This window comes from Sphingobacterium sp. N143 (assembly GCF_030325625.1).
Classification (GTDB): domain Bacteria; phylum Bacteroidota; class Bacteroidia; order Sphingobacteriales; family Sphingobacteriaceae; genus Sphingobacterium.
The window spans coordinates 230,686-346,028 of the sequence record NZ_JACAIS010000004.1 but is presented as its reverse complement, the minus strand read 5'-3'; the positions used below and the strand labels follow the sequence as shown (position 1 = coordinate 346,028).

Genomic DNA, 115,343 nt, shown 5'->3' with positions numbered 1-115,343 from the left:
AAAGGTGATGCAGTCGTTTACGATCACATCAGGCTGCCATTGGCCAAGAAGACGTTCCAATCCCGGCATCATCATTTTCGTGATGGGAACATAGGTTTCTTCCAGTGCGAGTTTCATGACTTCAGGTCCTGAACAGGAAGGACCATCATCCTGCCGTTTTAATAGCTGTTGGAGTTCCTCCTGAAAAGGTACCAGATCCGCTTCAGGATAGATATAACTTCCACCTGCAGGGATATGATGATCAGCTAATGGCGTTATGCCAAACCACCGGACTTCATGCCCACGGGCAAGGAGGCTTGCACCTACACTTAAGGTTGGGCTGATATGTCCAAAAAATGGTGGAACAACAAAGAGGAACTTCGCCGGTACATCCGCTCTTGAAGCGATAGGAGCGGCAGTTTGTTCTAAGAGGTCTGCAGCGGTTTTCGTGCCACCCGCATCGACAAAAGATTGACGTAAGGTATGTGCAGCTTCACGATAGGCTGGATTATTCAAGATGGTATGGACACTATCTTTTAAATGATGTGCTTTAAAGCGATTGAAATTCAGTCGTTCACCGGCACCGGTACGCACTACGCGACCCGCGACATGTGACTGATCGTAAGCGATCGGGATGACCACAAGTGGCAGACCCTGTGAAAGAGTTTCGGAAACGGTATTGTGGCCACCATGACATACAACAGCATCTAGATATGGTAACAGGTCCAATTGTGGAATTTGTGGATAAACCATGAAATTTTCAGGCCAGGCATCAAATAGCTGCGGATCTGAAACGACGACGACAGTGAGCTCCGCTCCAGCAAAAGCATCGATAACCTTTTGGAAAAATGCTTTCTTATGCTCATGGTCAAAGGTAGTACCAATACTGACCAGGATTTTTTTTCGATTGCTAGCATGCAATTTATCCCAGTCAAATACAGCCGATCCCCGACGTTCGGCCAGGACAGGTCCTGTGAACTGATAGTTTGAGCTGAGATCCATTTCGCCAAAAAAATAACGGGAGGTTAAGACTAGCGTAAGTAGATCTGAGCAGTCCAACGGCTTATCACCCACAACCCCAAGTTCCTGCTGTAAAGCAACGATCTGTTTTTCTTCCCACTCGTGTACTTTCGGAAGCTCGCTAACAATTTTGATCGCGGCAGGGGCTGTGACAGTGGTTGCATAGCGGAGCCCCAGTTTCTTTGCCGCAATCGCAGCAGCAAATAATTGATGGTCACCGATGACCAGGTCTGGTGTAAATGCCTCCAATAAGGGAAGGATACCTTTATAACAATGTCTATTTAAAGGGATAAGGACATCTTCATAAAGAAATTTGATGCTATCAATACCATAAACGATCTTTTTGGAGATAATATCGAGGTATTGTTCGCTTTCTTTTTTTTCTTCATCCGTCTGGTCATATTGAATGAGCAATAGTTTTCCGCCAGCCGGAAGTTTATCGGTTAAGTTTTTGTCCAGACTGATCCAGGCCACCTCATGTCCTCTTTCCAATAGTTCAGCACCAATGCTCAACGTCGGATTGACATGACCTGTCAGTGGCGGGACAACAAACACAAATTTAGCCATGGTTTTGTAATAAAGGGTTAGATAAAAAATCAACGATAGTTTCAGCTATCTGTGTAGGTTCTTGTATGGGGATATTGTGATCTCCCGGGATGAGTTCAAGTTGAGCGCCAGATATTTTTGTTTGCAGCCATTCCCCCGTTGGTTTACAGTTTGATGTATCTCCATACAACAGTAAGGTGGATAGCGGTAATGTTGCAGTATCCATTTCATGGAGGAAATATTTTTCCTTGATCATATCAGCTTTGATGCTCGTCTGGTTGAATAAAAACTTGTAAAGGCGATGATTTTTTTCAAATTGTCGCTTACCCATTTTCATCTTTGTGGTATCGGTAAAATTGGCGATATAATGCTCCAGAAATTCCTTACTATACTCATCGATGATGTTGCGTGCTTTCTCATCCTGTGGATCCGGAGCCTCCATAACGACAAGTCGTTCCACACGGGTTGGGATCTGCAATGCGGTTTTCAACGCGATTAGTCCGCCAAAACTGTATCCCAACAGATGAACCTTTTGAAGCTGTAGGTGATCCATTAAGGCAATCAGATCGGATGACATATTTTCAAGATCATAACCTTCCAATGTGCGCTCACTCATGCCATGACTTTTGAGATCATACATAACGACGTGGAAATGCTGAGCCAGAATAGGTGCAATATTAAAATAGTAAATAGAGAGATTGCTGAACATACCATGGATCAGTACCACGGTTTGTTCAGCACCTTTGTTCAGTTCCTGTATATGAACTTTCCTATTGTTGACCGTAATTATTGGCATTCGTGAATATAATTGATGATCATGCGGAGGTCAAGATTAATCAACTGGTCCAGGTCCATCGAAGATAACCAGCCGGTGAAATCAATCTGCTCACCAAAATGCGCTTTGATTTTCTCTGAAAAAGAAACAATTTCAATGCTGTCCATTTCAAGGTCCTTTGTGAAGGAGCTTTCTGGCCTGATATCCATCTCTTCTACAAATTCTTCGCCGATAACTTCCGTGATAAAGCCTTTTAATAAAGCGAATAATTCCTCATGATTTAATTTTAATGTGGTGTTTATAGTGTCCATCCGATAATATAATTTTGGTGTTTGATTGTTTTTATTTCTATTTGATTGATCCAAAGATGATCGCCTTGAATACGCTCCACTTCGTGTTTTTTAGGGTTGCCTTTTAAGCCTGTACCTAAAAATTTACCATAAGCTTCCTTCGCTACCCAAAAACGGGTTGTCCATTCCGCCTGTTCCCGGTCTTTGAGCAACTCCATTTCTGCATCGGTAAAAACCAGAGGGTAAAACCCAGAACTCCGTTCCGCAATGAGTTCGATATCAATGCCGACAGGCTTGTCCTGCCGGGCAATAGCCACGGCGTCCTTACCTTTATGGGCCAGTGAAACATGGATATCTTTTGTGATATCACCCAAAAGATATGGTTTGCCGACTTCATCGGAGCGGATCTCAAAGGTAATGGGATAAGCTGGATGGTTTTTCTCGCGGCTTAGTAACTGTCGTACAGCATCTTTTACGGCGACACGGCTTACCATCCAACTTTTTCGTCGGTTGGGCAGCAACTGTTGGTAGTGCTGTTTTTCCGTTTGGTTGAAATAGCGTTTCAGAATAAAGTCCCAAGAAGCAACCCGGGCGTAGGCTTGGTGAAAGAAGAAAACATCCGGTGCGATTTCCGTTGACATACGGTTGTGCAGTGGCGACATGGACACATTCCAAAGTGCTTCATCGATTTCCAGTCGTCTGTTTTGCCAGCCGCGGATCGCACACCATACTTTTCCATTTCGTTCGAGCATGATGTCGGCGATGGCGAACTCATCGTTGAGCTCAGTCAACATGCAAGTGCACTCAAACAAACCATCTTGATCATGCATGTTATCGAAAAACTCAATTTCTTTGATTTTAACCGGAAATGCAATGCGATCTTTGGTCAGCGTAAGTTGCAGCCATAAACCGAACAACTGTCCGGCATTATCCAATAACGAACCTTTACCACCATTACCCTTGATCTTGCCTGTGATCCCTTTTTTACCTACAGCCGTCACCGCCACAATACCCTGATAGGCTGTTCCATGGAACATATGCTTATCATAGATTTCTTCGGAAGTTCGAGTGATAGGTAGCCTCTCACCAATGGAAAGGTCAACTTGTGGGGGCGCAGGGTGTGCTGCAGACAGCACTACCTCTGCATTTGCAAAATTTTCGATATCCAGATAGGCCAGCTGTGGGCCACGCCATTCGCCCTTAACCATTTTTTCAAATGGTTTGGCCACGTTCATCCATTGAAATACACTTACGTGCATAATCTTATGGATCTTGGTTACGGGTTGTTCTGCCAGGGCGATTTCTGCGAGCAACTCAAAGATCATAGTCATCGGAATCACCGGTTCCATGTCTGCGACTTCGGACCATCCCTTTGGCTGTCGCAGCAGGCTATGGTCAATCAGGTAGGGATGACTGTCCAAATTGACCTGTAGCCTTTTTGTGAAATGTCTTTCTACCGGTTTTTCTAGAATAGGTGGGTCGGCAACAGCAACAGCTGCTGTAATACCAGCGGCAGTTCGGTTTTGAAAGAGTGTCAATACTTCTTCCTGCATCCGGATCATATCGGCGATATTCTCCTGAAATGCCTGTACCAATGGATGATTGCCCCTTACAGCTGTTCCGGCGGTCAGTTGTGGTTGAACGGTACCAAAAGACTTTGCTAAGCTCTTGACTGCATCAAAATTACGGACGATAGGCGAACCGAGCTGTAGCTTCATGCCTCTGCTTGTCGTCTTTTTTATATGGTTATGTACCGCCAGAAAATCCAGCGCTACCTTTTTTCCTTCCACAAACAGTGCTGCAACAACACGTTGTAACTGCGCAAGTGCTGAGCGAGTCGCTACACTGGAAGCCAGGGTGCTAAATTCTTTCCCTTTTAAGGTATCATCGATAAAGCCTATCAATCCTCCGGTGCCAACCTGGATAAAGAATCGGACCCCCTCTTCGTATAACTTTTCTGTCAGCTCACGAAAACGGACCGGTTCAACAAGGTGTTCGGCACTCAATTGACGGATGGCCTGTTGATCCGAAGGGTAGGGCTTTAATGTTGTTGCCGACCACAAAGGAATCTTGGTTGCCTGAAATTGTACTTTTTCCATGCCCGCCAAAATCAGGTCGAGTTTGTCGGCCACAAAAGGTGAGTGAAAACCTGACTGGAATGGCAGGATCTGATGGAAGATCTGTTTCGCTTTCAACTGAGGTACAAGTTCTTCTAAAGCGGTATTGCTGCCGCATAGAATGACCTGATGCGGACAGTTGTCGTTGGAAACATAAATATTGGGGATGTCGGTAATTAAAGGTGTAATTTCCTGAAGCCCTGATCCAATGGCAATAAATTTGGAATCCTTGAGTTCAAAAGTCTGCGGGTGAAGTACATCAATCAGATCCTTGACCGAACTTGCTTCCGCCAGTTCCGAAGAATAGCCCGCCAGCCATTCACCTAAGCTATGCCCGGCATTCATGTCCGGATATATCCCTAGTTTTTTTAGGGAATTGTCCAGAATGCTACAGGCATTGAAAATAGACAAGGCATCATTCAGCAGTCCTTCACCTTCGGTTTGTATAGGTGCTGATAATCCAAAATAGCGGCTGACCGAGTCAATCTCTCCCTTGGCTAAACCGTCTAAACCAGGGAAGACGAAAGCAACCTTGCCTCCCTCTTGTAATAATGGGACTGAGGTATACCAGATATCCTGCTTATTGCGCCAGGCTTTATCTTTCGAAACGATTTTGATAGCCTTTTCAATCCGTTCAGGGGTAGGGTCAAATAGGGCAAGACGATAATTGCCTTCACCCACCGTTGTATCGTTATTCTGCAAAGCAGAAAGCAAATCCGCATGTGTCGGTCGAGCAAGTAATAAGACTGGATCTTTTTTCGGCATATCATAGCCTGTCAAGACCACATGGGCGTTAATACCGCCAAAGCCAAAAGCATTTACTGCGGCCACCTTTGGGAGACCTGTCTTTGACCAGCTTTTTGCTTCCTGCACGGGAGCAAATCGCGTTGTCTGTATGTCGGCGGTCGGGTTTTCGCAATACAGCGTTGGTGGCAATGTATCATGGTATAGAGCCAGACAGGTTTTTATCAGCCCCGCGATTCCTGCCGCCGGCATGGCATGACCAATATTGGATTTGACCGAACCGATTCCAGCCACTGGAGTTGCCTCGTCTTTACCGAAAAATTGCGACAGCGTCTCCAGTTCAGTTTTATCTCCTAATGGTGTACCTGTACCGTGAGCTTCTAGGTAACCGATCTGTTTTTTATCCAGTTCAGCATTGATCCAGGCTTGTTGTAATGCTTTTAATTGTCCCTTCACCGATGGGCTCATCACACTTGTGCCATGGCCATCACTGCTCACCCCCACACCTTTGATGACCGCATAGATTTTATCCTGGTCACGCACAGCATCTTCGAGTCGCTTTAATACAATAAAACCACAGCCTTCACCAATGAGTAAGCCATCGGCATCCATGCTGAAAGGTTTGATTTGCTGTTTGCGCGACAGAGCTCCCAATTGCGCAAAAATGCTCCAAAAAGCAGCATTTTGTCCCGTATGCACTCCGCCTGCAATCATGATGTCACTACGGCCACGCTGCAATTCCTGTACGGCATGATCCACGGCGATCAGGGCGCTGGCACAAGCAGCATCTACAGTAAAGGCCACACCACCAAGATTGAAGCGGTTGGCCACAAGCGAAGCCACAAGATTAGGGATTAAGCCCATAGCCGTGTCAGCGGCAAAGCGCCCCTTTCGTTCCTGGAATGCTTGTTTTACCTTTTCAATATCAGCAGCTGGCACCTGCGGTAAAAGTTCCTGTAAAAGGGAGGAAATCTGTTCGCCAGTACGTACGATTTCTATGGCACGAGTAGCCCCCGGGCCAGTATAATTTCCTTTCCCGATCACAATTCCCGCTTTTTCCAGTGATACCTGTTTTTGAAATACGCCAGCATCTTCCAGTGCCTTCTGTACGAGATCAAGCGTTAACAGGTGATCGGGCTCGGTTCCCTCAACGGCGAGTGGTAAAATGCCAAATGCGGTTGGGTCAAACATATAGTCTTGGATAAACCCACCACGTTTGCAATAAAAGCGATCTACAGTCCCCGGACCATCACTAAAATGTACCGGGTCAATGCGTTCAGCCGGAGCGACCTCCGTCGAATCGACCTTATTGATGATATTTTGCCAGAACATATTGGCATCCTGTGCCCCCGGAAAGACACAAGATAAACCAACGATGGCAACATCTGTTTTCTTCATAATCAATGGATATGACGGTTTACCAATTGTTGCCTGACATAATTAACACTTGGCTTTCGGTACCATATCTGATCTCGTTAAGGAAAATTTCCTTCCCTTCGTCCAAAGGAATGAGTGAGATGCCCCGGCGTTCGTATTCTGTCTCCAGTGTCTGCGAAACCATCCCGGCACCTTTCCACGGCCCCCAGTTGATCGAAATAACCTTTCCTTTCAGTCGCTTATTCAATACTTTGGCATAATCATCCAATACGCTGTTTGCTGCCGCATAATCTGTCTGGCCCTTGTTGCCATAAACAGATGCTATACTGGAGAATAAAACGACGAATTGGCAATCCGAACGTAATTGTTCCGCCAATACACGTAAGGGTTTTACTTTGGTGTCAAAGACGCGTCCGAAAGAACTGGTTGTTTTCTGTTTGAATAGTTTATCTTCCAGCAGGCCGGCGCCATGGATTACACCATCGAGCTGTCCATATTGTTCATAAATCTGACGGAGCAGGGCCGTTAATGCAGCCTCATCACAGAGATCCAGAGATTCATAAACGACGGTGTTTCCTAAACGCTCCATATCACGGATAGTTCGTAGGATCTGATTGTTCTTATAGATACGGAGGGTCTCTTTCTCAATTTGTGCTGGTGCATGGAATAGTCCTGATTGAATAAGGTGCGCCCTGATCTGCTCTTTGGAGGTCATTGTTTCCAGTTCTTTTGGGATCGGGGTATCTTTCCTTGGATCTGCCGATCTGCCTACAAGGATGTAGGTACAAGGGTAGGAGGCTGACATATGTTTTACCAGCTCAGCGGTAATCCCCTGTCCGCCGCCAAATACAAGGACAACAGATTTTTCATCCAGTTGGATTTGCACTTCTTCGCTGCCTGTAGACAGTGGCGAAGGAATGATATCGACCGTATGCCGCTGATCATTTTTGTAGATAACCTCTACGGTTTTATCGGTTGTCAAGATCTCTTTTAGTGCAATTTCAGCAATTTGATCCGTTTCCTGGGGCGTGCTTAGGCTGATCAATCGACAGTTGGTCTGTTCAAACTCGCGGGCCAGACTTTTAAACAGGCCTGGGTAACCCTGATAGTGGCGCAAGGCATGTGTATCATTTGTTTTTTCCACATGTGCTGGGATATCCGAGATTAAATAAACCCATTTGGCCCGGTCCATATCCATCTTTTTGATCAGATCAACCTGGTCGATAATATTATGTTTGATCGTTGCTGAATAGCTATCTGTAATGATGAGCCCGTCGAAGACGGCAAGATCCTGTTCTGGATTGACCAATTCTGCGATGGCACCATGTTTTTCGAGCATGGTTTTGATGGCCAGTGTCTGTTGCCCATGATCTGGAGCAATGGCAAAACGTTTGCCTTGTAGAATTTCTGTATCTTGTGCTGAAGCTGCATCTGTTGGTGTCAGGTCAAAGCGCAGTCTGGACAAGAGGTTCTGTTCAGAAGCTGTATCGCTAACTTCACTGATCCAGGAAGCAAGACCATTCAGGGTTTTAATCGCGGCTAAGGTCTCCATCAGGTCATCCGCATGTTCAAGTTCCTCCCCAAAACCAATCTTGGTTTTTAATTCGGCAATGATTTCCATCCGTTTGATCGAGTCAATGCTCAAATCCGCTTCCAGATCTAAATCTAAGCCAAGCATCTCCTTTGGATAACCGGTTTTTTCACTGACGATATCCAGTATTGCCATCTGTAGTTCTGCAAGGGAGAGTGCAGACGGGTTTGCCGTTTCAGGGGACGATACCGATGTTTGATCATTTGTTGCCGACTCCGCTGTTGTTCCACTGAACTCGGTTAACCAGGAAACCAGCCCATTTAAGGTTTTTATGGCGGCCAATTGTTCCATGATCGTATCTTCATTGGTATGGTGGAATTTCAGTGTGCCAAGTTCCGTACGTAGGGTACCGATAATTTCGACCCGTTTGATTGAATCGATGCTGAGATCGGCCTCCAGATCCATTTCCATACCCAACATCTCATGTGGATAACCGGTCTTGTCGCTTACTACCTGTAACAATAGCGTTTTAATGTCTTTCGTTGGTGTTTGGACAGCTGTTGCGACAGTGGAATTTTCGCTGAGCGTGGGTTGAACGGTAATCGGGGTTGAACGATCTGCAGTCACATTTGGTGTAGGACTTGAATAGACTGACATAGGTGCTACTTGTGGGTTTTGCCCCAAAAAGGAAAGCATGACATCACGTTGCGCCTGGATCAGCATTTTCATGCTGTTTAAATATTCTTGCAGCATACGCTCAGCAGCAGGTTGTGCTTCCGTTGTTGCCGCTATAGGATTGTTAAGGTTACTCATTTTAATGGGGCTTATGATGGGCAATGCACCATTGACAGGTAGCGTTCCGGTCGTTGGATGTGCAGCCTGTCCGTTGACACGCCAGATCGTAGGGTTTTTCTTATATAAATTTGGTTGATCTAGCTGGATAGGTTGAGCCTGACGACCTTCAAAAAGTTTATCAATCGAGAAATTGCGGCCAGTTCCCAAATATTGTGCGAGCATACAGAGTAGGTGCGTCAATTTGTTGCGGTTGCTGTCTTCTACGTACAGGGTGATCTGATCCTGCTCCAGACAGGATTTGGTCAGGCCGGTCAGTACTTTGCCAGGACCTACTTCAATAAATATCCGTGCGCCATCCGCATACATGGCCTGAAGTTCTTCCACAAAGCGGACGGGTTGAATCAAATGATCCGTCAGTCTTGCTTTTATTTCGGAAGCTGAAGTAGGATATAAGCTTGTTGTGGTGTTTGACCAAACTGGTAGTCGCATTTCTTGGAATGGAACATCCTTTAACACATTTGCGTAAAGTTCCTTTGACTTAGCGACTAAAGGGCTATGGAAAGCACAGGCCACTTCCAGCTTTTTAGCGGAGACTCGTTCTTGTTTTAACAGTTCCATAAGTTTCCCGATAGCTGCTGTGCTGCCGGCGACAACACATTGTGTTGGTGCATTGTAGTTTACGGGATAAACGCCTTCCACACGGTCGAGGAGTGTCTTCAGCCGTTCGGTATCTGCATTAACAGCAATCATGGTACCCGGGTCGCCATTTTCTACCGCATCCAGGATGGATTCGGCACGTTTGATGCTCAGTTTGACCAATTGTTCTTCGTCAAATACACCAGCGAAACATAAAGCTGGTAGTTCACCATAGCTGTGCCCCGCCAGCATATCCGGAACGATACCGAGTGACTGGAGGAATTTGGCCAAGGCCAGATCAACGATACCCAAAAGCGGTTGTGCCAGACGCGTATCTTTAATGGTTTCTTTTTGTTGTTTTAAAGAGTCAGCATCAAACGTAGTTGAAGGAAAAAGCACTTTTTCCAATTCAGGATACTGTGAGATAAGCTTTCGCATTTCAGGGAATACCACAAAGAGGTCACGCGCCATATTGATGCGTTGACTACCCTGTCCCGGAAATAAAAACGCTGTTTTACCTTCACGTTTATTGACAATAAAAGTGTCTTTGCTTTCAATACCGGATAACACCAGTTCGATTTTCATCATCAGGTCTTCCGCTGTATCGGCAACGATGCTGAGCTGGATCATTTTTTCAGATGCAACAGCTAAGCTGTAGGCGATATCTTTTAGCGGGAGACTATCGTTGATATCTAAAAGTGCTTTTACCTGACCCAGTTGCCCTTTTGCTTCGTCATAGCTGTCGCCACGGAACACAAACAGTTCCGAAGGCCAGGCTTGCAAGGTGATAGCGTTATCTTCCTGCGGATGATTCGCAATAACAGCATGGAAATTTGTACCGCCAAAACCAAAGGCGCTGATGCCTGCATAACGTATTTTTTCGTCCCATAAACCAGTTTCAGCATGGAAAGCGAAAGGACTTGTTCGTGCATTATAATAGGCATTCGGATGTTGGAGGTGAAGTGTTGGTGGTTTTACACCATGAAATACTGCCAGGGAAGCTTTGATCAGACCTGCCAATCCTGCCGCACATTTGGTGTGGCCGATCTGGGTTTTGACCGAACCTAAATGCGTTTGTGCTGGTAAGGCACCTGAGCGGCTGAACAAATTGGTCAGCGCACTTAGCTCTGTTTTATCACCGACCACTGTTCCCGTGCCATGTGCTTCAACCAGTCCAACAGCTGCTGCACTGATGCCCGCTTGGTTATAGGCGCGTTCCAGTGCGCGTACCTGTCCGATTTTTCGGGGAGCAGTAAGGCCCAGTGCTTTACCATCACTGGAGCCACCCACCCCTTTGATGACGGAGTAGATGCGGTCGCCATCGCGTATAGCATCTTCATAGCGTTTGAGCACCAATATGGCGACCCCCTCGCCAAGAGCAATACCGTCAGCATCATTGTCAAATGTGGCACATCGCCCTTTCCGCGAGAGCGCATGTGTGCTGGAGAACATCAGATAATCGTTAATGCCATTATGCAGATCTGCTCCACCGGCAAGCACCATATCCGATTTACCCAAAATAAGTTCCTGGCAAGCAAGGTCAATCGCTGCGAGCGATGAGGCACAGGCAGCATCCACCGTGAAATTTCTGCCGCCAAGATCCAGTCTGTTTGTAATCCGACCAGCGATAACATTGGCCAAAATACCGGGGAAGGAATCTTCTGTGGTATGAGGCAATGCCTCTTTCACTTCCTCATGAAGTTCACCAAAGACCTGTTTATAGTACCCTCTAAAGCTATAGCTGTTGGCAAGATCATTGCCCCCTTCCGCACCGATGATCACGGAAATATTTTCGCGGTTGATTTGTTTTTCGCCATAACCGGCGTCTTCCATCGCACGCTTGGCGACCAGTAACGTCAGCAATTGTGTTGGTTCAATCGCTGCGAGTGACTGTGGTGGAATCCCGAAAGCCAAGGGATCGAAATCAATTTTCGGAATAAAGCCGCCCCATTTGGAATGGGAGACATCCGGACCATCCGCGTTGGGTTTGTAGTATAGTTCTTTATTCCAGCGTTCGTCCGGAACTTCCGTAACACTGTCTTTCCCAAGAATAATATTGCGCCAATATTCTTCCAGATTTTTGGCTCCTGGAAATATACAGTCCATCCCGACAATAGCAACATCCAAGGGCTTTTCGCTGGATATAGGCTCTTCAGGTAGTAGCGCCTTCTGAATATATAGCTGATTGTCGATGCCTACGTGTTGATGGAGAGAATCTAGGGAGATTACCTGATCATGCATGGTTGCGATCTGACCGATCATATACATACCCAGATCCAGTTGTTCACTTTTGGGAATATTGACTAATATATCGCCTTGGCGTTCTACGCCTTTGGCTGCGATACGCAAGCGACCGACATTTAATTTTTCCAGTTTTTCCCAGACTTCCTTCTTATCGATACCAGCAGCCAATAATTTGGATTTTTCCAGGTTGAAATGTTGTGCAAAGGCAGTATTTAAGCAACGGGTTTCATGTCCTGGTGCTGTCTCCAGCAGGATCGTATCTTTGGCCTGCATAGCCTGTCTTTGAAACTCTTCCTGAATTGCACCGGTGCTGACTGCTTCCTGTGTATAGAGATAGGCAGTTCCCATCAATACACCGACTTTTACGCCGCGGGCAGCTAAAGGAGCCACCATAATGGAAACAAACGCTGTTGAGAAAGCATTATGAATGCCACCGGCAAAGAAAACACTGATCTGTTCTGGGTGATCCTCTCTTAAGATGCGTTCGATCTGTTTTTCCCAGAGCACAGTGCTTGAAAGAGGACCTACGTGGCCACCACATTCGCGGCCTTCGAAAATGAAATTTTTTGCACCTTCCTTAAGAAACATATCCAGCAATGCTGGAGAAGGTACGTGTAGAAATGTCGTTATGCCTGCTTTTTCGAAGACCTTGGCCTGTGCAGGGCGGCCACCGGCAATCAGGACAACGGGCGGTTTAGCTTCCAGAATATACGATGTCTGTTTTTCGCGCAGTTCCTGTGGCGCAAAGCCCAGGATACCTACGCCCCAGGTTTTATCTCCGGCAAGCTGTTTGGTTTCCATAACCAGGGCTTTGGCCTGTTCACCTCGTAGGAGGGATAGCGCGACAAAAGGAAGCGCGCCGGCTTCCGCTACAGCATTGGCAAAGGCCGGAACATCGCTGACCCGGGTCATGGGGCCCTGCGCGATCGGATAACGTAGGCCCAATTGTTTTGCCAATTCGTTGTCACGGTCAATCGGCTGTAAGGCTTTTGCCTGTTTCAAATGCCCATACATAGCTTCCTTGAATCCGAAAACAAGTTTTTTTAGTGTCCTGAAATCTTCGTAGAGATCAATGGCCAAAGAGATATCTTGCCCCATCGGGATATAACTCATAGCAGGATTTAGGTCATTAAAATACGTTCGGAGTTCAGCTGTATCAACCTGATCCGATAAGGCTGGCGAGTTTGGACGAACCAGGACACGGTGGTTGGCGATGATTTTAGTCTCAGTTCCATTTAGTTTTCCACAGAGTGTTTTGAAGTCCTGGGGAACTGAGCTTTCCGGAAACAGCGCAAGTTGGCTGTCCAATACGATCCCTGTGGCACCAAGGGCTTTTGCAGCGGCAGCGGTATGCAGCCCTATACCACCCTGTACCCAAACGGGTATCGACTGGATTGCTTTAATAATCCGCTGGAAGAGCACAAATGTGGATTCGTATCCAACCTGTCCCCCGGCTTCATTCCCTTTTATGATAATTCCTGCTGCTCCTTGTTGCTCTGCCTGCAGGGCCTGTTCCAGGCTACAAACCTGATAAACAAGAGTCAAGTGCGGCGCTTCGGGGGTGGGGCTTCCAAAAGGAAGAATGACGACACTTACTTGTTTGGGCACTGGAACAGATAGTAGTTTCTCATTGGGAATATAGATGCCATAAGAAGGTATATTGATCTGATCAAATAGATGCTGTACTTCTTGGGGACCGCTTATATTGTACCCCAAACTTAATACGGGAAATGCCCCTGCCTGGTGAAGTTTAGGCATCAGGTTAATATCTGGCTTTTCAAAAGGCGTTAATCCAATAATGGTTAAATTTTTCATGCATTGATGATCTTGAAATAATAGCTGGAGATTCTACAATAAAAACCAAAACCTTAGTGGTATTGGAAGGATAATGTTATGCTGGAATAAAAGTAATTAATTTTTGTTATATTTTTAACAATTAAGGTAATTTGATAATAATTTTTTAACAAAAAAATCTTAAATAAGTCTGTATTATTAACCAGAAAGCTACAAATTTATTTCTTATTAAGATTTAATGACTTGATTGGAAGATTGTTGAATTATATGGCTTCTATTTATTTCTTTTTTAGTACTAAATGGATAAATTTATCTCAAAAAGCTGATTTAGTTGTGTATTATAGAAATGAAATACTTCAAGTGGCTATCCTATGAGCAAGAAGTAAGCGATTCTATGAGGTGATTTTTATCTTTTGGTTTGATGTTTGGTGAAAAGTTATTATATAACTGTATAATTATATAATTTAATCTGAAGTATTCGTAAGAATACCAATGGATTGTTTTTTTATTTTGCATTTGTGTTTGCAGGAGACAAAGAAGAAACGTATATTTGTGCCACAGAAAATAAAGGTGATACCTTTTCGGGGTGTAGCGTAGCCCGGTATCGCGCCACATTTGGGATGTGGAGGTCGTAGGTTCGAATCCTGCCACCCCGACTTGACGGGACAAAGTAGAAATATCTAACTTTGTCCCGTTTTTATTTTGCCTTAATCCTTTGTTAATCAAGTTGATACATTCTATAAATTCATTCCTTCTGGCGGTTCGAACTTTGTTTTCTTTAAATACCACTTTTTCTGGATAAATTGAACCAATATCCTCCCTTATTGAGTCGCAGACCCAAGTTAGATAATCGCAGAAACGGGGGTAGCATTAATTTCCATCTATGAAACCAAGTATGGAAGTGATAAACTCCTTGTTTTTTTCACAATATAGTATGTGCCCCCCGTTAATTTTCCTGACATTTCCGTTAGTAAAATGGAACAAGGAAAAGTGATTTTTACCTATGGAATGATCTTTCTCCCCAGCGATGATCAAAACAGGCAAACTGACCTCTTGGGTCATAGGCGTATAATCCCGCCAGTAATCATTTATTGTAAAGACATGTTTGGCAAAATCATAATCACTGGGATTCTGGGTGTCAATTTCCTCAACACGGTCAACATTGATTTTATTATCAGAAAGCATTTTATAGGCCAGTCCTTTCTGGGTCAGTGCTTTCTTGGCCTTCATAAATGTGGAGATCAAGGAAGCGGAAGTACTATCGGGCGCAGCATAATTCGTTTGCAAAAGATGGTTTATATAGTTGATCTGACCTTCGATGGAATAACGCATGCTGAGCGTTGAATTCACTAATATCAGCCCCTCTACCCGGTCAGGGTGACTTAATGCATAATTTAGAGCCAGAATGCCCCCAAAAGAATGTGCCATCAGATACACTTTTGTAGCACCATAGTGCTCGCGTATTAAATCGATATCTTTAACCATCCTTGTCAGGGAGTAGTCACCTTCTGCAGCTTTCTGTGAACGGCCGCATCCCCGCTGGTCATAGTACACCATCGAAAGATTCTTCTCCAGATTGTCGCCAACAAGTCCCTCAAAGGATTTACTCCAAGCTCCCGGCCCGCCGTGAATAAAAATACATATTGGTCCCGTACCGGATTTTTTAACAAATAACTTTGTGCCGTCATCAGTCGTTACATAGTCATGGTTCGTCGACTGACCATGAGCTGTTATACCCGTGCGGAAGAGCATTACTACAATTGAAAGCACTGCGATACCTGCACAGAAGAGCATTAATACAATTGAAAGTCTTGTTTTGTCCATAAAATGCTTCTTTACTTTTAATATTCGCCTTTTATTACGAAAAACGTACCCCGAATGGTGCCTGCCAATTTGGATTTTTGTCTGGCGAACTTAAACTTGGATAGTTCATTTGGAACTTCCATTCCTTCGGATAGCTTGAAACCAACAGCTCTTTTCTTGGGGTTATCGAGCGGATATAATACATTAATCCCAAGACCGCTTTCGTAAAACACAAACACCCATTTAATGTTTTCAACGTTCATGATTGCCGTCTCCAGTGGTTTAGCCTCAATCTCTATATTTCGTTCTTCTTTTAAAATCTTATGCACCCAGTCAATGGTATCTTGACTTTCAGAGGCGGGTTCAGTCATAAATTCAGCCTTGTACTTATTCATGAAATAACGCGCTTCATTTGCCCGCAAACCGGCGAGTGCTTCTGCCACGGGAGATGATTCTAACCCCAACACGGTGACATTCTTAAAATCTATTTTATGAGCCATGTTTTTATTTATTTTAATTGTTGTTGAAATTAATTTTTCTATCCGCTGGCCTGAAATACCAAGACAAAACAGTTACGGATAATAATATTAACGAAGGTAAGGCTTCCGTGAATGGCTGACCAACAGCTAAATGGGAAATGAAAGCACCGGACATGGCAAAGAAAAATCCTGCGTAAGCCCACTCTTTCAATAACAAAAATCTGGGGATAAGAATAGTTACCACTCCTAATAGTTTCCATACACCAAGAATACTTAAAACATACAATGGATAACCCAATGAACTTACAATTTCATTATATCCGCCAATTTGTAACATTTGCTGTACGCCACCTGCCGTCATTCCGATGGAGAGAAATACCGTTGTGATCCAATAAATGATTTTGTTTCGCTTTTCCATAAATTGCTATTTTAATTTGTTTATAATTTCCTGTAGCCTGTCATGTGCCATATTTAGCCCACTCGCAAAAGGTAGTTTGAGTTGTTCAGCTCGATGTCCCTCCGACTGATAAATGATTTGAATCTTCAATTTGCTGGTATCTTCATTAAGTTTTTCAAAGGTCAGAAATTCAAGCTGGACACCGATAGGCGCATTTTCCATTTCAAATGTCCGGATGATTTTCTGGTTGGGAACCACCGTGTGGATTGTTCCGTTGGCTTTAAAGGCTACCTTGCCCTGGTATGACGTTTCAAACTGATAGCTACCATGATTTTTACTTTCAAGTTTTATCACTTTTGTTCCCATCCATTGTTCAATAAGTTCGGCTTCTGAATAGGCCTTAAATAGCAACTCTACCGGCAAATCGAATGTTCTGGTTATTACTAATTCCTGTTTGCCAGCTTCGGCATTGATTTTTGTTTTCTGTTCCATCTAATTACTTCTTTTTATATTTTTTCATGACGGCCTCCAGTTTATTAAACTTAGCTTCCCACATTTGTCGGAAAGGTTCGATGAAGTCTGCTATTTCTTTCATTTTTTGTGGATTGAAGTGATAATAAATTTCTCTGCCTTGCTGTTCCTGTTTTAGAAGTTCGCATTCCGTCAGGATTTGTATGTGTTTTGAAACTGTAGGTCTTGCCGTATCAAAATTGGAAGCAATTGCCCCTGCCGTCAATGGCTGAGCTGCCAACAACAGGAGTATCCCTCTTCGCGTTGGGTCAGCAATAGCCTGAAATACATCTCGTCTTAATTTCATTGTGTCGTCATTTGACTTCAAATATAAGCGTAGTTATTTAACTACACAAATTTTTTCTCATTTTTTTTGCCAGGGTGGTGAAAGTTAGAAGATTGTCGGGTGTTCTAACGGGTATAGAATATAATTAATTTGAACTATTCCGATTGCACCAGATGCTGTAAGTTCGGGTCGTTTTTGATGCGCTCCATTTCATTCTCAATAATATGCAGGATGTCTGCTTTTATCTGACGGTAATTGCTTTCTATCTGCTGTTTCATCTGATCCTCGCCCTGCTCATCTTTAAAAGACAGGATTTGCGGTATCTTCTGATAGGCTTTGGTTTCAGCGGCAACCGAAGTGAGCTTCTATGGGCGGAATTGGAGATTGCTTCCTGATTACAGGTTAATAGATAAACAATTCGGGCAACCACTGACTACAAACTGGATAGTTCGCTTCACAATCCATGCAGTAAAACGATATATAATCTATAGACAGAAAAACGCAAGCAGTAACGGACGATTGTTGCCACTTATTTAGTCGACGTGTTTTCATAGCACTCAGTTTTAACAATACTCATTGTGCCAAAAAACGAAATGAAAAAAAATAATGAAAGTTCGAACCATTTATTTTTTTTCCTCTCCAGTTTTTAAGTGTTTATTACTTTTTCGCTATTAAATTGTTGATTTAAAAATACTTATATTTTATTTTCATTTAATAGCTTTTTTCAAATCTTCTAAAAAGTGATTTGAAAATTGTACTGGGAAGCCGACAAAAAAGCTCGACGACAGTCGGGCTTTTTTTGTTTCTAAACAGGATGAGTACCTACGACCTTTAAAGAAGTATTGGGGTCGACCCGAAGAGGGCTCAGGGGTGTGTTTGGGCATTGTGGGGCTGAGCCAATCCTGCCACCCAGACTTAATGAGAAAGCTGTTAACAGCTTTCTCATTTTTTTTATATCAATAAAAGTTTGTGAACCAGACTGTTAATATCCGGTCATTTATAGTTCGATTTTTGCACCCAAAATTTTTAGATTTTCGCGTTACGTTGTCTAAAAAACTGCCTCAGTTCTCGGTTTGGTTTATTTCTTCAGAAGTTCGAATTCCTCTTAAGGTTCCAGTATTTTCATCTTCTTTGATTTCCTTGTGATTCTTTGATATTAGATAAAGAAAGTCTAATATGATAGCTGCTTCCTCATCGTCCACATGGATACCTTGCTGTGTCAATGTCTCAATTGTTTGTTGGACGGAGACTTTTTTATCGATAAAGTTCATAATTTATTTGTTTAGTATTTGTGTTTTGTTGTCAAAATTTTTGATAATACGTTGTTTATTCCCAAAGTCATATCACCCGTTTGAAAATCAACTTTAAACGGTGGGATCAGATTGACAAGATGTCTTTTATGCGCAGTATTCAAGCCTGAAAATCCTTGAAAAATATCTATTTGTGATTTGTATTCCGTCTGACTTTGCCGGTCAATATTTCCTAGCTTTATATTAATATCCTGTAATTCCCTTTTCAAACATTTAGAATTAGCCTGATACTCTTTTTTAACTTACAATAATCATCAAGCTTCAGTACCCCCGATGACAAACAGCTTTCTGGCTTGGGAAAGAAGTGATTCTTGTTCTTTTAATTTTCTTATCACAAGATTTCGGTTACTTAGATAAACTGTTCTGTTGGTACTAGTATTCCAATCTTTTAAAATAAGATTAAAAAGATCTGCCACCTTATCCGAGAGTACCAATTGCTGGATTTCGCGTTGGTAACAATCATTGAGAAAAAGGGTATTGATTCTTGTTTTACATTTTCCTTGGCAATGGTAATATGGGTATTTCTTTCGTTTACAATAAGGACATTCCAATACTCCTCGAAGAAAGAACGTCGCTTTTAAAAGATCCTCTTTGATTTTGTCGCCAAATTTGTCCGCTTCGCCACTGATATTCACATGTGTGACGACCTGTTGCGAAATCTGTGTGTAATTTTGAAGTAGAAGGAAGCCGCTAAATAGTAAGATCAGAATAGATAATGAAAATAAGTATTTTATTTTTTTTTGACATAGCTGGAGAAAATTAAATTTGAACGGAACATTTGCTGGCTGTAGAAATAAAATAAGCGCCATTGATATTGCAAAAAAGAACGAAAAAATTCCATGCATAAGGATAATTAGTAAATGAAATAAAATCGCAAAAGGCAATAGATTCTTCCGATAGCGTATTGAGCCTGTAAGTGCCAAGAATACAACAATTTCAAATATTAATACACTGTATGTTAAAACGCTTACCACAAGCGGCATGGATAGTAATGAATTGATTGGTACGGAAAAAGCTAAGGGCATGCCAAACACTGTGTTATTCCACCAGTAATATATTGCCGTGCCATTTGTCCACTCGGGAACCGCATATTTTCCAACGGAAGCATGAAAATAAATAAGGGTTACTTGCAACCGGATTACAGTTATGGTAATTATAGGAATAATATTTCTAACCCCCGCGCTTGGCGCCTCGAATTCCCAGTGATTTTTACGCTTATCAAAAAGTAAAACTGGAATAAGCATTAAGGTTAAAATTGCAGCAATCTGATCTCCGCCATCTATGATAGATGAAAAGTAATACGGCGGTAACGAGAAAAGAAACAGCCTTTAAGTATTTTCTAAATAATTTCATAAAATATAGTTTAATAAATGACCGCTAGCTTAATATAATAAGATAAATTATAAAAAGCAACCTTTTGAAAATATTATTGTCTCACCAAAATAACGCTAATAACGCCATGATAAAGCCAGAATTAAGCCCCTCGCTCATTTACGGCCTGCGAAACGCCTCCGCACTAGGCCAAAGCTGTTCTCGCTCTTGGCTGTTTACGGTATTGATTTATCGAGAAAATCCTATGTTAAATTACCAATGATTATGAAGTTTAAATGAAATGAAAAACCTACAACTCTACCACAACGATCTCTGGGAAAGTTTTTCCTTCATATTCAAAAACATGAAAAGGATGGTTTACAATTCTGATGTCTGTTATCGAATTGTAATACGGAGAAGAGCACGGGTCATCGGTTTTGTTTTCTTTTTTGACTCAGGTATATGCTATTACAGCAGACCCAACATCACCTATTTGTATTTTGTACGAATGCTCACGCTCTGTGTCGGGAATCCCAACAAGTTTTACGATGCCATTATAAGAGGGGTGATTGGATGCTCAGAATTATAGATAAGCCCCCACTTTTGTAGATTTCTCCCACCACGGTATTAGTTATCTTAATGTCAGACCCATCTAAATCGTGAATTTTAAATAGACTTTCCCCGTTTCCTTATCGATGAATATTACGTTAATTTGTTTTAGCATTCCCTCACTATTTGTTTTAGCATTTCCTCACTCAGTATCTTTATACCAATCACCGAGCAAACTATATGTGAGCAAAAAGGTGATCGGCTCTTCAAAAGTATTTTCAACCAATTGATTTATAGATTCGATGAGGTGGGATGGTAGCTCCTATTTGAGTTTGGTATAATACTTGCGAATGCACTCCAAAAAACAAATTATGAGTATATTTAAAATGACTTTTAAGAACTGGATGTTCTTGCTAGTAGGAGTAATTACAATTGGTATAGTTTCATGTAGTAAGGAAACGATAGACAATGTTGGCCGGGATACGGCATTGAATGTGATTCGCACGGGGAATTGGGAACGATGGACAAAAACTGTTTCAGGAAATCCTGTTGGGGAGCTTAATGTGACACAGGAGATGATGGTACAAGGAGAAACACTAAATTTTGATAAAGACGGTGCTTGGCACAAGAAATTAGATAAATCTGCTGTAGCTTATGACTATAGCATGCCCGATTCAAAAACAATGATATTTGATGGCGTTGAATACCAAATTCAGGAAAACATTGTTTCCACTGTATCCAAACTGACATTGGTCAATCAAGAGGGAGCTGTTAAGACCACAATGGTGTTCAAAAGAAATTGGTAATCTGGACTCCGTATCCACTTATTGTTCCGTCAATTAAGTAACAACAATAATAAAAATTAGGGGATAATCTGGCTGACCGTGAATTCATGAGCGGTCAGCTTTTTTTAAGCTTACTTCTTTCTTATAAATTGGAGCCTCTTGTCAGGTTATTAATAGTTCTCGAAAGTAATTCCTCGAAAATAATTCTGATCTTTTATGGATTCTCCCTTGGTCAGTGGAAGCCATGGGTTCGACCGAGAGACACGCTTTTCTGTCTTTTTAAAAATTATTTATCAATCTATCAGTATATTAACTTTTTTGTTGGAAATAATTTTGAAAACAAAATATTTTTGCTGTACTTTTGTGCCACACAAAACAAAGGTGATACCTTTTCGGGGTGTAGCGTAGCCCGGTATCGCGCCACATTTGGGATGTGGAGGTCGTAGGTTCGAATCCTGCCACCCCGACAAAAGCCACTGATAATCAGTGGCTTTTTCTTTTTTCGGACACATTTCGGACAAATTATATCTGAATATTGATTATTCAATAACCTAAGCAAAGTTAAGTTAAGCTAGAAGAATAACCCTTCTTAAAGAATGATTGGAACATAATGCTTGTTTCTATAGAGCGTGAAAAGTTCATCTTATTCTTATAAAAAATCAAGAGGGCTAGGAGTCTTTTGCTTGTCTATGTCAGTGATATGAGTGTAGATCATAGTCGTTTTTATATTTTCATGACCCAATAACTCTTTTACAATTCGGATATCGATACCTGATTGGATTAAATGTGTGGCATAAGAATGTCGCAATGTATGTACAGAGCCTTCCGACTGAACATTTGCTTTGATCAATGCTTTTTTCAGAATCAACTGTACACTTCGTTCGCTATACTTGCCACCCCTCTCACCTTCGAAGAGGTACTCCTTTGGCTTGAATGCTTGATAATAATGTCTCAAAGTCGCCAGCAATTTGTCTGGTAATGATACAATCCGATCTTTATTACCTTTGCTTTGATGGATTCTGATAATTCCATCGGAAGATTTTATGTCTTTGATTTTGAGATTCAACAGTTCGCTAAGACGTAGTCCACAACTATAGATTGTCATCAGAATAGCCTTGTGTTTTAGATTTTGAGTGTTATCGAGAATATTTCTTACTTCTTCTTTTGAAAAGAATTTAGGTAATTTAGAAAATGATCGTTTCGGGTATAAGTAATCCAGTTGGATTTTTTTGTCCAATATCAGTTCGTACATCTTCTTGATTGCGCCCACTAATCCTTTTTGATAGGAAACACTAATTTTCCCATTTTGAACTTTTTCGTTTATAAACGCCTCAATATCTGACAGTGGAATTTCTTCAAGGGAGGGATATTTGCTAACATGTTTAAGAAATATACTAGCGTAATCCTTGTACGATCTAATGGTATTGCCAGCATATCTCTGCATCAGCAATCTCTTTTCGAAGGTTTCAAGTATGATTTCGCTATTCATATCAGGGAAATAGTATTTTATAATATTTTGTTTCGCTATTTGTGCGGTTTTATTTTTTAAATACAAATATATCAATATCTTATGTAGAAAGAAAAGTCAAATAACGAAACACGTATAGGGTTGGTTAAGCGAAATTTTCCGTATATTCGTTTCGTTAAAACAGATGTTGAGCGGAAATCCCTTCGGGCTTCCCGCTCAACGTAGCCGGCGCTTGACGGAGTCCAGCCCTACGGGACTGTCCTCTAACACGCGCTTGGCGCAATTGCGCCAGCACGTGCGCCAAGCGCCGGCTACGTTATGGGCCATTTTTGAATGACAATGCGAATAGATACAGACAAACAAATGAATTTACTTAGTGATAAGAACGTTGCAATAATTGGTGGTGGACCCGTTGGACTGACTATGGCAAAATTATTACAGCAAAACGGCATAGACGTTTCAGTTTACGAAAGAGACAACGACCGAGAGGCAAGAATTTTTGGTGGAACCCTTGACCTACACAAAGGTTCAGGTCAGGAAGCAATGAAAAAAGCGGGATTGTTACAAACTTATTATGACTTAGCCTTACCAATGGGTGTAAATATTGCTGATGAAAAAGGCAATATTTTATCCACAAAAAATGTAAAGCCCGAAAATCGATTTGACAATCCTGAAATAAACAGAAATGACTTAAGGGCTATCTTGTTGAATAGTTTAGAAAACGACACGGTTATTTGGGATAGAAAACTTGTTATGCTTGAACCTGGTAAGAAGAAGTGGACACTAACTTTTGAGAATAAACCGAGTGAAACAGCAGATTTGGTTATTCTTGCCAATGGCGGGATGTCCAAGGTAAGAAAATTTGTTACCGACACGGAAGTTGAAGAAACAGGTACTTTCAATATACAAGCCGATATTCATCAACCAGAGATAAACTGTCCTGGATTTTTTCAGCTATGCAATGGAAACCGGCTAATGGCATCTCACCAAGGTAATTTATTATTTGCTAACCCCAATAATAATGGTGCATTGCATTTTGGAATAAGTTTTAAAACACCTGATGAATGGAAAAACCAAACGCAGGTAGATTTTCAAAACAGAAATAGTGTCGTTGATTTTCTTCTGAAAGAATTTTCCGATTGGGACGAACGCTACAAAGAATTGATTCATACGACGTTGTCATTTGTAGGATTGGCTACACGGATATTTCCTTTAGAAAAGCCTTGGAAAAGCAAGCGCCCATTACCCATAACAATGATTGGGGATGCCGCACATTTGATGCCGCCTTTTGCAGGGCAGGGAGTAAATAGTGGGTTGGTGGATGCCTTGATATTGTCTGATAATCTAGCCGATGGAAAATTTAATAGCATTGAAGAGGCTGTTAAAAATTATGAACAGCAAATGTTTATCTATGGCAAAGAAGCACAAGAAGAATCAACTCAAAACGAAATTGAAATGTTTAAACCCGACTTTACGTTTCAGCAATTGTTAAATGTATAAAATGGAATAAAACGGCACATAACAAACAAATTGGCAATAGAGCCGGTGAAGTACTTCTATTGAACTTTTGTGCAATGTTGAAGATTAGTAATTCTATTCAACATTTGTGCTAAAAGTCGGCTCCATCGCCAATTTGCCAGCCGTTATGTGTAATTTTAGCCGCAAACGCAGTTAAAACAAAAAGGCTCCGAATTTCGGAACCTTCTTTTTATCATTTCATTTTTCTAAAAAACTTGTACAACAAATCGATTTTATTTGAACAAAGAATTGGCATTGCTTCAAAAAGGGTTTCTTCATCCCATTCCCACCATTTCATTTCCTGCAATTTTTGGATGTCATCATCACTAAATCTCTTTTTTATCAATTTGGCTGGATTTCCCCCTACAATTGAATAAGGTTCAACATCTTTTGTAACCAAAGCACGACTGCCAATAACAGCTCCATCTCCTATCTGAACTCCTGGCATTATCATAGCTTCACTACCAATCCAAACATCATTCCCAACAACTGTATCTCCTGCTTTTTGAAATCCATCTTGGCTTTTACTGAAAACATCAAATTCAGACATATAAAAAAATGGAAAACTGGAAATCCAATCATATTTATGACCTTGATTACCTGCCATTATGAAACTTGCACCGCTCCCTATTGAACAATAAGAACCGATAATTAGTTTATCGACATCATTCCTGTCCGGAAACAGATAACGAGCACAATCGTCAAATGAATGACCGTGATAATAACCAGAATAATAAGAATATTTACCCGAAATTATATTGGGATTAGTTATGTGGTCTTTGATTATTTTTCCTTTAAAAGGACTTTCGAAGTAATTTTTCATTATTTAACATATTTAATTTACAATAAGAGACAATAAGGAAACGAAGAATAATACTAAACTATTCTCTTCCTATACGTTGCGTAAAGTAAATTTGCTAATCTGATAATTTCATCTGACAAAGATACTAAAAAACTACACATAACATCGCATTGGCAAAATGGCGGGTTAAGTTCAAAATTCAACTTTTGTGCTTTTTATTCCGCCGAATGTGTCCCACATTCAGCTTTTTTTTAATAATTTAGCTTCTGTGGAAACACATCGGCTACGTCACTGCTAAATTGAACTTTCGGTTCAATTTATCCGCCACTTCGCCAATGCGTTTCCCGTTGAGCGGAAATCCCTTCGGGCTTCCCGCTCAACGTAGCCGGCGCTTGACGGAGTCCAGCCCTACGGGACTGTCCTCTAACACGCGCTTGGCGCAATTGCGCCAGCACGTGCGCCAAGCGCCGGCTACGTTGTACGACATAGTAAAACCGAACCAAACAAAATGAAAGTCAGAGAAGAAAAGTTAAGAACAATTATAGAATGGTCGGAGAAAAACGAAGATGTAAGAGTTCTTCTTCTGACAAGTTCACTTGTAAATCCTTTAGCACTTGTTGACGAATTTAGTGATTTAGACATTGAATTTGTTTTTGAGGATAATACAAATTACATTTCAGACAAAAGCTGGACGCTTAAATTCGGAAATCCAATTGCTATGATTGAAGAAGACGAAAGTTGTTTTAACCATAAACACGCAATGAAAATGCTACTTTATGAAGACGGTGTGAAAGTAGATTTTAAACTTTACAGCAAATCAAAATTTATAAAGGAAACGCAAGAGAAAGAATTACCAGAAGATTGGGATATTGGTTATAAAATTTTAATTGATAAAGATGGTATTACAAAGCAAATGCTGAAACCAACTTATCAAATTTCCATTATCAAAAAACCGTCTGAAAAAGAGTTTCAAAATCTAATAAACGATTTTTGGTGGGACACAACTTACGTGGCAAAGTGTCTTGTGAGAGATGAAATATTCTATGCGAAATTTATGTCGGAAACCGTTATTCGCACAGAATATTTAATTCCTTTAATTGAATGGCACATTGCAAGTGAACACAATTGGAACATAACGACCAATAAATATGGACGGCTTTTCAAAAAGTATCTTAACCAGGAAATGTGGGCTAAAACAGAACAAACATTTTCAGGGAGCGATATAAAGGAAAATTGGACTGCTCTATTTTCAATGACTGATTTAGTTTCAGAAATAGGAACTGAATTGTCAAAAAAATTAGAGTACAAATACCCGGATAAATTAGAAAATGACATACGAAAATATTTAGCTGGACTAAAACCCAAAACATAACTACGTTGTACAACATCGTATTGGCAATAGGCGGGCTGAACGGCTTCGTATCAACGGAAGTGCAAAATTCAACTTCTGTTCTTCGATTAAAGTTCAGTGCTAAAAATCCCGCCCATCGCCAATACGCGGCACGTTATTCAGGACTGTTTAAGTTTTTGATCTCCTGACGTTTTTGGTCTATACTGTTTAATAGTTTATTTTCTTCCTCTCTTTTAATCACCAAATTATGGAATTTCTTAGGGTTAAGAGAATGAGTAGAATCGATATGCGATGTTACATGCGGTAGCTCCAATTCTATCATTCGGTAACGCATTTCATACGATTTTCTATCGTCTAATTGTTTGTTCTTCTCGTATAGAACACCGAGACCTAGCGAAATAATGGTAGATAATGCTATCATAACAATGATCAGAGGTGTTGATTTGAGATCAATGCCGTAATGATGTTTTACAATGACCTGATCAGGAATTTCAGCTATCTTTGAAACAATGTCTTTTTCTTTGATTGTTAATACAGCTAATTCCTGTCTAGTTATTGTGGAGATTTCATTAGCTACATCCTGAAGTGTCCCATAATCGTTAATGATCTTAGATAGTACATCGTTTTCTCTTTTAATAAATTGCTTGATCTGTTGTAGTAGTTCCTGATCCTTTGCTCGCATTTCATGAAATTCCTGCATTTTCTTTTCATTTTCAGAAAGTAGGGAGACAATTGTAGGCATTATTCGTACAATATCCTGCGTGATCAAGTCTGTGTTTTCCTGCAATGCGCTTACCTGTTGCTGTATATTTTCTAATTCTGTGTTCATGGTATTAACGTTTTAGTCCGTAATTCTCTTTCTTTTTTCTTTTCTTGATCAACGGATCATCTTGCTCTGGTGTAATTTCGGGGTTCGAAAATAAAGCTGATGTTATGTGACCAAGTGTTTCTCCGATATTTCTGTCTATAGAATGATCCTTCGAAACATAGCTTCCAGTAATTTGATTTAGTTCAATAGAATTATCTATGCTATTTAAAGCCTTGTCGATCTGTCCGAAGCTCAATGAGCGGTCTATGGCAGAACCCCGAAATGTCTGTTCATCTTTGATGAACGAAATACCTTGAACCTCATCCGACCCCAATCTATATTTAAACTGCATTTCCACACCTCTGTAACGGATATAATTTTGTAGTTCCTTCCAGTTTTTACTGTGTCGTATGCCTGCCTTGACGGTGTCGTAAATTTGGTATTTCGTTAGATCATTACCTTTCAGTCTACCTCTGTTGACATTTCGTTTTCCTTCGGACTGCTTAAAGCCATATAATGCATTTAATTCTTTACAAGCTTTAAAGCTCTTATACCGCTGATTGCTATTGGAGATAGTTTTGCCATGATCGTTTACCCGATTAAAAATAATATGGATATGATCATGTTGGCGGTCGTGGTGGCGCACCATTAAGCATTGGGTATCCCTAATATCTAATTTTGATAAATAACGCTTAGCTGCGGATAGCATGATGTCATTATTCAGCTTGTTTTTATCTTCTGTATTCCACGAAAGAATAATGTGTCCGACTGCCTTGCCCAATCTTGGATTCAGCATCCGCTGAAAATTAAAGTCCTGTGTGATGGTCTTTGCCGAATCCGTCCGTAATCCATTTACATGGATAATCTCACTATCTTTTTTCAGGGCGTATCCAACGCATCCGCCGAAAGATCGGCCCTCAATTATCTTCGCTATCATGGTGCAGTAGTTTATTGATACAATGGTTAATGTGATGGATCGTATTTTTGCATTCCTGTGTCACCTCAATCAGTCCAGACTGGTGTGCTTTTTTAGTTAGCTGATTTAGATTGTTCGAAGCCCCAGTAATCGCCCTAAAAGCTTTCAATTGTTCTTCGGTAAACCTAGGTGTAATTTTTCGTAGGATCGCAGATTTGCGTACCCATTCCGATTTGCTCATACCTGCAATTTTTGCATTATGCAAAACTCTGTTATGTTCGCTTTCATCGAAACGGACATTGATCCTGAACTGTTTTTTATTTTCGAGTGCGGGTCTTCCGCCTTTTTTCTTGTTATTTTTCATCTTGTTTCTTTTTAGCTGTGACCATCGGGAGCCAATCGGTTTTGGGGTCACCAAAACACAACCTTGCTTCCTACCTATTCGATAGTTTTCTTCCCGATTGAATATTTTGGGTCTGTTCTTTGGATGATGTGAAAATCAGATAGTCATTGACATCCTTGATCCTGTTGTCTTGCCTCTGCAATTCTTCCATTCCATTTTTTACGGTGTGCGTTTTTTCAAAATGGCTTCGCAAACTGTTGTACGATTTTAAACCACTGCTATCTGTGTCCAGATAGCTTGTTATTCCGTTATGTCGCCCTAAGAATGGATATGCTTTTTGCAGATTGGCGGTCGTATTCAGGATACAGAAGTTCGTATTTAGATACGGCTTACCTGCATTCTTTTTTAACGTCATAAAGGATAGCAGATCCGTGAAGCCCTCAAACAAAACAACATCTTTGTTGCCGTTATCGATCGTGGTGATCCCCTTTGTCAATAGGGAGCGTTTATCATAGCTGTTGCGCAGTTCGTATCCACCTGCATCATTCTTAAAACTTGCGGCAAAGTACGTCTGTCCTTTTGCCGTCCGGTAATAGATTTCCTGACAGTATACTCTGGCAATTTCAATATCTATTTTGCGTACGTCGGTCAGATAGTCTGTCAGAGCTTTGTTTCCGAGAGGCTCAACGGAAAGGATGGTGTAAGCGCGTTCATTTTCTTGTTGCATGACCTGTACTTTATCCAATACGGTCTGCTGGTGAAAAGAAAAGATATTTTTTCTTTCATCAGCCCAATCTAAAACAGTTGATAGGTTTTCCGTATCCAAAAACTTCATCAGGAAGTCAATGTTATTTCCTCCGAATCCTTCCGAATGCGAGTACCAGATATTCCTATGGATATCCAACTTTGTCGAAGCCGTTCTTTCGTCTCCTCCATTGAATGGGTTTTTAAACCATGCTTCACGGCTGTTCATCCTTGCGCATGGTATCTGTAGATAATTTAATATGGATATGAGCGGTATGCGCTTTAATTCATCACATGTCATAATCTTAATTTTAAAGTAGGTTTAGTTTAGTCTATTACTATATAGGGGCGGACTAAACTAAACCTGTTTTTTAATAATAGAATTCAGGGTTGAACCGGTAGGTCTTATCGTTTTTGATGACCATCCGTTTGTTTTCCAGAAATGTCTTCAGCTGTTTGGCTTTATTGATGCCGAAATTGAAGCCCTTTGCCAGATACGCATTCCGTAATCTGCCAACATATTCATCATATGTGCAGGTTATTTCACTGCCGTTGAACATTTCCTGTAACACTTCCCGATGGTTCTCTTTGGAAAGCTCCTGATAGTCGAATCCCTTTCTCGATACTGTACCTGACAGGTCAAAGTTCTCATCCAGTACGGGCAAACCATCATCGATAAAAAAGGTAAATGGCTCAAACTCGATATCCCTGATGAACTTTGGCGCCACGGTGCTGTAGTTTGTATCCAGATCGCTTTTGGTGACCTGTAATATGGATTCAGCCTTATTGTTCAATTCTGTCCCCAAATGCCCTCTGGTGTTGTCATCACCCTTGTTTAGGTGCAGTACGGTATGGATGTGTATATTCAGCTCCTGTGACCATTTCATCAGCTTGCCGGTAATTTCGGTCGCTTCCGTAGCATTATTGATGTCGTAAACAAGATCCCTGATCCCGTCTATGATGACCAGACATATTTTGCCCGCATATTTGGACAGGGCATATTCGATGATACTTATGCGCTCTTTAGTGGGGTATTCCCTCAGGGATATAAATTTTAGGTTTTCATGGACTTCCGTTGTCGGGTAATTTATGAGTTTGTAAACCCTTGAAATCAACCTGTGGCAATGGAATCTGCTCTGCTCCGTATCGCAGTACAGTACCAATGGACGGTTTATGGGAACTTTGACCTTATACTGTAATATCTGTTTTCCGCTCAATGCAGCAGCGACCAATGAAATCACATTGAATGTTTTCCTACTCTTGGCCTTTCCGGTGGATGCGCTGAAATTTCCTAATGTACCGATAACGGAATCGGAATTGCTGATTGTTATCATGATCGGAGGTTCTAAAAATTTATCTGTTATTTTTACTATAGCCCTATCCAATGCAGTGGCTATGTCCTGGTTAAACGAGATCATTATTTACCTCCTTTGTTATGGTTGAAGTTCGTCATGGATGCCATAACATCTTCTTTGTTGAAGTAAATGCGCTTTCCCATACGTTTATAGGGAATACGCCCCTGTTTCATCCATTCGGTCAGGCTGACAAGGGAAATATCAAGCTCGTTTGCCATTTCCTTTTTGGTCATTAGTTTTGTCGGTTGCTTTTTTTGCGGAGGATCGTCCATATTACCAACCTTTGAAATAAAAACCTGTAGTTCTTCCCTAACTGCATCCTTGACACAATCTCTAAGGGCATTTCGATCCAGTGTAATCATACTTTGCTCATGTTTATCAATTTAAGAATGTCGAAGTCATGGCCACTTTCTTCGTTTAATTAACTTGACACAAAATTGGGCAAGCAAGACCACAAAAAATGCCGTTCAGAATTTTGAACGGCATCTCTGCAAGGGGGTGGTATGATTTATCTTCTGGCTATTCAATTGGAATAATTTTGAATTTGCGATCTGAATTGTCAATGTCGGTGGGTTTACCGTCACAAAAATAGTTCTCTACTGTTCCGAATGGAATTGGCTTATCATGTTCCAAAAAATGATTGGAAATGATTTTTGCCCATGTTATATGGGCGTTAGTCCCTAGGAATGTTTCTGCTTTTCCGTTGATTATTATCTTTGCTTTCATAAATTCATCAAACAACGCGATCAGATTAAGTTTGTCGCCGTTCAGTATATTGATTTTATGATGATCCAAGGAATTCAATCGGGATTTCTCTTTTTTGAGCTTTTTAACCTGTTCTTTAAATTCATCCAATTCTTTTAATGTCGTATTATACTGTGCTAGCAAACGATCGAGATTTTGTTTCTGGATGAATTGCTTTTTTAATTCTTCCTGTTCCTCTTTGTTCGAATCTAGATAGTTCTCCAGAATAGTTTTTATGGTATTTATATTGGATTCTGTACTTGCATTGGATGAATTGGCAAGTTTCGTAAATGCCGAATCGATCAATTCCTGTGTCCGCTGGAATTCTATTTGAGTTTTGCTCTTTACTTCTTGCAATAGTTGCTCGCTGACTATCTCATATTTTTTTGACAGACTTACCGTGAAATTCCATCGGTCATATTTGGGAAGGATATTCTCGATGAAATACTGGAATTTCTGTATTCTAAGGTCGTTTCTTCTTTTCTGTGTCGCCGACAGCTTTTCCTGTGATTTGCTTCTTTCCTTTTTTAGCTCGGAATTAACAGTCTGCCATAATTCTTTAAAAAACTCTCTGCCGTCAGTATCGTTGAATTCAGCTTTGTAATAGTTGAAGTGGCGCAAAAAGAGATCTTCAAGTTGACTCTCTGGAAGTCGCTGAACTTTTATAAGAAAGTGTACATCCGCATGCGTATCGTTCTTGGAAAAAGGGACGCCCACGTCCAATGGATGCGGATCAAAGTCAAACGGTTTTCTTCTTCTGAAATATTTACTGTTCATAATTTTAAAATTTGTTCAGTGCATCGATTAACGAATCCGTGTTTGCCGATTCGTATTTCATTAAAGTCCTTATGTCGGAATGTGCGGTCAGTTTCTGCACAAGTGTAATGGGTACGTTCCTGCTCAATAGGTTCGTTACCATTGATCTTCTGCCGACATGGCTCGATAGGAAGTCGTACTTCCTTTTTTCTATCACCAGCTTTTGCTTACCTGAATACCTTGTGATCTTTATGATTTCGTCCATTCCTGCCAGTTTGCCGACAGTTTTGATATATTCATTGAACTTCTGGTTGGATATCTTGGGCACGGAGTAACCGATACGCTCCAAGATATCCTTTGCTGGGGCAATATACCCCTCAAAAGGTACGATCACCCTTTTTTTGACTTTTACCGAAATGAAGTCCCAAGCATTGTTTTTTATGTCCTTTGGGTCAAAGTTGATCAGATCCTCAAATCTTTGCCCTGTGTAGCACAATAGACAGAACAGATCCCGTACCCTTTCCAGACTGGGTCTGTCCGAAAGATCATGGTTCATCAGTTTCTGTATTTCGGATTCTGACAGGGCAATGATCTCATTGTAGGCTTTCTTCTTAAAGTTTGTCTTCTGGGTCTTGAAGACATCGGGATGCACCAAATAATCATTGTCGTTGCACCACTTTAGGAATACCTTTAACGTGGAGATGTACTTGTGGATGGTGTCATTCAGCAAGCCCTCTTTATCTCCATCGTTCGTGTTCTTTTTCCTGCTTAGAAATACCTCAAACTGATCGAGAAATTTACCGTCCATTTCCCTAAGGATAAGTTTTGTTCCCTTATGCTTCTCAAAATCCTCCAATCCCTTAAAGACTGTCCGGTATTCTTTTAACGTACCCTCTTTGACAAAATTGGATTTGTAGGAAAGGAACTGGGTTTTCAGGTGGGAAATGGATATTTCACTATTGACGGCATTGTCCCTGTCAATACAGTCCTGTACAATCTGTTTATAATCCTCTTTGGAAAGAAACTGGTTTGTTTCTTTTTTTCGCATTGCTTCCCTTGTACAGCAGTTTGCAAGGTTGTTCAGTTCAACATTGAATTCCAACGCTCCGCTGGCACTTGGTTTAAGCCTTTCCTTTTCAAAATCCCAACTTTTGGGCAATATCTTATAGTTTGTCCTGTATTTTATCCTACAGGATTTATCCGGTGAAAAGAAGAGATACAGTGCAGTGGGCGATGGATTCCAGAACTTTTGTGCAAGGTTCTTCTTTTTCCCTCCAACCTTTGCCAATTCCTGTTTGACCTTTTCAGGCGAAATATCGGGATTATAGGGCTTATCTAAATAAAAATTCACTTTCATATTTCTCGGACATATTTCGGACAGAAATGCTTAATATTACCATATTTTACCTTTGTAAGGTTAGGTAAAGATAGGTAATAAAATTTGTAAATACCTAATAATCAGAGTAAAATAAGAAAAGTAAAAGTAAGATATGATAACGGTTCGAATCCTGCCACCCCGACAAAAAAGCTCGACGAATAGTCGGGCTTTTTTTGTTTCTAAACAGGATGAGTGCCAGCGACCGACAAGACCTCGAAAAATTCAAAAAAATGTAGGCTTAAATTGTTTATCTTAGCTAGTGAAATTCAGATAACCTACTATGATGAAAAGGCTAAGTATAATTATTTCTGCAAGTTTGTTTTTTACAAGCTTTAGCTCCGCTCAAGATCTGGGTGGATTATTTAATAAGGTAAAAAAAGGAGCTAAAAGCCTCTCAAAATCCCTTTCCTGGGAACCGGGTAAAGCTGTTTCAACATCGCTCAAGGATACCTTGCCCGGATTCTACTGGATGAATGATCAACTGCAAACACGGACACCTGATACGATATCCACATTTTCATTGACACCAGGTTATTATAAAACAACGTTGCGTTCATATTGTCTTCATGCTGGCACATATGGGCCATCAAAAGGAGCGGGGTATCAATTGGCTAATTTTGAAGGTGCTCAAAAGAAATTGATTGTTTCCATTTTGGAAAAATCCACTGAGAATCCCGAAATAAGCCAGTCCGATGTTCAGACCTTAATCTGGGGGATAGAAGCGGGGACCAAATTCTCTGCTTACCCATCTGACTTTCAGTTACGCGTGAAGCCTCTTCTTTCTTTAAAGGATATGGCGATGATGGAAATTAACGTGAAGGATATAGTTGAAACCAATCTTCCCTCAGAGGTGCAACGCTTAATGAACACTTATGCCTCGTTGAGGCAGGAAATGCAATCCACGCAGATGAGTTTTGATAAATTGGAAGATATAGCCGTAAAAACTGGCGCAGCACCTTTAGGTCTTGGTAGTATTTCCATTGATGTAGGGAAATGGTCATATCTCAATTCAGGATACTTTATTAAAGTTGATCCACAGAGCTATTCAACCGCTGATGTAAGTTTATATAGACCTGTTTATGCTGAAGTTTCCTACGATGCTCAAAATAGAATTTCAAGCTATGCCAACGAGGGGTATCAAGTCAAAGTCAACTATAAGGATGCAGGTAAACCTATTCAATTCGGTGAATATACGGGCAGCGTGCAACAGATAGATGGTTATACCGTGGTGGGACCTGGTATGGAAGCTAAAACTTACCCATGGGATGGCAAGTATGTGGATTTGGGAATGGACTTTGTCCATGACGTACTAAAGGGAGGCAAGGAATTTAACTTAGATCAAATGTTAAAAGATAATACCAATCTTTCATTGAATGAATTACAGAATGCGTATAATGATATCAAAAAATGGAAAGGCCGATATGATGATCTGAAAAAAATCAATGATGACTTTAATTTAGATAATAAGCCACCTCAGGATTTAGAGAAATACATTAATGAGGCGGCAATAAACGAAAGAATTAACAAGGGATTAGAAGTGGCGCTGAATCCGATTGATAAGAAAGGGCAGAGTGAATGGTTGAAAAACCATTTTAAGATGGTTGGGGATTTTTTCTACTATTCAATCTGTAAATTAAGAGGTGATGATTGTAAACCAGATAACGATCCCAAAAAACCTAAATTGCCCGACTATATTGCTCAACCAGGAAATACCAGTTCACAGCGTCTTGGGATGAGTGAATACAAAAAATAAGGACCTAAAGGAGCAGGTGGTAATGTTACCCTGGGCTATCGTGTTATGACATCAATTTGGCAAGCTATTTATATTGGCGGACTTTCTATAGCATTTTTTTTATTTATCATGATCATCAGCAAGCGGCAAAAGACAGCGGCTGATAAGATTTTAGGTGCATGGTTCTTTTTTGCTGTAATCCATTTGGCGTTTATCGCCTGGTATGCTTCCGGTCTAGCGTTTGAGATACCTACATTAATCATATGGCAACTGCCATTCCCATTTTTACATGGCCCCTTTCTGTATCTGTATATTTTATTTTTAAGTGGGCAGCAACGTTATCGATGGCCATGTTTATTCCACTATATCCCCGCTGCATTGGTGGTCTTGATACTAAGCTGTATACTTCCGGATATATTTGTACCTGGTCAAGTCGGTAGAGTGATTTTATCTGAATTTCAGCCTATTTTTCAAGGTATCGTTGTAGGTATTACGATCTCGGGGATAGTGTATGTATTATTATCCCTTAGACTGCTGGGTAGACATCGGCGCAATATTGTCGGCCAGCTTTCCAATACAGATAAAATCACCCTGAATTGGATTCGTTACCTTATTTTGGGCATGAGTACGATATGGGTGGTGGTGATTTTCGTCAATTCCCCACAAGCTCTGTATGTCGTTGTTGCCTTATTTATATTTTTTATCGGATATTTTGGCATTCGCCAGGTAGGAGTCTTTTCGAATGTGATACCAATTCATGAAGTTGTTCCTTCAGCGATGCTGAGAACACCACTTGAAGGGCTTAAGGATGGGGATGTGATCACTGCAGAGAAAGTAAAGTATGAGAAAAACAGGCTGGAAGAAAATGAGTCAAAGCGAATACATGCAGAATTGAGCACCTTAATGAAAAAACAGGAATGTTATAAGGATCCTGAACTTACATTGGGAGATTTGGCCAAGAAATTGAACGTGCATCCTGCCATACTTTCGCAGATCATCAACACAAAAGAAGCGAAATCTTTTTACGATTATGTCAATAGTTTTAGAGTTGAGGCTTTCAAAGCTTTGTTATTAAAACCAGAAAGTGGACAATATACCATGTTGGCGTTGGCATTTGAATGTGGATTTAACTCAAAAACCAGTTTCAATCGAAATTTCAAAAAGATCACAGCCATGTCTCCGAGTGCCTATGCTAAGAAACTGCAGATCAAATTGCAAGTCACAGATAGAACCTAATGCCCTCAATGGAGGGTCAAATCTTAGTGTTTTTTAACATTAAATCCTTGTAAACCCGCTATTAAACAGCTAAATTGCTTTGAATTATTGTCAATTAGAATATAAACATAATTAATATGAAAAGAACATCGGTATTCCTTTTGGGAATTTTGGCTTCCTGCGTGTTACCACAAGTGACTTTCGCTAAACATTTAGTAAAGGAAGCTATCCATGATCAACAAGAAGTAGTAGGTAAAGAACTTATTGGCAGATGGGATATTGAGGTCGACGTAAATGGTGTGATTGCTCCATCCTGGCTTGAAGTAAAACTATCTGGTGTCAAGACATTAGTAGGGTCGTATGTGAGCACAGAAGGCAGTGCAAGGCCTGTTTCTCAGATCTTTTTTGAAAAAGGAAAATTCAGATTTGCTATCCCACCGCAATGGGAGAGCGGCAAGATGAACCTGACCGTAGAAGGTGAAATAGTGAATGGTGAATTGCATGGTACGGTCATAAAACCAGATGGAAAATCGTATCATTTTAAGGGAAAACAAGCTCCAGAACTCAAAAGATCTGCTGAAGTGAAATGGGGAAAACCTATCGAACTCTTCAACGGAAAAGATCTATCAGGATGGAAGGCAACTGGTAAAACCAACCAGTGGATTGTTAAAAATGGTATTTTGACGAGTCCGCAGTCTGGTTCAAATCTTGTCTCAGAGCAAAAATTTGATGATTTTAAGCTGCATGTTGAATTTAAGATTCCCGAAGGAAGCAACAGTGGTGTCTACCTAAGAGGTCGTTATGAGGTTCAAATAGAAGATAGCCCGAAAGATGCACATCCTAATGCTGTTCTTTTTGCTGGTGTGTACGGTTTTTTGGCAGCGAACGAAATGATGAACAAAGGTGCTGGCGAATGGCAGGCATTTGATATCACTTTAGTAGGACGCCTGGTTACTGTTGTTGCAAATGGCAAAACTGTTATCAGCAACCAAGAGATTCCGGGCATTACAGGAGGAGCATTGGATAGTAAGGAATCAGAACCAGGACCTTTATATTTCCAGGGAGACCATGGACCTGTTGAATTCCGAAAAGTAACGGTTACGCCCGCTATTAAATAACCATCAATAAAATTTAAAAGAGGCTACCTTCACAAGATAGCCTCTTTTAAATTCCAATAACCACGACTACAATATCTTCATTATGATAGGAAGTGTAATACCTTTCAATCGAACCAGCCTTTTGATATTCCTCTAATTCTTGAAATATCAGTTTTTTTAAAATTCCTTTTCCTTTTCCGTGGATAAACTTGATTTCATTCATTTCCCAGTATATGGCAGCATCCAGGTTAGATCTTAAGAAATCAAGAGACTCTTGTACTAATTCTTCGGATGAGTAATCCTCCCAGTCCGCTAGAAATGCATCAGCATGGAGATCGACTATAGCTGGTGGTTTGCGCATGATTCAATGTTTTATTTTGCTGCAAATGTAAGCTAAAACTTTTATATTCCTTATAAAACACCAGTAGTACTGAAAGCGCTAAGCGTCGCTTAAATCCGATATGAAGTCCATTGACACGATAAAGAAACAGATACAGATCAATGGGAAGGCAGTTTCAGAAAAAATCAGTTTAATAAGCAAGGTCACCAACGAAATAAATAGCGCTGGCAAATTTCTCGTGCCATTTTTTTATAACAGCAGCTATCTCATATTCTTCTTCATCCGCATGGTTCAGCATCAGTAGTTCGAGCGATTGCAGGAGCTGTTGGAGGTCAAGAAAATATCCGTCAAAATCCCGAAAAGCAGATACTGTCTCCCGAACAAGCTGCATTGCGTCATGTCTTAATGAAATGATATCATGGCGCGAGGAGATTCGGTCCAATAACCATTCTTTTTGAAAGTTTGATGCGATGTGTCTATTACATGCCTGATTAAATAACAATTCGAATTCAACGATCTGATTCTTTAAATCATGTATGGCAGTCTGAAGTTCTTCAAAAGTACTGATGATCTTTTCCTGCGTCTCCATATTTTTTGATATAATAGCCATGATATTTTACTTAAAGTTTATATACTATTGGTTTTTAGTGATTTAAATAAAAGCATGTAAGGTATATACAAATAGCTGGATCGAATGTTTTATATTTTCAGAATTAAATCCCTATGAAACACCATTGTCTTTTGAATTTTGTAGGATTAATTTGTTTATTTTTGCGTTAATCGTCGGTTTAGACAGTTAAAAATAGAATTAAATGAAGGAAAAAGCTATAGGAGGTTATCAGCTGGAAATATGTTCCAATTCAAGCGCATCCGCAATTGAAGCAGAGCAGGGCGGGGCAACCCGTGTGGAACTTTGTCAAAATTTGGAAAATGGGGGAACGACTCCTTCCTTTGGACAGCTGAAGCAGACAAGAGCAGCTGTTAATATCGGGATTCATGTACTTATAAGGCCACGTGGGGGAGATTTTCTGTATACTGAAAATGAAATATCAGAGATGATTACCGATATCCAGTTATGTAAAGAGTTGGGGATGGATGGGGTAGTTATAGGTATATTAAATGCCGATGGTACTGTGGATAAAGCCAATATGAAACGACTGGTCGACGTTGCACGTCCCATGCATGTGACATTCCACCGAGCTTTCGATCGGGTAGAAGATCCTTTCCAGGCACTGGAGGACTTGATTGATTTGGGGATTGACCGGATATTGACATCAGGTCTGCAAAACTCAGCTTTAGCAGGAGCCCCTTTGCTCAAGCAATTGATCGAACAGGCAAATGGACGTATTGTGATTATGCCCGGTGCAGGGGTGGATGCTACGAATATACGGACAGTTTTACGAGAGACGGGTGCGATAGCAGTTCATAGTTCGGCAAAAGCCTCACAGCCATCCAAAATGAAATTTTCTCAAAGTCAGGTAAAGGGAATGGATGAAGCACAGTGGATGAGTTCCAAAGAAAAAGTCCACCAGATGGTAGACTTATTAAAAAGCCTTTAAAGTGTTACACTTTAAAGGCTGCTAAATTCTTTTTACTACTTAGCTTCTGCAGCTAATTGATTTAAGATAGCATCGTTTTTAACGATTTGGTTATCAGCTTTCATTTTTGATCTAGAACCTAACTCAACGTTACTTCCTAATTTCAAGAACTGAACTTCAACACGTGAAACAGTTTTATTTCTTCTATCTTTTCTTTTTAAACGTGTAACTCCCATTGTGATAATATTTTTATTGTTTAAATAAAACGAGGTCGGAAGCGGATTCGAACCGCTGTAGGAGGTTTTGCAGACCTCAGCCTAGCCACTCGGCCATCCGACCCTATTTTTTCCTTTTGAAGGTCTGCAAAAATAAAACTTATAATTGGAATTAAAAAATCTTTATGATAAAACTTTTCCGTTTTCGAGCATTATTCTGAAAACCAAGCTAGTATTTTCAGGGGAAGTGAGTGCCTGCAATTAATGATCGGAATATTCTGGTAGTGCGCAGCATCTTAGAATCATGGTAGTTTTTATAGGTAGGATCAGTTTTGATGCAATCTACTGTATGTTTTTAAGGACAATCGAAAAGGCTGTATGCGGTCTTTTTTTTCTTGTTTTAAAGTGTAAATTAATCCCTTATGCATTTTGGAATAGATATTGCAATTGAGACTGTCATAAATCTCATACAGGTAATGTATGAGCGTAAATGATAAAAGAAGAAAAATTTAAATAAGGAAACATGAAAAAATTATTATTATCTGCAGCAATTTTATTTGGTTCATTAGGAGCTTTTGCACAAGGTGGATTAGGATATGGACTCCGTGCGGGTGTGAATATTCCTAAATATTCGACAGGTTTCGATGAAACTAAATCAAATACGGGCTTCTTCTTAACAGGTTATTTGGATGCCCCTATTTCACCATATTTTTCGATCCAACCCGGATTGTCTTTACAGAATAAGGGGACAAAATGGAAAGAAACAGATGTGCAAGGAGAAGCAAAAGAAAGTATCATGACTATCGATATCCCTGTAAATGCAGTTGCCAAATTCCCGACTGGTTCAGGCAATTTCTTCCTGGGTGCAGGACCATATGTGGGTTTTGGCCTGAGTGGTAAATATAAAGGTGAGGACGCTGAAGGAAAGTTTGAAAACGATATTAAATTTGGCAGCGGCGAAGGGAAAGATCTAAAACGTACCGATTTTGGTGTTAACTTCTTAGCAGGTTATCAATTAACGAATGGTTTTCAGATCAATGCCGGTTATGGTTTGGGGCTGACAAACTTAGCACCGAATGGTGGATCAGTTAAAAATCGTGTTTGGTCCGTGGGTATTGGTTTCGGGCTGTAAAATATAAATACTTAAACTTATTATGAGATAAGAGTCCCTGCGTTTTGTAGGGACTTTTTTATTGTACGAGCTTATCCTCCTTCTTTCATCAAAAGCTTTATGGGGTTCATGGTGGTTTATTTGCAGATAATTGAATGAAGTTCAATTTGTATTGAACTTAAGTTCGCTGAAATTGTTATTTTTATTCAAAAAATAGCGCATGAAAAGATTTATTCCCTTACCCTTTTATGTCAAGCTGGCCTGTGTATTAATCAGTATTCTGCTATTGGGCTATCTGGCTAAAATCGGTGATACGATCCTCATACCGATGATTTTGGGGCTGTTGTTTGCCCTCTTGTTGATCCCGCTCAGCAATTTTATGGAACGGAGGCTTCATTTCCCCCGCACGTTGGCCGGTATTCTGAGTGTGATTTTATTTTTCGGTGTGCTGGGATATGGGCTCTTCCTGCTTGCCTCACAGCTTACGCTGCTCAAAGAAGATTTCCCAGCATTCAAACAGCAGATTATGGATGGTGTTGGCAATTTACAGACCTGGGTGAGTCAGCAATTTGGTATTCAGCATAAAGATCAGATTGATTTTATCAATAAAACGGCATCAAAATCAGTGGATTCTGGAACATTGTTCCTAGGAACCTTTATTCTGTCCCTGTCATCTATTTTCATCCTATTTGTGTTTACATTCTTGTATACGTTCTTCTTACTGATCTATAGGGGCCATATTGTTAAGTTTTTGCTCTTCGCCAATCGGGTCAATGACCGTCCTGTTGTTTTAGACGTGGTCAATCAGATCCAATATGTTGTCAAAAAATATCTTATCGGTTTATTGATCCAGATGAGTCTGGTATCGCTGTTGGTCTTTATCACCTTATCTTTGATCGGTGTAAAATATAGTTTGCTATTGGCATTGATAACAGGCGTATTTAATGTACTTCCTTATGTGGGCATTTTCTCTTCGATGTTGATTATTGCTATCTTGACTTTCGCGACATCCTCTTTTACACATGTTATTTTGGTGATATTGGCCCTGATAGTCGTGCATATGATTGACAGTAATTTTATTGTACCCAAGATTGTTGGCTCCAAGGTAAAGGTTAATTCATTATTTGCCATGCTGTCCATTATTATTGGTGAGATGATCTGGGGGATTTCGGGTATGTTTTTGGCCATTCCTATCTTGGCTATTGTAAAGATTGTGATGGACCGGATCAAAGAGCTTAAACCATGGGGTTTTCTATTGGGAGAGGAAAACAGTAAGGATGAAGTCTATGCAGAGCTGTTTGATTCCTTAAACCCCAGGGAGAAGAAAATCATTGAAGAAAGTAAAGAGTAGCATCCGTAAAATTAAGCTAGCCAGATCGGTTGAAGCGAATCGCGGCCCGACGAAGAAATGCTGCTTATTGAATAATGAAGAATGACTTTCATCAATAAGCCATTTTTTGAGGTATTTATTAAGACTATTTTATCTTTAATTGTTTTTTAAATAATTATATCCTATTTTCGTTATATATTTAATTTATTTTTAATGAAAAGAAAATTACTATCAATCGTTGCGGCATTATGTTTTATTGCCGGAGCAAAAGCGCAAACTTCTTATGGAATAAAAGCTGGGATCAACTTTCCTAAAGTAACCGCATCTTCAGGTGATGTGTCGATTTCTACTAAGTCATCTACTTCATTTTATGTAACAGGTTATTTGGATGCGCCCTTAGCGAACAATTTTTCTATCCAGCCCGGCCTTTCACTTCAGGGAAAAGGTGGAAAAGGAATCTCTGTGGATGGCTTTGAAGAGTTGGGAAATGATGGGAAGTTGGATCTTATGTATTTGGAGCTACCTGTAAATTTTGTGTACAGTATTCCTACAGGAAATTCGGGGAATGTCTTTTTAGGGGCAGGACCATACGCTGGTCTAGGACTATCTGCTAAAGCTAAGACTGGAAATGTGAAGGTAGATGTTGGTTTTGGCGATGATAAACTCAAACGCTTTGATGCTGGTATAAACTTTTTAGCGGGCTATCGTCTGTCAAATGGTTTTTTGATCAATGGGGGCTATGGTTTGGGATTAGTTGATATGGTCGGAGCTGAAGGTGGGTCTTTAAAAAATCGTGTATTTTCCATTGGGATTGGTTTCCAGCTCTAATGTAGGAGCCATTAAATAAAAACAAAAAAAGGGCTTTTCTTACGAAAAGCCCTTTTTTTCAGTGAATGAAATCTATCACACTTTGATTTCTACTTCAACGCCTGAAGGCAATTCAAGTTTCATCAATGCGTCAACAGTTTTAGCGTTTGATGAATAGATATCCAACAATCTTTTGTAAGCACACAATTGGAATTGCTCACGTGCTTTTTTGTTAACGTGTGGTGAACGTAATACCGTATAGATTTTTTTCTCAGTAGGCAATGGAATAGGACCACTAACAACTGCACCTGTAGGTTTTACTGTTTTTACGATTTTTTCAGCTGATTTGTCAACCAAATTGTAATCGTAAGATTTCAATTTAATTCTGATTCTTTGGCTCATAGTATATGATATTATTTAAAAATGACCGCTGATTAGAGCTATTAACAACCAGCGGTCGGTTTATTTTTGAGTTCTATTATTCAACAGAACCTTTGATTCTACCTTTTGATTTTGCGATTACTTCATCAGCAACGTTACGTGGAGCTTCAGCATAGTGATCAAATTCCATTGTAGATGTCGCACGACCTGAAGTGATTGTACGCAATTGCGTTACGTAACCGAACATTTCAGAAAGTGGAACCAATGCTTTGATTACTTGCGCACCGTTACGTGAATCCAAACCTTGCATTTGACCACGACGACGGTTCAAGTCACCCATTACATCACCCATGTTTTCTTCTGGAGTCAATACCTCAACTTTCATGATTGGCTCCATCAATACTGGAGAACATTTAGGCAATGCCTCACGGTAAGCCATTTTAGCTGCCAGTTCGAATGACAATGAATCTGAATCGACTGCGTGGAATGAACCATCAATCAAACGTACTTTCATGCCAGAAAGAGGGTAACCAGCTAATACACCATTATTCAACGATGCTTCAAATCCTTTTTGAACTGAAGGAATGTATTCTTTTGGAATAGCACCACCCACAATTTCGTTTACGAATTGAAGTGCTGATTTTGATGCATCGAAATCTTCATCTACTGGTGAGATAACAACTTTGATATCAGCAAACTTACCACGACCACCGGATTGTTTTTTGTATACCTCACGGTGTTCAGTAGTACCATTGATAGACTCTTTGTATGCTACTTGAGGAGCACCTTGGTTAACCTCAACTTTGAATTCACGTTTCAAACGGTCGATCAAGATCTCTAAGTGAAGCTCACCCATACCAGAGATTACTGTTTGGCCAGTTTCTTCGTCAGATTTAACAACGAATGTAGGATCTTCTTCAGCTAATTTACCAAGACCAATACCTAGTCTGTCAACGTCAGCTTGAGTTTTAGGCTCGATCGCTAAACCAATTACTGGCTCAGGGAAAGTCATAGACTCTAATACGATAGGCGCTTTTTCGTCACAAAGTGTATCACCAGTTTTGATGTCTTTGAAACCTACAACTGCACCGATATCACCTGCCTCAATGAAAGGAATAGGGTTTTGTTTGTTCGCGTGCATTTGGAAGATACGGGAGATACGCTCTTTGTTACCTGAACGTGTGTTCAATACATAAGAACCAGCATCTAACTTACCAGAGTAAGCACGGATAAAACACAAACGGCCTACGAATGGGTCAGTCGCAATTTTGAAACCTAAAGCTGCGAAAGGCTCATTAACAGATGGCTTACGCTCGATTTCTTCACCAGTATCCGGGTTAGTACCTTTTACAGCCTCTACATCAAGAGGTGAAGGCAATAATTCCATTACTAGATCCAACATCGTTTGAACACCTTTGTTTTTGAAAGATGAACCACAAACCATAGGAACGATCGCATTATCCAATACTGCTTTACGCAACGCATCTAAGATTTCACGTTCAGTCAAAGAATTAGGATCATCAAAGAATTTCTCCATCAATGACTCATCATATCCTGCTACTGCTTCCAATAATTTTTCACGGTATTCAGCTACTTCATCCACCATATCGTCAGGAATTGGAACCTCAGTAAAGGTCATCCCTTTATCGTGCTCATTCCAAACGATACCACGGTTGTTGATCAAATCAACCACACCTTTAAATGTGTCTTCAGCACCGATAGGCAATTGTAATGCCACAGCATCAGAACCTAACATATCTTTTACTTGTTTTACAACTTTCAAGAAGTCAGCTCCTGAACGGTCCATTTTATTAACGAAACCGATACGAGGTACTTTGTACCCGTCAGCTAAACGCCAGTTTGTTTCAGATTGAGGCTCAACACCATCAACTGCAGAAAATAAGAACACCAATCCATCCAATACACGTAATGAACGGTTTACCTCAACCGTGAAATCCACGTGTCCAGGAGTATCGATTACGTTTACTTGGTATTTATTGTTACGGTAGTTCCAGAATACAGTTGTAGCAGCAGAAGTAATCGTGATGCCACGTTCAGCTTCCTGCTCCATCCAGTCCATGGTTGAAGCACCTTCGTGAACCTCACCCAATTTGTGGTTAACACCTGAATAGTAAAGGATACGTTCAGTTGTTGTAGTTTTACCAGCATCGATGTGTGCAGCGATACCGATATTTCTAGTGAATTTTAAATCTCTTGCCATAATATTTTTAAGCAACTGGCCTTTTATTAAGACCTTATGTGTTTAAATGTAATGTGAAATAAGTACACCGACCTTGATAAAGAATTATTCGCTTATCAGAGGTCGGTGTAATCATATTTTTTTGAATGTCTTCAAAATTAGAATCTGAAGTGTGAGAACGCCTTGTTAGCTTCCGCCATTTTGTGCGTATCTTCTTTCTTCTTAACAGCAGCACCTTCACCTTTAGAAGCTGAAATGATTTCTCCTGCTAATTTTTCGAACATTGTTTTTTCACCACGCTTACGAGCGTATGAAATTAACCATTTCATACCTAAAGCGATTTTACGCTCTGGACGAACTTCCATAGGAACTTGGAAGTTAGCACCACCCACACGGCGTGACTTAACTTCAACAGCAGGCATAACGTTATTCAAAGCTTTTTTCCAAGCTTCTAAACCGTTTTCTTGTGTTTTTTGTTCTACTAATTCTACTGCATCGTAAAAAATATCATAAGCGATAGATTTTTTACCATCTACCATCATATTGTTTACGAAACGTGTTACCTGAACGTCATTAAACTTTGGATCAGGTAAAATGATTCTCTTTTTCGGTTTTGACTTTCTCATTTTTCTTTCCTCCGTTTAATTATTTCTTTTTACCTTTTGCTGGAGCCGCAGCTTGTCCTGGTTTAGGACGCTTAGTTCCATATTTAGAACGACGTTGGTTACGACCTGCTACACCTGAAGTATCTAATGCACCACGGATGATGTGGTAACGTACACCCGGTAAATCTTTCACACGACCACCACGGATCAATACGATCGAGTGCTCTTGTAAGTTGTGACCTTCTCCAGGGATGTAAGCGTTGACCTCTTTACCGTTTGTTAAACGTACACGAGCTACTTTACGCATTGCTGAGTTTGGTTTTTTAGGGGTAGTAGTATATACACGTGTACATACACCTCTTCGCTGTGGACATGAGTCCAACGCTGGTGACTTACTCTTGTCAACCAGAGCTACTCTACCTTTTCTAACTAATTGTTGAATAGTAGGCATTTACCTGTTTTTGTTTATAAATTTTATACCTAAATTATTTTAAGTTCGCAAAGATACTGATTCCGTTTTGAATATTAAATAGTTAGTGCATAAAATTTAGATTATTTTTTCCTTTTAATCTTTAGCTGCCATAGGATATGATCCACGATTTTCTATGTTCATTTGATTAATCTTCATGATTTATTTCATCAGAAACCTAATCCGCTACAGTATATCCGTTTGGAACGATTGCCGTCATCTTTTTATTTAGGTTTGTAATTGGTACAATAAATAACACATGGAAAGGATTGTGTTTACTTTTTTAGAAAATCGAACAATCTAGATCCCATGAACGCTTTTTTTAAATTTTAAATGTATAAAAGGAAAGCAAATAATGGAGACCAGCTAATGTCTTCTTGCTCTGCATACTTATGTTTTTTTTGTGTAAAACGCTTATACTGGTTTCTGAGTATATTGTTTGTTTTGCTTGTTTTTGCAAGATTTTGGCAAGAGATTTGTAAAAAACGAACAAATAATTTTAAAGTAAAAAACAAATTAATTTATTCAAATTATGAAAATGAAATTAATGTATGCAATGGTTTTGGCGTTTGTTACGTTTGCCTTTGTCGGATGTTCTAAAGATGATGATAACCCCATGCCAACAGGAGGAAGTATCGATGCAGCAGTAGGTACTTATAAAGGGAAGATTGATATTATTGGAGGAAAGGAGGTCTTTAATCAGATTTTAGTAGTTACTAAAGTGGACGATAAACGGATCAGAGTAAGTGCCCAAAATGCGGACTTAAAACTTCCTGTACGAGAAATTCAAGTTTCTAATAATTCTAATATTTCTATCCAAGCTATGGGAAATGAGCCTCAAGGTAATTTTATATATACTTTTGAGAATAAAGGCTTAATTTTTCTTGCGAAAAGAACAGAGGAGGGACAGTTAGAATACTCTTTCGAAGGTACAAAACAATAGATTCTATTATAATGCCCCACTAAAAAGCCGTGTCAACAATCTTGACACGGCTTTTTAATTCTTGAGCTTACGACAGCAACGTAAAATCTATCTGCCGTTTATCCAGATCCACTTTCTTCACGCGGATCTGAACCTCATCACCCAACTGAAATTTCTTTTTCTTCCGTTGGCCAATAATTGCATAGTTCTTCTCATCCAGTACATAGAAATCATCCGTGATATCACGCAGGCGTACCATTCCTTCACACTTGTTCTCCTCGATCTCTACATACATTCCCCATTCGGTCACACCCGACACAATCCCGGTATATTCCGTGCCAATCTGGTCCTGTAAGTATTCAGCTTGTTTGTACTTGATGGAGGCTCGTTCTGCCTCGGCGGCTTTTTTCTCCATTTGAGAGGAATGCTCTGCCATCTTCTCATAGTGTTCCGCATTGATTTTTGTTCCGCCCTCCAGATAGAACTGCAGAAGCCTATGCACCATCACATCTGGATAACGGCGGATAGGGGAGGTGAAATGAGTATAATAATCAAATGCCAAGCCATAGTGGCTTGTTTTCTTTGTCGTGTAGATCGCCTTGGCCATCGAGCGTACCGCCAGCGATGTCAGCATATTTTGTTCCTTGCTGCCCTCAATTTTTGTCATCAGGGCATTCAGGGACTTCGCCGTCTCCTTATCGGTTCTGATCGTCAATTTATGGCCAAATCGTGCTGCGAACTGTGAAAATGTGGTTAGGGTCTCCGGATTAGGAACATCGTGAAAACGATAGACAAAGGTGAGTTTATTTTTTCCGCGGCCTTGTTTACCGATATATTCCGCCACCTTACGGTTGGCCAACAACATAAAGTCCTCAATCAGCTTATGAGCATCTTTACGGACCTTGGTATACACCCCTGTAGGCTTACCATTTTCATCCAAGGTAAACTTCACTTCTTCACTTTCAAAGGCAATCGCACCGTTCTTGAATTTCCGCTCCCGAAGGATATAGGCCAGCTCATTCAGCTTTAGAATTTCCTGGCTGAAGTCACCCGATTTAGTTTCAATGACTTCCTGGGCTTCTTCATAGCTGAAGCGTCTGTCCGAATGGATAATCGTGCGGCCAAACCATTGATTATGGATATTGGCTTTCTCGTCCAGTTCAAAGACTGCCGAAAAGCAAAGTTTGTCTTCATGTGGGCGTAAGGAACATACGCCATTGGACAAACGCTCTGGAAGCATTGGAATAACACGGTCAACCAAGTAGACTGATGTCGCACGGTTAAAAGCTTCTTTATCCAATTCAGTATCCGGAATCACAAAATGCGATACATCGGCAATATGTACACCGATCTCGTAATTGCCGTTTTCCAGTTTTTGGAAAGATATGGCATCATCAAAGTCCTTGGCGTCTGCCGGGTCAATCGTAAAAGTGCTGATATTTCTGAAATCACGTCTTTTTGCGATTTCTTCTTTACTGATTTCTTCTGAAATACGATTAGCTTCCGTTTCCACTTTTTTCGGAAACTCCAGTGGAAATCCAAAGTCGGCCAGGATGGCGTTCATCTCTGTATTGTTCTCACCCTTGGTACCTAGTACATGTTTGACGGTTCCCACAGGGTTTTTACTGCCACTGGGCCAATCAATGATCGATACCACGACTTTTTCTTTATCCTTTGCACCATTCAGGTTATCCAAAGGGATAAAGATATCATGAAGCATTTTACGGTCATCGGCAATGAAGAACGCAAAATTATTGGAAATACTGATGGTTCCCGTAAAATCAGTTTTGGCCCTTTGGAGGATCTCCACAACCTCACCCTCTTTTTTACGGCCACCTTTTCTTTTTTCAAAAGTATGGACCTTCACGATATCACCGTGGAGCGCCTGTCTTAATTTTCTCGGGGCAATATAGATGTCATTTTCAAACTCATCATCCGGAATAACATAGGCCGAACCATCAGCTGTCATATCCACCTTTCCGGTTACATATACTTTCAGCTGCTTCAGGCTGAATTTTCCCCGGTCCACTTCGATGAAAATGCCGTTTCTTACATTATCATGCAAAATATCGGCAATGGCTACTTTCGAGTCATTGTCCGCTAGATTCAATTTGGAAGAAACTTGTTTATAGTTGAGTGGTTTGTTTCCTGATTTCTCAAAAATATCGATGATCAGTTGCGTCAATACCTCTTTGTAAGGATTCTCTTTTTTTGTTTTCATTCGAATAAATTATTCAATAGTGTTTATTCTTCATTGTATTCATGAACTCGCCATGCTCGGTTATACACCATAACGGAATGTATGGTTCAGTCATCGCACGCCGAGCTATATGGACACAAGGTACAAAAAAAATAAGATTTGCCACGCTAGTCTAATGCATCGCATTAACGAGCAGTGACCACATGTTATAGACAGTTTAACCGAAAAATAGTTTTAAAACTTGTTGGGCTGATTTACTTTTTACAATGATTACAAACACCGAGCGCATTTACTGCGATCGCTTCAAGGCTAAATCCAGCTGGAATGGATACCTTGGGTAAGGTCATGTCGTCCAGGCAATAAACCGAATTACATATCCGGCAGATGAAATGGACGTGCTGGTCATGATGATCATGTTCAGAACAGTTTGTCGAACACATCGCATAGGTGGCTGTTCCGTGCAGGTCAAAAATTTTATGGATAATCCCTTTTTCTTCAAAACTCGCCAATACCCGGTACAAGGTTACACGGTCAATATCCTTGCCCAACAGTTTTTCCAATTCTGGTTGGGAAATGGCAGAATCTTTCGTCGAAATAATTTCAAGTACCTTTAATCTGGGTTGGGTAACTTTTAGACTATTTTGTTTGAGGATTTCTGGGTATACAGTAGTGGATTGTTCCATGGACTTTATCTTTAAACCTGAGATCAATTACAAAAATAAGGAATTTATCCACATAAGAAAACCGATAAGGTTAAGATTATTGTCATCTTCCTTATCGGTTTTTTTCTATATCTATATAAAGATGTTCTATTTGCCAGCGGCTTTGGCATGGTCAGCCAAGAATGTAGCCAGACCACTGTCTGTTAATGGGTGTTTCAACAAAGATAAAATTGCCGATAACGGTCCAGTCATCACATCAGCACCGATCTTAGCACAACCCAAGATATGTGCACTATGACGTACCGAAGCAGCCAAGATCTGTGTTGGATAATTATAGTTGTCATAGATCAAACGGATATCTTCGATCAGACCCAATCCATCGGTAGAAATATCATCCAAACGACCAATAAAAGGGGATACGTATGTTGCACCAGCTTTAGCGGCCAATAAAGCCTGACCCGCTGTGAATACCAATGTGCAGTTTGTCTTGATGCCTTTTTTGCTGAAATATTTAATTGCTTTCACACCATCTTTGATCATAGGGACCTTTACTACAATTTTGCTGTCAAGAGCTGCCAGTGCTTCGCCCTCTTTGATCATTTCCTCATAAGTCGTGGAAATGACTTCAGCACTTACATCGCCGTCAACGATAGCACAGATTGCTTTGTAATGGTTAATTACATTTTCATCACCGCTGATACCTTCTTTTGCCATTAAACTTGGATTGGTCGTTACACCGTCCAATACGCCTAAGTCTTGGGCTTCTTTGATTTGCTCTAGGTTTGCTGTGTCAATAAAAAATTTCATTGTGTATGATATTGAATGATAATTGTTTGATTATTTATCGATCTCTCCGCTGCTATTAAAATTGTTCGCGAACAAATATTGAAATAATTGCTGCAAAGTTATTGATTATATTCCAGTATTGCATACTCTATTCCATGAATTGCATTTTTATTTTTAAACAAGAATCTCTTGGCATTCTTTTTTGTTATACTTTATATAGTATTATCTTTGAATATGCAGGTTTTCAGATCTCTCCATTATAGGAACTTCCGTTTACATGTTATAGGGCAGGCAATCTCTCTTATGGGGACGTGGATGCAGCGGATAGCAATCAGCTGGCTGGTTTATGAATTGACCAATTCTGTATTCTGGCTGGGCTTTGTGCAGTTCATTTCCTTACTGCCCTCGTTGGTGCTCTCACCATTTATCGGAAGTTTTGTGGATAAACACAAGAAATACAAGTTGGTATTGATGACGCAGATTGGCTTGATGATTCAGGCTGGAATTCTAACCTTACTGGTCTATATGAAGTGGGAGAGTGTGCTATGGCTTTCCGTACTCGGCTTGATTCAGGGCGTGATCAATTCTTTTGATGTGCTCGGCCGACAATCATTGATGATGTATCTCGTGGGCGACCGTAAGGATCTGCCCAATGCCATTGCGCTCAATTCAACGATTTTTAATGGAGCCCGTATGTTGGGACCTGCAATAGGCGGGATTTTATTGAGTACCTATGGGGAATTGGTCTGCTTTGCCTTAAATTTTATCAGCTTTGTCCCCGTTATTATTACCTTGCTCATGATGAAAGTAGACGAGACACATGTGCAATTAAGTAAAGGAAGCAACTGGGAGGGCTTGGTTGAAGGATTTCGATACCTCAAGCGCTCCCCTCATATCTCATCGTTGATTATTATCATGACATTCTCCAGTCTGATTGTCATTCCTTATACTTCACTGCTACCAGCCATTGCCAAGGAAATGTTTCACGGCGACGAGCGGACTTTTTCCTGGTTTGAAAGCGCTGCCGGATTAGGAGCGATGATCGGGGCCTTCAATATGGCCCGTTTAAAATCAGGTACCAACTTACGTTATCAGGTGATGGGGGCAGCAGCGCTAATGGGGTTGGCCTTGTTGTTTCTGGCACATGCCAGCATGCTGCAGATGGCCCTGGTCTATGTGATGCTGGTTTCGTTTGCCATGATGATGCAGAATTCAAGTATCAATACTTATATACAGACACATGCCATACCCATCTACCGTGCTCGGGCGATATCCTACTATGTCATGGCATTCCAGGGCATATTTCCTATCGGAACTTTAATGATAGGCTCGCTGGCAAGTTATTGCGGGCTCAGGACAACCTTATACCTGATGGGAGGGCTGGGAATATTGATTGCAGTTCTCTATTATAGCTACCTTCGCCTGCACATCCATAAAAGGCTGTTTAAATTTTAATCGGAACTTTCTTTGCACAGCAGGATTTCAACTTGACTTGCTTCTGAGTTTTCGGTCCCGCAACTTTAATGTCTTTTTTGCATAGTCAATGACCGCACCATAGTCCGAAAAAATATCCCCGCCAAGCACGCCGATAACAGGTTCAAGCTGCATTTGTTGATAGGCATAATTGATCGAGCTCAAGTCCAGCACTGCGGTCTTCAGTCGATTGATACGCCATGCTCCGATTGCTAAACTGGGGATTTCCATATTGAAACTTTCCATCGAGTTTGTACCGAGTCCGGTTGAAAGAGTTTCCGATGGTTCTAGCAGCAGCTGATCTTCTAAAAGATGACCCAATTGGGTTTTATCGAAAACGGTTTTGGATGCACCTGTATCGATGACCATTTTAAAGGTACGCCCATAAATTGCCACATCAACAAGGGCATGTGTCCCCTGTCCCTGTAAATCCAGTAATTGAAAAGATACTGTCGTCATATAGCCAAAATAGATAAATTGCTTTTGATTTGCAATAAAAAACAATTTATTCAGTCAAGTAGGGATAGGATAAAAAAGGCAGTTATACTGGATAACTGCCTTTTTTATTTACTGAGCCGAAGCTTGTTATAATGCTTTTATTTCTTTGAGCACATTGTTCATGGTGCGTACCGCGTCGGCGCTTTTATTGAATTTTTCTTGATCAGCTTCATCGAGCTGTAATGGAATGATCCGATCCCATCCTTTTTTGTTGATGATTACCGGAACACCCAGGTTGATATCTTCCTGATCAAACTCACCTTCAAGATAGACTGAAGCCGTAAATAATCTGCCCTGATCCCGTACAATGCTCTCGACCACCGCTGCAGTGGCAGCACCAGGAGCATACCATGCCGAGGTGCCGATGAGGCTAGTTAAAGTCGCCCCACCCACCATTGTTTTCAGGACAATTTCTGCCTGTTCTTCTGGCGTTAGAAAATTTGTCACCGGAATGCTGTTCCACGTGGAGTGCTTGATCAGTGGAATCATGGTGGTGTCACCATGCCCTCCAATCACAATGGCATTGAGATCCGCCGCTGAGGCATTTAACTTTTCACTTAATTGATATTTGAACCGTGCCGAATCCAGTGTGCCACCCATTCCTATGATTCTATTTTTGGGTAATCCGCTCGATTTGAGCGCTAGGTAAGTCATGGTGTCCATGGGATTGGAAACAATGACAATGATGATATCAGGGGAATGTTTTACTAAATTTTCGACAACAGATTTGACAATATTTGCATTTGTTCCGATCAATTCCTCACGGGTCATTCCTGGTTTTCGGGGAATGCCAGAGGTAATGACAGCAACCGTAGATCCTGCCGTAGACAGATAGTCATTGGTTACACCTTTGATTTTGGATTCAAATCCCAGCAAGGCAGCTGTCTGAGCCATATCCTGAGCCTTACCCTCCGCAAATCCTTCCTTAATATCCAATAATACAATCTCTTCTGCGACATTCCGACGGATTAAATTGTCTGCTGTAGTAGCTCCTACAGCTCCGGCACCAACAATAGTTACTTTCATATGTAAATTATTTGTTTATTCATGACTTAATGATCTCTTCAGGTATTCATGCTGCCTTGGGCGTTGTAATGGTTACATGGAATATCCAGTTCATTTTCACGAATGCTTGTGCTGTTTTTTGACATGGATATTTCATGCGTATGTATATGGATTAATAAATAATAATTGAATTTAATGAATTATTGTCAGTAAATCAATGGCTAACCAGCAATGAAATTATAAATGTGATGAAGTTATAACAAAGTGAGTGCTGCAATGCCGAAGGCTTATAGGACCAAAGTCTAAGCCCCGGCACGTCATATTAAAAAGGATAACCAATGGCTAGATTGAACATCAGGTTATCTTTTCGCCATCTTGAACTTCCGAAATCGATATCCTTAAATACCCAACGTTCGCCTTTTGGTAAATAAGGAATGCGGAAGGGGATCGAAAAGTCAGTTCGGATAATCAGAAAGGTGAAGTCAAATCGTAAGCCAGCACCGCCACCAACAGCAAGCTCATTTAAAAAATTTTTACTGAACTTACCTCCCGGTTTATTTTCGTCTTCGCGTTGCAGCCATACATTACCAGCGTCAATGAAAGCCGCCCAATGCACAAATCCAGCCAATTTAGCCCTGTATTCTGTGTTCAGTTCCAACTTGATATCCCCCGTTTGATCGGCATAAAATAATCCATTGCTCAGCTTTTCCGGAGCTACGGTACCTGGCCCAATAGCACGGGCACCAAAGGCCCGGATACTGTTTGGCCCACCTACATAATACTGTTTTAAATAAGGCAGCGAGCGCGAATTACCATACGAATAGCTCAGTCCCAAACTGACCCTTGAAGCTAACTGCGAATTCTCTGAGAGTTTTAAATAATGCCTTCCGTCGCCACTGATCTTGATATATTGGGCGAAATAGGCATCAAACAGCTTAAAGGTTTTGCCTTTGTTAAAATCAGCTCCTTTGATCAAGCCCAATACATTTCCGGAAAGATCCAGATTCCCTTTAAAGTAAAAGGTATTCTTCAGATGCTGTTTCATGGTATTCTGAAACGTGAAGTTATAGTTTGGACCAATGGTAAATTGGGGGTCAATAGCATGACGGAGTGCCGGGATGGTATCCATCTGTCTTTGATAGCTCTCAGAGATACCTTTTGGCTGCACATACGTGATCTCCAGTAGGGACAGATCGTGTTGTTTTTCTTCCGATTCCTGCCAGATATAACCATAATCCAAAGCGATTGAATTGAGGGTATAAGCCTTACGGCGATTTAAGAACTCGTATCGGCCTTTTATATATGTTTTAGGAATAAAACGGCGTGACGGATTGATGCTGCCAAAAGGCGAGAGGATCCTTGGAAAGGTCAGTGTCGCTTCCGCTCCATAACGGTAATAGCTTGAGTTTAGATCAGCATTTCCACCGGTTTGTATCTCATAGCCCCCGAAGACATTAAAGCTTAGCTGCTCGGCTCCTTTAAAGGCATTGCGCAGGGTCCAGTTTACATTGACTTCTGTTCCGTTATAGACAGATGCCATCTTGCCCAACAGTTCGACGCGTAATGATTTTTTTGGTAAAGGGGTTAAGTAGTAATAGACATCCAGTGCATTGGGTACATCCTTGCTGTCAACAAAATTGTTCTTGACAAATTTCCAGCTATTTAGATTGACCAGATGGCTGATGGTTTGGTTATGCGCATTCCGGTTGTAAATATCACCTGGGTGGAAGAAAATATGCTTTGCGATGACTGGCTTCCGATAGGTATGACGGCGGTCTATGAAATAATAACTGCTGTCAAACAGTTCTGCATTTCTTGTGGACCGCTGATAACCGGAGCTTGTTTCCGTATAATTGGGGTAAATATAGATTTTATTGATCTTGGAAGGTATTTTTGCCTGCGCCGGGGTTTCCTTTTTTACCGTTACATACATATTTACTTTGTGGTTCCCGATCGTGCTGTCCACTTCCACTAAAATGTAGTCCGGACTGAAATAATAGTATCCTTTGTTTTTAAGATCATTGTCAATACGGTCACGCTCATTGAGTATAACATCAAGACTGTAGTTTTTGCCTACCTGCAAAAGACTTTTGTCTGCCGAAGAATGGATGTCCCTGCCCAGCTGGCTGCTGCTGTCGATATCAAATTTGACAGATTGTATTCTATAGATCAGATTGGGTTTGGCCGTATAATTAATTGTTGCCTCTTTCTTTTCGACCAAGGTATCTGAACTCACTTCGGCATCAAAGAAACCAATATTTTCCATCCGGTTCCTCAAGAGATTTTCATTATATTCACGATTGACATCACTCAGGAGGACAGGTTCCTCACCTATTTTTTTGAAAAACTTTTTAATCACATTCTTTCCGACGGAGTCGCCGGCCATATTATTGAAATAGAGCTTAAATGGAACTCCGGCCAGCCGTTTATTAGGTTTCGGCATCAGCGCCGATTCAAGGTGTGTTGATAATCTTTCCTTGTTTTCCTTTGAAATAGTATCCGAATCAATGAGCACATTGCCCTTGACATATAAGCTTTCTCCTTCTTTCAGATTTTTGGTCGATGAACAAGAAGCTATAAGGGCACCCAGTGTCATGATCCCAATGGCAAATTTGAGTTTAGCTCGCATGATGACTCCTTTCTTCTTCTTCATTTTTAATCGCTGTCGTTCTGGTGGTATCTAAATTTGTTTTTGAACTATCATTCTCTGGCATATTTGTCCCTTTTTTTTCTGGGTCCAATTGTTGTTTGCTTTTTTCCCTTTCTCGCTCTTCCATACGTTTTCTAAATGCGGGATTATGGAGCATCAGACTATCCCGGATGACGTTACGTACGCTGTCACGATATATAGAATCTGTTTCCATCCGTTCCACATCAAAACGTCTTCTAAATCCACGGCTGCTGGTATCATAATATTCCTGAAGCTTTTTGGAACTCATCCAGATTTCCTTGAATCTATTGTAATCCATGTTGATGATAAATCCGATACCGGTCTCCACATATTGTCCCTGAAGCGTTACCTGGTATTGGTTTTTGCGGTATACCCGGGCAAAGTAACGGCCATCCTGTGAAAGTTGATAATCCAACTGGATATCACCAGCGATATTATTGGCAGTTTCGCCAGGACGCGTATTGCCCTCTACTTCAAAATTGGAGCCAATAGTGATTTTCAAACGGTCGTTCAGAAGCATTTTTGAGACGCCAATATTCAGGTCCGTCCGCGTATTACCGGCCCCTGTTGTATAATCTTCTTCTGAGGTAAGATTGAAATCCAATTCTACGCCAGTGATCAGCTCTGAGGCCAGACGGTTCAATTGGCCGCTTAAGAAAGAACTTATGCTATTTCTTACGATTGCCTCGGTGCCGCCACCACCAGAAAGACTTTCAAATGGATTAGTCGACATAAACCGGCCCAGCACGATCAATGAAAAGACCTGCTTATTGAGCTCCGACGGATTTTCGCGCAGGGTGGTCAGGGCATTGTTGACTTTGCTGACAACGTCCTGAGATACGATAGAATTGTTCTCATCCAGGTCAATATCAAAGTCTAATTGTGGTTGGAACAACTTGTCCTTTATTTTCAGTAAAACATTGAATGGAACCCGCTGTTTATACAGGTTTGCATTCTCTGATCCCAATTGTGTGGCTACAAGTTCCAGGGTAGGGGCCTTGATATTGTACGCTGCAGTGATATTGAGCTGGGCATCCAGCGGATCCCCGTTCCAGGTGATGGTACTTCCTTTCTGAAAGGTGAAATCCTTTTTCACTGGGCCAAAACTGAATGAATAACTTCCCTTGTCCACGGTAAATGTTCCGGACAGGGTAATTTTACTACTTGCGTCTATCCCTGCATTCAGCTCCGCTTGTCCCTGAATATTGAGCGCATCCTTCGATCCTGCATCCAGCAATATCTTGAATTTAGCCTCTTTGTCGGTCTGAAGGTTGAGGTCCACATCGATTCCCGTTAATCGGGTTACAGTCATCGAATCCAATTTGGCAAATATATTGGTCTGAGTCGTGTCGCTCTTATCCACAAATTCAACCACACCCTTACGGTCTGCCATGCCCGGATCCTCATTGGGCATCACAAAGGTGAAATCTGTATCATCCAACACCTTGATCGTGCCATCAACCACAGGTTTGTCGAGGTTGCCGCGGATGCGCAGGTTGGAGGTGAGATACATTTTTCCGTAAAACATGTCATTGTCTGTCTGTGTGGAATTCAGCACCTCAAAATTGTTGGTGTTGATATTGAGGTTAAAATCAAAATCCGTATAGGTTTTGGTATTTATTGAACCGCTCAGCTTTGCGATGTTTCCTTTTTTATCCACAAGCTCAAATTTGGGGAAGGTGATCCCTCTTTGATCCAGATGCACGGTTTCATTTTTTGCAGTGAATAACGCGTTCAACATGGCAATATTGAATTGTGCATCCTTAAATTTTACGTCTCCATCAATGACAGGTTTCGAAGGTGAGCCTGTGATTTTCAATTGGCCCTCGAGATTTCCTTTTGAATCCTTCAGATAGCCCAAGCTAAATGCCTGTACAGTCTGCATGGTCAAGGGTGCGATATCCAAGGTGAAGTTCAAACTCGATTCTCCCTGTGGCGGACTGATAAAATCACCGTTCAATACCACATTATTGCCATTTTCGCTAATGCTGATATTGGCGTTATAGGTGTTTTCTTTTTCATTGTTGACCTTAATATTGACATTGCCCACGGTATCTTTGCCAATGTAGAATTTGTCGATCAGCAGGTCAGAGACAAACACGGGGTTGCTTTCTAGTCTCGATATGGTGGCCTGACCATTGATGCCTCCGCCCAGTTCCATGGTTTCACTTTCCAGCATCCTGCTTAACGTTTCGATACGGAAGTTCTTGAAGGCAATATTGACCGGGGAATTGAGGACACTGTCCTGTGAAGATATGCTGAGTTCCTGGCCCTTGTTGTTCAAGACAAAATCATTGGCCTGTATGCCGGTGCTACCAAATTTAAGAACATTGTTCGGGTTTACATCCCACTTGTCGTAGTTCAGCATTAAACCATCCTGAAGCAGGCTAAAGACAAATGCACCGTTATCGACACGCATATTGGCGCCCAGATGGTACTGTTCCTTTTCCTTTTTGTCTTTGATCCACAAACCAAAATCCAGGTTATTTTGAATGACCTTACCACTGAATATGGTATTCACCAATTCAATGTTGCTGACCTTGATTTTGTTGATCAGCGCCGAATAATACAGGGTACTGTCCAGCGTATTGATATCCAGGGTGACATTGTTGATCTCTGTACCGCTGTAGACTAGTTTTGGGGCATCCAGTTTGGCCAAAATCGTTTTCGTTTCACTATTGAACATACCATCCAGTGTGATATCTTTCATTTCAGTGAGCTCCGGAAGAAAGTCCTGTACAAACCTGGTGCGGGTCAACTGTGCTGAAAACTCAATGTTCTGTGGTTCGTATTTAGGGACCTGTACAGGCTTGCCAGGCTGATAGTATACTTGAAGGATATCCTGAATGGCATTCTGTAGTTCCAGGATCTTATATTTTCCTACCAGGTGGGCATTGAAAAAAGGTGCCTTCAGGAGCAGCAGGTTTCTGCTTGTATCCGATTTTGCAATCAGGGAGATACTGTCCAGCGCATAGTAGGCGTCATTGTATGCAATAGACGAGTTGGTGATATGCGCCTCACCATTGAGGAAGTTCGGATCCGCGGAGCTAAAATTACCGACAAGCTTGCCATGATATTTAAAATCATCGTCCATTAACTTCAGGTTTTTGAGGTTGATGGTGTCCACCATCAGTTCAAAATCCACCTGCGGGTATTTGGATTGCATATTGGCTGTAGCATCCAGCTTTAATTTGATGTTGGGATCCGGGCTAACGACAGAAGCTTTGATGTCACCTTGATTTGCGGTAAGATTCATGTCGATATTATGGTACTGATATCCCATGGCGTCCATACGGTTTACTTTACCGTCAAAGTTGGCTACCAATTTTTTAGGATCCGTTCCATGTCCTTTGATCTTGCCTTCAAAGGAGAGTATGCCTAGCGTACTGTCCATTTTCATAATCTTGCCGATGTCAAAATCACGAATGCTGACAAAAGCATCGTAGGTCGTGTCTCGGCCCGCCATGCCTACCTTGCCATCGAATTTGGCTGTTCCTTTCTCCGTTACCAGCGATAGGTTGGTGTCAAAAGCATTCATCCCGCCTTTAAATGTACCGGTCAGTCCGATGGTATTGGGAAGTTCAATGTTTGATGGCAGCATGGATTTTGCTACCAATTTCTCAATATCGGAGCGTCCTGTTGTCAATTTTTTCAAATGGAGATCCATGGCCATTTTATCTACATCAGGAAGGCCTTTCAGCCGCATGCTCGCCATGACGCGCGTATTGGACAAGGTCTGAAAATCAATGTTGGGAATATTCAGGTCATTGACTTTGCCCACCACACGGCCATCAATATTGAATTTCTTGTTCATTAAGGGTTTCATCACCGCCATGGTATCCAGGAAGGGCGCAAAATAATAGATGTCACGCATATCAATGTGACTTTTTTTGATTGTCGCGTTGACATAGATCAGCTCCGGCTTCTTGGCGACGATATCCAACGAAGGGTAGCTCACCTTAAAGTAATCCCGGATTAAGGTGCGGGGGGTCTCAGCATATAAATTCTTGATCTCGGCTCCTGTACCTGTATAGTTAAAATCTCCTTTAAGTTGTTTGATCACAAGCCCCGAATGGTCGGAGGCTGTCAGTTCATTTAGGGACCCACTGATGGAGTCGGCACTATAATAAAGGTCGCTGAGGCTCGTCTTTATTCCTGGGATCTTGATGTTGAAATAATCAAACCCCTTCATCCGGACTTGGTTATCATCCCTGAAAGCGATACTGGTATTATTGATCCTGATATCTTTGGCAGATACGATCCAATTGATTTTTGCTGTATCAGCAGAGCTACTGTCGGTCTGCGTTTGCTTTTTGATCTTTCCAAAAAGAACCTCGTTGTCAGCACCCGCCAGGTCCACTGTCTGAATATCGACAAGTTCCTTATTTAAATCAATCTTATTGATGTCTGCGTGTAGGTTTTTAATGACAAATTTGGTCCTGAGGGCACTTGATTCATCTTCGTAGCGTACAAGAATATTGGATAAATCTGCAATTTGAAGCCCCACATCTGGAAGTAAGGTGGTGATTTGTGCCGTTTTATCGGTGATCCCAAAATCTTTCACCTTGGGGGCTGTGCCGTCCACAACAGGCTTCCATTGTTTTACCGTCGCATTTAAGCCGTCGACTTTTACCTTTGGTAGATCGAAGGCCATGTTCTTCGTCAGGTCAAATTTTTTGATGTTCGTATGTAGTGTACCTAAATAGACATCAGCACTTGTCCCGATCACTTCATCTGTGTAGACGATATGGAATTTTTCGAATTTAACCCTATCTAAATTAAACAACAAGGCAGAGGTGCTATCGGCAGTCGGTGTACTTGGTGTTTCTGAGGAAAACGCTTGAACGATATAATCAAAATTGAATGAGCTGTCGGGCAGGGACCGGCTGATTTTGGCCGTGATTCCCTCAGCCTCTATGTTTTGGATCTCAACAGTGTTTCGCAGCAGTTTCAGCATATTGATATCTACCGCTATGCTTTTTCCCGCAACTAAAGTATCCTTGCTCTGATCTTCTAGATAGATGTTCTCTAAAACTAATTTTTTCGGGAAATCAATATTAATGTAACCGATCTTTACCGGCGTGCCTATTTTTCCTTCTACATAATGCGTTACTTTTCCAGCAATATAATTTTGCACCGCAGGTATTCTGATTAGAAACACGATTAGAATAGCAAGTGCAATGATTACTCCAATAATCCACAATATTGTTTTGAAAGCAATTCGGGTAAATCTGTTCAACGTATTATTTGATTTAAGTTTCTATTAATAAAAATTAAAATGGAAAAAAGTTTGCAAGTTTTCCAGATATTAACTTATCTCACTATGATTTCAGCAAACTAAGATAAATTTGCTTTTAAATGCAAGTTTTATTGCATCGTAAAAAAACAAATTTATGCATCTCTTTACCCTTTAGACCTCCGTTGTCGGGAATCTCGTATCAATACCCATTTTCGAACCGCCAATAACGAATGACCCTTAAACAGTATCAGCGTTTTGAAAAAGACAGTTTACTGCTATGAAATATATCAAATAATTGACCAAACCATTGTTGATCATGAAGATTTTTTGTTTTTTAATGACCTGTTAACAAAAGTATTCCATAAAGACAAACTTATATTACTCGATCAGTTTTTTGTATTTCCCCCAATTTTCAAAGACCACCCATAGCCAGATCATAAAGACTATAGCCCACATCAATATGCCTGATGGACTGAAAATGACGTTGTGGATAAAGATCCCGATCAATATTGGGAAGATAACCAATGCGCCCAATGTTCTTGTTCTTGGAAAGAGGAACAGCAGTCCACCTATAATTTCGATCACAGCGACCAGGGGTAACACCACTTGATGGTACTAAATGCCTGAAATACCTTTTGCATATCCATATCCATCGGTGGAATGGGCATATAATGTAGTAATTTGTCCAATCCGGCATTGATAAATAACAGGGCAAATAGAACACAGAGAATATTCTTTAAGATTTTCATGATCTTCAGTTTTAAAGGTCGATTATTGTACAGTAATGGTTGTCGGAGGATCTTTTGGATCGTCCTGCTCATTTTTTGTTTTATCTTCTTGGTCCTTATCACGGTTGCGTTCGACGGTGATCGTACATTCGGTGAGCAATGCCGCTACCGCGCCAATAGCCGCAAATACTGGAGCCAATAGCAATCCTATTGCGCCTACAGTGACCGGAAAACTCATAATCTCCTTACCATGTTTGTCGGCAATGCTGATTTTGTTGACATTACCTTCGGCAATGATATCTTTGATTTTCTGTAAAAGGTTCTCGCCATTGATCTGAAAGGTCTCTTTGAATCCCATAATTGTTTAATTTAGTTCTTACTTCCATAAAGTTATTCATTTTTTTACAGGAATTCTCATAAAGTTAAAAATCAAATACTGAGTAGGATAGCAAAAAAAGTCCTGCGGATTACGCAGGACTTTTGTATCAAGCCGTTGGATGATGTTAGCCTAAAACTGACAGGCTCTCTTCAAGAATCTTGATTTTCGCTTCTGCATCCGTTTTCTTGCTTTTTTCATTTTCAACGATTTCAGGTTTTGCATTTTGTACAAATCGTTCATTGGAAAGTTTCTTGTCTACCGAGATCAAGAAGCCTTTGAGATACTCCAGCTCTTTTTCAATACGTTCGCGTTCGGCATCTACATCGATGCTGTTTTCCAATGTTACATAACATTCATCTTTGCCTGCCAAGAAGCTCGCTGCACCGGCTACTTTTTCCGATACAAAAGTGACAGCTTCCAGATTGGCAATTTTAGTGATGATGTCGATATATTGTGCCAGATTGATGTCTGATTGTTGGTTGATGGCCAACGGTAACGCTACCTTTGGCGATATGCCTTTTGAATTGCGGATGTTCCGGATTTCCGAGATCATCTGTTGCGCTACGGCAAAGTTTTTGATGAGCTGCTCATCAAATTCCTGTGCGGTCGGATAAGTAGCGACAATGATACAGTCTTTTTCTTCTTTGAGGCCGAATAGTTCATCATGCCATAGCTCCTCCGTTAGGAAAGGCATAAAGGGATGAACCAGTGTTAAAATGCGTTGGAAGAAAGATTTAACGGTTTCTAAAGTTTCTTTCGCAATAGGAGAGCCGTAAGCCGGTTTGACCAATTCAAGATACCAGGCACAGAAATCATCCCATACCAGTTTATAGGTGGTCATCAGGGCATCCGATAAGCGGTAATGTTGGAAGTTTTCTTCAATTTCCGTCAATGCCTGGTTAAACCGTGCATCAAACCAAGAAGCTGCGATTTGATCCGATTCTGATCCAGGTGTATCGACGACCTCCCAACCTTTCACCAGGCGGAATGCATTCCAGATCTTATTGGCAAAATTACGTCCCTGCACACAGAGCTCTACATCAAAAGGTAGGTCGTTTCCTGCTGGAGCAGTTAACAACATCCCCATTCTTGTCGCATCAGCACCATATTCGTTCATCAGATCGATGGGGTCAGGCGAATTGCCTAATGATTTAGACATTTTACGGCCCAATTTATCACGGACGATACCTGTAAAGTAAACGTTCTCAAAAGGCAACTGACCACGGAATTCATACCCCGATACGATCATGCGTGCTACCCAAAAGAAAATGATATCAGGTGCAGTCACCAAATCCTGGGTCGGATAGTAGTAATTGATTTCAGTATTTTCCGGTTCGTTGATGCCATTGAATACTGAAATTGGCCATAACCAAGCTGAGAACCAAGTGTCGAGCACATCCTCATCCTGACGTAAATCCGTTAACTGCAAATCGGCATTTCCAGATTTCTGTTTTGCCAGTCCCAGTGCTTCCTCAATAGTTTGTGCGACAACAAAATCTTCATTGCCATCCCCATAGAAAAATGCCGGTATCTGATGTCCCCACCACAGTTGTCTGGAAATGTTCCAGTCAGTAACATTCTCCATCCAGTTGCGGTAGATATTCTTGAATTTTGTCGGATGAAACTTAATGGTGTCGTCCATTACATTGTCCAAGGCAGGTTTTGCCAGATCTTCCATCTTAAGGAACCACTGATTGGAAATCTTCGGTTCAATAACAGCACCTGTTCTTTCGGATGTTCCCACATTATTGGTGTAGTTTTCTACTTTCTCCAATAAACCTTTTTCCTCAAGTTCCTTTTCAATCTCTTTACGTACTTTGAAACGGTCCATACCCGCATAGTGAAGGCCATTGTCATTGAGTTTCGCCTCATCAGTAAAGATGTCCACAAATTCGAGCTCATGCTTCTTGCCGAGCTCGTAGTCATTGACGTCGTGTGCAGGTGTCACCTTCAGACATCCTGTCCCAAATTCGAGGTCCACATATTCATCCTCAATGATATTGACCTTACGGCCAACGATAGGTACGATTACCTGTTTTCCTTTTAACCAGGTATAACGTTCATCGTTCGGATTGATACAGACTGCCGTATCACCAAAGATTGTTTCAGGACGTGTTGTTGCCACCACGATATATTGATCCGTACCGTCAACCTGATATTTCAGATGGTACAATTTACCGTTCTTCTCTTTGTAAATAACCTCTTCGTCCGAGATGTTGGTTTTGGCCTCCGGATCCCAGTTGACCATGCGGTAACCACGGTAAATTAATCCTTTGTTATAAAGGTCCACAAAGACACGAATAACAGATTGATATAATTCTGGGTCCATGGTGAAACGGGTACGGTCCCAGTCACAGGAAGCGCCGAGTTTTTCCAGTTGCTTTAAGATAATACCACCATATTTCTCTTTCCATTCCCAAGCATGTTTTAAAAAGTCCTCGCGTGACAACGACTTTTTGTCAATGCCCTGTTCTTTCAACATAGCGACGACTTTAGCTTCAGTGGCAATAGAGGCATGATCAGTCCCCGGCACCCAACAAGCATTTTTTCCCTGCATACGTGCCCGGCGAATCAAAACGTCCTGAATGGTATTGTTCAGCATGTGTCCCATGTGCAATACCCCAGTGACATTCGGCGGTGGCATCACAATCGTATAAGGTTCACGTTCGTCTGGAGTAGAACGGAAAAATCCATTCGTTTTCCAATAGCTGTACCACTTTTCTTCAGCTTCTTTTGGATTGTAAGTTTTCGCTATGCTCATGTTAATTTTATATACAAACTTTTAGGAATACAAAAGTAAGGAATTCTTATGATTCTGTTATCATGTGATCAAGTTATCTTGTGACTTTATCCATGGAATCGTGAAAGTTGCCGAAGCTGTCAAAACAACGACTGCTCAACACCGCTGCGGACTGCATATCCTGGTGTCTCTCCCCGCCAGATTTCATCCTTCAGGAACTTTGAGCGCAGGATCATACGGCTACTCACTTGTTTCACCAACAGCACTTATATGCAGCATTAAGGACTTGATATGCTAACATATTTTTAATCTTTTCTTCATATTACGAGCCAATTAGCCTGAAATTAATGTAACTTTGCCTGTTTTAATTTTTATATGAAGGGATGCAACGATTTGCAAACGAGCTTAGAGCGTTAACACAGTATTTTCTATTCTGGCTGATGATCTGTTTTTTTGACAGATTCATTTTTATTACTGCTTTTTTTGAGAAGATAGGGTTTGCCCATTTTACAGAGATTTTTCGCATCTACTATCATGGATTAAGCCTGGATTTTTCAGCTGTATCCTATATCTGTGCTCTTCCTTTCCTTATTTATTGCATACTTAGTTTTTTTCCTAAACTACAGCCCAGGCGGACCATTCTCGATATCTATACCATTGTTACTCTGATCCTGTTTTTTGTGACGAGTTTCATCAATGTCAATATCTACCGGGAGTGGGGGGATAAAATTTCTAAAAGAGCCATAGACGCTTTCCTGGCATCACCTTCCGGCGCTGTGGCGTCGGCAGAATCCACACCTGTGGTTTTTCCGATCCTGGGGATGTTGGTCGGGATCATATGTGGATATTTTCTTTACCGATGGATGTTTAAGAAAGTCTATTTCTATAACATTCAATCAGCAGCCGGGAACTTTTTTAAACTGGTTATCGGCGCCTTTGTACTTTTTACCTTTATTCGGGGCGGCTATGGCCGAGCGACCTTAAATCCGAGCAAAGCCTATTATTCCGAAGAGACATTTTATAATCATGCTGCTGTGAATACCCAATGGTCGCTTTTGCGGGATTTTTTTACAAAGAGCACAAAACTAAAAAGTCCTTATCTTTTTTATACCGACCAGCAGGAAATTCAAAAACACTTGAAGCCGGCCTTCCAAAGCCAGCCTGATTCAAGTGTACAGGTGCTTTCTACCAAGAGACCAAATGTTGTCATCATCATGTTGGAGAGTTTTGTGGGGGATCTTATCCATTCACTGGGCGGAGAGAAAGGGATTACACCACATATGGAAGAGCTGATAAAAGATGGGATTTTGTTTAACCATATTTATTCGGCAGCTGACCGCTCGGACAAGGGGATGGTGGCCATATTAAGTGGGTTTCCTGCACAGGGGCCCGAAAGTATCATCAAATACATTGATAAACATGAAAATATACCTGCCATAGGGCAGGAATTTGACCGTGCGGGTTACGAAACCTCATTTTATCATGGCGGGCAGAGCGAATTCTATAACTTCAAGTCCTACATGCTGACCCATGGTATCTCAAAAGTCGTCGACAACGCCAATTTTGGTCTGAATGCCGAACGTGCTTCTTGGGGAGTGTACGATCATGTGGTTTTTGATCAGATGATCAAAGACTTCAGGAAAGAAAAACAGCCCTTCTTTTCCACCGTCTTTACCCTGATTAACCACGAACCTTTTGAGTTGAAGCACGGTTATAAATTTGGTCGTGCCAATAATGCCGATAAGTTTAGGAGTACGGCACATTATACCGATTCAGCTGTTTTTGATTTTATCAGCAAAGCTAAACATGAAGCCTGGTATAAAAATACCCTTTTCGTCATTGTGGCGGATCATGGTCATCGACTGCCTACAGAGAAATGGGAATTGTTTCACCCCAACCGCTTCCATATTCCTTTAATCTTTTTCGGGGATGTCATCAAGCCTGCATATCGAGGAAAGGTATTGGATCGGATAGGCAATCAGACCGACCTGGCAACGACATTATTGACCCAGCTCGGCCTTCCCACCAATAGATATCACTGGAGCCGCGACCTGTTTAACCCGACCACGGCCCAGATCGCATTTTATAATTCCAAAGATGCCTTTGGTCTCATCACCCCGCAACAGGCTGTATCGTTCGACAATGTCGGCCGCATTATCAATTACAGATCCAATAAGGAGTATCCCATGGCCAAAACAGACAGCATGCTGAATATCGCCAAGGCTTATTATCAAGAAGTATATCAAGAATTTCTAAAATATTGAGATTATGAAGTTAAAAGGAACATTAGCACCCTATTGCGCAGTTGCCATCCGTTTTGCCTTTCTTTTAATTATTTATGCATTACTGAGACTGGGATTCTATTGGACGAATGCTTCCTTATTCCCCAATGTGACTGCAACGAAATTACTGCTCATGTTTGCGGGGGGAATACGTTTTGATCTTGTCGCATTGCTCTACCTGAATATACTTTATATTGTCATGCAGACTATTCCGGGGGCTTTTACCTACAATTCCACTTATCAACGGATTGCCAAGTGGATATTCATTGTGGTCAATTCCTTGGGAATAGCATTGAACCTTATTGACTTTGCCTATTATCCATTTACCCTGAAACGCACCACGGGTACAGTCTTGGATCAGTTTTCAAATGAGTCTAATCTGCTGAAGCTGGCTTTTGATTTCTGTCTGGATTATTGGTATCTTATTGTGATCCTGGGACTACTTATTTATATTCTGGCCAGGACTTATCCAATCATTCAGCTCAAAAAACCTGAACGTTATTCATGGAAATCTTTCGCTGTTCAGATCCCCTTCTTCTTACTGACCGCTTTTCTTTTTATTGGTGGGGTACGTGGCGGATGGGCACATAGTACTCGGCCCATTACACTGAGCAATGCCGGCGATTATGTGGAGACACCTGAAGAAATGAATATCGTGTTGAATACCCCTTTTAGTATATTGAAGACCCTAAAGGCGGTTAACCTCAAACCTGTGGATTACTTCCCTGAACAGGAATTGGTAAAATTATACAACCCCATTCACCTGCCTCAATCCGATAAGCCCTTTGACAAGAAGAATGTTGTGGTATTGATTTTGGAAAGCTTCGCCAAAGAACATTTCGGAGAACTGAACAAGGATATTCAAGAGGGAAAATATAAAGGTTACACACCTTTTTTGGATTCATTGATCCGCAATGGCTATACCTTTACAGATACCTATGCCAACGGCCGTAAGTCCATTGATGCCTTGCCGTCAGTAATTACCGGAATCCCTTCGATAGGGGAGCCGTTTGTACTTTCGGTATATTCCGGAAATGAAACGACGAGCCTGGCCAAGCTGCTTGGACAAAAAGGCTATGAAACCGCTTTTTTCCATGGAGCACCAAATGGGAGCATGGGCTTCTCAGCTTATATGAAGCTGGCCGGAATCCAGCATTATTTCGGGAAGGATGAATACAATAATGACCGGGATTTTGACGGTATCTGGGGGATCTGGGACGAACCATTTCTCCAGTTTGTCGCCAACAAGATCAATACATTCAAACAGCCATTTTTTGCAAGCTTCTTTTCGCTGTCCTCGCATCACCCTTTTAAGGTTCCTGAAAAATATCAGGGCAGGTTTCCGAAAGGACCTTTACCTGTGCAAGAACCGATTGGTTATACCGATCATGCCCTACGTGAATTTTTTGCCACAGCATCCAAGATGCCCTGGTATAACAACACCTTATTTGTGATCTGTGCTGACCATGCCACCGTAAGCCACCTGCCCGAATATCAGACCACGGCCGGAGGTTTCCAGATTCCGATCATATTCTACGCCCCAGGGACGGGACTTGTGGGGAAAGCCGATAAATTGGTGCAGCAGATCGATATTATGCCCACAATTCTGAACTATTTGCATTATGACGAACCCTATTTTGCGTTTGGATCGGATGCTTTTAAGCCAGGACGTGACAATTTTGTGCTGAACAATAATGCCGGAAGCTACAATTTCTATTACAAAGATTATATGATGTCTTATGATGGATTAAAATCCACTTCGTTATATGATCTCAAGCAGGATCGTTTCATGAAAAAAGATCTGCTGAAGGAGCACCCCGCCATATTGGATACCATGGAAACTAAGATGAAAGCCTTTATCCAGCAATACAACAACCGGATGATTGAAAATAAGCTGACTTATAAAAAATCACAATAAAAATTCAGGTACCGTACCCCATTTCTGGTATCCTGCGGGACTGGCGTATTTCAGGAGACCGGGATGAACAGCAAAAAAAAGACCTACACTGTTTACAGTGTAGGTCTTTTTTATATGACGTTATGATTGGAACTATACGCCCAACAATAAACGGGCTGGATCTTCCAGCAATTGTTTCACACGTACCAAGAAGCTGACGGATTCACGGCCATCAATGATGCGGTGATCATAAGAAAGTGCGATGTACATCATTGGACGGATCACGACCTGACCATTTTCAGCGATCGGACGTTGAATGATGTTGTGCATACCCAAGATCGCCGATTGCGGTGCGTTGATGATCGGTGTTGACATCATGGATCCAAATACACCACCGTTAGTGATTGTAAATGTACCACCAGTCATTTCGTCTATCGTTAATTTGTTGTCGCGTGCTTTACCAGCCAATGTAGCAATTGCTTTTTCGATTTGCTCCAAGGACATGGATTCCGCATTACGGATTACAGGTACAACCAGACCTTTAGGTGCAGAAACCGCAATTGAAACGTCCGCGAAATCAGAGTATACAATTTCGTTATCTTCAATACGGGCATTCACTGCTGGCCATTCAGCCAATGCAGTCGTTACTGCTTTTGTAAAGAAAGACATGAATCCAAGGCCGATACCAAATTTCTCTTTGAACGTATCTTTATATTTAGCGCGTAGATCCATGATCGGCTGCATATTGACTTCATTGAAAGTTGTCAACATGGCAGTTTCATTTTTAACCGATACTAAGCGCTTCGCGATTGTTTTACGCAATGAGGATAATTTCTCACGGCGCTCGTTTCTGGAACCTGCGACAGGGGCAGCCGTTGCAACCGGAGCAGCAGCGGCAGGTTTTGCAGCTGGAGCAGCTTTTGCAACAGGTTGAGCTTTTTCGGCATCCTCTTTCGTGATGCGGCCATCTTTGCCTGTTCCTTTTATGCTTGAAGGATCAATTCCTTTTTCTCTTAAAATTTTTGCAGCAGCAGGAGAAGCTGTTCCAGCAGCATAGCTATCAGGATCTTCATCTTTTGCTGTAGCTACAGCAGCAGGAGCTGCACTTGATGACGCCTCAGCAGCAGGGGCAGCGGCAGGAGCCGAACCACCAGCAGGAGCTTCACCTTCTTCAATTGTACAAACGACAGCACCGATTTCTAAAGTATCACCTTCTTGTGCAATGATTCTTAAGATACCTGCTTTTTCAGCTGGTAATTCAAACGTAGCTTTATCTGATTCCAGTTCGGCGATGTTTTCATCCATCTCCACATAATCGCCATCTTGTTTCAACCATTGTGATAAGGTTACCTCCGTGATGGATTCACCTACGGTTGGTACTTTAATTTCTAAGCTCATATATAATGTTCTTTATTGACAATTGCGTCCTATGTATAAGACGCAATTGATTTTAAATTGTTTTTATTCGAATGATTTATTTAAGATCTCTGCTTGTTGTGCAACGTGTTGTTTCATGTATCCTGTTGCTGTACTGCCACTTTCTTTACGGGCTACAAAACCTGTGAATGCAATTTCAGTACCCATCAATTTACGGCAGTAATAAGGCCATGCTCCCATGTTCTCATTTTCTTCCTGTACCCAAACGAACTCTTTAGCTTTGTTGTATTTTTTGCGGATCGCTTTCAATTGCTCGGTAGGAACCGGGAATAATTGCTCCAATCGTACAATGGCAATATCTTTCCGTTGATCTGCTTCTTGTTTCTCCAATAAGTCATAATAGATCTTACCCGAACAGAACAATACGCGTTTTACATCTTTTGCTGCAACGTTTGTGTCGTCGATTACTTCTTGGAATACACCTTCTGTAAAGTCTTTCAATGGTGATACCACTTTCGGGTGGCGCAACAGTGATTTTGGTGTAAATACCACCAATGGTTTACGGAATTCACGTACCAGTTGACGGCGTAATAAGTGGAAATAGTTTGCTGGTAATGTACAGTTTGCAAGGATCATGTTCTCATTTGCACACAATTCCAAGAATCTTTCAATACGTGCAGAAGAGTGTTCAGGGCCCTGTCCTTCCATACCGTGAGGAAGCATCATCACCAAGCCATTTGAACGTTTCCATTTCGTTTCAGCACTTGACAAATATTGGTCCACGATGATCTGAGCCCCGTTATAGAAATCCCCAAATTGCGCTTCCCAGATTGTTAGTGAGCTAGGGTTAGAAGATGCATAACCATATTCAAAACCTAAAACGGCATATTCTGAAAGTAATGAGTTGTAAATGGAGAACTTTTCACCCCCTTTGATATTCGCCAATGGAACATATTTCTCTTCCGAATCTTCCAGGGTCAATACCGCATGACGGTGTGAGAAAGTACCCCGTTGTACATCCTGGCCCGAGATACGGACTCGGTTGCCTTGATCCAACAATGTCGCATATGCCATCAATTCACCCATTGCCCAATCGTATGCATCATTGCTGATCATTTTTGCACGATCTTCGAATAAACGCGTAATCTTGCGGAAGAATTTTTTGTCCGCAGGCAATGTCGTAATCTCTTTCGCTAACTTTAAGAAAAGATCTTTTGCAACCTGCGTCTTGTCAGAAGTGGTCAATACTTCACCCTTTTTAGCTGGACGCAAGCCTTCCCAGGCACCTTTGAACATTGGAATCTCTTCCGTCAGTACCTCAACTTCTTTAGACTCTTCAAATTTAGACTGCAATGCCGTCTTGAACTCTTTTTCTATTGTTTTTGAATACGCCTCATCAATACTTCCTTCAGTAATTAATTTTTTCGCGTAGACTTCTTTCGGATTCGGATGTTTCTCGATGATTTTGTACAACAATGGTTGGGTGAACTTTGGCTCATCAGCCTCATTGTGACCAAATCTTCTATAACATAATAAATCAATGAATACGTCTGTTTTATATTTCTGACGGTATTCAACAGCTAAGTTGATCGCATAAACGACTGCTTCAGCGTCATCACCATTGACATGGAATACCGGTGAAGAAGTGATTTTGGCAACGTCTGTACAGTACGTTCCAGAACGAGCATCTTTATAGTTTGTTGTAAATCCAATTTGGTTATTGATGACAATATGGACTGTACCGCCAGTTTTGTAACCGTCCAGTTTAGACATCTGAGTGACCTCATAAACCACTCCCTGCCCAGCAATTGCTGCATCACCGTGGATTAAGATCGGCGCAATTTTGGAAGAGTCACCATCATATTTGAAGTCAATTTTAGAACGGACCATACCTTCAACGATTGGATCCACAGTCTCCAAATGAGAAGGGTTAGGAGCCAAGCTTAAGTGGACAGATTTACCATCGTTTGTTTTAACTTCAGAAGAGAAACCCAGGTGATATTTTACGTCACCACCAAAATTTACCTCTGGATCATCGGCATAGGTTTTACCTTCAAATTCGGAGAATACCGATTTGTAGGATTTACCCATAATATTGGTCAGGACATTCAATCGACCACGGTGAGCCATACCGATCACAAACTCTTGAATACCGATTTCAGCGCCTTTTTCAATCACAGAATCCAATGCTGGGATTAAGCTTTCAGCACCTTCCAATGAAAAACGTTTTTGCCCTAAAAACTTAGTCCCCAAAAAGTTTTCAAATACAACGGCATGGTTGAGCTTGTTTAAAATTCTCTTTTTGGTGTCCAACGTGAATTGTGGCATATTGCGGTCCGCTTCCATGCGGTCCTGCAACCATTTTATTTTCTCCGGATTGCGGATATATTTGAATTCGGCACCAATAGAACGGCAGTAAGTATCTTCAACCAGTTGACGGATATCTTTTAATGTGGCTGGACCCAAACCAACTTCAACACCTGCATTGAATACCGTGTTCATGTCAGTCTCAGCAAGACCAAATGTCTCCAGTTCCTTTCCAGGGTAGTATTTACGTCTCTCACGAACAGGATTGGTATGTGTGAAAAGGTGACCCCGGTCGCGGTAGCCATTGATCATGTTCAACACGTTGATTTCCTTCAATACGTGCTCAGGTGTAGCCTCGCCTACTGAACCTGTTGTCCCACCAGCATTTTGACCAAAATCAAAACCTTCAAAGAATTTTTGCCATCCGAAATCTACCGATTGGGGATCTTGCTTGTACGATTGATATAAGCCATCGACATAAGCCGAATCAGCATTACTCAAATATGTCAGATTGTCCATTTACAATTAAAACTATGAAATTTGTCAAAGTTATGAATAAAAAAAGAGTTTCTAATACTGAAATTGAATAATTTAATCAATAAATCTATCCAATTCTTAACATTATTTAGCAGGATTTTAATCGTGCTACAGCGCAGCACAAAATTCTGGTATATTTGCAATTATTTATTTCTGCCGAAGATTTATTTGACGTATACGTCATCCAGTTTGGGAAGTCCATTTGGGAAGTGGGTTTTGATCAGTTTTTGCCAGTCCAAAGCCTTGTTGTCCTTTTCACTGGTTCCGACACCAGCGACATGCGACCACTGTCCATATACGGTCGCAGGTGAGTAGTCCAAGAGATGTTCTTCAAACCATGATGCCCCTTTTAACCAATTGACCTGATACTCATGGACCAGATAACTGGCCGCAATCAGTCGTGCCTGGTAGGGGATATAACCTGTTTTTTGCAATTGTCTCATGGTGCTGTTGATAAAGTCGTGGTCCGTTTGGCCCGATTTCCATTTCTCAAATAGCTCTTCATGTTCGTTGGGCCCAGGGATGTGACCAGGATTGCCGTTTTTTGTCCCATGGGATTTAAAGAATACATTCGGGTACTTTTTCAGCATGAAACGGAAATAATCCCGCCATAATAAAATATCGATGATTTTTTCAAATCGTTTATCCTTTTTCCCATCGCCGAGTTTCTTGATGTTGTTGTACACAAGGATGGGGGACAGTGTGCCTGAAGCAATGAAAGGCCCCAATATTAAGGGATCCTGCTCACCTTCTGGATAGGTGGACAATACCGCATGCATAGTGCTGAGTGCCGTATCTTCACCACCCAGTACATAAATGTCGTTAACAGCTTGGATTTCCTCTTCCGAATAGCCTAAATCTTTCAATGTAGGGATTTTGGTGTCCTCGAGATGTGGTGGAGTCATGAAATTGGATGGAAATGGGATCGGTTGCCTGACAGCGCTTTCCCGTTCTACCTTTTTTTTGAAGACCGAAAAACCATTGGGAATATCCTTGATCGGAAAAGGAAGGTCCTCCTTATGGTAAAGCGTATGGCCTATAAAATGACGGAGATTGATTTTGCTGCTCCACAGTTCACCTTCCACTTTTTCGGAAATGGAGGTTTCCCGAAGTGCAACCTCGCGGTGATGATAAACCTCATTGACCTGATACTTTTGGGCAATCCGTGGAATGATCTCCTCTGGTTTGCCAATATAGGTCAACAGGTCACTTCCTTGGCTTTTTAATTTCTCCTTTAAGGCTGTGACAGCTTCGATTACAAAGGCTGCCCGCAAGACCCCGGTGTTTAAATTTCCAAAGGCATTTCGCTCAAAATATCGGGGATCAAAACAATAGACTGGAATAATGAAAGAACTCTTTTCAGAAGCTTGATAGAAGACCTCATTGTCATGAAGTCTCAAATCATTTCTAAACCAGATCATTGTAGCCCTTTTGTCCATAGAAGTTGAAGATAAATACTTTTAGTGCAGCCTATTTTCAGAAGATTTACAAATATATAAGGATATTGTGTTCTTAAAAGTATTTCGCCATGAATTGACATTAAAAGGACAAAGAGGCGCCGACTGGCCACTAAGCTAGCTGTGATGGCAAGGTGATTAACACTATGAAAGGATCTATTTTTAATCTTTGTCAGCGTATTGGTTTGCATGTGCTCTCCATGTAAACCGGCTGACCTACAGGTGGATGTGTGCTGGGGCAAACTTCGGTCGGCCAAACAGAATGAAAAAATAAAAATAGTATTAAACTTATTTGATGTTTCTCTGTTCTAAAATCAGGGAATTATGATAATTGCTGGTCAACAAGGTACCGATGAAATAAGTAGCGCTATACGGCCTGAGAAACAGCCTATAGGCTGCATGCTGAAGGCTTCATTGTCAATAAGCCCGGAGATGGACATTGAAGTTTTTATCAGCTGACTGTTCAGTTACTCCATGGTGAGTTTGTCAAATGAAGTGTATAGTTGACCGATGAGTTTTCATAGCCATATAAAATAAATGATACTGATGAAAAAGGTTTTAATCAGCGGACTAAATACCTATTTGGGGCGACGGGCGTCATGTTATTTGCAGGCGAAAGATTTTGATGTGATTGGACTGGTGCGCAATTTGACCATCTTTAATAAAATAGTCAAAGAGAAGGTGACTGCAAAGCTATGTGAACTCGATCTGCTTCGAAAAGGGGAAGCGTATGAAAGTTTTAAGATCAGCGATTTAAACTTTGGTATCTATTTTACGCAGGTTCCCTCCTTGAACAATGAAATACAGCTTCAATTGGAACTCCTCGGCCTCCGTAATTTTGTGGAGATCTGTAAACGGTCGGGTAATAACCGTGTGATTTATGTCGCCAGATTGATGGATGAACATTTCTTGGAACCGGTTCGTAACTTGTTGGAAATATTGAGGGTGCAGTATACCATTGTGATCAAAAGCAGTGTTGTTGGTAAGGAAAGTGTATTGAACCGTATTTTTGGCAAGTTGGCAAAGCGCCAGACCGTGTTTTATTGGAACTGGGTAGCCTCCTTAAAATTTCGGCCATTACCGCTATTGGATGTCTATCGCTGGCTTCGGGAAATGCCCTGGGAAAATAATTTTATATCGGAGATAATCTACCTGGGAGGCAATGAAGAAATGACGTTCAGGGGATTGTTTTATCATTTTCTGACCTGTACATCCGAAACACAGAAGAGAGAGATTGGTGTCAATAAATTCTTTGCCAAAATCCTGCTCACCCGCTTCAATGATATCAATAAAGAAGATATGGACGAGTTCCGACGTGTGCTATATTATGAAAAGAATGTGGATAATTCGACCTGGCAAAAAGTGCAACCCTTTGAATTTACACCCTTGAGAGCTTATGTCTGTATGGATACCTGATTTTTATTGAATTATTCTGTTAAATTTGTGGATTAACGAGTTTATGCAGATATAATATGGGATACAATAGTCTAGCGGCATGCGTTGCAGATCTTGAAAAACATGGTCATCTAATCCGAATAAGAGAAGAAGTAGATCCATACCTGGAAATGGCTGCCATCCATATGCGGGTCTTTGATGTGGAAGGACCTGCCTTGTATTTTGAAAATATCAAAGGGTCTGAATTTCCGGCGGTATCCAACCTTTTTGGCACACTTGAGCGTTCAAAATTTATGTTTCGGGATTCGTTGGATCACCTGAAGAAGCTGGTGGATGTTAAAATGAATCCTGCGGCAGTCCTCAAAAATCCATTTCAGTATATCGGGTCGTCTATGACTGCACTGGGGGCTCTTCCTTGGAAGCGCAAATCCGGAGCTCCTATCCTTCACGGTAAAACCAGTATCAGTAAATTACCACAGATCGTCAATTGGCCGATGGATGGGGGAGCCTTTGTAACCATGCCTCAGGTCTATACGGAAGATGTCAACCGGCCAGGGATCATGCAGGCCAACCTGGGAATGTACCGCATCCAGCTTTCCGGCAACGAGTATAACAGAGATCAAGAAATTGGCCTGCACTATCAGCTGCACCGGGGTATCGGGATTCATCAGACAAAAGCCAATGCACTCGGAAAACCACTCAAAGTGAGTATTTTTGTGGGTGGGCCTCCTGCCCATCCTTTGTCTGCAGTGATGCCCCTGCCTGAGGGGCTGTCTGAAATGATCTTTGCCGGGGCCCTGGGGAACAGAAGATTCCGTTATTTTTATGATGATGAAGGCTTTTGTATCTCTGCAGATGCAGACTTTGTGATCACAGGCACTGTTTATCCCAACGAAAATAAACCCGAGGGGCCTTTCGGCGACCATATTGGCTATTATAGTCTGACTCATCCATTTCCGTTGATGAAAGTGCATAACGTGTACCATAAGAAAGACCCGATCTGGTCATTCACAGTCGTGGGGCGTCCACCACAAGAAGATACCAGCTTTGGAGCACTTATCCATGAGATCACCGGTTCGGCCATTCCACAGGAAATCTCAGGACTCCACGCTGTCAATGCGGTGGACGCCGCAGGTGTACACCCTTTGTTGTTTGCCATTGGATCTGAGCGTTATACACCCTATCAACAAGTGGACCGGCCACAGGAAATCCTGACCATTGCCAATCAGATCCTTGGTAAAAATCAGCTGAGCCTGGCCAAGTATCTTTTTATTTCGGCCCATGAAGACAATCCGGAACTGGATATTTACGATATCCCCGCATTTTTCGGACATCTCTTGGAGCGTATCGACCCGGCCCGTGATCTTCATTTTCAGACGAATACCACGATTGATACACTGGATTACTCTGGTGATGGATTGAATACCGGCTCAAAGGTGGTATTTGCTGCTGCGGGAACGAAAAAAAGAACACTGGCACTTGAGCTTCCGGCAAACTTTGATCTGCCACGCCCCTTTAACCAGGCCAAATTCGTGATCCCTGGTGTCCTGGCAATAGATGGACAATCGTTTACCAGCTATGAAAATGAAGCTGAAATTATCGCGGCATGGTGCCGTGCTGCTGAAGGAATGGCCTGGGAGGGCTTTCCGTTGCTGGTGCTCTGCGATGATGCCAGCTTTACGGCAGCCAATGTCAATAATTTTGTCTGGACGACGTTCACCCGAAGCAACCCCGCATTTGATATTCATGGGATCAGGAGCTTCACCTCTTTTAAACATTGGGGCTGTGAAGGCCCTGTGATTATTGATGCCCGCACAAAACCACATCATGCTCCGGCATTGATCAAAGATGAAGCTGTTGAAAAACGGGTGGATCAGCTGGGGGCAAAGGGCGGATCACTTTTTGGAATTATCTAAGGGCGACAATAGGCCCTAAGTGGACATCGTCACAACGATTAAGAAATCATAATTTTTACGGATTTATAAGATAAAATGAACATAGAACAATTATTAGCAAAATCAGCGTCAGGCCAGCTTCAGTTTCAGGAAGTGCTGGATCATATTGCGGCACATTATGATTATCATCCCACTACTTTCCAGAATGGGAGCCTTCAAAATTCAAAAGAAGAAAATCAGGGCAGTGCAAAGCTGTTGTACTTCGCGCAATTAAATCAACTTTCCAAAGAAGATACCTTGAGGTTATTTGCCGAACATTATCAAAACGTATTGGACAATCCTACAGGTGAAGGTCATCAGAATATTCGGCAGTTTATGGCCAATGGCTGGGACGGGGTGGCGTTTGAGCAGGCGGTATTAAACCTTAAGTAAAAAAGATAGGGACAGTATTGAACTGTCCCTATTGATCGTTGGACTTGATGGTGTGTGATCCTGAGCTGCTAGCTGTTGCTTTCGCAGTCTGTGTCTTTATTGCCGCCGAAATAGACCATCCAGCAGATACCAAACTGATCCTGGAATGAACTATACAATTCAGCAAAAAATGTCTCGCCCAATGGCATTTCCACGACTTTTGCATTCACGCTGAGTGCTTCGTATAAAGTTTTTGCCTCAGCACTGTTGGCGCACATCAGCATGACATAGGTATTGTTGCCTTGTGTATAGGACTGGCCAAAGACCGGAATGACATCAGCTCCCATCAACATGCTCTCCCCATTTATAGAAATCGCCGTATGGCAGATCTTGTTTTTAGCCTCATCGGGTATGGGGGGCATCTGTGGATCGGCAGGGATATCTCCATAGCGCATAAAACCTGGGTTTTTAGTCTGGAAGACTTTTTCGTAAAACGTGAATGCTTCTTCACAATTCCCATTAAAATTTAAATAAGCATGTAATTTTGCCATGATTGCTAATTTTGGATATATTGATTATTTCTTTTCTCAAAATGCCTCCAGTCGGATATTCGGCTGAATAATCCGTTCTGCTGATGTAAAATTAAGCTGAAGCAGTGAGAAAAAACTTGCCTTAAGGCAAGTTTTGAAACAGGTATAGGATTTAAAAAAGGGTTAATTGCCCTGTACGATTTCCTTCCGAATCCGGCTTAACGAGGTGTCGGTAATGCCCAAATAAGAGGCAATATGTTTGAGTGGTGCCTGTTGGATCAGTATGGGCTTCTCCTTGATCAGTCGAAGATAGCGTGTCGTGGCGGGTTCGGTAATCATGGCAATAGCCCTATTTTTACTGTGGACCAGTTCATTCGCCATCCAGGAACGCCCCCATTCCCTGAACTCCGGAATCTGGTGGAAAAGTTCCTGAAAATCTTCGAAACCTATTTTCCAGAGGCGGGTGTCAGTCAAGGCCTGAATGTTTTCCACCGTTGGGCTGCGTTGAAAAAAAGACGCCACCTCGATGACAACATCATGGTCGCTGCAAAATCCAATGGTAACCTCATTGCCTTCGTAATCATGTAAAAATGACCGCGTAAGACCGTACTCCATTAAATAGTAGGCATTGGCAGTCTGTCCCTTACTTAGTATAAAATCGCCTTTCTTGATGGTGATCGCTTGATGTTTATCTTTTATGGAATTTAACTCATCACTGCTCAGGGCAAGATCACTGTAAAATGTCCCAATTAGATCCATGTTGTTGGTTATTTGATTGCGAAGTGAATTTAGCGATAAGTCTCCAGATCATCTGCTTGCCTGCTGTGTGATTATTGTAAATAAATGGGTGTTTTATTGTTAATTTGTTGTATTTTTAAATATTAAATTGTTAAAAATTCAATAAAAATAAAAAAATGTTATGAATTTAATTTTTAATTGTTTTACTTTGTGTCAATAACATAATGTAAAAACAGAATATTTAAAATTTTCATAATATGTGTGGAATTATTGGCGCTTTTGAATTAAAGCAACCTGCAGCAGCATTGAGACCCCAAGTATTGGAAATGTCAAAACGTATTCGCCATCGTGGCCCGGATTGGTCTGGTATTTTCACGGGTGAAAAAGCGCTTTTGGCGCACGAGCGATTAGCCATTGTTGATCCTAAATCGGGCAGTCAACCATTATATAGCCCTGATGGCCAAGTCGTGTTGGCTGTCAATGGAGAGATCTACAACCATGATGAACTGCGCAATAGTCTTCCTGATTATCAATTTGCCACACAGAGTGATTCAGAGGTTATCCTGGCGCTGTACCTGGCCAAAGGTCCATCCTTTGTGGATGAACTCAATGGGATCTTTGGATTTGCTTTATACGATTCGCGCGATGATTCTTTTTTCGTGGCACGTGATCATATGGGTATCATCCCCTTATATTATGGGAAAGATGACCAAGGACAATTGTTTGTTGCCTCTGAGTTAAAGTCACTGGAAGGCTACTGTACGAGCATTGCACAATTTCCTCCGGGACATTACCTGTACAGCAAAGAAGGAAGTGTCCCTCAGCGCTGGTACCAGCGGGACTGGGAGCGTTATGAAACTGTAAAAGACCATGAAACCGATATCGCAGCATTGCGCAAAGGCCTTGAAGATGCTGTGCATCGTCAGCTGATGTCAGATGTGCCTTATGGTGTACTGTTATCAGGCGGGCTTGATTCTTCAGTCATTGCCGCGATCACCAAAAAGTTTGCTCCCAAACGCATTGAATCAAAAGATGAAGAAGAAGCTTGGTATCCCCAATTACATTCTTTTGCGGTTGGATTGAAAGGTGCACCCGATCTGATTGCTGCACAAAAGGCTGCCGATCATATCGGGACAATCCATCATGAAATTAATTTTACCATTCAGGAAGGCTTGGATGCCATTCGGGATGTGATCTATCACCTGGAGACCTACGATGTCACGACCGTACGTGCATCAACACCAATGTATCTCCTGGCACGTGTGATCAAATCCATGGGGATTAAAATGGTGCTGTCGGGCGAAGGTTCTGATGAACTTTTCGGTGGTTATCTTTATTTTCATAAAGCCCCCAATGCACAGGAGTTTCACGAAGAAACCGTACGTAAACTGAACAAGCTTTATCTCTATGACTGTTTGCGGGCCAACAAATCACTTGCCGCCTGGGGAGTTGAAGGCCGTGTACCTTTTCTGGATAAAGAATTTATGGATATCGCCATGCGTATCAACCCGGAAGATAAAATGATCCGTGAAGGCAGAATGGAAAAATGGGTTGTCCGCAAGGCCTTTGAAGATTATTTACCTGAAAGCATTGCATGGCGCCAGAAGGAGCAATTTTCGGATGGCGTGGGATACAGCTGGATTGACACTCTTAAGGAGCAGGCCGAGAAGAATGTTTCGGATCAGGATTTTGCTGCTGCAGCCACGCGGTTCCCGGTAAATACCCCAAAAAACAAGGAAGAGTTTTTGTACCGGACAATTTTTGAGTCACATTTTCCATCTGGGGCCGCCGCCCAGACCGTCCCTTCGGTGAAATCTGTTGCTTGTAGTACGCCAGAGGCATTGGCCTGGGATGCTTCTTTCCAGAACCTCAACGACCCTTCGGGCAGGGCCGTGGCATCCGTCCACCAGGAAAGCTATGAAAAATCCAAAGTGGAAACTGTATAAAAAATCAACCATTCCTATTCTTAATTTTGACAGAAGCCCAGGGCATAGCCCGGGCTTCTGTCGTTATGTTTCAGCCTATCAAAGTGTTCTGCCAATCCATTACACGCGGGATTGGCCTGCGGATACCCTAAAGCAACACGTCGGTCAAAATCAAATATGTTTTTTAAATTATCTTTAGTATTTTTCGGGAAAACCAATGAAACTTAAGGGTGCAAGCCTTTAAGTGAATGACTATTGAATAAACAAATTATTGATGATATGAAACAAAGGAGTTTGAAATCCCTGGGATTGGCGTTACTGTTGTTCAGTTCCCCGACTATTTTTGCGCAGAATAAGGAAGCCATGGTGTCTTCCATCGTGCAAGAAGCCAATGCAAATTCACAGCTGGAAAACTATGCTTTTGAACTGGTGGACATGATCGGTCCCCGGTTGGTGGGCAGCCCGCAGATGCAGCAGGCACATGATTGGGTGGTTAAGCAGTACAGTGCCCTTGGTGCGGATGCACGGAACGAGGCTTATGGTGAGTGGCGTTCCTGGGAAAGGGGGACCTCTCAGGTGACCATGACTTATCCGAGGGTTAAATCCCTGGAAGGGACACAATTGGCGTTCAGTGCCGCGACAAAAGATAAAGGCGTAGAAGCCGAAGTGGTGGCTATGCCTGTATTTAATGCACAGGCTGATTTTCAGTCTTGGTTGAAGACCGTACAGGGTAAAATTGTCCTGATCGGGATGAATCCGGTTTCAGGCAGGTCGGATGCCAATTGGAAAGGGTCAGCTTCGGCAAAAGGGTATGAAAAATACCAAGCCCTAAAAAATGACCAGCTGAAAAAATGGGAACAGAGTATGTCTTATACTGGGAGCACACGGCGTACTTTACCCTTGGCTCTTGAAGCTGCCGGTGCTGTTGGGGTAATTGATTCGTATTGGACCGAAGTGCCGGGCATCACACGGATATTTGATGCGAAATCAAAGCAGATTCCAGTATTTAATATTTCCCTGGAAGACTATGGCTTGCTCTACCGCATGGCCGAACGTGGTGTCAAGCCCCGGATACTGTTGCAGGGGAAATCAAAAGAACTGGGAACGACAAAGACCTATAATAGTATTGCTGAGATCAAGGGGAAAGAGAAACCCAATGAGTATGTCGTGCTGTCTGCCCACCTGGATTCATGGGACGGGGCCTCAGGGGCAACAGACAACGCTACCGGGGTAATTACCATGATGGAAGCAGTCCGCATATTGAGAAAGGTCTACCCCGACAATAAAAGGACGATCCTTGTCGGCAATTGGGGCAGTGAAGAACAGGGGTTAAACGGTTCATCGGCATTTGTGGAAGATCATCCCGATATCGCAAAAAATATCCAGGTCGTCTGGAATCAGGATAATGGAACCGGTCGTATCGTACGGATTGGCGGCAGTGGTTTTGAGAAATCATACGAATATATTGGTCGCTGGTTGCAGTACCTGCCTGAAGAATTCCGACATGAAATTCAAACTAGTTTTCCGGGGATGCCAGGCACGGGAGGAAGTGATCATTCTTCTTTTGTACAGAAGGGAATCCCCGCTTTTGGCCTATCGTCCACATCTTGGGACTATGGTCAGGTGACATGGCACACCAACCGTGATACCTATGATAAGATTGTCTTCGATGAGGTCAAACAGAATGCCATCATCGTGGCTATCCTGACCTATCTGGCATGTGAAGAACCGGCCCTGGTCGCGCGGGATAAAATTGTCCTTCCTATTGATAAAGATGGAAAACAAATGACTTGGCCGGCCAACCTAAAATCCAATCGCAGCAGTGGTAATTAAGACTGAAAGACTGGAGAACCATTGGCTGAGCCAATCTTTAACTAAACAGCAAGGCGCCAATCGAAAGAAAGGCGCCTTGCTGTTCTGGGGATATTTCCCTATTTTTTCAGATGCTGATTAAAGTAATCTGCAATTTTTTCATACATGTGGATACGATCCTTACCCATCACATTATGCTCATGAGTAGGGTATAGGAAATAGTCTACCTGCTTACCTGCTTTGATACAGGCCTCTAAAAATTCCATGCTATTCTGCTGTACGACCACTGGATCCTGGGCACCGTGGATGATCAGCAATCTTCCTTTAAGCTGATCTGCTTTATTTAACAGTGAGGTCAGCTTATAGCCATCAGGATTTTCCTGCGGTGTGTCCATATAACGCTCCCCATACATGACTTCATAGAATTTCCAGTCAATTACTGGTCCTCCTGCCACGGCAGCCTTAAATATATCGTTATGATGCAGCATAAATGATGTCGTCATAAATCCGCCAAAGCTCCACCCGAAGATGCCCATGCGTTCCTGGTCTACAAAGGACTTTGATTGGAGAAATTCAATCCCTTTCATCTGGTCGGCCATCTCAAGCTGTCCAAGCTTACGGTGCGTGGCGGTATAGAAATCCCGGCCCCTGTAGTTGGTGCCACGGTTGTCCATGGTGAAGACAATATAACCTTGCTGGGCCATGTACATGTCAAAATATCCAGCTCCACCCAGCCATTTATTGGAAACCAGCTGCGAGTGGGATCCACCATAGAGGTAATACATGACCGGGTATTTTTTTGCCGGGTCAAAATCATTCGGATAGATGATGCGGCCTGTTAGTGGATATTTCCCGTCGGCAGATGTCAAATGGACAAATTCAATCCTTGGATTGTTTATTTTGCCATTGAATGGATTTTCAGCGTTGATCAATACCGTGGATTTTGCAGATTTCACTGCTTTGATCTGCGATTTATTTGCTGTTGTCAAGTCACTGTACTGGTCAAAGATATATTTTCCATCACCGCTTACGGCAGCTTTATGCGTACCCGGTTCCTTGGTCAGTTGCACCGTTTTTCCGGATTTCAGGTCCACCTCAAATAGCTGGCGGTCCATGCCATTGTTGGTGACGCCGATATAGCTGACCTTATCCCCGTCGGCAGAGAAATCCAATAAGGTTTCCAGTATAACATCTTGATAACCTAGTTTTTTGATCAGCTTGCCTTCCGTATTGTAAAGATATAGCTGGTTGTAGCCTTCCCTGTCGGACTGATAAAGGAATTGGTCTGCCTTATTGGGGCGGAAGGTTAAGGGATTTTCCGGTTCTACCCAGGTTGTTGCCTTTTCTTCAAAAAGCGTTTTGACCAATGCACCGGTCTCCGCATGGTATTTGTTGACTTTTAGATCATTCTGCCCTCGGTTGAGCACACCCACATAAATATATTTTCCCGAAGGATCCCAGGTGACCATGGTTAGGTATTGTTCAAGCTTTTCTCCTGTTTGGAGCGTAACTTTCTGTCCTGTTGCAGTATGGTAAACCACCAAAGAAACCTCTTCAGATTTTTGCCCCGTCATCGGATATTTGATCCATTTGATCGCTGTGATCTTAGGGTCCCACTGGGGGAGCGGGTAGTTGGCAACCATCGTTTCATCCTTACGGTAATAGAGGAGCCTGTCATTTTGTGGATTCCACCACATGCCTTTTTTGATGCCAAATTCCTGACGGTGTGTGTAGTCACTTCCATTGACAATTCCTTGATCCGTATCATTGGTCACCGGAGTCACTTTCCCGTCTTTGTCGACGATGGAAATATTATTATCCACCAAGTACGCAATTTTGGAAAGATCCGGACTCAGTTCGCGGTTGGCGCCATTGCTGTCATTGCCAATAAAGCTTTCGATAGTCCTGGACTTGACATTATAGACGACCGTGTATACCTTCTCTTTTCCATCGACCTGAAGTAAAAGCCTATTTCCGTCACGCCATTGATAGTCGGCAGGAAACATGGACAAACTGAAGGTTTCATTTGGTATGGATGCTTTTAAGGCTGCCTCCAGATCAGTTTTAGAGACCAGGCTGGCCTCAGTCCAATTGCTGGCCGCACTTTTGGAAAGCAAATGCTGATAGGATTTATCAAGATAGGATAGGCTGTTGGATTTCGGGATCCAGGAAGCCCCAATAATAGAAGCTGGAGCATAGCTCCGCGATCCAAATACCGTTTCTTCCAAATTCAGGTTTCGTTGGGCGTAGCTGCTAGCTGTACTTGCCAACAAGAAGAATAGCGCAATTCTTTTCATTAAAATACAATTAATTATTCATGTTATGTTAGTCCTTTAAGGCATGTGGGCCCTGCTGGACGGTATGAGTGAAGCACTCGATTTTAATGATCATGAACTTTCTTAACAGATATTCATCTACTTGTTGAAAATTCATAGGTACTTCAAATTTTATAGGGCTAAATTAGATAAATAGCCCTATAAAACCTAGTACAGAATTGTTGCTTGTCTAACTAAAATTGTTCGCTGTCAGCTTACAGTTTTCGGATCCAGATATTTCTAAACTGTACCAGATCACCATGATCTTGGAGCATGATGGGGCCTGGACCGTGACTCAGGGGCTTGGGTAGTCCGATATATTCTGTCGTGCCGTCAATCTGCGTATTGTTTTGCACCACTACGCCATTGTGCAGGACCGTTACTGTTCCCTTGCTGACCAATAGGCTGTCCTTATTGAATTGAGGTGCTTTATAGATGATGTCATAAACATGCCATTGATCTGGCGCGATGACCTGGGCCAAGGGTGGGCGTTGCTTATATAAGCTGCCTGCACCACCGTTGACATAGGTGGGATTGTTGTTGTTGTCCAGTACCTGGATTTCATAAAGGCCTTGCAGAAAGATGCCGCTATTGCCGCGGCCCTGGCCTTCACCTTTAATAACTTCAGGGCTTTTCCATTCGATATGCAATTGGAAATCCGTAAAATTTTCGGTGGTCTGTATAGTACCTGAGCCTGGTTTTACCTCCAGGATATTGTTGGCTACTGTCCAGGCCGCTTTTCCTTTTTCACCTTTCCACTGGGAAAGATCTTTACCGTCAAAAAGAACAATAGCATCACTTGGGACTCCTTTGTTTAGGGTCAAAGTGGGAGGGACAGGACTATAATATTCCGTGTCTTCAGGTTTCATATTGGTTTGGGCATGCAAGGAAAAGGCTCCGCATAGGAGCGTCATTGCAAGGACAGATGATAAAGAAAAGTTCATTTGTTGGGGTTTTGGTATGGTTAAATATACAAATAATCCATCTGGATGCAAATAGTCTATCTGATTTGAAACAATTTCCTTAGGTTTGTGCATGGCAACCATTTTACAGACAGTATCCCTGAAGGAGGCGCGCTTTTATGCACCCATCGGTTATTATGATGAAGAACAGATTATCGGTAATGAATTTTTTGTGTCTATCGATGTTTGTTTTCCCTTCCATAATATGGAAACAGAAGATTTGCGCAATACGTTGAATTACGAGGAGCTTTATCAGATTGCGGCCCAGGTGATGCGTCCCAGGCGGAAGCTGCTGGAATCTGCCGCTGCGGAAATACTGGATCAGATCAGGGAAAAAGTGAGCTATGCCATAGTCATTGAAGTGGTGATCCGTAAATCAAACCCGCCATTTGGTGGAGACCTTTCCTCTTCACAGGTAAGTTTAAAATATATTGATAACCCTCCTAACTAGATAATCATATGAATGTTTACGACCTGGTCATCGCAGACAAGGAAAAAATTGCTTTGGAAGATGTTTTTTTGGATGATTTAAGTCGGAGAAAACTTCAGCAGCTGATCAAAGAGCATCGTTATATCCAGGAGCTTTCGAAATATGGTCTTCCCGTAAGCAACAAGATCCTTTTGCATGGTTATTCGGGGTGTGGCAAGACGACCACGGCAAAGGCTTTGGCCACGGCCTTGGAGAAACCAATTTATGTATTGAACCTGAGTAATCTCATTTCGTCACGCATAGGGGAGACCTCCCAGCATATTAGACAGGTTTTTGATAAAGCAGGGCGTGAGAAAGCAGTTTTATTTCTGGATGAATTCGATCAGATCGGCAAGGCACGCATCAGTGAAGAAAAGGATGTGGGCGAAATGCGCCGATTGGTCAATACGATTATTCAGCTGATTGATTATTTCCCGGATGAAGCCGTTCTGATTGCAGCCACCAATCACCCAGAAATATTGGACACGGCAATTATACGAAGATTTCAGCTTCGCTTAGCCTTTGAGCTGCCTACCAACGTGCAGTTGGATGCATACTATGATAAGCTATTTTCTCCATTTCCACATTATGACGTTGTGGTACCCAGATTATATCGTATTTCCTATGCAGAGGCAAAAGATTATGTATATGATGCTGTCAAATCCCTGCTCATTACAGCCCTGGAAAAGAATGAAAGCAGTCCTAAATAAGTTTGGACTGTTGAAAATAAATTCAGGCTGTTAAAAAACGTTTTCTGAAAAACAGTTTTTCCAGTTCTGAGGTTATCGTTCTAGATACAAATTGCTGGATGGATCCCTTTCTGGGCCTAGATAAGACAGATTAATCGAGCTAAACGTGTTCTTTAGCCTGTTTTAGGACAAAATGACATTGTTTATTGTTTTAAAATGACATTTTGTCTTTGTTTTAGGACTGGTATGAGAATTGAACATCCCACTAAAATTAAAGATTAAAAAATAGAGCTTAACAATAAACAAAAAATTAGGAGGACAAAAAATGGCATTAATTAAATTCCCTACAAAAAGTTTGAATACCGATGCGGTAAACCCATTTGTAAATACGGTATTTGATAATTTATTTAACGATAATTTCATTTCAGACCGTTTGGTTTCGCGTGTTCCAGCAGTAAATATATCGGAATCCGAAAAGTCATTTACCATTGAAATGGCTGCACCGGGATTGGACAAGTCAGATTTTAAGATCAATGTTGACAAAAATCTGATCACTATTTCTGCGGAGAAAAAAGAAGAGAGTGTAAGTGAAGAAAAATTGTACAGTAAGAAAGAATTCAATTATTCATCATTTTCAAGATCATTTACATTGCCCGATACGGTGGACTACAGTAATATTGAGGCGGCATATGAAGGCGGCGTGTTGATCTTAACAGTAGGTAAGAAAGAAGATGCAATCATCGCAAAACGACTGATTGAAGTAAAATAATCAGACGGATACACCCCAGTTGCGCATCGCCTTTGTAAGCCGGGGCTGATCAGAAAAATAGTTTTTAGGTTAGTTTATGTTTTAATCCCTCGGAGCATCACGAAAGCCCGAGGGATTTTTTATGCGGTTTCCTCAAAGTTTTCCGCTCGGGGTACTTTCGCCAGATAGGGGGCCATTTCATCGGGTAAGCGGGTTAATTTTCTTTTTTTCAGATCTAGCCAGGCTCCGTCCACGTTCACGGTACAGCATAGTGTCCCATCGTTGCGGTACACCTGGTGGATAAAAGAAAAGCGGCTGTTTGTGCTGTTGTACTTCGTCAGCTCGACCCTTACCTGTACATATTCGTCCAGATGAATTTCCCTGGAATAAATCAGCTCTTCCCGAAATAAGATCGGCCCGATCTGATATTCCGCAAATTTATCCAGCGAAAATCCCATCTGGTTCAACATGTTGCTTCTTGCCTGGGCGCAGATATCGGCATAGGCGGAATGCCGCATATGTCTGTTGGCATCAATCTGTGCCCAGATAACCTGCCCCTGATAAAATATATTCTCCATAATATTACAGTGATTTTCTTCTTTTTAAGAACAATTTACATATTTTTAAATTAAGCTGTAACACTTTGCCCAACAGCTATACTGATTACCTGAATTTCTAGCAATAAAGAAAAATTACTAAGTGAGCCATTCAGAAACAGAATTTCTTCGGTTGATTGACGAAAATAAAGGTATTATCGTCAAAGCCAGCCGTATGTATATGGATGATCATGAAGGCAGGCAGGATCTTTACCAGGAAATAGTATATCAGCTCTGGAAATCTTACCCCAGCTTTAAGCAGCAGAGTAAATTTTCAACCTGGATGTACCGGGTCGCCTTAAATACGGCGATGGTGTTTTTGAAAAAAGAAAAGAAACACCGTGTCTATGATATGTTGGAGGAAAGGCATGACTTTCCCGAAGAGACCTATAATTCAGATAAAGACGAGCAGTTGAAGATATTTTACCAAGCGGTGCATAGGCTCAATGGAGTAGAAAAAGCGTTGATCTTTTTGTTTTTGGAAGGACAGAGCCATCGCGAGATTGCGGCTCATCTGGGCATATCCGAAGTAAATGCACGGGTAAAACTAAATCGAACAAAAGAAAGGATTCAACAAATCATTAAAAAATATCATTATGAATTTTGATGAATTAAAAAAATCTTGGCAAGAACAGCCCACAGACGAGGATTTACAGAATCCAAATCTGAAACAGTATAAAGAAGTCGGAAATATCATGGCTAAGCTGAGACGGAATATCAAACGTGAATTCATCGCTTGGCTTTTATGCATACTTTTTCTGGTTTCCGTTCCCCTGCTGCCATTCTATACCATAAAGGGCTATGCTGCCTTTGCCTACTATTTTTGTATTGTGCAGCTTTCCCTGTCGAGCCTGATTAGCTACCGCAGATTCTATTATCTGATCAAGAGCGCCCGGCAGATAGACCATCTGACTTCCCGCGAACATTTATTGAAGTTATATTATGATCTAAAATATGCCGTGGAAACCTACCGTATTGTGGCTTATGTCATGATTCCGCAGGGTATGTTCCTTTATTTCATTATCATTGCCCAAAGCAAGGCTGTTGTATGGTTTGAAAAATTGTATCATTTCAAGGAGACGCTCGTGCAGAACCCTAGTTTTATCGTATGGATGATCCTGGCGGCTCTTGTATCCATCGGGATTACCATCCTGATCACCGAAATTATGATTCGGATGTACTATGGCGATTATCTGATCAAGATCAAGGAAAATCTGGATCAGATGGAAGCGGAGTAATAGGTAGGTTACCCATTTTTCATCCGTGATTTGTGTTTTTTGCACATGGATATTTCGTATATTGTTTTCAGAAAATCCTTGTTGAATATGTACAATCCGACCAAGAAGTTGCAGCGCAGTTCCCAGATCTTAAGTATATTGGCCAAATACGGCTTTAAGGATGCGATCGCCAGGTTGCCATGGAAAGGGACAAGAGCTGCGGTAGAACGTAATATCGATGTCGACAATATCAATGTCTATGCCCGTATACGCATGGCACTTGAGGAGCTTGGGCCTGCATTTATCAAACTGGGACAATCAGCCTCCACAAGGGAGGGCCTGCTGCCAAAAGACCTGGTTGATGAGCTCAAACGCCTGGAAGATAATGTCCCCCCCTTCGGGGTCGATATCAACGCTTATCTTGCTGAAGAACTGGATCTGGATATCAATGCCCATTTTCGGGAGATCGACGCTGTGCCCTTTGCTGCGGCCTCTATTGCCCAGGTTTACCGCGCGGTACTGCAGGACGGAACAAAGGTTGTCCTGAAAGTCCGCCGCCCCGGGATAGATGAGATCATGCGCTGTGATCTTGCCCTGATGCGTGATATTGCCAAAATCCTGACGGTGTACAATGATGCATTGGAAAACCTCAACCTCTCCCTGATCGTGGAGTCTTTTGCCATGACCTTACAGGAAGAAATGTCTTTGGTGATCGAACGGCATAATATTGACCGGTTCAGTAAAAATTTTAAAGGCAACAAGCTTATCAAGGTCCCCAAAGTCTATCCAGACCTGTCTTCTGACCGTGTGCTATGCATGGAATATTTAGATGGGTTCAAAGTAACGGATGTTGCCGAAATAAAGCGTCGGGGCATGGATGTGGAGACTTTGGTGAAAAATGGGATCAACCTCTACCTGGAGCAGGTTATTATCCATGGTTTTTTTCATGGCGATCCTCATCCGGGCAATATGATGGTCATGCCGGATGGGCGTATTGCATTTCTGGATTTTGGCAATATGGGCAAGCTACTGGGGATTGACCGGCGACATCTGGAAGAATTTATTCAGTCGGCCATTTCCGAAGATGCAGTACGCCTGGCGGATGTCATCGAAGATGTCGCTGTCGTGAGCCATATACCCGATAGGAATCAGTTTGAACGTTCGCTCTACGAAATCTTTGATATGATAGACAATGTCTCCCTGGGTGATTTGAGCCTCGACTTGCTCTTCAATAAACTCTGGAAGATCATTGGCGACAGCCGGTTATATTTTCCCGAATATATCTATCAGTTGATGCGCGGTATTTCGCTGATGGAAGGAATAGGGCGGCAGCTTTATCCAGATCTGAATATCATGGAAAGTATCAAGCCCTTTGCCCGGCGGATCATGATGGAACGGCTTTCTCCAGAAGCTATTTTCAAGAAGGGCAAGCATAAGGTGGAGTCTTTCGCCAGGGATGTCGAAAAGCTTCCGGAAGATATGCGGGCTTTGGTGCGCCTGTTCCGGACAGGCAACTTCACCCTCAACCACCGTCTGATCAGTGCCCGATCTTTCAATACCATTCTGCGCAAAGGAGTCAATCGTATTGTGATCGGGATTATGTTTATGTCGCTCAATTTACTGGGGGGGATGATTATCGTGGCCCGGATTGAGCCGCAGTGGCTCGGGATTCCTGTATTTGCCTGGATATGCCTGGGCTCGGCATGGGTCTTTGCCGTGTATTTGTTTATCGCCATGATCAGGGCCAAGGATAATGATTAATACGCCTTTCTTTATCCAGCGTTCGCTGCAAAAGGAAAGCAGGTCTTGATCGCAACAAAATGACTTGTCCGTCGGAATAAGTGTCAACTATTTAACAGCAGAAATTATGGAAATTAATCTTAATGGAAAAAAAGCCTTGATTGGCGCTAGTTCCGCGGGAATCGGAGCCGGGATAGCCAAGGTCTTGGCGTCCTGTGGCGTGTCTGTGACCCTGGCTGCCCGGAATGAAGAAAAACTGAAAGCGACCTGTGAAAGCCTGGATACCTCCCGTGGGCAGGTCCATCAATATATCCAGGTTGATTATAATGAACATGAGGCCTACAAAGCGCGTATAGAAGATTATTTTAAGTCTAATAAGGTCGATATCCTGATCAATAACTCCAACGGGCCACAGGCCGGAGGTATTGACCAGAAAAATCTGGCCGATTATCAGCATGCATTCGAATTATTGTTCCAAAATCATTGTTATACAACTTCCTGCGCACTTCCGTATATGCTGGCCAATGGGTATGGCCGTATTATCAATGTTTCCTCTTCTACGGTGAAGGAACCGGTATCCAATCTGGTGCTCTCCAATACCGTTCGCACGGCCCTGATGAGCTGGAGCAAGTCGCTGGCGGAGGACGTTGCCCGGGACGGGATTACAGTCAATAGTATATTGACCGGGCTTTTTGATACCGATCGGATTCAATCACTGACGAAGTTGGATGCCCAGCGCTTGGGGCTCTCCTACGAGGAGGCGCTAAAGGTAAGGTTGAAACAGGTGCCGGCAGGACGCTTGGGCACAGCCGAAGAATATGGCTATTTGGTTGCTTTTATCTGTTCGGAATATGCAAACTACCTGACTGGAACCAATATTCCGTTGGATGGGGGATTATTGAGGGGACTATAGTTGGCAAAAAAAAGCGGCTATCCTATGTCAATAGGATAGCCGCAAAAGTTTGTGTGATTATAAGTATCGTAGATTAGTTTAACACCAATTCCGTATTCACTGTGATCGCCACATCCGAAGCAACGGCCTCTACACCTGAAGGTAATTTGTCGTTATACTTTATGCCAAAATCCTGACGGTTTATGGTCGCTTTAGCTGTAAATCCAGCACGTGTTTTGCCCCAGGGATCAGTAATTACGCCACCGTTTTGTGTCACATCAAAGCTAACCTGTTTTGTGACATCACGGATAGTCAGATCAGCAACCATGATGTATTTGCCTTTGACCTTGGTATTTTTGAATGAAACAGCGCTCAAGGTCATCTTAGGGAATTTGTCCGCAGCAAAGAAATCAGCTGTTTTTAAGTGATTATCACGTGCTTCGATACGGGTATCAATGCTGTTGACATCGATGGAGAAGTTTACTTTCGCATTGTTGAAACTTGTTGCCGTTGCGGTTTCTACCGTTCCTTCCACTTTCGTAAATTCACCGTCGACGAAACTGATGCCAAGGTGCTTCACATCAAAGCGCACATTGGTATGTCCAGGATCAGCAGACCATTTTACCTGGGCCACAGCAACATTAACCATTAACACCGCTGCTGCCAAAAATTGGAAAAATCTATTCATATTGTTTTCTGTTTATTTATCAAACCATTAGATGTTCAAAATGTTTGTTTGAACAAACTGTTGCAAAGGTGGGATAAACTCAGGTAGAAAAAATTGATGTAGATCAAGAATTTCGATTCGGTTTTAGGATCTGTCTTTTTAAGCGGCTCAGGAACTCCTGTGTGACCCCGAGATAGGAGGCCAATTGCATATTGGAGATCCGTGGGTAAATTTTAGGGTATCTTTTGATAAAATCCAGGTAACGTTCCTGGGCGGTAAAGCCAATGCTTGAGATGATACGGTGCTGGGAAGCAATCTGGGCACGCTGCGCCATGATCCGGGAGAGTTTCTCGTAGACCGGATGGTCCTCATAGAGTTTGTCCTTATTTTTTTTGGATAAGGTAAGCACAACAGAATCCTCCAGCGCCTGGATATTTTGTAAGGCAGGCTCCTGGTAGTTGAAACTGGCGATGTCTCCGATCCACCAGTCTTCAATGGCAAACTGCAAAATATGTTCGATACCATCTGCGGTGACATAGAACGATTTAAATAAGCCATTGACAACATAAGCTTCATAATGACAGATCTCACCGGCACGCAGAAAATATTCCTTTTTCTTTATTTTTCTGACCTCATAACGCGAAATAATATCATTCAATTCTTCTTCTGAGATATTGATGCGCTTTTTTACAAATTCCTTGAATTGTTCCATCAGAGCGTAAAATACGAAATTTTGTCGTGCTTCTTGATGGAATTTTGATGAAAAATAGTGAATGGACATTTTGGTGTAATATTTGACTTGTTGAAAAGGTAATTCAGCTTGATTTCACGAATATTTGGTATCTTCTGTGAAATTGAAGGAATTTCAATAGATGTCTAACATTAACAGTGTTCTAATGAGGTTTGTAGCACCCAATAAGCTTGAAAATGATAAGGTCATTTTGAAATTGATTGACCCCGAAGATTTTGATACCCTCTATCAGGTGGCAAAGGACCCCCTGATCTGGGCGCAGCACCCCAACAAAGATCGTTGGCAGGAGGAGGTTTTCCGTACTTTTTTTGATGGGGCCCTGGAGAGCAAGGCTGCCTATCTGATTTTGGACAAGCAGACGGGGGAATGTATCGGGAGCACCCGTTATTATGGGCTGGATGAAAGCAAGCGATCGATCTTTGTAGGCTTTACCTTTTATGCCCGGGCTTGTTGGGGGACCGGGATCAACCCTTTGGTCAAGGAGATGATGTTTGATTTTGCCTTCAATTTTGTCGATAAGATCTACCTGCATGTCGGGGCCGAAAATTATCGTTCACAGAAGGCTGTGGAACGGCTGGGGGCAAGCAAAGTCGACGAAAAAACGGTCAGCTACCCGAATGAACCCGAACGGAGAAATGTTGAATATGCACTGGAAAAATCTGCCTGGTTAAGGTCCAGGCGATAAGGTTTTATCCTTTCACCCCACTGAGTATACTGCCTATAATCACGATGAGAACAATCAATGTGATGATGATGTAGAGTCGGTCTTTTTCAATGATAAATCCAAATAGGGAACCAACCACACGTACAATGGGGGTACAGATCAAGAGCAATACGCCCAGTTGTATGATTTGAGGAACATGTCGGCTGAATGCCCCGATGATAATTCCTGTGATGGTTGTATTGGCACTGCCCTCACCCGCAAACTCCCTATAATTGGGCACAGGGTCCTGTCCATGGACGGCTAAATACCATAGGCCCCCAACCACGAGGGTGGAAGAGGCCACGATAACACCTATGCGCAGGATCTGTCCCACCAAAAGTGAAATGTCTTTGTCGCTCCAATAATGTTTTGAAAATACCTGTTTCATCGCTATATGATCTTTGTACCACCCTGCTGATGGATTTTGTCCATGTTAAAATATTTGTTCGCTCAATGTCCTCGTTTTTGGTCCTACCTGCCATGTCAAAAACCAGGTTTGACGGGAACGGGTTGCTGCGCTTAGAATTTATGTTGAAATCCATTGAAAATCATTTCCAGTGCAACCAAGGTGATTGCCATCGCAAAAATGAGGCGCAGTGTTTTCGGGTTCATTCTCTTCAAAAGCTTCGAACCGGTAATTGCGCCACAGAGTACACCCAGGATCACGGGAAAAGCAATGCCCGGATCCATATAACCACGTTGAAGGTAGACCACAGCCGAGGCTGCGGCAGTGACGCCGATCATAAAGTTACTTGTTGTCGTGCTGACCTTAAATGGAATCTTCATCATACTATCCATGGCGAGGACTTTTAAAGAGCCCGAGCCAATACCCAAAAGGCCGGAAAGGATACCCGCCACCCCCATTAAGGAGAATCCCCCTACGACATTGGTCAATTTGTAGGGTACCAATGTTCCCGCAGCGGGGTAGGTACTGTTCAGCTTCAGCTTTTCAGCCAGCAGGGAGCCACCAGACTGTGCCTGTTCATTTTTTTTACGAACGGTCATGGCTGCCGAAAAGATGAGCACGACACCAAAAATAATCGCAATGGTATTGGTCGGCATATAAATGGCAATGACTGCACCAATGACCGCACCGATGGTCGTAGCAATTTCCAGAAACATGCCGAGCCGGATATTGGTGATCCCTTCTTTGACATAAGCTGTAGCCGCTCCCGAAGAGGTCGCTATCGAGGCCAATAAAGCAGCGCCTATGGCATAGCGGATATCGACATGGAATAAAAGCGTCAGCAGTGGGATCACGACAACCCCGCCGCCCAAACCTGTCAGCGACCCTAAGAGTCCCGCGACAAATGCGCCCAGAAGAAGGATGATCGTAAAGGTGAGAATAGTCATATCATATATTTTCTGTGACCGTCCAGATAGCATCAATGCTGTATGGAAGGTAATTTGTTGTAAACTTAAGGGCTTTTTATTGCTTTTAAAACTTTACTGTTGGAATAGATGCAAAATGTTACAGCAAAAGTCGCCTTTAACCTTTCATGGCCCGTTTATTTTTAGGCATCCTGCCGGCCTTGCACCAGGAAATGCACGGCGAGGCATCCATCAACAACAGCGATCCTGTCTGTCTGTTACCGATCAGGGACCTTTGCGATGGCCATCCCCCAGAGGTTATCATTTAGTAACATAAGATTTACATGAAGAAATATGAAACAAAAAGAAATGTAAGTAGATTCAAATCGAAATTATAAGACACATATTATGGAAAGCAGAAGAGAATTCCTAAGAAAGACTTTGCTATTTTCAGGAGCTGCAGGCATAGCCAGCTTTATGCCCAGTTCGATCCAGAAAGCCTTTGCCATTGATCCGGATCCGGGCAGTAGCTTTCTGGATGCTGAGCATATCGTTATCCTGATGCAGGAAAACAGATCCTTTGACCATACCTTGGGCAGTCTTTCTGGGGTTCGTGGTTTCAATGACCCGCGTGCGGTCCGACTGCCCAATGGCCTTCCGGTCTGGTATCAGACAGATAAACGCGGGAAAACCTATGCCCCTTTCAGGTTGAACCTGAAGGAAAGTAAGGTTACCTGGATGGGCTCGCTCCCCCACAGCCGCGCCAGTCAGGTCGATGCCTATAACCAAGGTAAGTACGACCAGTGGTTGACTTCCAAGCAGTCGGGCAATAAGCAATATGCAGCCATGCCTTTAACCCTTGGGTACTTTACACGTGAAGACCTCCCGTTTCACTATGCTTTGGCCGATGCGTTTACCGTCTGTGACCAGAACTTCTGTTCGGGGATGACCAGTACCACCCCCAACCGCTCGTTCTTTTGGACGGGTAAGATCACGGAGATGAAAGAAGGCCTGCAGAAGGTCAACATTCGGAATGACGACTTTGCCTATGGAAAGATGACCTGGCAGACGTTTCCGGAACTGCTGGAAAAGAATGGGATCAACTGGCGCTTCTACCAGAATGAGACCAGCTGTGGTGGTGGGCTTTCCGGAGAGGAGCGTGCATGGCTATCCAATTTTGGCTGTAACCTGCTGGAATTTTTTCAGGCGTATCAGGTTAAATTTAAGGATACCTATATCCGCAATCTGGAGGTGCAGGTAAGGGATCTGCCGGCACAGATTGCGGCATTGGAAGAAAAATCTCCCGCTTCTGAGGAGCAGGCCGAAAAGATCCGTACCGATATCCGCAAGAAAAGTGAGGCCCTCGAAAAAGCCGAAGCCGATCTCAAAGAGTTCAGTGCAGCCCATTACGACAAGCTGAGTGACTTTAGCAAATCGTTGCACCAGCGTGCTTTTACCGTAAACCGGGGCGACAATAATTATCGGTCCCTTGAAAAGCTGCAATTCAAAGAGCGGGGAAAACAAAGAGCTTTAGAAGTGCCAAAGGGCGATGTGCTTTATCAGTTTAGGAAAGATGTGGATCAGGGGCAATTGCCGGCAGTATCCTGGTTGGCAGGACCAAAGAATTTTTCAGACCATCCCAGTGCGCCTTGGTATGGCGCTTGGTATGTATCCGAGGTCCTGGATATCCTGACCAAAAATCCCGAAGTCTGGAAGAAGACCATCTTTATCATTACCTACGATGAGAATGATGGGTATTACGACCATGTTAAACCTTTTGTGGTCCCTGACCTGAAGCAAAAGGACAGTGGTGCCTGTTCTCCGGGGATCGATAGCGAAGTGGAGATGGTGCGTTTGGCCAATGAGCTCAAACAGGGGATTCCCAAAAAGCAAGCCCGTGAAGGGGCTGTGGGCTTAGGGTTCCGGGTACCCATGTATATTGCTTCCCCATGGTCGCGGGGTGGAAAAGTATGCTCCCAAGTATTTGACCATACTTCCACACTCCAGTTTCTGGAATATTTTTTCAATAAGAAGCTGCAGAAAAATATCCATCTGGATCATATCAGCACTTGGCGCCGAACCATTTGTGGAGATCTGACCGCCGCCTTTACACCCTTCCGCCAACAGCAGGAACAATTGCCTTTCCTGGACCGGAATCAATATATTGAAACGATTTACAATGCGCAGTTCAAAGATGCTCCGGGCGGATTTATTGAGATTAAGGACCTTGCGCAGGCAAGACAGACGGTATGGACTGACAAGTTTAACCGGGTACAGGAAACAGGAGTCCGTAAATCCCTGTCTTTGCCTTATGCACATGATGCGATCGGCTATGTGAAAGACGGGAAGTTTAACCTGCAGATGCATGTTGATTCCAATATATTTGGTGAAAGGACCAGCGGGACGGCCTTCAATGTTTACAGTCCGTTGGGGTACCACAATGAGCAAGGGGAGCCCGAAACGTACCGAAACTGGAATTTTGCCGTGAAGAGTGGCGACCGCCTGGGCTACCAATGGGACCTGGCCAGATTTGAAGGCAGCAATTATGCCTTTGAGTTGCACGGCCCAAATGGTTTCTATCGAAAATTTGCAGGGCAGAAAGATGCTCCCGCCCTGTGGGCAGCGGTTGCGCCGGAAATCAGGCCACTGACCAAGGCGGCAACAGGAAAGTTGCAGCTGACATTGAAAAATAATGCCGAAAAGGCCGTGACAGTCATGGTCGAATCCCTTAATTATCAGTCCTATTCCGCCGTCAGGGAAATCAGGCCAGCACAGGAAACAGTATTGAGCCTGGATATTGCGGGGCAGGGAAACTGGTATGATATGGCGATACGGATTAAAGGAGAGACGGGTTTTGTCATTCAGCTGGCAGGGCGACTGGAGACAGGGGCTGAAACCACTACCGATCCGTTGTTGGCCTAACCAGGTATCGTCCAATGGAATCTGCTGCTGCAGTATGGGCCTGAAAAAACGATCCAGAATTTTCAGGTGCCGAAAAAGTGTTGCAGCGGTGCAACCTCAGCACATGGCCAACGCCTGCAGTTTCTGCTGTACTTCGTGGTCATGTGCTGTCAGGTCGATAAAATAGTCTACCTGCCACATTTTCGTCTTTGCGGCCTGCGGATTATCAGCAATGCACCAGGGAGGATAAACCCGAAACCCCCGTTTCCCATTTTTTCCCCCTGTCGTTAAGACCTGCTGGCTGATCAACAGCTGTTTCGGAAAGATGAAACAACCAAACTTAGTTCCCTGTGCTGCCGCAATGAGATAGAAATCAAACTTGTCAGCAGCAGCATAAGGCACAGTTTGATGCTGGGCATCACGTTTCCATAAGGTGACAAATTGCCCATTTTTTTTAGGAGTTATTTTGGCCTTTCTAAACTTGATATTCCATCCCCCCAGTTGGAAACTAAAACCAAAATACGGGGCGCACTCCTGGTCTTGCACCAGGTTGTGTATGGGCCGCCCTATTGCTTTTTCGATAGCTATAAGTTCTGGGATCATGGTGTCAACTGTTATGTAGCCCATTGTGCTGGCTGTTATTTTGGATGATAATTCTCTTCATGGCATGTTGGCTGCAGCAGCTATGTGGTATAAATCAGTTGCACGACACCTGATCTGAACACACGAGTCTGCATCAACTGCAGCTTTAACCGCTCCGTTAGATCTTCAAACAATGGCTTCCCGCTGCCTAGTGCCAGAGGATGAACGGAGATACGGTAGATGTCCACAAGATCTGCCTGAATAAAACTTCTGATCAAACCAGCACCACCATATAACCAGATATCCTTGCCGTCCTGTTTTTTTAATTTAGTGATTTCAGCAACCATATCGGTTTGGATGAAAACTGCACGCTCATCCTGCCTGGCCTGATGCGAGAAGACATATTTTTTCTTGGCGTGGACATGCTCCCACAATTTTTTTTCAGTGTCGCTGGCCTGGTCATCAGGCTGGAAGTTTCCCCAGGCGTCATAACTGACACGGCCATAAAAGATGCTGTCTATGGTGGACAGAAAGCCCTCGAAGTCCATGTCATCATCCATGATGCACCAGTCAATCTCCCCATTCGGTCCTTCAATAAAGCCATCCAGCGTCATGGCCAGGTCCAGTATAATTTTTCTCATATGCATGAATTCAAGAATGTGTTTTTTTGAATAGCCCCCTATTGCCGTGCATCATCGGTACGGCTGATTTCCCGTGACACTATTACTTTTCCGTGACACAATTAAACGTACCATCTTTTTTTTCAGGGGTCATAAATATAGCAATAATAAAAAATGCGGACAAGGCAGGTCGTTGAAAGAAATACGGATTACCCTGATCCGGAAGATGAAAAAATAGCTGCTGCTAATAGGAACGAAATGAAACCCGGGATGGGAAACGGTAAAAAGCAGATCAATCGGCCACTGTAAGAGAAAAAGCCCGGCAAAGAAGTGGCCGGGCTTGGAGATTATATAAGGGGAATAATACTTGCTAAAAAAGTGAAGACCTAGTCTTCATCGGTGATGATATCGTCACCGTCCAAGTCGAAACCTTCACCAAGGAAGGTGTTCTCCAGTTCAAATAATTCAAAATCTTTAATCATTTTTATTTCTTTTTTGATATTCAAATTTATCAGCTTTATTTAAGCTTAATATCAATATAAGATGAAGTTTTTGTTAACGATGGTCCGTGTTAACATACCTGATGAAAGAAATCGCCTGGCCTGTGCTGGGAGCAGCAGATTGTTGTCAGGGTGTGAATTCAAATGTAAATGTGACATAGCGGTAGTCTTCCCCTTTCCATTTGGGACCCGACAGCAGGATTTCCTTGGCTTTGGCATCCAGGTAATCATTGGCGCTCTGTAACACATTGATATTGGTGGGGAAGCCATCCTTGTCGATATAGAAGCTCAGTCGTACCGTGCCCTCCGACTGACTGTTGGTGGTTCTCTTTTTCACGTAGCTGTTGAATGATTTCCAGCCCCATACGGGTTCGGCACTTTTTGTTTTTCGTGAGGACATGGTGGTGACCACCACTTCATCCAGGACGCCGCTGTTCGGTTCCAGCTTGATATTGAGGTTTTTATTGCGCCGCATGTTCAGCGCTACGGTATTATAGCCTAAGGCCATAATATCCACCAGGGAATCCATGGTACTCGGCTGGATGGTTGCCTTTCCTTTATCGTCGGTATTTGTGGCCAGTTTGCTGTTCGGCTGTATGATCGTTACCCCCGAAATGGGTAATCCCGTTTCTTTATTGTGTACCGTGATCTGGACAGGACTGCCCGCTTGCTGAGCTGTATTCAGTCCCGCTACCTTACCCGCAAGAGCGTTGTTATAACTTTTTAAGGCGGGACGATTAGTTGCAGCGATACTCCTTTCGGCCTCTGCTGTATAAGCCATCACTGCGGCACTATCAGCGGAGCCTAAGCCAAATGCCGGTCGGTCGGGGTTGATTTCCATTTCGATTTCTTTCATTGATTTTACCCGGAGGGCGGGCTTATCGAGTACCGAGGATGTTTCGTCCGGCGCATAGCTGTGCGGTGCGGGAAGCTTTCTGCTCTCGGCTAAGCGAGGGTGCTGATCCTCAAGGAGGACAGAATCGATGCCAGGGGAGGCCACAGCGGAATCCTGCGGCAGTGTTCTGGAGTCCATTTTATCCGATGGGGCTGTGATATTGGCTGTCCGCTGCGTGCCCGAAGGGCTTGTCGGCCGCTGGAAATAGATAATGCCAGTTGCCAGCACAGCAAGTACTGCAGCGGCAATGGCAAGTTTCTTCCAGTCGAAGAGCCTTGCTGTCGTGGCTTGCTGCCCTGTGGTACGCTGTGTGATGCGGTGTTCAAGGTCGGGCAATACAGAGCTGCCCTGATCCAACTCCATACCCATAAGGATATCAGCCAACATCGGGTCACGCTGGGCCTCACGCTCGATAGCATACATCTCCGTAGGAGAAAGCTCGCCATTGACGTATTTCTTCAGGTATGCTATGTCATAATTACTGCCGCTCATTCCAGGCCTCCATGCAAATTTTTAAATTTCGTTTTCCATTCTGGATATAACTCTTCACCTCATTTAAGCTATACCCCGTAGACTCACTGATCTCTTTGTAACATTTTTCCTCCAGAAAAAAGAGCCTGACCGACTGCTGCTGTTTTTCCGGTAGCCGATCCAGGCAGCCCTCCATTGCTGTCAGTTGTTCTTCTTTTTGATCCGGTTGCTCATATGGATGCAGATCTCCCGGAAATTTCACAAATTCATCCAAAGAAATTTGTGATTTATTTTTTTGAGACCTTAAATACATGAGACAATGGTTCTTGCTCAAGACATATAGCCATCGCGGAAAGTCCTTGATTTCTTGTTTGTTGACTTTATGGATAAGCTCTTCAAAAATATTCATGACGGCATCTTTGCTCAGCTCCCGATCTTGGAGATAACGCAAACAGACGTAATAGACCATCTCGGCATGTCGTTGATAGAGATCGCCCAATACCTGGAGGTCTACAGACTCCTGATATTGTTGCAAGAGCTCCTGATCTTGCGACGGATCTATTTTTGACGACTTGAATACGAACATTTTATGCCTTAAAAATATTTTTTTTTTCTGGTTTATGGAAATTTAATATTTGCTGCATCCCTTGGCAAAAACTTGAACGATATGAGAACACTGCTTTTTTTAATGAGTTTGTTGCTATCCTTTGGAGGATATGCCAAACAAGGATATGAGGTGACCGGTAAAGTCACGGATAGCGGGTCCGGCGAGGTGCTTGTAGGGGTTGTGGTCCTGAATATGCAGACGAAGGAAAAAACATGGACGGATCAACAGGGGAATTACCGGATTCGGGTAAGTGCAAAAACAAACACCTTGCTGTTCAGTTACCTGGGCTATGTCGAGCAGCGGGTTGCTGTCAAAGGCAAGTCGAAGATCAATGTTGCCATGAAGCCGCAAGATCATATATTGGAGGAGATTGTGGTTTTGGCGGATCAGCCGAGTGCCAAAGAAGTCAGTTATCAGAATGCATCGCCGATGCTGATGGGGAAGGTACGGGGCGTGCGGATCGGGGCAGCAAGATATAGGCCTGAGCAAAATCAGGAATCGTATCAAAAAATAAAAGAAAATAAGTTTATTGATCCGACCAAGGAACCTTTGTCTACTTTTTCGGCAGATGTGGATGCAGCCTCCTATAGCAACGTACGCCGGTTTATCAATGCAGGGAACCTGCCGGATAAGGATGCTGTACGTGTGGAAGAGATGATCAATTATTTCCAGTATCAGGTGGCGGGGCCACAAAATCGTGAACCCGTCAATATTGTCACTGAATTGACCCAGGCACCGTGGAACAAGCAGCACCAGCTCATGCGGGTTACGCTCAAAGCAAAGGATATTCCCACAGAAAATCTGAAGGCATCCAATCTGGTCTTTTTGATTGATGTATCAGGGTCTATGTTGGGTCCGGGACGATTGCCGCTGGTAAAATCTTCGTTAAAAATGCTGGTTGACCAACTGCGTGATATTGACCGCGTGGCTATTGTCACTTATGCCGGATCAGCAGGGGTAAAATTGGAAAGCACACCTGGAAGCCAGAAGATGAAGATTAAAACAGCGATAGAGGAACTGGAAGCAGGGGGCAGCACCGCGGGGGCTGCGGGTATCAGGAAAGCCTATGAAATAGCCAACCAGTATCAGGTGAAAGGCGGCAACAACCGCATTATTCTGGCCAGTGATGGTGATTTCAATGTCGGTGATAGCAGCGATGAATCCATGGAGGAGTTGATCAGCAAAGAAAGCAAATCTGGGGTTTTCCTGACTGTGCTAGGGTATGGAATGGGCAACCTAAAGGATAGCAAAATGGAAATTCTGGCTGACAAAGGGCATGGAAACTATGCTTATATCGACAATATTTCTGAGGCCCGCAAAGCTATGATCACTGAATTCGGGGGAACATTGTTCACCGTTGCCAAAGATGTGAAGATCCAGGTGGAGTTCAACCCCAGCTATGTTCAGGGCTATCGTCTGGTGGGCTATGAAAATCGTCTGCTGGAAGCTGAAGATTTTAATAATGACCAGAAGATGGGTGGCGACATGGGGGTTGGACATACGGTGACAGCCCTTTACGAGATTATCCCGGTGGGACAGGCATCCGACCTCCTGGGGCGTGTAGACCCCTTGAAGTATCAAAAAAATCCAGCAAAACAGGTGACCGCAAAGAAAAATGGTGAGCTGGCGACAGTAAAGTTTAGGTACAAGGATCCGGATGGGGATAAAAGCAGGTTGCAGCAAAAAGTCGTCATGGCCAACGTTGCCGAACTGGACAAAGCAAGTGAAGATCTGCGTTTCGCCAGTGCCGTAGCTGAGCTTGGCCTGCTACTGCGCGATTCTGAGTTCAAGCAAAAAGCCAGTTTCGATCAATTGATCCGCCGTGCCAAAGCAGCTAAAGGGCCAGATCATGAAGGCTATCGGGCAGAGTTTATCCGTTTGGCAGAAAATGCTAGGGACCTTTCTGCATCAATGTAGTTTCTGGCATGCGGTAATTGCACTTTACAGCCATTGCTCATGAGGTAAAGGATGCAGATGAGCGGTTCCGTGCAGTATACAGCCCCGATCCAGCAGTTGATCAACTGCTGGATCGGGGCTGCATGTTGATCACTTATCCAAAATGCCCATGGATATAATTCCGGGTGGTTTCATGCTGTGGGCTGTTGAAGATCTGTTGCGTATCTCCTTGCTCGATGATCTCACCGAGGTACATGAATACGGTTTTGTCGGCAACACGTTGAGCCTGCTGCATGTTGTGCGTGACGATCACAATGGTATAGTTTTTTTTCAGGTGGTGGATCAGCTCTTCAATCTTGAGGGTACTCACCGGATCGAGTGCCGAACAAGGTTCATCCATTAGGATCACTTCAGGACGCAAGGCCACGGTCCGGGCGATGCAGAGCCGCTGCTGCTGTCCACCGGAAAGGCGGGTAGCTGGCTTTTTCAGGTCATCCTTGACTTCATCCCAGATGTAGGCTTCCTCCAGGGCCTTCTGCACGGTTGCCTTGTCTGCGGTTAGGTTGTTGATCTTGAGGCCATAGGTAATATTATCATAAATACTTTTTGGGAAAGGGTTGGCCTTTTGGAATACCATGCCGATCCGTTTGCGAAGGTCGGTGACCTCGATGTCTTTTTGATAGATCTCGCGCTCATCCAACCGGATATGTCCTTCGATCCTGGCCTCGGGATACAGGTCGTGCATACGGTTAAAACTCCGTAGGAGCGTACTTTTACCACAGCCAGATGGTCCGATCAAGGCAGTGACCTTATTTTCCTCAAATTCGATATTGATATCTTTCAACACCTGTTTGCTCCCAAACCATAGGTTGAGATGTTCTACGACCAATTTACTTTTCATTGTTTCTAAACTTATAGCGAATGTAGAAAGCGGTTAAATTCATGAGGAACACCACCATGATCAGTACTAAAGCAGTTCCATAAGCGATGGGGCGGACTTCCTCGATCGATTGATGCTGTGTGGACAACATGTATAGGTGGTAAGGCAGCGCCATAAATTCTTGGTTCAGGCTGCCAAAGGAGTTGGTGATATAAAATGCGGCACCTGTAAACAATATCGGTGCAGTTTCGCCAGCAGCACGGGAGAGTGTCAGTACAATACCGGTGAGGATGCCGGGCAGGGATGCAGGGAGCACCACATCTTTGATGGATTCAAATTTGGTCGCCCCTACAGCCAGTGCAGCCTCACGCATGCTTCGGGGAACCCGGAGCAGGGCTTCTTCAGTCGTGGTGATCATATAGGGCAATGACAGCAGGCCCAGGGTCAGCCCGGCAGATAAAATCGAAGTGCCAAAATGAAGCGCCTGGACAAACAAGGCAAGGCCAAACAGCCCATAGATAATGGATGGTACCCCCGACAGGTTACGGATAGAGGCCCGGATCGTACGCGTCAGCCAAGTATTCTCTGCATATTCGTTGAGATAGATGGCACAGCAGACACCAAAAGGAATGGAAAAGAAAGCAGTGATCAATGTCAGCAATATCGTCCCGATAATAGGGGTGAGAATACCGCCCTGTGTCATGCCTGCGGTGGGCAACAGGGATATAAAGTCCCAGGATAATACGGGGTAACCCTTTGTGATGATATCAAAGAGGATGACGCACAAAAAGAAGCAAACGAGCCCGGTGGACAGCAGCAGTGTCCCCCATTCGACGAGAGGTCCCAGTTTTTTGATTTTATGTAGCATGATATTTTCTAAAACGGTTGATAAAATATTCCCCGATCAGGTTGGCAACAAGCGTCATCAGAAACAAGACGATGGCAATGGCAAACAGGGCATAGTAATGCGTGGTTTGATAGGGTACTTCCCCCATTTCTATAGCGATGGTTGCGGTAATGGTCTTGACCGAGTCGAAAAAACCTTTGGGGAAGATGGCGGCATTGCCTGTTGCCATCAGTACGGTCATGGTTTCACCGATGGCCCGGCCCAATCCCAGCATAACGGATGCAATAATCCCTGGCGCTGCTGCCGGTATGGTGATTTTCCGTAGGGTCTGCCAGCGGGAAGCCCCCAAGCCATAGCTCGCCTCACGGTAGGTCTGGGGCACAGCGTGGATGGCATCCTCGGAAATGGTAATGATGGTCGGAAGTGCCATGACGGCCAGCAAAATTGCTCCATTCAATGCATTTAACCCATTTGGTAAATTGTTGAAATCAGCTATGCCTGGGCCCACGAGCACAATACCTAAAAAGCCGATGACGACCGAGGGAATTGCCGCAAGCATTTCTATGGCTGGTTTTAAGATATTTTTGAGCCTGGGGCCAGCATATTCTGAAATAAATGCTGCGGTACCAACGCCGAGCGGAATTGCAATGAGCATTGCCCCCAGCGATACAATTGATGTGCTCACGATCAATGGTAAGATACCGTATACGGGTTGCGCTGCGGTTGGATTCCATTGGCTCCCGGTGATAAAATCCAGGGGGGAGACTTCCAGGAAAAATGCAATCGCATTGTACAGGAGCATGAAGAAAATACCAGCAAGAAGGGCAAGTACCAGATAGCCGGTAGACCTGAACAGGATTTTGGCGATGGTATCGATGGCAATTCGTTTTTTGTACTGCATACTCGTTTATTGAATAAGGTAATAACCAGAGTTTTCGATGATTTTGGTGCCCTCACCCTCCGTTTCGAACTGTATAAAGGGCTGAACCTTTGTCCAGGATTTTTCAGGTATAAACTGGTAAAGTGGGCGCTGGAAGAAGTATAACCTGTTTTTTATGGCGGCTGGATCCAACGGTGATATGGCATCTGCCCCAGCGGTATCTTTAATTTTGAGCACTTTAATGCCTTTGTTGTCCTGAATCTTTTTGGAAATATACCCTGCTCCGACATAGCCTATTCCCGATTTATCAATTTTGATGGCTTCAAGTATTTGCGCATTCCCGGTCATTTCCTTCGCTTTTTGGCTATAGGCAACCTTGAGCTTCTTACGGATAAAAGAGTAGGTTCCCGAACTGCTTTGCCGGCCATAGATATTAATTGGGAGCTCCATACCGGAAAGAGGTTTCCAGCTCACCATGGCCCCGCTCATGATCTTTCCCAGTGTTGCCACATCGATTTCTTGAATGGGATTGTCACGATGGACCACAAAGGCTGTTGCGTCTTCTGCAAAGACAATTGTGCGTAGGGGGATATTTTTCTTCTGAAAAAGGTTGCGCTCTTCGTCGGTCAAGGGCCTGGATGAGTTGGCGATATCCGCTTGACCATTCAGCAGGGAGGTGATCCCTAAGCCTGACCCGCCACCGGAAATGGACATGCTGAAGGTTGGGTCTGTCAGCTGATAAGCTTCAGCCAGATTCACCACAAGATTGACCTCGGTATCCGAGCCCTTCATTTTGATGGTATGATCCGTATGGCCACAGGCGCATAGCAACATACTGAAACTTAACAGGACAGCAAACAGAATTCGATTGGAGACAACACTATTCATTTATACTAATTTAAACATAACAAGATCGGTTTTGTGTTAAAATGATGTTATGTTATTGTAAATTAATATTTTGTAAATATGCTGTGCAGTTGTTTGTATGCGTTGTGAGCTGAATAATTTCTCCTTTAGTTGTTCTTTTCCAGTACAACCCGCCCAAGATAGCTACTGTTCATACTGCGGTTGCTTCCATCTACTGCAGCAAAACCAAGATAAAGGTGGTAAGCCGTTGTTTTGTTGACCTGAGGCAATGCAATGGAGTCATTCATATCATCAATATAATTTCCCAAGAAGATGGCCTGGGAAATATCCATTGTATTTTCAGGAAGCAGTAAAAACAATGTTCTAAAATCTCCCAGCTCCCGGTCGTACAGCTCCGCCTGATTTTTTAATTTCCATTTTATCAGGATCTTGCCATCGACCATTTCCGCTGTGGCTGCTGTGATCACTTCCTCCAGCCCCCTGCTGATGGAAAATTTTTCATAATCAATACGCACGCTCTTATCATCTTGTATAACGGCCTGCCCCAGGTGGTAGGACATGGCTGCATTGAAAGCCGTCATCTTGGGGTCGTACTGATCAAATCCTAACCGGAGCATTTTCTTATAGGGAGCGAGGAAGGTTTGTGTGAAACCAAATTTACCCCGGTTTTTCACCTCTTTTTCTGTGATCTCCCGTCGTTTGTTCACTGTTGGAAGAGATCTGACATAATTAATACCCTTCCAGCTGCAAAATACCACAGCGCCAACCTTCCCAGAAGGAGCACCGTTAACGCCATTCTTGACCTGTGCCATAATAAGTCTACTATTGTTTGCCCTCACTAAACAAATAGCCCGGTAACATGTTTGCATCAAACAGTATACTGATTGTAAATTAATTATTACATAACAGGGAAATAATAGGGATATTATAGGTCCTCATCCGAATGAGGTCCCTACGAAGTCCCTATAAAGTCCGTATAAGATTCGTATTAATTTATATTCCATCACGTTGTTATATCCCATATGGATCCTAGCTTTTTTATGAGCCATCAGGAGGAGTTCCCAGGAAAATAGCGGGAATTAATCCGTTGGTTCTGTTGATATCTACACTAAAAAATGCTTAGTTTTGTAGATAAAAATCACAACGAATTGACACATCAAGAAAAGTCGAGCCGGATCAGGAAAGAGATTAATCAGTCTTATGAGCAGCTTAAAGCAAATTATCCTGTTTTAAACAGGCAGAATAGTATCGGTATGGCGATATTTCTGCTGGCCATCGCTGTGATTGTTGTTGCCTCCTGGGCCTGGTACAGGGCGATCATTCCCACCTGGCTCATGATCGTGATCAATGCGTTTGCCATGGGGGTGCTCCATGAAATCGAGCATGATCTTATCCATTGGCTCTATTTTAAGAAGCAAAAGGGGATACATCATCTGATGCTTTTCGGTGTTTGGATTTTACGCCCCCTGACCGTTAACCCCTGGATCAGACGTACATTGCATCATCACCATCACAAATTTTCGGGAACATTGCATGATGTGGAAGAGCGTAGTGTGACCAACGGTGAACGCTGGTCTGTCAAGCGTTTGCTGACGACGGCAGATGTGGTTGTGGGTGGACTGTTGCGCCTGCAGCGGATGTTCAGTGATATGGACCGTGAGGTCAGGAACGGAAACCTTAAACTGGAAACATCATCCAGGTTAAAGCGGATCATGTTTTTGAGCATTGTTCCGGTTACCATTGCCGCGCATGTGATTTTATACCTGTTTTTTTCCGATATCCTATTGGACTGGATCAATACGCGTTTTACCTCCGGAATGAGTTTTCCACATGATGTTGATAACTTGTTGATAAGTCTGGAGCTGCCTATTTATACCGTTCTTCTCCCAAATTTGTTACGTCAGTTCTGTTTGCATTTTATTACCTCCAATATGCATTACTTTGGTGATGTTGAAGCGGGCAATGTCATTGAGCAGACCCAGGTTCTCAATGTATGGTGGACGTATCCGATGCAGCTTTTTTGTTTCTTTTTCGGCTGGACTCATAGCATTCATCATTTTGTGGTCAATGAAACATTTTATGTGCGGCATATCGGTCGCAAGAAGGCGCAGGAAGTGCTGAAGAAATATGGCGTTCGTTTTAATGATCTAGGGACGTTCAAGCGGGCTAACCGTTTTCATGGGATCACCAAATAAACTCATTTTTTCTTGCGGTATTTTTTATAATTACCATACTGTTCAAAGGTGAGTGCGCCAGCTTCGCAATAAGCCGAGAGATGTACGGAGAATTTATTGCTTTGATCTTTGTCAATGCCCAGTTCGGCAAGAACTTCAGCTACCCGTCGGGCTGTTTCGAAAAAATCAGAATGGTACACCAGGCTATCGAGTTTTTTGCTGATGGCGATTCTTTCCTGCGTTTCGGAAGAAAGTGAGTAGGGGGGAGTCAGGGGGATTTCGTTTTGGAAGAAGGTGTTCGGCTGAATTTCAAGGCTGCGGCAGATGGTCAGAAAATTGGATAAAGTCATGCCCCGACCTTTCTCAATGCCATTGAGAGTTCCCATGGAAATACCGGTCAAATCCGATACATCCCTTAAGGAATAATACAGCTCATTGCGTCGTGCGCGAAAACGTAGACCTATATGCTCGAGCAACTGTTTGTTAAAATCCGCCATTCAACGAATTGAATGATAATTTGCGCAAAAAATAATTTAAAAAATTATATAAAAATTTGTTTTATAAAATTTATATCTTTAAACTTGTATACGTTAAGTCTTAAAGATGGACTTTGGTAGTTTGCCGATTCTGCTAAAGTTTTTTGAAAAGATCTTTATGAAACTATTTTGATGAGTATATAATTATGAACAACATCTTTATGGAAAATTTGTTCAGGTCGCTGAAGCGGTCTGTAAATTTAATATCGGAAATTTAATATCCACCCCTATATCCCTGTCCCGTTATTTTATCTGGGACACTTACATGAAAAACAGTCTATGATATAAGTCAACTTGCCCAGTCCCGGCTTCAGAATCCGTCAAAATTCCTGTCGGGGCTGTGGTGAGTTGCATTACACCAACCAATAGATCGTCGATCATAATTAACTTTCACCCATGAAATAATAGATCAGATAAAATACGATCAGTACACAGATTGCGATGATGATCGTGCGTTTGATATTGCGACCAGCAGGAGCATCATCTTTTTCTTCAACAGCAACCTCAGGCAATTTTTCATGTTGTGTTTGATCGCTATGTTCTGGGGTTTTGAATTGATTTTCCATTTTTTTAACGTGTTTGTCCTTATCCATAGAACAAGTCTGGCGGACAAATCGTTTAATATTCATAATTTTTTCGGGGGCGGGACATGAAAAACCTGAGGATGTGAATAAATAAATCCCAAAAGCATTGTGAATTTTACAGTATTTGCATACATTGCAGCTGCACTTAACACGATAAACCTAAACAACCCGTAAACAATACGTTTACATTGCTTTCGTGTTGAATAGGTCTTTAATAAATAAACAACAGATGAAAAGAAGAACGCTTATCGGAACATTGCTGGCTGGATGTATGCTATTGGCTATAAATCCAACGTTTGCACAACAAAAAGCCGCAAAAAAAGAAATCGGCCTACAGCTGTATTCCGTTCGTGAAGAAATCGGCAAAAATGTAAACTTTGACCAGATCCTGCAAAAAATTGCTGCCCTTGGATATACCGGAGTGGAAGCCGCGGGGTATAAAGATGGCAAGTTTTATACTTTTAGCCCACAGGAATTTAAGGCTAAAGTTGAGAAAGCAGGTATGAAGGTGTTATCCTCACATGCAACCAAAGCATTATCCGCAGAGGAACTTGCGTCAGGTGATTTTTCAGCTTCATTAAAATGGTGGGATGAATGTATTGCCGCACATAAAGCCGCAGGAATGGCATATATTGTGACCCCTTGGATGGATGTGCCCAAAACATTGAAGGATCTGGAAACACAATGCCGTTATCTGGATGCAGTAGGCGCAAAATGCCGTCAACAGGGCATCTTATATGGGTACCATAACCATTCGCACGAATTTAAAAAGGTGGAAGATAAAGTGATGTATGACTATATGCTGGAACACACCAGCCCAGAAAATGTATTCTTTGAAATGGATGTATATTGGGCAGTTGTGGGCGATGTGAGCCCGGTGGATTATTTCAATAAATATGCCGGAAGGTTTAAAGCTTTACACATCAAAGATCACCGTGAGATTGGCCAGAGCGGCATGGTCGGATTTGATGCTATTTTTAACAATGCCCAGACTGCTGGTTTAAAAAACCTGTTTGTTGAGCTGGAAGATACACGCAATGATATCTATACTGGTCTTGAACAGAGTATTGATTATCTGAAAAAAGCATCTTTTGTGAAAGATAGCTATGCAAAATAGTTGAAAAATCGGGAGAAAGTTGACCGTGCGGGGACAATTTTCCGTTTGATAAATTTATTATTTTTCGTTAACTTGAGATAGTAAATAGGGATTGTTTAATCGTATTTAAATTAGACCATATGAAACGGATTATTGTTGCCACAGACTATGCTGAAGAAGCTGAACATGCCCTGAAGTTTATCATGGAGGTTTTTGAGGGAAAGGATTATGAGCTTGTCTTATTTTCACTGCAGAACCCCTCCATTCATGCCATGAACGCCCGTCTTTCTCCCGATTCTATGTTCAAAATTTTTGAGCGTCAAAATGAAATTTTGCGCCTCAAAGCGGAGGACATCACAGCCCAATACGGGGTGAAGACCATTCCTTACCTGGCCACGGGTCTATTTTATGATCAAATGACCAAATGTATTCATGAAACCGATGCCAAACTGCTGGTCATGGGGATGGCCAAACGTTCCTTTGATCAGGATATGTTGGGAAATACTACTACCGCGGCCATCAGTAAGTTAAAGATTCCGATCCTTTCGGTCCCTTTGGGTGCCCGGTTTACCGGATTGAAGCACATCCTTTTTGCCTGTGATATGGTCCGGGGTGTACAGAAGGAAATTCTGGAAAAGGTAAAAGATTTTGCCTCCGATTTCAATGCGGTATTGGAAGTTTTCAATATCCGAAAAACTGTGGAACAGCTGAATGAGGTGAAGGGCCAGGAAACAAGGGAAACGATCAATGAGGTGATGGGAATAGTCAGCTATTACTATAAAAACGTGACTTCCAATGAGGTTGTAAAGGCTATCCGGGATGAGGTGAAGGTAAGTGATACCGACCTGCTGGTGATGATCCCTTATAAATATGGCTTCTGGAGCTCACTGACACACCGGAGTAAAACCCGTATGATGGCTTCAGGTCTGGATGTACCCCTGCTGACAATTTCGATCTAGTTGTTTAAATATAGATGATGGCCCAGTGAATGAATCTGTTCACTGGGCTTTTGTTTGTTCTGCTTTTTTATCCGAATGAATCCTTTTCCGCGTTAATGCGTTTTCCGAGTATTTTGAGACTGCGTTCTTCCGCATCGAGAGTCGCAATGTTCGGGAGGTTGGCCCATTCCTGAAACCCCATTTTTTCAAATAATGTAATGCTGGGGATATTGTGCGCAAAAATAAACCCCAATAGGGTATGGACACCCAAGGAAGGGGCGGCTTCGATACAATGCTGTAGGATCTGCCGGCCAAGGCCCTTACCCCGCTGCTGCTCATCCAGGTAAATGCTGATTTCTACCGTGGCATCATAGGCGGGCCTTCCGTAGAACGATTGAAAGCTGACCCAGCCAAGGACAGTATGGTTGTCGTCTTCGACCATCCACAAGGGGCGCTTGGTCGGATTATGTTCAGCAAACCATTGCAGTCTGCTCGCCACAGTAACAGGACTGGTGTCGGCAGTGACCATGCGGGAGGCTATTGTGCTGTTATAAATATCAACAATGCGGGCAAGGTCCTCTTGTCTGGCATCTCTGAATTTTAGCTGATTCATGCTGTGTGCTGTTTGGAAACTTTAGCCAA

General features: G+C 42.4%; 98 protein-coding genes, 3 tRNA genes and 4 pseudogenes (1 of these 105 running past the window's edge). 35 read left to right on the top strand and 70 right to left on the bottom strand.

Annotation, left to right across the window (positions count from 1 at the left end; genetic code table 11):
- The 7 genes and pseudogenes from HX021_RS10480 to HX021_RS21785 all read right to left on the bottom strand — a co-directional run.
- Positions 1–1,566 carry the 5' portion of a glycosyltransferase gene (locus HX021_RS10480; RefSeq protein WP_286590208.1) on the bottom strand. Its footprint begins 840 nt before the window's first position, so the window shows 1,566 of its 2,406 coding nt (coding positions 1–1,566); its start codon is at positions 1,564–1,566; the stop codon falls past the left edge of the window.
- Entirely contained in the window at positions 1,559–2,341 is a 783-nt protein-coding gene (locus HX021_RS10475) for an alpha/beta fold hydrolase (protein WP_286590200.1), read from the bottom strand. The genes HX021_RS10480 and HX021_RS10475 overlap by 8 nt, the downstream gene beginning before the upstream one ends.
- Positions 2,332–2,631, bottom strand: a complete 300-nt coding sequence (locus HX021_RS10470) for an acyl carrier protein (protein WP_286590199.1) — start codon at positions 2,629–2,631, stop codon at positions 2,332–2,334. The genes HX021_RS10475 and HX021_RS10470 overlap by 10 nt, the downstream gene beginning before the upstream one ends.
- Positions 2,619–6,869: a type I polyketide synthase gene (locus HX021_RS10465; RefSeq protein ID WP_286590196.1), complete on the bottom strand. Its 4,251-nt coding sequence runs from the start codon at positions 6,867–6,869 to the stop codon at positions 2,619–2,621. The genes HX021_RS10470 and HX021_RS10465 overlap by 13 nt, the downstream gene beginning before the upstream one ends.
- A 19-nt stretch (positions 6,870–6,888) precedes the next feature.
- Positions 6,889–7,695 (bottom strand): annotated as a pseudogene (locus HX021_RS21795) (SDR family NAD(P)-dependent oxidoreductase); the annotation flags it as partial.
- A 764-nt stretch (positions 7,696–8,459) separates the two neighbouring features.
- Positions 8,460–8,559 (bottom strand): annotated as a pseudogene (locus tag HX021_RS21790) (hypothetical protein); the annotation flags it as partial.
- Between the two features lie 909 nt (positions 8,560–9,468).
- A pseudogene (locus HX021_RS21785) lies at positions 9,469–13,812 on the bottom strand (beta-ketoacyl synthase N-terminal-like domain-containing protein); the annotation flags it as partial.
- A gap of 618 nt (positions 13,813–14,430) precedes the next feature.
- Between HX021_RS21785 and HX021_RS10455 the strand changes: the two are divergent.
- A tRNA-Pro gene (locus HX021_RS10455) sits at positions 14,431–14,504 on the top strand.
- Between the two features lie 214 nt (positions 14,505–14,718).
- Here HX021_RS10455 and HX021_RS10450 read toward each other — a convergent pair.
- From HX021_RS10450 to HX021_RS21775, 9 genes and pseudogenes are all read right to left on the bottom strand, one after another.
- A complete protein-coding gene (locus HX021_RS10450) occupies positions 14,719–15,672 on the bottom strand; it encodes an alpha/beta fold hydrolase (RefSeq protein ID WP_286590192.1) in 954 nt (317 codons plus the stop codon).
- 17 nt (positions 15,673–15,689) lie between these two features.
- Complete coding sequence (locus tag HX021_RS10445; RefSeq protein ID WP_286590191.1) at positions 15,690–16,151, bottom strand: DUF8821 family protein; 462 nt, start codon at positions 16,149–16,151, stop codon at positions 15,690–15,692.
- Positions 16,152–16,164: 13 nt separating this feature from the next.
- Positions 16,165–16,548 carry a DoxX family protein gene (locus HX021_RS10440; protein WP_286590189.1) on the bottom strand — a complete coding sequence of 128 codons (384 nt, stop codon included), beginning with the start codon at positions 16,546–16,548 and terminating at the stop codon, positions 16,165–16,167.
- Positions 16,549–16,554: 6 nt separating this feature from the next.
- On the bottom strand, positions 16,555–17,019 hold the full coding sequence (locus HX021_RS10435; protein ID WP_286590187.1) for an SRPBCC domain-containing protein: 465 nt from the start codon (positions 17,017–17,019) through the stop codon (positions 16,555–16,557).
- Positions 17,020–17,023: 4 nt separating this feature from the next.
- Entirely contained in the window at positions 17,024–17,344 is a 321-nt protein-coding gene (locus tag HX021_RS10430; protein ID WP_286590185.1) for an ArsR/SmtB family transcription factor, read from the bottom strand.
- A gap of 134 nt (positions 17,345–17,478) precedes the next feature.
- Positions 17,479–17,676 (bottom strand): annotated as a pseudogene (locus HX021_RS21780) (hypothetical protein); the annotation flags it as partial.
- A gap of 452 nt (positions 17,677–18,128) precedes the next feature.
- A complete protein-coding gene (locus tag HX021_RS10420) occupies positions 18,129–18,269 on the bottom strand; it encodes a hypothetical protein (protein ID WP_286590183.1) in 141 nt (46 codons plus the stop codon).
- Between the two features lie 115 nt (positions 18,270–18,384).
- Positions 18,385–18,594, bottom strand: coding sequence for a hypothetical protein (locus tag HX021_RS10415; RefSeq protein WP_286590182.1), 210 nt, complete (start codon positions 18,592–18,594; stop codon positions 18,385–18,387).
- A gap of 293 nt (positions 18,595–18,887) precedes the next feature.
- The gene (locus HX021_RS21775) at positions 18,888–19,877 is read right to left on the bottom strand and encodes an HTTM domain-containing protein (protein ID WP_286590181.1); all 990 of its coding nucleotides are present in this window, start codon (positions 19,875–19,877) and stop codon (positions 18,888–18,890) included.
- Positions 19,878–20,864: 987 nt separating this feature from the next.
- Between HX021_RS21775 and HX021_RS10405 the strand changes: the two genes are divergently transcribed.
- Together HX021_RS10405 and HX021_RS10400 are read left to right on the top strand one after the other, a co-directional pair.
- Complete coding sequence (locus HX021_RS10405) at positions 20,865–21,299, top strand: hypothetical protein (protein ID WP_286590180.1); 435 nt, start codon at positions 20,865–20,867, stop codon at positions 21,297–21,299.
- A gap of 372 nt (positions 21,300–21,671) precedes the next feature.
- A tRNA-Pro gene (locus tag HX021_RS10400) sits at positions 21,672–21,745 on the top strand.
- A 182-nt stretch (positions 21,746–21,927) separates the two neighbouring features.
- On the opposite strand, the gene HX021_RS10395 is transcribed toward HX021_RS10400, so the two are convergent.
- Positions 21,928–22,767, bottom strand: coding sequence for a phage lytic cycle repressor MrpR family protein (locus HX021_RS10395; RefSeq protein WP_039990626.1), 840 nt, complete (start codon positions 22,765–22,767; stop codon positions 21,928–21,930).
- A 312-nt stretch (positions 22,768–23,079) separates the two neighbouring features.
- Between HX021_RS10395 and HX021_RS10390 the strand changes: the two genes are divergently transcribed.
- The gene (locus HX021_RS10390) at positions 23,080–24,246 is read left to right on the top strand and encodes a tetracycline-inactivating monooxygenase Tet(X2) (protein WP_008651082.1); all 1,167 of its coding nucleotides are present in this window, start codon (positions 23,080–23,082) and stop codon (positions 24,244–24,246) included.
- A 211-nt stretch (positions 24,247–24,457) separates the two neighbouring features.
- On the opposite strand, the gene catB is transcribed toward HX021_RS10390, so the two are convergent.
- Together catB and HX021_RS10380 are read right to left on the bottom strand one after the other, a co-directional pair.
- Entirely contained in the window at positions 24,458–25,087 is a 630-nt protein-coding gene (gene catB / locus HX021_RS10385; RefSeq protein ID WP_010256763.1) for a type B chloramphenicol O-acetyltransferase, read from the bottom strand.
- A gap of 296 nt (positions 25,088–25,383) precedes the next feature.
- Positions 25,384–25,569, bottom strand: a complete 186-nt coding sequence (locus HX021_RS10380; protein ID WP_227695902.1) for a hypothetical protein — start codon at positions 25,567–25,569, stop codon at positions 25,384–25,386.
- 5 nt (positions 25,570–25,574) lie between these two features.
- On the opposite strand from HX021_RS10380, the gene HX021_RS10375 reads away from it, so the two are divergent.
- A complete protein-coding gene (locus HX021_RS10375) occupies positions 25,575–26,438 on the top strand; it encodes an aminoglycoside 6-adenylyltransferase AadS (RefSeq protein WP_003013318.1) in 864 nt (287 codons plus the stop codon).
- A 133-nt stretch (positions 26,439–26,571) separates the two neighbouring features.
- Here the strand turns inward: HX021_RS10375 and HX021_RS10370 are convergent, their stop codons facing one another.
- The 8 genes from HX021_RS10370 to HX021_RS10335 all read right to left on the bottom strand — a co-directional run bounded on the left by HX021_RS10370 (position 26,572) and on the right by HX021_RS10335 (position 33,440).
- The gene (locus tag HX021_RS10370; RefSeq protein WP_003013290.1) at positions 26,572–27,246 is read right to left on the bottom strand and encodes a hypothetical protein; all 675 of its coding nucleotides are present in this window, start codon (positions 27,244–27,246) and stop codon (positions 26,572–26,574) included.
- Positions 27,247–27,250: 4 nt separating this feature from the next.
- The gene (locus HX021_RS10365) at positions 27,251–28,162 is read right to left on the bottom strand and encodes a relaxase/mobilization nuclease domain-containing protein (RefSeq protein ID WP_003013289.1); all 912 of its coding nucleotides are present in this window, start codon (positions 28,160–28,162) and stop codon (positions 27,251–27,253) included.
- Positions 28,143–28,505 carry a plasmid mobilization protein gene (locus tag HX021_RS10360; protein ID WP_003013287.1) on the bottom strand — a complete coding sequence of 121 codons (363 nt, stop codon included), beginning with the start codon at positions 28,503–28,505 and terminating at the stop codon, positions 28,143–28,145. Before HX021_RS10360 ends, HX021_RS10365 begins: the two co-directional genes overlap by 20 nt.
- A gap of 70 nt (positions 28,506–28,575) precedes the next feature.
- Entirely contained in the window at positions 28,576–29,457 is an 882-nt protein-coding gene (locus tag HX021_RS10355; RefSeq protein ID WP_003013284.1) for a DUF8464 domain-containing protein, read from the bottom strand.
- Between the two features lie 142 nt (positions 29,458–29,599).
- Entirely contained in the window at positions 29,600–30,562 is a 963-nt protein-coding gene (locus HX021_RS10350; protein WP_224200403.1) for an AAA family ATPase, read from the bottom strand.
- Positions 30,563–30,645: 83 nt separating this feature from the next.
- Positions 30,646–30,945 carry a helix-turn-helix domain-containing protein gene (locus HX021_RS10345; protein ID WP_003013280.1) on the bottom strand — a complete coding sequence of 100 codons (300 nt, stop codon included), beginning with the start codon at positions 30,943–30,945 and terminating at the stop codon, positions 30,646–30,648.
- Between the two features lie 157 nt (positions 30,946–31,102).
- Positions 31,103–32,104, bottom strand: a complete 1,002-nt coding sequence (locus tag HX021_RS10340) for a coiled-coil domain-containing protein (protein ID WP_003013276.1) — start codon at positions 32,102–32,104, stop codon at positions 31,103–31,105.
- Between the two features lie 4 nt (positions 32,105–32,108).
- On the bottom strand, positions 32,109–33,440 hold the full coding sequence (locus HX021_RS10335; protein WP_003013274.1) for a site-specific integrase: 1,332 nt from the start codon (positions 33,438–33,440) through the stop codon (positions 32,109–32,111).
- A gap of 301 nt (positions 33,441–33,741) precedes the next feature.
- Here HX021_RS10335 and HX021_RS10330 point away from each other — a divergent pair, with 301 nt between their 5' ends.
- From HX021_RS10330 to HX021_RS10320, 3 genes are all read left to right on the top strand, one after another.
- Complete coding sequence (locus HX021_RS10330) at positions 33,742–35,214, top strand: hypothetical protein (RefSeq protein ID WP_286590162.1); 1,473 nt, start codon at positions 33,742–33,744, stop codon at positions 35,212–35,214.
- A gap of 108 nt (positions 35,215–35,322) precedes the next feature.
- On the top strand, positions 35,323–36,429 hold the full coding sequence (locus HX021_RS10325; protein ID WP_286590160.1) for a helix-turn-helix domain-containing protein: 1,107 nt from the start codon (positions 35,323–35,325) through the stop codon (positions 36,427–36,429).
- Between the two features lie 116 nt (positions 36,430–36,545).
- Positions 36,546–37,526 carry a 3-keto-disaccharide hydrolase gene (locus HX021_RS10320; protein ID WP_286590158.1) on the top strand — a complete coding sequence of 327 codons (981 nt, stop codon included), beginning with the start codon at positions 36,546–36,548 and terminating at the stop codon, positions 37,524–37,526.
- 46 nt (positions 37,527–37,572) lie between these two features.
- Here HX021_RS10320 and HX021_RS10315 read toward each other — a convergent pair whose 3' ends face one another.
- Both HX021_RS10315 and HX021_RS10310 read right to left on the bottom strand, forming a co-directional pair.
- Positions 37,573–37,866, bottom strand: coding sequence for a Smr/MutS family protein (locus tag HX021_RS10315; protein ID WP_286590156.1), 294 nt, complete (start codon positions 37,864–37,866; stop codon positions 37,573–37,575).
- 169 nt (positions 37,867–38,035) lie between these two features.
- Positions 38,036–38,455: a hypothetical protein gene (locus HX021_RS10310; protein ID WP_286590155.1), complete on the bottom strand. Its 420-nt coding sequence runs from the start codon at positions 38,453–38,455 to the stop codon at positions 38,036–38,038.
- 202 nt (positions 38,456–38,657) lie between these two features.
- On the opposite strand from HX021_RS10310, the gene HX021_RS10305 reads away from it, so the two are divergent.
- A complete protein-coding gene (locus HX021_RS10305; protein WP_286590153.1) occupies positions 38,658–39,404 on the top strand; it encodes a copper homeostasis protein CutC in 747 nt (248 codons plus the stop codon).
- A gap of 35 nt (positions 39,405–39,439) precedes the next feature.
- Here HX021_RS10305 and HX021_RS10300 read toward each other — a convergent pair whose 3' ends face one another.
- The gene (locus HX021_RS10300; RefSeq protein ID WP_286590152.1) at positions 39,440–39,619 is read right to left on the bottom strand and encodes a spore protein; all 180 of its coding nucleotides are present in this window, start codon (positions 39,617–39,619) and stop codon (positions 39,440–39,442) included.
- 32 nt (positions 39,620–39,651) lie between these two features.
- Positions 39,652–39,722 (bottom strand) — tRNA-Cys (locus HX021_RS10295).
- Between the two features lie 399 nt (positions 39,723–40,121).
- Between HX021_RS10295 and HX021_RS10290 the strand changes: the two genes are divergently transcribed.
- From HX021_RS10290 to HX021_RS10280, 3 genes are all read left to right on the top strand, one after another.
- Positions 40,122–40,730, top strand: coding sequence for a porin family protein (locus HX021_RS10290; RefSeq protein WP_286590151.1), 609 nt, complete (start codon positions 40,122–40,124; stop codon positions 40,728–40,730).
- 199 nt (positions 40,731–40,929) lie between these two features.
- Positions 40,930–42,060: an AI-2E family transporter gene (locus tag HX021_RS10285; RefSeq protein WP_286590150.1), complete on the top strand. Its 1,131-nt coding sequence runs from the start codon at positions 40,930–40,932 to the stop codon at positions 42,058–42,060.
- A gap of 192 nt (positions 42,061–42,252) precedes the next feature.
- A complete protein-coding gene (locus HX021_RS10280) occupies positions 42,253–42,867 on the top strand; it encodes a porin family protein (protein ID WP_286590149.1) in 615 nt (204 codons plus the stop codon).
- Between the two features lie 75 nt (positions 42,868–42,942).
- Here the strand turns inward: HX021_RS10280 and rpsJ are convergent, their stop codons facing one another.
- From rpsJ to rpsL, 4 genes are all read right to left on the bottom strand, one after another.
- Entirely contained in the window at positions 42,943–43,248 is a 306-nt protein-coding gene (gene rpsJ, locus HX021_RS10275; protein WP_028070501.1) for a 30S ribosomal protein S10, read from the bottom strand.
- A gap of 76 nt (positions 43,249–43,324) precedes the next feature.
- A complete protein-coding gene (fusA, locus tag HX021_RS10270) occupies positions 43,325–45,448 on the bottom strand; it encodes an elongation factor G (RefSeq protein ID WP_286590147.1) in 2,124 nt (707 codons plus the stop codon).
- A gap of 137 nt (positions 45,449–45,585) precedes the next feature.
- Positions 45,586–46,053 carry a 30S ribosomal protein S7 gene (rpsG, locus tag HX021_RS10265; RefSeq protein WP_286590146.1) on the bottom strand — a complete coding sequence of 156 codons (468 nt, stop codon included), beginning with the start codon at positions 46,051–46,053 and terminating at the stop codon, positions 45,586–45,588.
- A 19-nt stretch (positions 46,054–46,072) separates the two neighbouring features.
- On the bottom strand, positions 46,073–46,483 hold the full coding sequence (gene rpsL, locus HX021_RS10260) for a 30S ribosomal protein S12 (RefSeq protein WP_086948339.1): 411 nt from the start codon (positions 46,481–46,483) through the stop codon (positions 46,073–46,075).
- A 550-nt stretch (positions 46,484–47,033) separates the two neighbouring features.
- On the opposite strand from rpsL, the gene HX021_RS10255 reads away from it, so the two are divergent.
- Positions 47,034–47,444, top strand: a complete 411-nt coding sequence (locus HX021_RS10255; protein ID WP_286590145.1) for a hypothetical protein — start codon at positions 47,034–47,036, stop codon at positions 47,442–47,444.
- A 67-nt stretch (positions 47,445–47,511) separates the two neighbouring features.
- Here HX021_RS10255 and rnr read toward each other — a convergent pair whose 3' ends face one another.
- The 3 genes from rnr to fsa all read right to left on the bottom strand — a co-directional run bounded on the left by rnr (position 47,512) and on the right by fsa (position 51,092).
- The gene (rnr, locus tag HX021_RS10250) at positions 47,512–49,644 is read right to left on the bottom strand and encodes a ribonuclease R (protein WP_286590144.1); all 2,133 of its coding nucleotides are present in this window, start codon (positions 49,642–49,644) and stop codon (positions 47,512–47,514) included.
- A 233-nt stretch (positions 49,645–49,877) separates the two neighbouring features.
- A complete protein-coding gene (locus HX021_RS10245; RefSeq protein ID WP_286590141.1) occupies positions 49,878–50,306 on the bottom strand; it encodes a Fur family transcriptional regulator in 429 nt (142 codons plus the stop codon).
- Between the two features lie 126 nt (positions 50,307–50,432).
- The gene (gene fsa / locus HX021_RS10240) at positions 50,433–51,092 is read right to left on the bottom strand and encodes a fructose-6-phosphate aldolase (RefSeq protein ID WP_286590140.1); all 660 of its coding nucleotides are present in this window, start codon (positions 51,090–51,092) and stop codon (positions 50,433–50,435) included.
- A gap of 213 nt (positions 51,093–51,305) precedes the next feature.
- On the opposite strand from fsa, the gene HX021_RS10235 reads away from it, so the two are divergent.
- Positions 51,306–52,526: an MFS transporter gene (locus HX021_RS10235; protein WP_286590139.1), complete on the top strand. Its 1,221-nt coding sequence runs from the start codon at positions 51,306–51,308 to the stop codon at positions 52,524–52,526.
- A 27-nt stretch (positions 52,527–52,553) separates the two neighbouring features.
- On the opposite strand, the gene HX021_RS10230 is transcribed toward HX021_RS10235, so the two are convergent.
- The 8 genes from HX021_RS10230 to HX021_RS10195 all read right to left on the bottom strand — a co-directional run bounded on the left by HX021_RS10230 (position 52,554) and on the right by HX021_RS10195 (position 65,825).
- A complete protein-coding gene (locus HX021_RS10230; protein ID WP_286590138.1) occupies positions 52,554–53,003 on the bottom strand; it encodes an aspartyl protease family protein in 450 nt (149 codons plus the stop codon).
- 126 nt (positions 53,004–53,129) lie between these two features.
- Positions 53,130–54,068 (bottom strand): malate dehydrogenase, encoded by a 939-nt coding sequence (locus tag HX021_RS10225; RefSeq protein WP_286590137.1) that lies wholly within the window; start codon positions 54,066–54,068, stop codon positions 53,130–53,132.
- A gap of 301 nt (positions 54,069–54,369) precedes the next feature.
- A complete protein-coding gene (gene tamL, locus HX021_RS10220; protein ID WP_286590136.1) occupies positions 54,370–56,700 on the bottom strand; it encodes a translocation and assembly module lipoprotein TamL in 2,331 nt (776 codons plus the stop codon).
- Positions 56,666–61,957, bottom strand: a complete 5,292-nt coding sequence (locus HX021_RS10215; RefSeq protein ID WP_286590135.1) for a translocation/assembly module TamB domain-containing protein — start codon at positions 61,955–61,957, stop codon at positions 56,666–56,668. The genes tamL and HX021_RS10215 overlap by 35 nt, the downstream gene beginning before the upstream one ends.
- Before the next feature lie 378 nt (positions 61,958–62,335).
- On the bottom strand, positions 62,336–62,542 hold the full coding sequence (locus tag HX021_RS10210; RefSeq protein WP_286590134.1) for a hypothetical protein: 207 nt from the start codon (positions 62,540–62,542) through the stop codon (positions 62,336–62,338).
- On the bottom strand, positions 62,539–62,706 hold the full coding sequence (locus HX021_RS10205) for a hypothetical protein (protein WP_286590133.1): 168 nt from the start codon (positions 62,704–62,706) through the stop codon (positions 62,539–62,541). Before HX021_RS10205 ends, HX021_RS10210 begins: the two co-directional genes overlap by 4 nt.
- Positions 62,707–62,728: 22 nt before the next feature.
- The gene (locus HX021_RS10200) at positions 62,729–63,043 is read right to left on the bottom strand and encodes a DUF4342 domain-containing protein (protein ID WP_286590132.1); all 315 of its coding nucleotides are present in this window, start codon (positions 63,041–63,043) and stop codon (positions 62,729–62,731) included.
- Between the two features lie 145 nt (positions 63,044–63,188).
- Positions 63,189–65,825 (bottom strand): valine--tRNA ligase, encoded by a 2,637-nt coding sequence (locus HX021_RS10195; RefSeq protein ID WP_286590131.1) that lies wholly within the window; start codon positions 65,823–65,825, stop codon positions 63,189–63,191.
- Positions 65,826–66,187: 362 nt separating this feature from the next.
- Here HX021_RS10195 and HX021_RS10190 point away from each other — a divergent pair, with 362 nt between their 5' ends.
- Both HX021_RS10190 and HX021_RS10185 read left to right on the top strand, forming a co-directional pair.
- Positions 66,188–68,068, top strand: a complete 1,881-nt coding sequence (locus tag HX021_RS10190) for an LTA synthase family protein (RefSeq protein ID WP_286590130.1) — start codon at positions 66,188–66,190, stop codon at positions 68,066–68,068.
- Between the two features lie 4 nt (positions 68,069–68,072).
- On the top strand, positions 68,073–70,004 hold the full coding sequence (locus HX021_RS10185; RefSeq protein ID WP_286590129.1) for an LTA synthase family protein: 1,932 nt from the start codon (positions 68,073–68,075) through the stop codon (positions 70,002–70,004).
- Between the two features lie 132 nt (positions 70,005–70,136).
- Here HX021_RS10185 and odhB read toward each other — a convergent pair whose 3' ends face one another.
- The 3 genes from odhB to HX021_RS10170 all read right to left on the bottom strand — a co-directional run bounded on the left by odhB (position 70,137) and on the right by HX021_RS10170 (position 75,625).
- Positions 70,137–71,381: a 2-oxoglutarate dehydrogenase complex dihydrolipoyllysine-residue succinyltransferase gene (gene odhB / locus HX021_RS10180; protein ID WP_286590128.1), complete on the bottom strand. Its 1,245-nt coding sequence runs from the start codon at positions 71,379–71,381 to the stop codon at positions 70,137–70,139.
- A 63-nt stretch (positions 71,382–71,444) separates the two neighbouring features.
- Positions 71,445–74,186, bottom strand: coding sequence for a 2-oxoglutarate dehydrogenase E1 component (locus HX021_RS10175; protein ID WP_286590127.1), 2,742 nt, complete (start codon positions 74,184–74,186; stop codon positions 71,445–71,447).
- 182 nt (positions 74,187–74,368) lie between these two features.
- Positions 74,369–75,625, bottom strand: coding sequence for a deoxyribodipyrimidine photo-lyase (locus HX021_RS10170; protein ID WP_286590126.1), 1,257 nt, complete (start codon positions 75,623–75,625; stop codon positions 74,369–74,371).
- 582 nt (positions 75,626–76,207) lie between these two features.
- On the opposite strand from HX021_RS10170, the gene HX021_RS10165 reads away from it, so the two are divergent.
- The 3 genes from HX021_RS10165 to HX021_RS10155 all read left to right on the top strand — a co-directional run bounded on the left by HX021_RS10165 (position 76,208) and on the right by HX021_RS10155 (position 79,383).
- A complete protein-coding gene (locus tag HX021_RS10165; RefSeq protein WP_286590125.1) occupies positions 76,208–77,077 on the top strand; it encodes a Rossmann-fold NAD(P)-binding domain-containing protein in 870 nt (289 codons plus the stop codon).
- 56 nt (positions 77,078–77,133) lie between these two features.
- Positions 77,134–78,972, top strand: a complete 1,839-nt coding sequence (locus HX021_RS10160; RefSeq protein ID WP_286590123.1) for a UbiD family decarboxylase — start codon at positions 77,134–77,136, stop codon at positions 78,970–78,972.
- A 75-nt stretch (positions 78,973–79,047) separates the two neighbouring features.
- A complete protein-coding gene (locus HX021_RS10155) occupies positions 79,048–79,383 on the top strand; it encodes a HopJ type III effector protein (RefSeq protein ID WP_286590122.1) in 336 nt (111 codons plus the stop codon).
- A gap of 68 nt (positions 79,384–79,451) precedes the next feature.
- Here the strand turns inward: HX021_RS10155 and HX021_RS10150 are convergent, their stop codons facing one another.
- Together HX021_RS10150 and HX021_RS10145 are read right to left on the bottom strand one after the other, a co-directional pair.
- Positions 79,452–79,913 (bottom strand): VOC family protein, encoded by a 462-nt coding sequence (locus HX021_RS10150; protein ID WP_286590121.1) that lies wholly within the window; start codon positions 79,911–79,913, stop codon positions 79,452–79,454.
- Positions 79,914–80,075: 162 nt separating this feature from the next.
- Positions 80,076–80,651 (bottom strand): Crp/Fnr family transcriptional regulator, encoded by a 576-nt coding sequence (locus tag HX021_RS10145; RefSeq protein WP_286590120.1) that lies wholly within the window; start codon positions 80,649–80,651, stop codon positions 80,076–80,078.
- 236 nt (positions 80,652–80,887) lie between these two features.
- On the opposite strand from HX021_RS10145, the gene asnB reads away from it, so the two are divergent.
- Positions 80,888–82,576 (top strand): asparagine synthase B, encoded by a 1,689-nt coding sequence (gene asnB, locus HX021_RS10140; RefSeq protein ID WP_286590119.1) that lies wholly within the window; start codon positions 80,888–80,890, stop codon positions 82,574–82,576.
- Between the two features lie 258 nt (positions 82,577–82,834).
- A complete protein-coding gene (locus tag HX021_RS10135) occupies positions 82,835–84,388 on the top strand; it encodes a M20/M25/M40 family metallo-hydrolase (RefSeq protein ID WP_286590118.1) in 1,554 nt (517 codons plus the stop codon).
- Positions 84,389–84,486: 98 nt separating this feature from the next.
- On the opposite strand, the gene HX021_RS10130 is transcribed toward HX021_RS10135, so the two are convergent.
- Both HX021_RS10130 and HX021_RS10125 read right to left on the bottom strand, forming a co-directional pair.
- Positions 84,487–86,664 (bottom strand): S9 family peptidase, encoded by a 2,178-nt coding sequence (locus HX021_RS10130; protein WP_286590117.1) that lies wholly within the window; start codon positions 86,662–86,664, stop codon positions 84,487–84,489.
- Between the two features lie 233 nt (positions 86,665–86,897).
- Positions 86,898–87,626: a 3-keto-disaccharide hydrolase gene (locus HX021_RS10125; protein ID WP_286590116.1), complete on the bottom strand. Its 729-nt coding sequence runs from the start codon at positions 87,624–87,626 to the stop codon at positions 86,898–86,900.
- Positions 87,627–87,717: 91 nt separating this feature from the next.
- Between HX021_RS10125 and HX021_RS10120 the strand changes: the two genes are divergently transcribed.
- The 3 genes from HX021_RS10120 to HX021_RS10110 all read left to right on the top strand — a co-directional run bounded on the left by HX021_RS10120 (position 87,718) and on the right by HX021_RS10110 (position 89,571).
- Positions 87,718–88,095 (top strand): dihydroneopterin aldolase, encoded by a 378-nt coding sequence (locus HX021_RS10120; RefSeq protein ID WP_286590115.1) that lies wholly within the window; start codon positions 87,718–87,720, stop codon positions 88,093–88,095.
- Between the two features lie 8 nt (positions 88,096–88,103).
- A complete protein-coding gene (locus HX021_RS10115; protein WP_286590114.1) occupies positions 88,104–88,823 on the top strand; it encodes an AAA family ATPase in 720 nt (239 codons plus the stop codon).
- Positions 88,824–89,127: 304 nt separating this feature from the next.
- Positions 89,128–89,571, top strand: coding sequence for an Hsp20/alpha crystallin family protein (locus tag HX021_RS10110; RefSeq protein ID WP_286590113.1), 444 nt, complete (start codon positions 89,128–89,130; stop codon positions 89,569–89,571).
- Between the two features lie 119 nt (positions 89,572–89,690).
- Here the strand turns inward: HX021_RS10110 and HX021_RS10105 are convergent, their stop codons facing one another.
- On the bottom strand, positions 89,691–90,128 hold the full coding sequence (locus HX021_RS10105) for an acyl-CoA thioesterase (RefSeq protein ID WP_286590112.1): 438 nt from the start codon (positions 90,126–90,128) through the stop codon (positions 89,691–89,693).
- A gap of 121 nt (positions 90,129–90,249) precedes the next feature.
- On the opposite strand from HX021_RS10105, the gene HX021_RS10100 reads away from it, so the two are divergent.
- From HX021_RS10100 to HX021_RS10085, 4 genes are all read left to right on the top strand, one after another.
- A complete protein-coding gene (locus tag HX021_RS10100) occupies positions 90,250–90,753 on the top strand; it encodes an RNA polymerase sigma factor (protein WP_286590111.1) in 504 nt (167 codons plus the stop codon).
- On the top strand, positions 90,743–91,384 hold the full coding sequence (locus HX021_RS10095) for a hypothetical protein (RefSeq protein ID WP_286590110.1): 642 nt from the start codon (positions 90,743–90,745) through the stop codon (positions 91,382–91,384). Before HX021_RS10100 ends, HX021_RS10095 begins: the two co-directional genes overlap by 11 nt.
- An 87-nt stretch (positions 91,385–91,471) precedes the next feature.
- Complete coding sequence (locus tag HX021_RS10090) at positions 91,472–93,124, top strand: ABC1 kinase family protein (RefSeq protein ID WP_286590108.1); 1,653 nt, start codon at positions 91,472–91,474, stop codon at positions 93,122–93,124.
- A gap of 106 nt (positions 93,125–93,230) precedes the next feature.
- Entirely contained in the window at positions 93,231–94,016 is a 786-nt protein-coding gene (locus HX021_RS10085) for an SDR family oxidoreductase (protein ID WP_286590107.1), read from the top strand.
- A 73-nt stretch (positions 94,017–94,089) separates the two neighbouring features.
- Here the strand turns inward: HX021_RS10085 and HX021_RS10080 are convergent, their stop codons facing one another.
- A complete protein-coding gene (locus HX021_RS10080; protein WP_286590106.1) occupies positions 94,090–94,683 on the bottom strand; it encodes a YceI family protein in 594 nt (197 codons plus the stop codon).
- A gap of 103 nt (positions 94,684–94,786) precedes the next feature.
- The gene (locus tag HX021_RS10075) at positions 94,787–95,374 is read right to left on the bottom strand and encodes a Crp/Fnr family transcriptional regulator (RefSeq protein ID WP_286590105.1); all 588 of its coding nucleotides are present in this window, start codon (positions 95,372–95,374) and stop codon (positions 94,787–94,789) included.
- 184 nt (positions 95,375–95,558) lie between these two features.
- Here HX021_RS10075 and HX021_RS10070 point away from each other — a divergent pair, with 184 nt between their 5' ends.
- Entirely contained in the window at positions 95,559–96,098 is a 540-nt protein-coding gene (locus HX021_RS10070; protein WP_286590104.1) for a GNAT family N-acetyltransferase, read from the top strand.
- A 4-nt stretch (positions 96,099–96,102) separates the two neighbouring features.
- On the opposite strand, the gene HX021_RS10065 is transcribed toward HX021_RS10070, so the two are convergent.
- Positions 96,103–96,504 (bottom strand): DUF1634 domain-containing protein, encoded by a 402-nt coding sequence (locus HX021_RS10065; protein ID WP_286590103.1) that lies wholly within the window; start codon positions 96,502–96,504, stop codon positions 96,103–96,105.
- A gap of 131 nt (positions 96,505–96,635) precedes the next feature.
- Positions 96,636–97,469, bottom strand: coding sequence for a sulfite exporter TauE/SafE family protein (locus tag HX021_RS10060; protein WP_286590102.1), 834 nt, complete (start codon positions 97,467–97,469; stop codon positions 96,636–96,638).
- Between the two features lie 366 nt (positions 97,470–97,835).
- On the opposite strand from HX021_RS10060, the gene HX021_RS10055 reads away from it, so the two are divergent.
- Entirely contained in the window at positions 97,836–100,349 is a 2,514-nt protein-coding gene (locus tag HX021_RS10055) for a phosphocholine-specific phospholipase C (protein ID WP_286590101.1), read from the top strand.
- A 96-nt stretch (positions 100,350–100,445) separates the two neighbouring features.
- On the opposite strand, the gene HX021_RS10050 is transcribed toward HX021_RS10055, so the two are convergent.
- Both HX021_RS10050 and HX021_RS10045 read right to left on the bottom strand, forming a co-directional pair.
- Positions 100,446–100,955, bottom strand: a complete 510-nt coding sequence (locus HX021_RS10050; protein ID WP_286590100.1) for a MepB family protein — start codon at positions 100,953–100,955, stop codon at positions 100,446–100,448.
- A gap of 56 nt (positions 100,956–101,011) precedes the next feature.
- A complete protein-coding gene (locus tag HX021_RS10045; RefSeq protein WP_286590098.1) occupies positions 101,012–101,551 on the bottom strand; it encodes a dihydrofolate reductase family protein in 540 nt (179 codons plus the stop codon).
- 153 nt (positions 101,552–101,704) lie between these two features.
- Here HX021_RS10045 and HX021_RS10040 point away from each other — a divergent pair, with 153 nt between their 5' ends.
- A complete protein-coding gene (locus HX021_RS10040; RefSeq protein ID WP_286590097.1) occupies positions 101,705–101,839 on the top strand; it encodes a hypothetical protein in 135 nt (44 codons plus the stop codon).
- Between the two features lie 318 nt (positions 101,840–102,157).
- Here the strand turns inward: HX021_RS10040 and HX021_RS10035 are convergent, their stop codons facing one another.
- Positions 102,158–103,417, bottom strand: coding sequence for an energy transducer TonB family protein (locus tag HX021_RS10035; protein WP_286590095.1), 1,260 nt, complete (start codon positions 103,415–103,417; stop codon positions 102,158–102,160).
- Positions 103,404–103,982 (bottom strand): RNA polymerase sigma factor, encoded by a 579-nt coding sequence (locus HX021_RS10030; protein ID WP_286590094.1) that lies wholly within the window; start codon positions 103,980–103,982, stop codon positions 103,404–103,406. Before HX021_RS10030 ends, HX021_RS10035 begins: the two co-directional genes overlap by 14 nt.
- Positions 103,983–104,063: 81 nt before the next feature.
- On the opposite strand from HX021_RS10030, the gene HX021_RS10025 reads away from it, so the two are divergent.
- Positions 104,064–105,920 carry a YfbK domain-containing protein gene (locus HX021_RS10025; RefSeq protein ID WP_286590093.1) on the top strand — a complete coding sequence of 619 codons (1,857 nt, stop codon included), beginning with the start codon at positions 104,064–104,066 and terminating at the stop codon, positions 105,918–105,920.
- Positions 105,921–106,053: 133 nt separating this feature from the next.
- Here HX021_RS10025 and pstB read toward each other — a convergent pair whose 3' ends face one another.
- The 5 genes from pstB to HX021_RS10000 form a co-directional block, all read right to left on the bottom strand.
- A complete protein-coding gene (pstB, locus tag HX021_RS10020) occupies positions 106,054–106,800 on the bottom strand; it encodes a phosphate ABC transporter ATP-binding protein PstB (RefSeq protein WP_286590091.1) in 747 nt (248 codons plus the stop codon).
- The gene (gene pstA, locus HX021_RS10015) at positions 106,790–107,647 is read right to left on the bottom strand and encodes a phosphate ABC transporter permease PstA (protein ID WP_286590090.1); all 858 of its coding nucleotides are present in this window, start codon (positions 107,645–107,647) and stop codon (positions 106,790–106,792) included. Before pstA ends, pstB begins: the two co-directional genes overlap by 11 nt.
- Positions 107,637–108,527: a phosphate ABC transporter permease subunit PstC gene (pstC, locus tag HX021_RS10010; protein WP_286590089.1), complete on the bottom strand. Its 891-nt coding sequence runs from the start codon at positions 108,525–108,527 to the stop codon at positions 107,637–107,639. Before pstC ends, pstA begins: the two co-directional genes overlap by 11 nt.
- 6 nt (positions 108,528–108,533) lie before the next feature.
- The gene (locus HX021_RS10005) at positions 108,534–109,394 is read right to left on the bottom strand and encodes a PstS family phosphate ABC transporter substrate-binding protein (protein WP_286590088.1); all 861 of its coding nucleotides are present in this window, start codon (positions 109,392–109,394) and stop codon (positions 108,534–108,536) included.
- A 125-nt stretch (positions 109,395–109,519) separates the two neighbouring features.
- On the bottom strand, positions 109,520–110,185 hold the full coding sequence (locus HX021_RS10000) for a DUF6266 family protein (protein ID WP_286590087.1): 666 nt from the start codon (positions 110,183–110,185) through the stop codon (positions 109,520–109,522).
- A gap of 303 nt (positions 110,186–110,488) precedes the next feature.
- On the opposite strand from HX021_RS10000, the gene HX021_RS09995 reads away from it, so the two are divergent.
- The gene (locus tag HX021_RS09995) at positions 110,489–111,568 is read left to right on the top strand and encodes a fatty acid desaturase (protein ID WP_286590085.1); all 1,080 of its coding nucleotides are present in this window, start codon (positions 110,489–110,491) and stop codon (positions 111,566–111,568) included.
- 2 nt (positions 111,569–111,570) lie between these two features.
- Here the strand turns inward: HX021_RS09995 and HX021_RS09990 are convergent, their stop codons facing one another.
- Complete coding sequence (locus HX021_RS09990; RefSeq protein WP_286590084.1) at positions 111,571–112,044, bottom strand: helix-turn-helix domain-containing protein; 474 nt, start codon at positions 112,042–112,044, stop codon at positions 111,571–111,573.
- 422 nt (positions 112,045–112,466) lie between these two features.
- Entirely contained in the window at positions 112,467–112,649 is a 183-nt protein-coding gene (locus HX021_RS09985) for a hypothetical protein (protein WP_286590083.1), read from the bottom strand.
- Positions 112,650–112,896: 247 nt separating this feature from the next.
- On the opposite strand from HX021_RS09985, the gene HX021_RS09980 reads away from it, so the two are divergent.
- Both HX021_RS09980 and HX021_RS09975 read left to right on the top strand, forming a co-directional pair.
- The gene (locus HX021_RS09980) at positions 112,897–113,784 is read left to right on the top strand and encodes a sugar phosphate isomerase/epimerase family protein (RefSeq protein WP_286590082.1); all 888 of its coding nucleotides are present in this window, start codon (positions 112,897–112,899) and stop codon (positions 113,782–113,784) included.
- A gap of 119 nt (positions 113,785–113,903) precedes the next feature.
- A complete protein-coding gene (locus HX021_RS09975) occupies positions 113,904–114,722 on the top strand; it encodes a universal stress protein (RefSeq protein WP_286590081.1) in 819 nt (272 codons plus the stop codon).
- Between the two features lie 67 nt (positions 114,723–114,789).
- On the opposite strand, the gene HX021_RS09970 is transcribed toward HX021_RS09975, so the two are convergent.
- A complete protein-coding gene (locus tag HX021_RS09970) occupies positions 114,790–115,314 on the bottom strand; it encodes a GNAT family N-acetyltransferase (protein WP_286590079.1) in 525 nt (174 codons plus the stop codon).
- Between the last annotated feature and the right edge of the window lie 29 nt (positions 115,315–115,343).

Excerpts from the sequence above, each read along its gene's own strand:
- rnr (WP_286590144.1), bottom strand. The coding sequence starts at position 49,644 with ATGAAAACAAAAAAAGAGAATCCTTACAAAGAGGTATTGACGCAACTG.
- HX021_RS10200 (WP_286590132.1), bottom strand. The coding sequence starts at position 63,043 with ATGGGATTCAAAGAGACCTTTCAGATCAATGGCGAGAACCTTTTACAG.
- HX021_RS10070 (WP_286590104.1), top strand. The coding sequence starts at position 95,559 with ATGAGGTTTGTAGCACCCAATAAGCTTGAAAATGATAAGGTCATTTTG.
- HX021_RS10055 (WP_286590101.1), top strand. The coding sequence starts at position 97,836 with ATGGAAAGCAGAAGAGAATTCCTAAGAAAGACTTTGCTATTTTCAGGA.
- HX021_RS09990 (WP_286590084.1), bottom strand. The coding sequence starts at position 112,044 with ATGGCGGATTTTAACAAACAGTTGCTCGAGCATATAGGTCTACGTTTT.
- HX021_RS10115 (WP_286590114.1), top strand. The coding sequence starts at position 88,104 with ATGAATGTTTACGACCTGGTCATCGCAGACAAGGAAAAAATTGCTTTG.
- HX021_RS10350 (WP_224200403.1), bottom strand. The coding sequence starts at position 30,562 with ATGATAACAATCAGCAATTCCGATTCCGTTATCGGTACATTAGGAAAT.
- HX021_RS10475 (WP_286590200.1), bottom strand. The coding sequence starts at position 2,341 with ATGCCAATAATTACGGTCAACAATAGGAAAGTTCATATACAGGAACTG.
- HX021_RS10085 (WP_286590107.1), top strand. The coding sequence starts at position 93,231 with ATGGAAATTAATCTTAATGGAAAAAAAGCCTTGATTGGCGCTAGTTCC.
- HX021_RS10185 (WP_286590129.1), top strand. The coding sequence starts at position 68,073 with ATGAAGTTAAAAGGAACATTAGCACCCTATTGCGCAGTTGCCATCCGT.
- rpsJ (WP_028070501.1), bottom strand. The coding sequence starts at position 43,248 with ATGAGCCAAAGAATCAGAATTAAATTGAAATCTTACGATTACAATTTG.
- HX021_RS10255 (WP_286590145.1), top strand. The coding sequence starts at position 47,034 with ATGAAAATGAAATTAATGTATGCAATGGTTTTGGCGTTTGTTACGTTT.
- fusA (WP_286590147.1), bottom strand. The coding sequence starts at position 45,448 with ATGGCAAGAGATTTAAAATTCACTAGAAATATCGGTATCGCTGCACAC.
- HX021_RS10235 (WP_286590139.1), top strand. The coding sequence starts at position 51,306 with ATGCAGGTTTTCAGATCTCTCCATTATAGGAACTTCCGTTTACATGTT.
- HX021_RS10280 (WP_286590149.1), top strand. The coding sequence starts at position 42,253 with ATGAAAAGAAAATTACTATCAATCGTTGCGGCATTATGTTTTATTGCC.
- HX021_RS10405 (WP_286590180.1), top strand. The coding sequence starts at position 20,865 with ATGAGTATATTTAAAATGACTTTTAAGAACTGGATGTTCTTGCTAGTA.
- HX021_RS10050 (WP_286590100.1), bottom strand. The coding sequence starts at position 100,955 with ATGGGCTACATAACAGTTGACACCATGATCCCAGAACTTATAGCTATC.
- HX021_RS10305 (WP_286590153.1), top strand. The coding sequence starts at position 38,658 with ATGAAGGAAAAAGCTATAGGAGGTTATCAGCTGGAAATATGTTCCAAT.
- HX021_RS10075 (WP_286590105.1), bottom strand. The coding sequence starts at position 95,374 with ATGGAACAATTCAAGGAATTTGTAAAAAAGCGCATCAATATCTCAGAA.
- HX021_RS10225 (WP_286590137.1), bottom strand. The coding sequence starts at position 54,068 with ATGAAAGTAACTATTGTTGGTGCCGGAGCTGTAGGAGCTACTACAGCA.
- HX021_RS10060 (WP_286590102.1), bottom strand. The coding sequence starts at position 97,469 with ATGACTATTCTCACCTTTACGATCATCCTTCTTCTGGGCGCATTTGTC.
- HX021_RS10340 (WP_003013276.1), bottom strand. The coding sequence starts at position 32,104 with ATGAACAGTAAATATTTCAGAAGAAGAAAACCGTTTGACTTTGATCCG.
- HX021_RS10105 (WP_286590112.1), bottom strand. The coding sequence starts at position 90,128 with ATGGAGAATATATTTTATCAGGGGCAGGTTATCTGGGCACAGATTGAT.
- HX021_RS10165 (WP_286590125.1), top strand. The coding sequence starts at position 76,208 with ATGAAAAAGGTTTTAATCAGCGGACTAAATACCTATTTGGGGCGACGG.
- HX021_RS10330 (WP_286590162.1), top strand. The coding sequence starts at position 33,742 with ATGATGAAAAGGCTAAGTATAATTATTTCTGCAAGTTTGTTTTTTACA.
- HX021_RS10415 (WP_286590182.1), bottom strand. The coding sequence starts at position 18,594 with ATGAACTTTATCGATAAAAAAGTCTCCGTCCAACAAACAATTGAGACA.
- pstA (WP_286590090.1), bottom strand. The coding sequence starts at position 107,647 with ATGCTACATAAAATCAAAAAACTGGGACCTCTCGTCGAATGGGGGACA.
- HX021_RS10170 (WP_286590126.1), bottom strand. The coding sequence starts at position 75,625 with ATGATCTGGTTTAGAAATGATTTGAGACTTCATGACAATGAGGTCTTC.
- HX021_RS10290 (WP_286590151.1), top strand. The coding sequence starts at position 40,122 with ATGAAAAAATTATTATTATCTGCAGCAATTTTATTTGGTTCATTAGGA.
- asnB (WP_286590119.1), top strand. The coding sequence starts at position 80,888 with ATGTGTGGAATTATTGGCGCTTTTGAATTAAAGCAACCTGCAGCAGCA.
- rpsL (WP_086948339.1), bottom strand. The coding sequence starts at position 46,483 with ATGCCTACTATTCAACAATTAGTTAGAAAAGGTAGAGTAGCTCTGGTT.
- fsa (WP_286590140.1), bottom strand. The coding sequence starts at position 51,092 with ATGAAATTTTTTATTGACACAGCAAACCTAGAGCAAATCAAAGAAGCC.
- HX021_RS10465 (WP_286590196.1), bottom strand. The coding sequence starts at position 6,869 with ATGAAGAAAACAGATGTTGCCATCGTTGGTTTATCTTGTGTCTTTCCG.
- HX021_RS10360 (WP_003013287.1), bottom strand. The coding sequence starts at position 28,505 with ATGAAAAATAACAAGAAAAAAGGCGGAAGACCCGCACTCGAAAATAAA.
- HX021_RS21775 (WP_286590181.1), bottom strand. The coding sequence starts at position 19,877 with ATGCTTATTCCAGTTTTACTTTTTGATAAGCGTAAAAATCACTGGGAA.
- HX021_RS10195 (WP_286590131.1), bottom strand. The coding sequence starts at position 65,825 with ATGAGCATAGCGAAAACTTACAATCCAAAAGAAGCTGAAGAAAAGTGG.
- HX021_RS09980 (WP_286590082.1), top strand. The coding sequence starts at position 112,897 with ATGAAAAGAAGAACGCTTATCGGAACATTGCTGGCTGGATGTATGCTA.
- HX021_RS10310 (WP_286590155.1), bottom strand. The coding sequence starts at position 38,455 with ATGGCTATTATATCAAAAAATATGGAGACGCAGGAAAAGATCATCAGT.
- HX021_RS10345 (WP_003013280.1), bottom strand. The coding sequence starts at position 30,945 with ATGATTACACTGGATCGAAATGCCCTTAGAGATTGTGTCAAGGATGCA.
- HX021_RS10145 (WP_286590120.1), bottom strand. The coding sequence starts at position 80,651 with ATGGATCTAATTGGGACATTTTACAGTGATCTTGCCCTGAGCAGTGAT.
- HX021_RS10125 (WP_286590116.1), bottom strand. The coding sequence starts at position 87,626 with ATGAACTTTTCTTTATCATCTGTCCTTGCAATGACGCTCCTATGCGGA.
- pstC (WP_286590089.1), bottom strand. The coding sequence starts at position 108,527 with ATGCAGTACAAAAAACGAATTGCCATCGATACCATCGCCAAAATCCTG.
- HX021_RS10035 (WP_286590095.1), bottom strand. The coding sequence starts at position 103,417 with ATGAGCGGCAGTAATTATGACATAGCATACCTGAAGAAATACGTCAAT.
- HX021_RS10065 (WP_286590103.1), bottom strand. The coding sequence starts at position 96,504 with ATGAAACAGGTATTTTCAAAACATTATTGGAGCGACAAAGACATTTCA.
- HX021_RS10090 (WP_286590108.1), top strand. The coding sequence starts at position 91,472 with ATGTACAATCCGACCAAGAAGTTGCAGCGCAGTTCCCAGATCTTAAGT.
- rpsG (WP_286590146.1), bottom strand. The coding sequence starts at position 46,053 with ATGAGAAAGTCAAAACCGAAAAAGAGAATCATTTTACCTGATCCAAAG.
- HX021_RS10390 (WP_008651082.1), top strand. The coding sequence starts at position 23,080 with ATGACAATGCGAATAGATACAGACAAACAAATGAATTTACTTAGTGAT.
- HX021_RS10045 (WP_286590098.1), bottom strand. The coding sequence starts at position 101,551 with ATGAGAAAAATTATACTGGACCTGGCCATGACGCTGGATGGCTTTATT.
- HX021_RS09985 (WP_286590083.1), bottom strand. The coding sequence starts at position 112,649 with ATGGAAAATCAATTCAAAACCCCAGAACATAGCGATCAAACACAACAT.
- HX021_RS10300 (WP_286590152.1), bottom strand. The coding sequence starts at position 39,619 with ATGGGAGTTACACGTTTAAAAAGAAAAGATAGAAGAAATAAAACTGTT.
- HX021_RS10095 (WP_286590110.1), top strand. The coding sequence starts at position 90,743 with ATGAATTTTGATGAATTAAAAAAATCTTGGCAAGAACAGCCCACAGAC.
- HX021_RS10245 (WP_286590141.1), bottom strand. The coding sequence starts at position 50,306 with ATGGAACAATCCACTACTGTATACCCAGAAATCCTCAAACAAAATAGT.
- HX021_RS10325 (WP_286590160.1), top strand. The coding sequence starts at position 35,323 with ATGATCATCAGCAAGCGGCAAAAGACAGCGGCTGATAAGATTTTAGGT.
- HX021_RS10205 (WP_286590133.1), bottom strand. The coding sequence starts at position 62,706 with ATGAAAATCTTAAAGAATATTCTCTGTGTTCTATTTGCCCTGTTATTT.
- HX021_RS10135 (WP_286590118.1), top strand. The coding sequence starts at position 82,835 with ATGAAACAAAGGAGTTTGAAATCCCTGGGATTGGCGTTACTGTTGTTC.
- HX021_RS10355 (WP_003013284.1), bottom strand. The coding sequence starts at position 29,457 with ATGAACAGCCGTGAAGCATGGTTTAAAAACCCATTCAATGGAGGAGAC.
- HX021_RS10420 (WP_286590183.1), bottom strand. The coding sequence starts at position 18,269 with ATGAGAAAGCTGTTAACAGCTTTCTCATTAAGTCTGGGTGGCAGGATT.
- HX021_RS10445 (WP_286590191.1), bottom strand. The coding sequence starts at position 16,151 with ATGGCTCATAAAATAGATTTTAAGAATGTCACCGTGTTGGGGTTAGAA.
- HX021_RS10395 (WP_039990626.1), bottom strand. The coding sequence starts at position 22,767 with ATGAATAGCGAAATCATACTTGAAACCTTCGAAAAGAGATTGCTGATG.
- HX021_RS10440 (WP_286590189.1), bottom strand. The coding sequence starts at position 16,548 with ATGGAAAAGCGAAACAAAATCATTTATTGGATCACAACGGTATTTCTC.
- HX021_RS10005 (WP_286590088.1), bottom strand. The coding sequence starts at position 109,394 with ATGAATAGTGTTGTCTCCAATCGAATTCTGTTTGCTGTCCTGTTAAGT.
- HX021_RS10435 (WP_286590187.1), bottom strand. The coding sequence starts at position 17,019 with ATGGAACAGAAAACAAAAATCAATGCCGAAGCTGGCAAACAGGAATTA.
- HX021_RS10175 (WP_286590127.1), bottom strand. The coding sequence starts at position 74,186 with ATGGACAATCTGACATATTTGAGTAATGCTGATTCGGCTTATGTCGAT.
- HX021_RS10030 (WP_286590094.1), bottom strand. The coding sequence starts at position 103,982 with ATGTTCGTATTCAAGTCGTCAAAAATAGATCCGTCGCAAGATCAGGAG.
- HX021_RS10450 (WP_286590192.1), bottom strand. The coding sequence starts at position 15,672 with ATGGACAAAACAAGACTTTCAATTGTATTAATGCTCTTCTGTGCAGGT.
- HX021_RS10155 (WP_286590122.1), top strand. The coding sequence starts at position 79,048 with ATGAACATAGAACAATTATTAGCAAAATCAGCGTCAGGCCAGCTTCAG.
- HX021_RS09970 (WP_286590079.1), bottom strand. The coding sequence starts at position 115,314 with ATGAATCAGCTAAAATTCAGAGATGCCAGACAAGAGGACCTTGCCCGC.
- HX021_RS10375 (WP_003013318.1), top strand. The coding sequence starts at position 25,575 with ATGAAAGTCAGAGAAGAAAAGTTAAGAACAATTATAGAATGGTCGGAG.
- HX021_RS10000 (WP_286590087.1), bottom strand. The coding sequence starts at position 110,185 with ATGGCACAGGTCAAGAATGGCGTTAACGGTGCTCCTTCTGGGAAGGTT.
- HX021_RS10150 (WP_286590121.1), bottom strand. The coding sequence starts at position 79,913 with ATGGCAAAATTACATGCTTATTTAAATTTTAATGGGAATTGTGAAGAA.
- HX021_RS09995 (WP_286590085.1), top strand. The coding sequence starts at position 110,489 with ATGCTTAGTTTTGTAGATAAAAATCACAACGAATTGACACATCAAGAA.
- HX021_RS10230 (WP_286590138.1), bottom strand. The coding sequence starts at position 53,003 with ATGACGACAGTATCTTTTCAATTACTGGATTTACAGGGACAGGGGACA.
- HX021_RS10190 (WP_286590130.1), top strand. The coding sequence starts at position 66,188 with ATGCAACGATTTGCAAACGAGCTTAGAGCGTTAACACAGTATTTTCTA.
- HX021_RS10320 (WP_286590158.1), top strand. The coding sequence starts at position 36,546 with ATGAAAAGAACATCGGTATTCCTTTTGGGAATTTTGGCTTCCTGCGTG.
- HX021_RS10370 (WP_003013290.1), bottom strand. The coding sequence starts at position 27,246 with ATGAACACAGAATTAGAAAATATACAGCAACAGGTAAGCGCATTGCAG.
- HX021_RS10110 (WP_286590113.1), top strand. The coding sequence starts at position 89,128 with ATGGCATTAATTAAATTCCCTACAAAAAGTTTGAATACCGATGCGGTA.
- HX021_RS10365 (WP_003013289.1), bottom strand. The coding sequence starts at position 28,162 with ATGATAGCGAAGATAATTGAGGGCCGATCTTTCGGCGGATGCGTTGGA.
- HX021_RS10470 (WP_286590199.1), bottom strand. The coding sequence starts at position 2,631 with ATGGACACTATAAACACCACATTAAAATTAAATCATGAGGAATTATTC.
- pstB (WP_286590091.1), bottom strand. The coding sequence starts at position 106,800 with ATGAAAAGTAAATTGGTCGTAGAACATCTCAACCTATGGTTTGGGAGC.
- HX021_RS09975 (WP_286590081.1), top strand. The coding sequence starts at position 113,904 with ATGAAACGGATTATTGTTGCCACAGACTATGCTGAAGAAGCTGAACAT.
- HX021_RS10040 (WP_286590097.1), top strand. The coding sequence starts at position 101,705 with ATGCGGACAAGGCAGGTCGTTGAAAGAAATACGGATTACCCTGATCCG.
- tamL (WP_286590136.1), bottom strand. The coding sequence starts at position 56,700 with ATGAAGAAGAAGAAAGGAGTCATCATGCGAGCTAAACTCAAATTTGCC.
- HX021_RS10130 (WP_286590117.1), bottom strand. The coding sequence starts at position 86,664 with ATGAAAAGAATTGCGCTATTCTTCTTGTTGGCAAGTACAGCTAGCAGC.
- HX021_RS10285 (WP_286590150.1), top strand. The coding sequence starts at position 40,930 with ATGAAAAGATTTATTCCCTTACCCTTTTATGTCAAGCTGGCCTGTGTA.
- HX021_RS10430 (WP_286590185.1), bottom strand. The coding sequence starts at position 17,344 with ATGAAATTAAGACGAGATGTATTTCAGGCTATTGCTGACCCAACGCGA.
- HX021_RS10315 (WP_286590156.1), bottom strand. The coding sequence starts at position 37,866 with ATGCGCAAACCACCAGCTATAGTCGATCTCCATGCTGATGCATTTCTA.
- HX021_RS10120 (WP_286590115.1), top strand. The coding sequence starts at position 87,718 with ATGGCAACCATTTTACAGACAGTATCCCTGAAGGAGGCGCGCTTTTAT.
- odhB (WP_286590128.1), bottom strand. The coding sequence starts at position 71,381 with ATGAGCTTAGAAATTAAAGTACCAACCGTAGGTGAATCCATCACGGAG.
- HX021_RS10335 (WP_003013274.1), bottom strand. The coding sequence starts at position 33,440 with ATGAAAGTGAATTTTTATTTAGATAAGCCCTATAATCCCGATATTTCG.
- HX021_RS10160 (WP_286590123.1), top strand. The coding sequence starts at position 77,134 with ATGGGATACAATAGTCTAGCGGCATGCGTTGCAGATCTTGAAAAACAT.
- HX021_RS10025 (WP_286590093.1), top strand. The coding sequence starts at position 104,064 with ATGAGAACACTGCTTTTTTTAATGAGTTTGTTGCTATCCTTTGGAGGA.
- HX021_RS10080 (WP_286590106.1), bottom strand. The coding sequence starts at position 94,683 with ATGAATAGATTTTTCCAATTTTTGGCAGCAGCGGTGTTAATGGTTAAT.
- catB (WP_010256763.1), bottom strand. The coding sequence starts at position 25,087 with ATGAAAAATTACTTCGAAAGTCCTTTTAAAGGAAAAATAATCAAAGAC.